The organism is Bacillus sp. EB106-08-02-XG196 (genome assembly GCF_013396335.1).
Lineage (GTDB): Bacteria > Bacillota > Bacilli > Bacillales > Cytobacillaceae > Neobacillus.
Genome location: NZ_JABWSY010000008.1, coordinates 173,014 through 283,772 on the forward strand (window position 1 = coordinate 173,014; position 110,759 = coordinate 283,772).

Genomic DNA, 110,759 nt, shown 5'->3' on the forward strand with positions numbered 1-110,759 from the left:
AAATATCCCGCCTAGGAATGGCCCGATAAAAGAACCTAATCCCCCAATGATCGCCATCGCAAGCATAGAAATGGACTTCATAATGGTAAACTGGCCATGGCTGATAAAGGAAATATAGTGTGCATATAAAACACCTGCTGATCCTGCCATAGCTGCACTGATGATGAACGCTTGTTGTTTTACATACCCCGGATGAATCCCGACACTGGCGGCAGCAATTTCATTTGTTCGTACCGCTAATAAAGTACGCCCAAAGTAAGAACGAATCATTTTTCTAATAAAAATGGAGGTTAACAACAAAGCTCCAAGAGTCATATAGTAATAGGTTACGTGATCAATGGTAAACCCAAATATCTGCAGGTTCCTTAAAACAGGCGATGGAATATTGCTTAACCCACTGAACCCGCCGAGCAACGTCCACTCTTTCGTGATGACTTCTACAATTAATCCAAATCCCAATGTCATTAAAGCCAGGTAGAACTCCCTCACTCTTCCAGCTGGAATCGATAAAAGAAAACCTATAACCATACTAATGAACACGGCTAGGAACAGGGTCAACATAAATGGCAATGATAGTTTGATCATCAACACGGCGGAAGCGTATGCCCCAATGGCAAAGAAACCGGCATGGCCAATCGAAATTAAACCTGTATAACCACTTAGTAGATTAATACTCTGCGCTAATAGAATATTGATGAACAAAAATATGAATAGTTGTAAATAATATGGATTCAGAAACTGAGGGAGACAAAGTAATATAATCAATATCCCTGATAAGATCCAGGTACCTTGTTTCCTCATACACGTACCACATCCTTTTCACCCAATAAGCCTTGCGGACGGGCAGAGAGGATAAAAATTAATAATGCAAACACTAAAGCATCGGTTAATCCTGAGGATATATAACCGCTAATGAGTATTTCTATCACACCTAATAGCACCCCTCCAATCATGGCACCAGTGGCACTCCCCATTCCGCCAATAACAGCCGCAACAAATCCCTTTATCATTAAACTCATACCGAAAGCGGGGCTTATCCCGGTAACCGGTGCAACTAACGACCCAGCTACCCCGGCAATGACTGCACTAATAATAAAGGAGGCCGTAATAATAATCCCCGAACGAATCGATAGTAGGCGGGCTGCCTCCACATCTTCCGAAACGGCTCGCATAGCCTTTCCCCAAATGGTATATTTCATAAAGAAAGTAAGACCAATCATCAGGACGATAGAGGCTGAAAGAATTAATAAAAGTTGAAGTGAAAGTCTAATATTGAATATCTTGAGATAATCTGTCGTACCAAAAATGATTTCAGGAAAAGCTACTGTATGTGCCCCCCACAATATCGATGCAATGGCTTGTAAGATAATCGCGAATCCTAATGTCGTGACCATCCAGCCGTCTCCGCTAAATTGAAGAAGAGGCTTAACTGCAATAACCTCAATTAAGTATCCGATACCTAGAGTAATAAGCAAACCAACAAGGAGAGCCAGCCATAAATTCATACCTGAAGATACCAATGCCAGGGTAGCCATTGGACTAAACATTAACAGACTTCCTTGAGCAAAATTAAAGGACCGGCTAGTCCAATACGTCAGATTTAATGAAAGTGCGATTAATGAATAAATAGAACCAATACAAATACCGGTAAAAAGAAGCTGTAGTAACACAGAATCACCCCTCCTCATAGACTAACTCACATAGTAAAAGAAAACTATTTACCTTTGCTCTTTAAAAATTCATTCATTTTAGCAGCAGGCTCGCCTGATATCGCTACTCGTTCAACCAATTCCGTTTCATTAATAAGGATATCGCCAAAATTCGGTGCTACGGAAGCATTAACTAGTTTTTTCGTTAACCGAATCGAAAGTGGCCCTTTACGTCGAAGTTTCTCGATCGTTTGATAGACCACATCCTTCATTTCTTCCTTTCGGACCACTTTATTGATTAGCCCTAATTGCAAGCATTCTTCAGCCGATACATCCTCACATAGCATGATGAGCTCCTTCGCTTTCACGGCCCCAACAGATTTTACTAGTCTTGGTGTACACCCCCACGTTAAAAACAATCCTACGTTCGTCTCTGGTAAATTAAATACAGAGGATTCTGTCATGAACCGAAAATCCGTGGTCATCGCAATGGCAACACCCGCTCCATATGCGGAACCCTGAATTGCTGCAAAGGTAATTTGTTCAAGAGATTCTAATTTACGCATCATCTCCTGGCCGACAATTTGCATCCTTCTAATATTTTCGGATTGAGCTTCAGCCTGAGTAAAATCATTAACGAGTTCAACCAGGTCAGCGCCTACAGAGAAAAACCTCCCTGTATTGGTAAAGATCACATAGTTAATTCCCTTTTCATCCCGCAGCCAATCAGCGAGCTGAATTAGTTCCTTGAGCATGGTGATGCTTACAGTATTAGCACCGTTTTTATGGTTTAATATAACCTCTAAAACATCATTTTCCCGTTTGAGATCTAACGTTTGATAAGTTGTCAAAATCAACCAGCCTCCAATAAATTTTAATATTCAGAAAAATCTACGCGTAGTAATTCTTTTCAAATACAGGTGTCTTCGCGAGAGATTTTTCTAAGGTTCCAGGCGAGCACCAAATAATTTCCGGATTAACTCTCACCTCTTGGCTTAATGCCTCTTTTATTTTTTCCTCTAAATAGGGCAGTCTTCCTGAATTTACACCATATCCATATTCCACTTTTACCTTTAACGGTGGTTCTACTCTTGGCGGCTTTTGTTCTAAAACAATTCTAATTTCCCCGGTCACCTCTGGAATAAAGGTATTAATCACTCTCTTTATGGCAGCAGGATATACATTAACTCCTTTCACGATGAGCATATCATCGGAACGCCCAATCACCTTCACCCGTAAGCCTTTGAAACCACAGCCTGGGCATTCCTTGGTTAGGACTTGGACGATATCTCCTGAACCCATTCGCAGCATGGGAACAGCTATACGGTCCAAAGAGGTATAGATAGCCTCGCCAATTACTCCGTCCACAATATCAATCGGTTTCTTTGTTTCTGGATCCACCAAATCATATGGATACAAATCAAAGTCAGGTGTCACGCAGTGCATGCCATGATACTCATCGGAGTCACATGAAAAGGCAATTGTTCCCCCAAGCGGTGCAATCCAATCATATACCCGGCAGCCATATGCCTCTTCAATTTTTTGCTTTACTTCTGGAATCCCAATCGCAATTTCACCTACATTGAATAAGGCAGATAACTGTAAATCTCTAACCTCTGTTCCTGAAATTTGAGAACTTTTTTGAATTAAATGCTCCGCTAAAGACGGCGTCATCATCGCAGCAGTGGGTTTGGTTAACTTTGCATACTGTAAAATGGCCGCCGTCCCTGCCCTTACATCTACATCAATCGGTAAAACGCCAGCTTTTCTAATCCCTGGGAGTACAGCAGATGTCGCATAAATTCCTAAAGCATGATTAAATAATAACCGGTCACCAGGGCTTACTCGGCCATATTCCATCATATAAGAAACCGCAGAAGAGATATTATTTTGATCATGTTGGGAAAGAGTATACGTAAACGTAGGTATACCGGTAGTTCCGCTGGTGGTAGCTGTCATGACAACATCATCTGGGGAACAACATAAATGCATACCAAATGGGTGACCGAATCTCTCCATCGACTCTTCTTGACTCTGTCTTTCCTGTTCTTTATCCATCATAATCGGCAACTTACGAAAATCATCAATTGACCGAATTTCTTGGGGCTGTATTCCAATCTCTTTGAACTTTTTCTGATAAAATTCTGAATTTCTGTAACAATACTTAACTTGGTTAAGTAACTTTGTTTCACGGTATTGCATAATTTCATTAGTACTCATGGTATTTAGTCGGTTCGTCACATAACGAATTTTTCTCATTCCCGGAACCCCCCTGTTAATCATTCATTCCTAATATAAGCGCTTACAAAAAACTTCTACTAGAGTGACAGTTCCAGATTATTTGATAAGCTGACAGGACCACCTCCTTAAATGAAAATGTTCATTTGAATATTATGGAATCCACATAGTTATCCGTTGATGAAGAAGCTTCTTTGCATCCTCTTCCACATAAAAGCCCATTAAGAACAACGTACTTTGATGAATTGTGAAGCCAATAATATCCCATGCAATTGCCTTCGCACTCATCTCTAACTGGATGATGTTTGCCTCTGCTCCCTTTTGCAACATAGACTCATATAAAGAAGCATAGTTTTGATAAGAATCCTTTAATACCTTTTCTACATCCGGTTCATCCACCTCTGACAACGCTTGGAAGTAGATTTTTATTTCCTTCCGATATTTTTCCATACTAGCAAAATAAGAAAAAAGGCTTTTCTCAACTGCTAATCTGAAGTCTTCTTTACATACTATCTTTTCCATATAAAAGAAATCTTGTTCTAAGAATTCCTTTAGCGTCTTACTGCTTGTTTTTTTAAGAATTTCTTGAAAAAGAACACTCTTGGATTTAAAAAACTTATAAATCATCGGATCGGTCACACCTGCTCTAGTGGCAATTTCCGATATTTTGGCCACACGATAATTAGATTCCGAAAAAACTTCTATCGCAGCCCTTATAATCACTCTCTTTCTCTTTTCTGCTGGCATTCGCTTTGGTTTCAGCATTTTAAAACCTCCCTATCCTGCTCTGGTACGATATGTTAATATTCTATAGGCAGTATCCCAAAAAAGGAACATAACTAGAAAAAACTTTATTGATTCAATAGATATAGTTAAGTTAGTTATTAATTACTAACTTATCTGATAATTCAAATATTACAAAAGAGATTTACTTGTGTCAACAGCATTTTTTCTTTAAGCATCACTGAGGGACAAGGGGACGGCTTTTTTATTTAAACGATGACCACAAGAACCGTCCCCACGGTCCCTCCAAGTAACGACAGGTTCTTCCAAAATTGCATGGTAATTAAACGTTTGTGTAAAAGTTGAATGAATCCTGTTATATAAAGTTTTTTCTCTAGATTCAAGCAAAATAATTGTCGGTAAATAGAAGGAAATCTAAGGAATTTCTTGAAAAACCCCCATATATGAGCCGTTTCTCCTTAAAACTGCATTCTTTGGCAAATACCTTGTTTTTCCCCTATTACACAATCGATTGATTAAATCAGGCACAACTCCTTTAAAGACAAGCCTTTTGATTAAAGTTACAAGAAAAAGAAGTCGAAATCTGTTCTCACTATTAACTAGATAACTCCAACTCCTTTCGAGATTATAACGAACTTTTGAATGGTGGAAATTCTCACCTACTAAGGATCCCGAACAGAAAAAAGCTATCAGAACCGTCCCCATGTACACCTGGGGTATAAAAACAGACACCTACTTAGCTGTAGGTGTCTGTTTTATGATAAGAGTTTCTGGTTTACATTAATTTCGTTACCATGGGGACGGTTCTCCTGGCAATTATATATAAAACGATGACCACAAGAACCGGCCCCATGTCCACACCCATGTCCACCATGTCCACGGTTTACTTTTTAAACAATTTATTACTATTGGGTCTTTCACGAGGTGTACAATTGATAATGAAATAGCCGATTATAAGAATTAGGATGATAATCGCATAAAATAATACCTTTTCAGGGTGTTCGTGCTCAACAATAATGATTCTTACCATTGCCGTTATACCAATATAGATAAAATACCTAATAGGAAAATGGTATTCTTCTTTAAAGTACTTAACAATCATAGAAATAAACTCAAAATATAAAAAGAAGATTAGTATATTCGCAAGAACAAGTTTATAATCATTTTCGCCTCCTTCTATCAAAATCTGAATGAAAATGATTAATTCCTTTACTAGTAAAATGGATAAAATGATTCCTAAAAGAATGAGAGAAATATTCAAAAATAATTGGAATACCTTTGGGATAAGGTATAAGATACTTGAAAAATTCTGTTTTATCTTTAACATGCAAACCTTCCTCTCACTTTTAAAAAACTAACTATACCTTCCTTTTTCTATAACATGTCCGCTATCTCGCGTTCTCTTATACTCCTTTTTTTAATATTTTATATTATACAACATTAAAATTTGCAAAAGTATTAAAATTTTGTCAATTTTAAATAGCACGGCCCATGGGGACAGGGTCCAGAGATAACAATCAGCCCAGAAAGACCATCGGAACCGTCCCCACGGTCACTCCCTTTACACCTTCATTCGTTCAGGAAGGTTCTGTATCGACTGGACCACCATATCAAGTTTTGACTCGATTCGGTAAAGCAGATAGAGGGTGACGACGATCGGGAATCCAACATCACTAATGAAAGGGATAATTTGCTCCACTAGAATTCACTCCTTTCGCCAGTATCACCGAGGCCGGCTTCTTTTGGAAACCGGCCTCGTACACGATTAAATAATTTCATATTCCGTTACATTGCGGTCAATTACTCGTGCTCCTTTAACAGAAGCATAGTTACCATTAGTAGAAGTGAAAACTCCAGACGTGATCATTGCTTCCATCGCTACCTTCACCACCGCTCCATCAATCGGTTCCTTCGGATTTTCGATTGATAAACGAGCGGGTTTCCCATATTCCGTAACAAACTCCAACTCTAATGTTTTAGCCATTTCATTCACCTCCTTCTATCATTTATTTTCCGATTACGCTAGTAATTCGGAATTGTCGACCCTCTCCATGCTGCTGAGAGAATCATTGGATAAGCTGATAACAGCTTGTGCTGCTTGTAGAAGCTGGTCAGCTGTCGCTAACTTTTGAATATTGCTGAAGGTCTTCGCCTTTAGAATCGGCTTACCGTCATCCTCCATCCCCACCTGGAACACCAAACGCAACTTAGATGTTGCTATAACTGCTTGTGCCATCGTAATCACCTCCTTTCACCCCTTTATATATAGAAAAGGAGGCAAAAAGGACAGGGTCATTGAAAAGAATTTTTTAAAAAGGGATTTTAACTCAATTAGAGTGATGAAATAACAAACTTTTAGGTTGCTAGAAAGGGGAATTCCTAACTCTTAAAAAGAGGCATTATCGGATAGAATTTACTACTGTCGTCTTTCCACATAAAAAGTACGACTAATGCCTTGAAAATCCTTAATTGAGTAACTAGCAAAAGTAAAACAAGCGGAGATTTTTCGGTTAGATGCAGAATGGAGCTCGTTTCGGGGTAAATAAGGGGAGGTTTTCCGATTATGCAAAGCAAAACCTCCCATTTTCAAATTTTTCGTATAGGCGGAATCATTTTGAGCGGGAATTAGCTGATTATATTCACTATTACAACCACAAACGAATGAAGGCGAAATTAAAAGACCTAAGTCCAGTCGAATACAGGACTCAGGTCTTGGAAGCTGCCTAAACTTTTTGTCTAACTTTATTGGGTCAGATCAATACTCCAAAGGTAGGTTTTAGTACTTTCTATAATATTTGGTTCAAAAACCTTTTAGTACGTTCATGTTTTGGATTGACAAAGATATCATTTGGATGTCCTTCTTCAATAATATTTCCGTCTGCAAGCATAATGACTCGGTCCGCCACTTCTTTCGCAAATCCCATTTCATGTGTCACAATCACCATCGTCATCCCGTCACGTGCCAGATCCTTCATTACCTGCAGCACTTCACCAACAAGCTCAGGGTCCAAAGCTGAGGTCGGCTCATCAAAAAGCATCACTTTTGGTTCCATTGCTAATGCTCTCGCAATCGCTACCCGCTGCTTTTGCCCGCCGGATAATTGTTCAGGATAGTAGTTGGCTTTATCCTCTAATCCTACCTTTTTAAGAAGGGCAAGTGCTTTTGAACTCGCTGCTTCCTTTGTTTCATTTCTGACAAAAATCGGGGCTTCGGTAATATTTTCTATTACTGTTTTATGAGGGAAAAGATTAAAATGCTGGAACACCATTCCTACCTTTTCTCTTACTTTATTTAAGTTTGTTTTTGCTAGGTCTATGTTTTCAGAATCGATGATAATGTCACCGCGCTCTGCCACCTCTAAAAAATTTAGGCAGCGAAGCAGCGTACTTTTACCAGAGCCACTGGCACCGATCAGAACCACTACCTCTTTCTCTTCTACACGTAAATTAATATTTTTTAATACTACAAGCTTACCAAAGGATTTTGAAAGATTGCTAATTTCAATCATGCGATCACGCCCTCCTTAGGTTTACTGACATCCATTTTCTTTTCAATTCGATTCGCAGCCCATGTGAAAATCAGAACGATAACCAAATAATAGACTCCTACAACAAAATACGTTTCAAAAGGCATATAGTTTTCCCCCTGGACACTAAGAGCCGTGTTATATAGGTCCGTCACGGCAATATATGCAACAAGGGAAGAATCTTTTAAGCCAATAATAAACTGATTGGCTAAGGACGGAATTGCTCTTTTGAAAGCCTGTGGAAAAATAATTCTCCGCATCGAAAGAGAGTAGGACATTCCGAGTGACCTAGCCGCTTCCATCTGTCCGCGATCAATGGATTGCACAGCTCCTCTAAAAATTTCCGCAATGTAGGCTCCCGTATGAACACCTAATGCCAGAGCCCCTGCCGTGAAGCTGTCTAGGTTCACGATATTGGCAAGTCCATAATAAAGGAACATGATCTGAACAATGAGAGGCGTTCCACGAATAATGCCGATGTAGATATCCGCAATACGATTTAGTATTTTACTAGAGGAAATCTTAAAGCCCGCGAAAATAACGCCAATCACCATCGCAAATAATAGCGAGATTGCCGTTATGGCGATCGTCATCCAAGAAGCTTTCAAAAAGGCAATTCCATGTTCACTAAAAATACTCATAATATTTTCAACAAAAACCACAATGCGTACCTCCTTCTTTGAATAGTGAAGGCACCCACATTAGGTGCTTTCACTAAAGTATTTTTCCAATCTTATTTTTCCATGATGTTGGTATTAAACCATTTCATACTGATTTTTTCATACGTACCATCGTCAATCATAGATTGGATGGCCTCGTTGATTTTATCAGCAAGCTCTTTGTTTCCTTCAGCAACTGCTACACTTACACGGTCTTCATTCAATAAATCGCCAATTTCCTTTATTTTCAAGCTTTTTTCATTTTTGGCACTAACACCAACAATTTTATCCGTGATCACGGCATCTAAACGGCCAAGCGCCAAATCTTGAAGAGCGTTTACGTCTGTTGGATAGCCTTTTACTTGATCAGATAAATCCTCAGCCATATCCTTCCATGTGCTGGCTTGAATGACCCCGATACTTTTACCCTTCAAATCTTCCTTTGATTGAATATCCGTATTGCCTTCCGCTACAAAAATCTGTGCACCAGATAGATAATAGGGATTGGTGAAATCAACTTGCTTATCACGCTCAGGTGTAGCAGTCATACTTCCAATAATGGCATCATATTTCTTTGCCTTCAATCCTTGGATAATCGTTTCCCATGGATTTGTTACAGGGTTTGCTTCAAGCCCAATTCTCTTAGCAATTTCTGTTCCAATTTCAACATCAAATCCAGTCAATTTACCGTCCTTCTTAAAGTTTAACGGTGGATATTGTCCTGTCATGGAGAATGTTAACGCTCCTTTTTCCACTAACTCAAGCTTCCCCTCATTTGCCTTTGCTTCCTTTTCCCCATCTGCCTTCTCAGTGCCGCAAGCAGATAAAATCAACATCATTGTTGCTAATAAAAATACAAACTTTTTCATAAATATTCCCCCCTAGTTAATAAAAAAACACCGTCAAGGTAAATTTGACGGTGTTCTGTACACCCTCATCGATTAGCATTGGTGAAGATAGTTCTCCACAATTCCAAGGAACTGTGACAGTTCTGCCCCTATTCGAGTGCAGACCCAGCTTTCTGAAAGAGGTGATTTTCAGAAGCTTCGGCGATTGATCCTTTTTCCTATTTTCATAGATTTCACAGAATCTCCAATAGGATACTAATAACAATCGCGACCTCTACCCCATCTAATGCTTAAAGATGAGGATTTTATATTTAGTTTAACGAAACTTTCTTAAGTATAAATAAATATTCTAACAAGTGCAATAATAATTTTAGTTGAATTTTTATCCAATTTAAAAGACTTGACGGGTTTTATCTTCTGAGATACATTTTTTTTAAATACTATTTTACTAGAAAAGAAGGTCAGGCGTATGTTGCAATGTCGTGAGGATGTGCTGACATTCACGAAACAGCTCGTAAACATTGAAAGTGTCGTTAATACCGATGGCGAAAAGGCCATTGCTCAGTCTTTATATTCTATGATTTCCTCTATGCCCTATTTTTCACAAAACCCTAGCCACTTAGTTTTAGAACAAACACTTAACGATGATCAAGAGCGTTATAATGTTCTTGCTTTTGTTAAAGGCAAAAAGGGAAATAGCAGCCGTACGGTGATTTTGATGGGTCATATTGACACGGTTGGAATTGATGATTTTAACCAATTAAAAGACAAGGCTTGCTTCCCTGACGAACTAATGGAATCACTGAAACAGGAACAGCTGCCAGCTGCTGCGAAAGAACATTTAGATTCGGGGGATTGGTTATTTGGCCGCGGCGTCCTTGATATGAAAAGCGGGGTTGCCAGTCACTTATATCTCTTAAACTATTATTCTCAGCATCCTGAAGAATTAGAAGGAAACATTGTTCTCTTATCGGAATGTGACGAGGAGGACAGTTCACACGGTGTTCTTTCCGCTTTGAAAACATTGAAACGCTGGAGAAGTGAACATGGTTTTGACTATGCAGCCGCGATTAATGCGGATTTCGTTTCACCAAGATATGAAGGCGACGAAAATCGCTACATCTACAAGGGGACCGTTGGAAAGCTTCTGCCATCCTTCTTTATTACGGGAGCAGAAACGCATGTAGGCTCAGCCTTTGAGGGACTCGATCCAAACTTTATTGCCGCCGAGCTGACAAGGCAAATTAATTACAATCCGGAGCTTTGTAACGAAGCGTTTGGTGAGACGACCGTGCCCCCTGTTTCGTTAAAACAAACGGATTTAAAGCCATCTTATACCGTTCAAACCGCCTTAGCTGCCTATGTTTATTACAATTTCTTTATTCATTCCTGGTCTCCAAAGGACGTGCTTGAAAAATTAAGGGAACAAGCGATGATTGCTTTTACCAATGCCCTTACTTCCTTCGAAGAAAGGTATAAACAATACAGCACATTGAGCGGCGAACCATATTTACAGCATCCTTGGAAACCTAGGGTATTGACGTACGAGGAAATGGAACAATTATTGGTCGATGAGAACGGCGAAACATTTACCGCACATATGAGTCAATTTAAAGAAAAGCTTTTAAAAAATACGGAACTAGATACGCGCATGTTTGCGGCAAAAGTGGTAGAGGAAGCTTGGAAATGGATGAAGGATAAAAATCCAGCCATTATTCTGTTTTACTCATCCCTGTACTCTCCACGGATTGAATTGACAGGGAAAACAACGGACGAGCTTGCTTTAATTACTTCATTGGATGAAGCCGTGGAAGAACTACAACCATACTATCAATATCCGATTGTAACACGTAACTTTTTCCCTTATATCTCTGATATGAGTTTTGTTGCTCTTAGTGATGACGAAGCCGGTATTAATGCCGAATCGAACAATAACCCTGGCTGGGGCACCAAGCTCTTCGTAGACTATCAAGACATTCGCGATATCAATGTACCAGTCATCAATATCGGCCCTTATGGCTTAGATGCTCACAAGAAACTTGAAAGACTGGAAATGACTTACTCATTTGAAATCGTACCAAATCTAACACACCTCGTGATTCAAAAACTATTAAATCATTGAACCAAAAAGCCTGTAGATTAGTCTACAGGCTTTTAGCTATTCGGTGCCATGGGGACGGTTCTCTTGGATTAATTTCATTTTGCCCCGGGCCGCTTATGCAAATCAAAATCACCCATTTTCACGGTTTTCGAGTCATTAAGCGGAATTTCTCCGTCTATTTATCAGACCGGGGTCTGAACCGCAGGGACGGTTCTCATGCCTTTTTATGGTTAGCAGAGACCACAAGAACCGTCCCCATGGAAATCTACGAAACTTTTTCCTGATAGGCTGTTGCACCAAGTGCAATGGCCCCGGTCAGCCCGGCTTTGTCTCCTAGCTGCGGCAGAACAATGTATTGATCAATTTTTTCCTTTGATAATTCTGAAACAGGAACGTATCCATTTAACAGTTCCCGTACACGGTCACGAACGAGCGGCAGCAGTTGTTCTTGTTTTGAAACGCCTCCGCCGACGATGATTTTCTTAGGAGACAGGATTAAGATATAATTCATTAGCGCCTGCGCTAAATAATAGGCTTCTAGCTCCCACACTTCATTTTTCTCTGTGAGCAGCTGCCCCTTTTGATTCCATCTTTTTTCAATGGCTGGTCCAGCCGCCATCCCTTCTAGACAATCTCCATGGTACGGGCATGCCCCCTCAAAGTGATCATCAGGATGACGTCTAACAAGGATATGCCCCATTTCCGGATGCGTAAGTCCCTGCAGAAGCTTTCCGCCGATAACGGCTCCTACTCCTATACCCGTTCCAACCGTCATGTAGACACAGCTATCCATGCCTTGAGCTGCCCCCCAGGTGTTTTCTGCTAATGCCGCTGCTGTTACATCGGTGTGAAATCCAACGGGAACCTGGAAATGCTTCTTTATTTCGCCTACTATGTTGTAATTTTTCCAAGGAAGCTTTGGTGTTTCCGTAATGAACCCAAAGGTTGGGCTTTCAGGATCGACATCGATGGGCCCAAAGGAACCAACTCCGATTCCCTCTAGTTTTTTACCTTGAAAAAATTCAATCACTTTCGGCATCGTTTCCTCAGGCACCGTTGTTGGAATAGTAATTTGTTCAAGGATTTCTCCTTTGTCATTTCCAATCCCGCAAACAAATTTCGTTCCACCTGCTTCAATTCCACCAAATAGCATGGCGTTCACCTTACCTTTCTATATCAAACTATACCTCTAACCCTGATGAACAATGATCCCCTTCATGACGTTCAGTTTCGGGTATTCATTCATGACAGTTGGCAGCTCTTCAAGACCAAATGTGTGGCTTAGCAGTGGTTTGATTTGAATCCTGCCCTGCTGCACGAGTGCGATAGCTTGGTCATGTGTATGCGGGTTAATAAACGAACCTTTGATAGTCAGCTCTTTAGAAAAGATCTCAAAAGGGCTCACTTCGATTTTCGCATCAGGGGCAGAGACACCAAATAGTAACACCGTTCCACCTTTTTTCGCCATCTGCACCGCTTGCGTCATACTATCTTTTCTTCCCACACATTCAATCACAATATCATACCTGCCGGCTCCACGCTCAGTAAGCTCCGCAGGCGTAACGGTTTCAGATGCACCCATTTGAAGCGCTAATGAATGTTTTGACAAATCTGGCTCACTGACAACAATGGGCGCTCCACCGTACATCTTCGCCATTTGCAGCATCATTAAACCAATATAACCGCCGCCGATCACTAACACCGAAGCACCTGGCCAAATGTTTATTTGCTGAAAACCATGCAGCACACATCCAAGAGGCTCAATCATCGCTCCTTCTTCATAAGAAAGTTCATCAGGAAGGATATAGCAATTTGCTGCTGGAACGGTACAATATTCACCCATTCCACCATCACGGGTCACACCAACGGCTTGAAGATGGTTACAAAGGTACGGCCGGCCGCCACGACAATAATCACACTCGCCGCAATAAATATTCGGATCGATGGAAACACGGTCCCCAGCCTTTAGCGCCCTAACCTTGTCGCCAACCTGAACCACTTCCCCTGCTAATTCATGTCCAAGTACAATCGGATATTGAACCTCAGCAGAACCCGGCTGCCCATGATAAATATGCTGATCTGTCCCGCATATACCGCAAGCCTTTACCTCTATAACCACTTCATGATCCAACGGAACCGGGATAGACAATTCTTTCACATTTAATTCTAGTTTATTTGTTAATACAGCAGCTTTCATCCTACACTCCACCTACTCTACAGAATTAATGGCAGTAACTCTTAATTCGCTTAAATCAACCGGACGATCCTCTAAATGTCCAATTTCAATTGTGATCGTTTCACCAGGCAAAATATCCACAAAGTTCTCACTAAAGGTAATTTTCTCAAGCGGAATCTCTAATTTCACCATTCTCGCTAAACGTTCGGAATGTACGGTTACCTTTTGCTTCAGTGCATCCACCTCTGCCACCAATGAACTTTCTGGTAACACTAAATCTTTATGATCTCTAAAATAGTACACATTCCGCTGCGCCTTTTCATTCAACGAAGATAAGACAATCACCGCTTCATTCGCTGAATATCCACCTAACAGCTCTTCCTCTGTAAAACTAGTAACCATTTCCGAAGCATTCCCCGGAATACTCACGTCCATTGTCGTTCGGAAAAGCTCCTCACCACTAAAACTTACAACCTTTAACTCTAGCATATCCTCATAGTTTTCGAGCCTGTCGTTCACGACCCAAACCTTAACATCCTGTCCTGCGTCATGATCAATCGTTAACAACAAGGGATGGAAGAATTTTTTCGCATAATACCAAGAAGCCTTCGGTAACTGATAGTAATCGATCATCGACCAGCTTGTACCTGGCCAGCAATCATTTAATTGCCATACTAAAGCCCCGCTGGTATTCGGCTTATTACGGCGATAATGCTCGATGCCGCACTTCAGCCCTTCTGCCTGGGTCAGCATCGAGAAATTCATATACTCCTCTATATTCGTTGGAATTCCTGTATATCCTTCCATCAGCATAATGCCTTTTTGGTGATGGTAATCCTTGTTGCGGTAGGACATTTCATCGCTGCCCCAATAGAAAGTTCCTTCCGGAAGATTTTTCTCCAGTGTATAACGGTTAGAGGAGGCATGCATCCCAAATTCACTACTAAACTTCGTGAAATCTATTTTATAATTTTTAAAAGAAACACCTTCCACACTATAATCCTGACCCAGGTTCTCCCCGAACTGACGCGGCTCCACATTTCCATGCCAAACCTGCCAGTTATGACGGTCTCCTTCGGCCTCTGAATCATGGTCATTACCGCCAAATGGCGAGCTTGGCCAATAAAGACGGCTTGTATCTAGTTCCTCTAGTAATTCAGGAATCAGTTCATGATAGATTTTCTCACCATAAAAAGGCGTGTGAATCCTTCCTGCTGAATATTCAACCTCATATAACCAATCATTTTCATTATTCCCGCACCAGATCGCAAGGGAAGGATGGTTACGGAGCATTTTAATCGCTGAAATGACTTCCTTTTTTACGTTCTCCATATAGTTCGCATTGTAATCTGGATATAACGCACAGGCAAACATGAAATCCTGCCAAACGAGCAATCCAAGGCGGTTACATTCTTGATAGAAAATTTCTTTTTCATAGATTCCCCCGCCCCAAACACGAATCATATTCATGTGGGATTGTTTTGCCTGCAGCAGCAGCTGGCTGTACCTTGAATCAGGTGCAGGTCCTATGAAACTATCAATCGGAATCCAGTTGGCACCTTTCGCAAAAATCTCGATTCCATTTAACACAAACGTGAAACGAGAATTTCCTTCTGCGTCCTTTTGCATAACCTCAATCGTACGAATTCCGATCTCTGTCGAACGCTCATCCACTTGTCCGTCCTCACAAAGCAAGCGGACCGTTACATCATATAAATGAGGAGTACCCAAATCATGGGTCCACCAAAGCTTTGGCTGCTCCACCTCGAGCGTAAAACGAGCCTGATTGCGGACTACTTTTCCCGTTTTCACAATCTCGCCATTTCCGAAAACGACCTCAACCTCTAACTCCGAACCACGATTATAAGACTTCGTTTCAACCTCAACCTCGACAATCGCGCTGGTTTCATTAATTTCAACCGTTTTTGCATAAACACTCTCAATCTTAGCTGCATGTTTTCTCTCTAACCGAACGTCTTTCCAAATCCCCATGGTTAAAATTTGTGGACCCCAATCCCAGCCAAAATGTGATTGAGCTTTCCGGGCCCAAATCCGATCTTTTCCGAAGCCAGCCCAATAATTCTTTTCTTTTTCCTTCAACACATGTGAAATCGGCTCAAATTTCACAGCGATGATATTCCGGCCATCGACAACTTCTCTCGTTACATCAAAGGTATGGGCAATATACATATTTTCAGTCGAAGCAATCTCTACCCCATTTAGATACACGTGCGCATACGTATCGAGACCTTCAAAGGTTAATTCCAAACGATCCTTTTGATCGAGCTCATTTTTATCATAATGAAATTCGCCGCGATACCACCAAACCTTCTCTGATACCCATTTGGACTTTAAATCGTTATGTCCAAAGAAAGGATTATCAATCAATCCTTTTTCCATCAACGTGGAATGAACATCGCCCGGCACCTTAGCACTCATCCAAAAATGATCGATATACGTCGGGTCCGCTACCACAAGGTCACGAACTTCCCCTATCTCAAAATGTTGTATTTTCCAGTTCTGATTCAGTTTCATCTCGTCTCTCTCCTTAGTTAGACCCAATATAATCACGGAAATCCGTTGGAGTCATACCTGTTTTCTTTCGAAAAACTTGTACAAAATACTTGTATTCTTTATAGCCAACCTCTTTCGCAATCTCAAACACGCGATCAGATGTGTACATGAGTAAATGCTTGGCTTTTTCAATTCGTAAATCATTTAAATATTCATTAAAGGATTTACCCATTTCTTTTTTAAAAATCATGCTGAAATAATTAGGAGTAATATGCATCTCATTGGCCACCTCTGATGCCTTTAAATCCCCGTGAAAATGGGCCTGGATATACTCTTTCGCTTTTTCTACCAGCCAGCTCTTTTTCACTTCAGTTTCTTTCTTATATTCCTGCAATACGGAATTATCGAGATAATTGTTCGATTCCTTCTCCGCGGAAATCTCTTGTTTAAGATTTTTAATCCTTTCAAGCAGTTCATCAATATCAACAGGCTTTAATAAGTAATCCCTCACGCCAAAGCGTATGGCTTCTCTTGCATATTCAAACTCATCATAGCCGCTAATAATAATGACACGCGTACTCGGCATTTGTTCGTTTATGGTTTTGGCGAGCTCAATCCCATCCATGACAGGCATTCTCACATCGGTCAACACCATATCCACCTGATGCTTTCTGAGAATCTCCAGTGCCTCTTCTCCGTCCTCCGCCTCGCCTATCACGTCAATGCCGTACGTATCCCAAGGAATCGTGTAGCGCAGCCCTTGACTAATAATAGGTTCATCGTCAACGATTAATAGGTTGATGTTCATGACTCTCACCTTAGCTTTCTAATTTCTTTACTTCGTCTTCTTTAAAAATAAGCGGCAATCTTACTCGAGCCCATGTTCCCGTACCTTCATGCTTCAAAAACTCAAGTCCATACCCCTGTCCAAACGCCGTCACCAGCCGATCATTTACATTCATTAAAGCAAAACCATCCTCTTCCTTGACCTTGCCAACACGCAAAAATCGGTTAAATTCCTCCACATCCAGTCCGACACCGTTATCCTTTATATCAATGACAACATTCTGCTCCTCAACATAGCTGTTCAGTTCAATATGACCTGTCTCTTTTAACCCTTTAAAGCCATGAACAATACTGTTTTCTACTAGTGGCTGAAGGATTTGCTTCATCACGAGGACGTCTTTCGTGTCCTCCCCTATGTCAAACTGATAAGAGAGTTTTTTCCCTAATCGTTTCTTCTGAAGCTCCAAATAGCTTTCTACATATAATAGCTCCTGGTGCAAAGGAATCCATACCTTTCCTTTACTTAAGCTAATCCGGAACATCTTTGAAAGAAGCTCAATTAACCTGCTCGTTTCCATCGCATCTTCCATTCGAGCCGTCCAGCGAATCATATCCAGTGTATTATAGAGAAAATGCGGATTAATTTGGTTTTGCAATGCCTTCAGCTCTGACTCTCGCTGCTGAATTTCAAGTTTATATTTCGTGTTAATTAATTGTTGAATCGTTCCCACCATCCGATTAAACCGATATTCAAGGCGGCCTATCTCATCCTCCGACCCGACCTTAACAAAGACTGAAAAATCTCCATGCTCCACTTGTCTTGTTTTATCCGTCAAATTCAAGATGGGACGGAGAATCGTAAAATAAAAACCTACTAACGAAAGAACCCCAAGGCCCATGGAGATAATGAAAAAGACAATGATCCAATAACCGATTCCTCTTAAATCCTGTAAGATCGCCCCTTCGTTGACCATTACAACCAATTGCCAGCCATTTCGTTCAATCACTCGAGCAGCGACTAAATACTGTTCTCCATCAACAGAATAGATAAAGCTCGTTTTATCTGAATCTGCCGGTAGATTTTCCAATAGTTTTTCATCAGGATAGATCTTACCAAACAGCTTCTTGTTCTTATGAAGAACGACCCTTCCTTCTCGATCAAGAAGAAAGGCCGTCCCCTTTTTCGTTGATATCCCAGCTTGAATCGTCTTCAGCAAGGCATCTTCCCTTAGGCGAATTTTCACAAAACCAATGCGTTTATTGATATCATTGATGTCATTGATCACGCGAAATAAGGAAATAACGTCCGTTTGCCCCTTCCAATAACTATGAATCGAATAGGCATGCGTCCAAAGAATCGCGCCCTCACGTTCCTTTGTTTTCTCCTCCAAATCCCCTTCTGCTGCTTTAATCGGTTCACCCATATTCAGCACGTTTCCGTTAATACCATAAAGGGAAATGGAATTGATATAATTTTTAGATAGTAAATGAAAGGTATGAAAACCTTTCAAGCTTTCTTCCAGGTTTTGCTGTGCAGGTTTTCCATTTGCCACCTGCGGGCTCTTCATATACTTCCGAAAATCCTCGCTAAAAATCATATACGTCGAGATATCTTCAACATCCTGAATCGTCGCGGTCAGGTTATCTTCAATCGTATCTAACATTCTTTCTGTATAATCAAAGGCTTGGTGTTTTAACACCTGATTGGTTTCGTATAAAATAAGCGTCCCAAGAGAAATAGTCGGCAAAAGCACGACGATACTAAAAATTAAAATCGACTTCACTCGTAAACTTAAGTTTCGGTACCGGCGATAGAGAATTTTAATCCCGCCTATTTTTCTCACCATTCAAATCTTCTCCCATGGGACATCTTTTCATTTTTGGAATCACCTTATTAGCTTTCCAAATTTCACATTTATTACCCTTTTACCGCACCAGCCGTCATTCCTTTGACTAAATGCTTTTCCATCAATAAATAAAGCAAAATCGTAGGAAGAATGACCATCGTCAAACCAGCCATCTGCCCTGTATAGTTCGTGTTATATTGTCCAGCAAAGTTTGCCAAACCAAGCGGAATGGTTTTTAACGACGCATCATTGATTAACACCAATGCAAACGAAAACTCATTCCAGCAATGGATAAAGTTAAGAATCGTAGCCGTCGCAAGTGCGGGGCGTGACATGGGCAGAATAATCGACCAGAAAATACGGAACACTCCACAGCCGTCCATAATAGCGGATTCTTCAATATCCTTTGGAAATGCCTTCATAAAACTGGTTAATAAAAAGATCGTAATCGGTAAATTAAAAGCCACATATGGGAACAACAATGTCCACGATGTATTGAGAAGCCCGAGCTTCTGCATTAAAATAAACATCGGAACAAGAGTCGCATGAATCGGAATAATCATTCCAAAAATAAACAGTGCATACACAATCTTACTCATTTTAAATTCAAATCGAGAGATAAAGTAAGAAGCCAATGCGCCAAAAAAGACCGTAATAATAACAGAGATAATCGAAACAAAAATACTATTAAAAAAGTATGTCCCTAATTGAGCCGTTTGCCATGCCTCCACATAGTTTTCCCATCTCCAGGTGTCTGGAAGGAAAAAGGGATCTAACGAAAATTCCTTCTCGCTTTTGAACGAATTAATCACCATCCAAGCAATCGGATACACGTTAATTAAACTGAAAACAATCAAAACGAAATAAATAATTGGATTTTGCAGCTTCTTTCGGAAACTGCTCTTATGTTCCGTTTTTGTGACTTTTTCTATTGAGTTTTTCCCCAGCACTAATTGTTTTTCCACGTTACGCTCACTCCCTTACTTTGACTTTCTTTGTAAAACCATTTTTGTAATCCAAATTAGCAGCAAACTAAAGGCAAAAATGTATAGCGATACCGCACTTCCATAACCATATTTCATAGAAGAGAAGGTCTTTTCATACATATAAATCGCCATAACCTCTGTCGAATGCGCAGGACCTCCATTTGTCATCACATAAATCAGGTCAAAGGTTTTTAAACTGCCGCTAATACATAAAATCACGGCTAATATAATCGTGTCCCAAATCATCGGAATCGTAATAAACAGCGTTCTTTTCCAGCCAGAGGCGCCATCAATCTCGGCCGCTTCTAATACTTCACCCGGAACATTTTGCAATGCCGCCAAGAAGATAATGAAATAAAGACCGACGAACTGCCAAATGATTGTAATACAAACTGAAATCATCGCTAAATTCGGATCACCCAGCCAGTTTTGCGCCCAGCTTTCCAGGCCAATCATTTTTAACAGCTGATTGACAAAACCAAATTCAGAGTTCAGAAGCATATTCCATGTTAAAGAAATAACAACGGTTGAAATGACTACCGGCATAAACCCAATCGTACGGAAAATCTTAGCTCCCTTTAATTTTCGGTTCAATAACAGCGCCAAACCAAGCGCAATCGGGATTTGCCCAAAAACGGAAGCGATAACGACGAAAATATTATTCTTTACCGACTTCCAAAAGATGGGGTCCTTGGCGATATCAATAAAGTTCTGAAAACCCACAAATTCCATTGGACCAAATCCATTCCAATCCATGAAAGAATAATAGATGGAGATAAGGATTGGTATGATACTGAAAATGAGATAGATAAGTAGTGCGGGGACTAATCCGATGAGGATGGCTAATTTATTCTTTTGAAGAATGTGCATGTACAGTTCCTCCTTTTACAAAAGCTCTTTTCTGATTCTTTGTTGCTTTTTTATAAAAGAATCAAGGAGATGAACCCCTTGATTCAATTTTGGTTATTCAATGTTATTCCACTGCGTCTTGCATTTCTTTCGCGACTTTCTCTGGTGTTGATTCACCAATGGTAATCGCTTGTAAACCGTTGTTGATGATATCGGTAATTTCAGCAGGCAGGACCGCATCATATACTGGTGAAATTCCACCATTTGTTAATTCAACTGTTTCCTTGAATAATGCAGAGGTTTCTTCTGGAACTTCAACGTTAGCAGGAACTAGCGTACCGATAGACATTAAGTTTTTGTACGTTTCGTCTTCATATAAGAATTTAAAGAAGGTTGTAGCCGCTTCTTTCTCCGCATCAGAAACTTCACTATTTAACGCAATACCCCAGCCAGTTACACCTGAAATCGCTGCTGCCTCACCCTGTCCACCTTCAATGGCAGGGAACTTCGCAACACCAATATTCTTACCTTCTGGAGCGCTGCCAATTAATCCACTTAAAGCCCAAGTTCCGTTTACGAACATAGCTGCTTTTCCTTGAAGGAAATAGTCGCTCGCTTGGTTATCATCAATGGTGTTTGCATCAGTATTAAACGCTTTTAATTTTGTTAATTCTGCAATCACACCAAGTGCATCAACGAACTCTTTGTCTGTAAATTTCTTCTCACCCGCAAAAACCTTTTCTAAGAAATCGCTTCCAGTTACTCGGTCAGCAATAGTAGAAATATAAACAGATTGTAATGGCCATTTCGCTTTGTTACCAAGTGCGATAGGAGTGATATCCTGAGCATTTAACTTCGTAATTAATGATTTAAAATCAGCATACGTTGTTGGGAATTCATTGAACCCAGCGCTTGCTACTAAATCTTTGTCATAGTAAATAATACTTGTGAAAACTTTGTTTCCAGGAATCGCATATTGCTTGCCATCAATCGCATAATCCTTCAGTGTATCAGCTGGAATCGTTGTATCCTTCCAGTGGTCGACAATATCATCGATTGGCATTAACACGCCGCCTTCTACTAACGGTCTAAGCTCAGCACCTGGCCATGTTTGAATCATGTCAGGTAATTGCTTACCAGCAGCTTGTGTTTTTAACTTTGTTTTATATTGATCCGGTGGAATAGATTCCATTTTTAACTTAATTTCTGGATGTTCTTTTTGGAACGCTTCTACTCGAGCTAACATGACATCGTTCTCTGGGCTGTCCTCAGACCATGAATTCCAGAATGAAAGTTCGACCGTCCCATCAGCTGATTCTTGCTTTTCAGAATTACTTCCACATGCAGCTAGAAAAAGGATGGATAGTACAACTGAAAGAGCAAAACCTTTTTTCAAAAGCTTTCGTAACATATTTATTCCTCCCCTTAGTCATTTCTTTTATTGAAAACGCTTTCCGCGTCTCTATAGTTAATTATAAATTTCTTGGGATTTTTCAAAATCCGAAAAAATTAAGATAATATCTAAAAAATATAAATGAATAAATTTCCATCGTAGATATTTTGTGTGAAAGGATAGAATTTTAGTAGTTGGGGGCAAAATGACCCATTTATAAAAAAAAAGCCCTTTTACAGAGAACTTCTGTAAAAAGACTTTCACGCTTAGATTTCTAACGCACGATAGATTTCGTTAATATGAACTTCTGCCAAAGCCATCACATTATCGGCCCCGCCATAGTAAATCTTCACGATTTCATCTTCAAATAAGACACCACAGGTAAAGACGACATTTCCAAAGAATCCTTCCACTTCATAAATCTCTTCAGGAGCAAGAATCGGATCCTTCGTTTTGGCCAAAACCTTATTTGGATCCTCTAAATCTAACAACACAGCACCAAGGGTGTAACGATTGTTTCGGTCGGCACCATGATAGATTTCAATCCAGCCTTTATCGGTTTTAAAAGGAACGGCTCCACCGCCGATTTTTAGCGATTGCCAGCCTTCCTCAACACCCATTAAAAACTTATGCTCTCCCCAATGAGTGAGATTCGGTGACGTTGCCGTCCACATCTCCGCACGGCCAATTTGCTTTGGAACCGGGCGCTGCAGGGCAAAGTAGTTTCCATTGATTCTTTCAGGAAAAATCGTCACGTCACGGTTTTCTGTTGTAAAAATGATACCCATCCTCTCAACACTTTCGAAATCCTCTGTTTTCGCTAAAGCAGTGGTAATACCTTTTTCAGAAACCGCTGTATAGTTAATATAGTAAGTACCGTCAATAAAGGTAATCCGCGGATCTTCGCATCCAAAACCTTCATACCGATTGCTAGGGAATAAGAATGGCTTATCTTCTACCACAAAATCTACACCATTTTTACTACGAGCAATTCGTAAATGCGACATCGATGTTAAAAACACATAGGTATCAATGTCAATTTGCTTCACTTTTCGTGGATCAGAAAAATCATAAGCTGGATTATTTCGATCAATATCTAAAACATCCACTGCGTATTCTCCATCTTTCTCTACTAAAACCGGAACGCGTAAAACCTCAGAATCCACTTGCACAGGTCTCTCAGCGACACGCATCAACAGGATCACTTCATCTTTATATCTCGCAACACCCGCGTTAAAAACACATTCAATGGTAAAATCACTTCGAGAAGGCTTCACATCCCCCGGTGAAATTAGAGGATTTTGCTCATTTCTTCTAACATCTATTTTAGTTTTCACTTGCATCCTAACCCCTCCTTTAACTTCACTAGTAATTATAGCGCTTTCATAAAAGGGTTAATATCCAATAAAATATGATATCGTCCAATTGTTTAATCTGTTCAACGGGTTCCACGGTTCATGGGGGTTCCATGAGGACGGTTCTCTTGGTTATCCATATTTTACCATACCTACAAGAACCGTCCCCATGGTCTCATATGTAAATTATTAGCAAAAAAAAGAGCAAATCCTCCGATTTGCTCTTAAGTGTGAATCCATATTCAAAAGACCATTAGAACCGTCACACAGTCACTTATCTCTTCGGTGCCAATTCAATAGCTGAGTTGATGGCAGCGAGCATGCTTTGTTCAGCGGCGATGTTTTTGCCGGCTATGTCGAAGGCGGTTCCGTGGTCGACGGATGTGCGGATGATTCCGCCTTTTAGTCCCACTGTGATGTTGACGCCCTCTTCAATACCCATTACTTTAATTGGCGCATGGCCTTGGTCATGATAGCAGGCTACTACGATATCGAAGTCTCCTCTTCCTGCTCTGAAGAAAAGAGTGTCGGCAGGTAGTGGTCCTGTTACATTGATTCCTTCTGCCTGTGCTTGTTCAATACCTGGCTGTAATTTTTCCTCTTCTTCTCCGTAGCCGAATAAGCCATTTTCCCCTGCATGCGGGTTAATGCCGCAAACCGCGATGCGCGGGTTATCGAAGCCTGCTCGTGAAAGAGTTTCATGTGCTAATTTAACCACTTTATAGGTTCTTTCAGGATTGATGCTATTGATGGCATCAATCAGCCCCATATGTGTGGTTAAATGAATCACCTTTAAATTTGGTGTTGTCAGCATCATAGAGAAATCTTCTGTATCCGTTAGGTCAGCCAAAATTTCTGTATGCCCAGGGTACATGTGGCCGCCTTTGTGCAAGGCTTCTTTATTCAATGGCGCGGTACAGATGGAATCAATTTTTCTTTCTTTTGCAAGTTCAACGGATTTCGCAATAAATTGAAAGGCTGCATCTCCAGCAATCGATGAAACCTCTCCAAATGGTAAATCCACTGGCAGCAGGTCTACATCAATAACATCAATTGTTCCATATTCGTACGTTCCTTCAGCAGGATCGTGAATGATATTTATTTTTGCATTTGATTGAACAATCGGTTTTACCCGTTCTAGTATTTTTGCATCACCGATGACGACAGGACGGCAAATTTGATAAACTTCCTCGTGCGCAAGGGCCTTAACGATAATTTCAGGTCCAATTCCTGCTGCATCTCCCATTGTAATCCCAATTACTGGTTTCATTATGATAGCTCCCCCTTTAATTTGTGAATGGCATTGATAAATACCTCAGGTGTTCCAAATCCTCCAGCCTTTGTGATCACATACAAATGATCATTTCCAAAAAACCGCGAAATCGGTACACCAATTTCTAATTCATCGAATAGTTCAAAGCCTTTAACATCCCATAAATGGCAAATTTGTTTCGCCGTGTCTCCACCTGTCATGGAAACACCTTTGAAATAGTCCTTTTCTAAAAGAGCGGCACAAACAATACCGATCGCTTTTACGATTTCATTGCTGATCTGTGTGTGGGTTAAGCCTTTAGCTTCCCCTATCTCCCAAGCTTTTTCAATATCGCTTGCCTCACCAGTGGAATAGATGACAACATCCAAACCTTTTTCAGCGTTTTCCACCGCTTGGTTATAGACCCTTCTAATCTCATTTGCACGTTCCTCTTCATCGGAAACCGATTTGTAGGATTCAAAGGCAATCGGATACACATTTGTTTTTTCTAACAATAGCTTTAACTGTGCTCGTGAGTTTTTATTCACACTTCCTACTACGGTAAGAATGGGACCATCGTTTTTTGGAATTGACAAGTCACGATGCTGTTCTGGTATATCATAGTAAGCTGGAAGATAATTTGCGATACCAGCCGAACCTGCCCATGAGAATTGGTAACGTAACTGCTTTGTATACGCCAAAATTTGCTCAAGATGCTGTTCCTCTGTTGAATCGACAAGAATGTATGCGATGCTTTGTCCAAAATAATGATCTAATTTTTCTTGAATTCTAGTCACACCTTGCTCTAAGTCATCGAGGGTGATCGTTCCAATTCTTTGCTTTGTTTGTTCATGTAAAAGCTCAGGCAAATAAGAGAGAGTAACAGGTGTTTTCGGATCCTTAGAGATTTCCGTTTCTGCTAATGGAACTCCATTTAAATAATGAGTGGAATGTAAGATTGAACGATTATTTTTAGGATAACCTGGTGCAATCATCATAAAATCCGGTTTGACCACATCATAAACCGCATCTATTTCTGCACCAATATTTCCTCTCATCGTGGAGTCGATTTTTTTGAAGATAGAGGGAAAGCCCGCTTCCTTTAAAAAGCTTGCCGCCTTTTTTACCTTTTGATAAGCTTCTTCCCGTTCGATGGAACGACTATCTGTATCAAAAATAATACCCTCATAGTGATGGATTGATTCTTTATCTATGTCAAATAATACGGAGGTTTTCAGACCATGTTGTGCTAATTGAACTCCGCTATCATTAGCACCCGTTAGGTCGTCTGCTATGATTGCTAATTTCATTTTGTTGTCCTCCCTGGGAAAAGCACGAGGTGCCTTTCATGGCACCTTGAACTTCCTTCTCTTTCAAAAAAAGAGAGCCATTAAGTCTCTCTTTTTTACAAAATAGCTGGAATTAATGATTATATTTGGCTAGTCCGCCTTTTTTCTCTAAACGTTTAGCTAAAAAGCCGATTACGATTGGAAGTAAGATTGCTGTTGTTACAACACTTGCTGCGATTTGAACGGTTGCAAGGTCTGCGTACTGTGCGAATGACGCATTCGCAGCCACGATTGCTGCCGGCGTTGCAACTGCGTTACCTGCCGTTGTACCTTCCGCTGCACCAACAAGCGGGTTCCAGCCAATCCATTTAAATAGTAAATAACCTGAACCACCTGTTAAGATGACTGTAATCACACCTAGTAAAATACCAGCTAATCCACCTTCAAGGATAGCAGTGAAGTTAATTCCCATACCCAGCGCGAAAGCAAAGAATGGAATCAGCATGTCACTGCCTTTTGTTAAGAATGCCTTCAATTCTGGATCTAAGTTACCTAAGATCATACCGATGACGATAGGAAGAAGGACTGCGATAAAGGATTTAGCCGAGAACATTCCGTCTACAAATCCCATTGTTCCAAAAATCGATAAGGCTACCATGGTTAAGAATGGTCCATCATTTAAAGCTAACAGTGAATACGCCGCTTTGTCATCTTCTTTTCCGTATTGACCCACAAGAGCCATATACATACCGCCATTACTATTTGTCATCGCCGCAATAATCGCAAGCGGTGCCATTCCTATAAATAATCCATTACTATCAGCTAACAAGTAACCGATTAAACCAACGGCAGCACCAACCACCCATTTTAAACCAAGCAATGTGGCACCTTTACCAAGTGATACCCCTACGTTTTTCACACTGATTTGCGCACCAGCAATAAATAGGAAAAGTGCAATTAATGTATTGGCACCGGTTACAAATAAGGACTCTGTGAATCCGCCAATTCGTAATGCGTTTGGGAAGAATGTGTTGATTGTTGCTGCTAATAACAAAGGAACAACCATCATCCCGCCAGGAATTTTATCTAAAGTTGCTTTAATTCTCATCTAGTTTTCCTCCTTAAGATTGTTTAAAAAAGTAACACAAGTTATTTAGTAGTACGTTTACATTTGTTATCTTAAAACAGATTGTTTATAAAAGCAACACTTTTTTATATATTTATATTATGCGAGATTTAATCGTTTAAAATTGCAACAGTTTAGATTTGAAAAACGTAGGTAGCCCTGCCTTATTTTCCCCAATAAAAATAGGCGTAAGCATAAAGATTACTCTTTAAGCTTACGCCATAGGGTGGCACGATTAATGCCTAATCGTTCTGCTGCTTTTGTTTGATTATGATTTTCTGCCTTCAGTACCCATTTAATGATTTCCTTTTCAATTTCCTTAAGGGTACCTTTTTGAAGAATGTCATTGGCTGGGAGGTGTTCATTCGTATTCGCTTTTTCAATCGTTTCCTTTTGAATCACATAGTCCTGCGAATTGAGGGCAATCTGCTTGATTAAGTTTTTCAAATCATCAATCTCATTCGGATAGCTATAGTTCTCTAAAAACCCGATTGCCTCATTTGTGATTTTCACAGCTGTTGTTCCATATTTCTGATTGTAGTAGGCGATGAAATATTGGGCCAGGGTCCGAATATCCTCTTTTCTTTCAGAAAGAGTCGGCATCATGATTTTCGTAAGTTTGAGTCCTGGAAGGAGCTCAGGAACAAACCCATTTTCTGAAACGATGAAAATACGAACCTGCTGTTTTTGACATTCCTTTAAAAAGTGGGAAAGCCTTTCGCGACCGTCTGCAAATTCTGTATTCAACAGCTTGATGGTCCTAATTTTTCCTAACGGCAGCTGATCCAAATAGTCTTGGTCAAATTCCTTGAAATTTAGGGTAGCAAGCATGCCGCCATCTGCAAGCTTTTGATGGATATATTGCGTAATAAAGGCCTTGCTTGTTCCTTTCCTTCCTTCTAAAAGGATGATTTGATTACTTTTATAGAGTGTTTCAATATGATTGAGAATCGTCTTGATCGAAACAGAGGTATCCGCAATGGGTTCACTCGCGATTTCCGTCTCGATGGTGAGTCCCCTTCGCTCCATTAGCGGCATTGTATTTTTATCGATTACAATGACCTTGTAACGCTGCCCCTCAACTTGAACGCAGGTGCCCGTCACATTAATCATCCGATCATCAAGCATGAGATTTCTCGTCACTTTATGTTGATTGATCTCAAGATCTGTATTTAATATGTATAAATGTTCCTTTGTAAGTGGATTGGAAGGAAAATCCGTCCAATGCTCATAAATCAGCTTATTTTGCCCATCTATCATCATCAGATTTTGATGGTTATTTACGATATATTGCTCCATAACCTTTGTGACATTGTTATTGTCTTGCAGATAACGATAGAGAATCTCCGCATCCTCAAGGGAATTCATAATCGACTCTTTGCCCGATTGGATTAAAAAACCCTTAAGACCATATGCCTTGGAGGTTTTCAGCGTGATCACATCACCGACAATTTGCTCATAGCCAGTGTTTTTTAGTTCTAAAATTAATGGGGCTACCTCAGATAGATCGGAAATCGTGAATACCTGTAGGGGAAGGTCTAATAAGTCAATAACGGCCTGAGCCCCAGAGGTAATATTGGAAAAGCCCACTATCGCCGTCTTTCTTTCCAAATTCGTGGCCAAAGAAAGCGACCGAATCATGTCATATCCGGAAAGATGCATATCCAAAACCGGAATCCGAACGTTCTTCTTAATAAATTGAGCTGTTCCACCCCTGCTAATCAGAATGTCTGCACCCTTTTCCTCCGCATCGACCGCCTTCCTAACTCCCACCTCTAAATCCCCAAGAGAATAGGTAATATCAAGCGCAGGAAAAAGAGGGATACACTCCTGAATAACAGGAATCATTGCTTCATAAGGTGCCACAATATGTATATTAATCTTCATCAGAACACCTGCCTTCTAGCTAACATTAATCCATTGTATCATCCTATATTTTACCACAAAACGTAAAGGGACAACTGTGGCTTAGTAAGAAAGCTATCTCAAGCGCCTCTCGACAAATAAAGGGTTAATTAAACGTTTGTGTAAATATGAAGGGAACCCTTATATGACAAGGGTTCCCCAAGTGTGAAATCATAATCAAAGGCTCTTTTCGTAAACTTTGTTGCTTTCTGTACAATTTACTCTAAATTAATCGCTACTTCGGACAAGTTTGACGAATCTATGAGTCATGGTGTCCGAACCTGTGGCAACTTCAGACAAGCTTGATGAATCTAAGAGTCATGGTGTCCGAACCTGTGGCAACTTTAGACAAGTTTGATGAATCTAAGAGTCATGGTGTCCGAACCCGACTTAAGCAAAAAACGTTATTAACCAATAATAAAAACAACAAGCTTTGCGAAAACAGCCTAATCAAAAGACCAAAAGAACCGTCCCCTCGGTCATTCCGATCACCAAATTCCTATTTTTCGAACCTGCCTTTAAAATCCAATGTGCTGCATTTTTCCAGTGGAAGTTTAACACTTTTACCTTCCGCAGCTGATTTATAAATGGCAAGGACAAGCTCTAGTGCTCTTCTTCCATCTTCTGCTGTCACGTATGGTTCACGATCATTCTTGATAGCATCAATGACATCCGCATACAGTGGGTTATGACCAAATCCGTATACATTCGGAGGATTTTCTTGATACGTTTCTTTCACTTCTTCTGGATCATCTAACTTATCTGCAAACTGCCATTCCTCGATAATATTAACCGATTTTCCTCCAGCTTTAACAGTTGCTTTCTCTCCAAAAATGTAGAGCGTTTCTTCAAGGTTCGTCGGATAGATATTGGTGGTACCCTCAACAATTCCATAACTTCCATTTGAAAACTTAATTAATGCCATCCCTAAGTCTTCAGCCTCGATAAAGTCGTGTTTCATGTTGTCTGTCATCCCAACCACTTCTGTAATCTCGTCGCCCATCATCCAACGTAAAAGATCAATATTATGAATACATTGGTTCATCAATGCACCACCATCTTGTTCCCATGTTCCACGCCAAGGAGCTTGCTTGTAATAATCTTCTCCCCTGTTCCAGCGAATATGAGCAGTTCCATGTAGTAATCTGCCGAAGCGCTCTTGTTCGACTGCTTCCCTTATTTTTTGAACCGATTTATTAAAACGGTTTTGATGGCAGGCACTTACCTTCACATTTTTTTCTTTTGCTTTTTCAATGATGGCATCCGCTTCTTCTAGCGAAAGAGCGATCGGCTTTTCAATGATCAAATTACTTCCCATTTCAATACAATCTAAAGCAATTTGACCATGCTTCCCACTTTCCGTACAAATGGCGACTAGCTGTGGCTTTTCTTTTTCAAGTAACTCTTTATAGTCTGTATATGTAGGCGTTGATGCTGGAAGGTTAAAACTCGCAATTTTATCCTCCATATGTTCAGGTGTAGTGTCACATAATCCAACAATTTCAAGTTCATTTTCGATAGCCGCAGCTATATGATTGGGCGAAATTCTTCCGCAGCCAATGATTGCAAATTTCAAGCTCATGATGGTCCTCCTAATAAAATCCAATATTTTCTTTATTATTTACACCCTTCATTGTATTATTCATTTCGAAAATTGAAAAGAGTAAACATTCCTATACTCACATAAAAATCATGGGGACGGCTCTCATGGTCAAATTCAAGAGCATCTCTTTTCGTTCAGACACAACCATATGAAAAAAAGCACCGAAATCGGCACCCTTTCACTTTTTAAAGTAATTCCTTGACGGCTGCTGCTATGTCTTTCGGAATTAGTTTGTTGAATTCTTTAAAGTATTCGAGTTTAATTGAAAAAGAGAAAATAAGTAAATGGATGTTTGAACAATCTGACAAAATTGCGCTCATCTCGCTCTTAGGCAAATTTTTGTTCTAGTATAGACAATTGTGAAAGATTTCACTATAGTAATTTTAAAAAAAGCAGGTGAAAAAACGATGTATGTAATGGATTATCATCATCACACCAATCATTCCTTTGACTCCACCGCTAGTATGATAGAAGTATGTAAAAAGGCAATAGAAAACGAAATTCAAGAAATTTGCTTTACGGAGCATTTCTCCGTTAATCCCCTTGCGCCAACCTACGGTCACATCGTTTTTGAAAATTATTTACATGAGATTCGTGAATGTCGGGAGAAATTTCACAGCCAGTTAATCGTAAAAGCTGGAATTGAACTTTGCGAGCCTCACCTTTTAAAAGATCAATATGATGAAATACTGCAGCCACTAGACTTGGATTTCATCTTAGGTTCTGTCCATAATCTCAATAACCAGAAGCTTCGTCTCGCCCTCAACGAAGACCCTGAAACTGCCTATGAACGATATTTTAATGAACTCTTGTCTATGGTATCTGCCTCAGATATAGATATCATCGCCCATTTCGATTTAATGAAACGATATGCCTATAAAGAACATGGCCTTTATGATGTTCAAGAATATCAGGAAATCATCGAGCTAGTCCTAAAGAAAGCAATTGATAGAAATATAGGAATCGAGATTAATACCTCTGGACTCAGAACGAGTTTAAAACAGACGATGCCCTCCATCGAAATCATCCAGCTATACAAAGACCTCGGCGGAGAAATCCTAACGATTGGATCTGACTCCCACAAAGCTGATACCGTTGGAGCAAACCTCACCGATGCGCTTTCATTAGCAAAGGATTGTGGATTCAAGTATATTTATAAATTTGATAAAAGAAAGCCGATACCGGTAAAAATATAATTCATAGGGACCGTGGGGGGGCCATGGGGACGGTTCTCATGGTCATATCCATGGGCATCTCTTTTCGTTCAGATACTACCATATGTATGATGAAAGACAAATCAGGAGAGTTCCTAGTGAGATTAGTCCTTCATAAGCTTGATGAAAGACAAATCAGGAGAGTTTCTAGTGAGATTAGTCCTTCATAAGCATGATGAAAGACAAATCAGGAGAGTTCCCAGTGAGATTAGTCCTTCATAAGCTTGATGAAGGACATATCAGAAAATTTCTTATTGAGATTAGTCCTTCATCGGGTCTTCGTGAGAAAAATCAACATCTGTCTTTAACAAAGCCAATAGATAAAAGCCATCAGAACCGTCCCCATGTCCACTCGTCTTCTGGTAGATAAGGGTGTATGGCTAATGTTGCAAACTTCGATAAATATCGGGGAGTGACAGGCACCAAAACTAATATTCTCCAGATTTCTTTGTTTTATTTTTAGGTATTTTTTCTTAATTTGTCAAAATATATAATCTAAATGGAGGAATTTCGGAATTTTTGTAAAATACCTAATAGTGTTGCAATAATGCATCAAAGGGGGAGAACTTTATGAAAGTTTTGGTATCATTTTTTAACCGCATCATGCAGCGGTACTTGCCAGATCCATTTATTTTCGTCATCATTTTAACGTTTGTTGTATTTGGATTAGGCCTTATCTTCACGGATAACGGACCATACCAAATGGTCCAGCACTGGGGAAATGGTTTTTGGGGACTTCTTTCTTTTACGATGCAGATGGTCCTCGTATTAGTAACAGGACATGTCTTGGCAAGCAGCCATATATTTAAAAAAGGGTTAGGATCTCTTGCTTCATTCGCCAAGTCACCAGGGCAGGCGATTGTCATCGTAACCGTTGTTTCGATGATTGCCAGCCTTATTAACTGGGGATTCGGGCTGGTCATTGGTGCTTTGTTTGCGAAGGAATTAGCGAAAAGAGTAGAAAATGTTGATTACAGGCTGCTAATTGCGAGCGCTTACTCAGGATTTCTCGTATGGCATGGAGGAATATCAGGATCTGTCCCATTAACCATTGCCACTCCGGGACATTTTACAGAAGATCTAATCGGTGTTATACCCACAAGTGAAACGATTTTTTCAACCTTTAATATCGTGATTGTATTAGGGCTGCTTGTAACCATTCCTATTATCAACCGCTTAAGTATGCCGTCAAAGGAACAAACGATAACGGTTGACCCTGTACTCTTGGAGGGTGATTTCCAGGCAGCGGCCATTGAAAAAGAGGCTCTGACACCTGCTGACAGACTTGAAAACAGCAAATTTATTTCTTTATTAATTGGAGTACTTGGACTTGTTTTCCTGTTCTATTATTTCGCCACTAACGGATTTAAGCTAAACCTCGATATCGTCAATTTCTTATTTTTATTCCTTGGCATTCTACTCCACGGTACTCCAAAACAATTCTTGGATGCTGTGTTGAATGCGGTTAAAGGAGCGAGCGGCATTATCATCCAATTCCCTTTCTATGCCGGATTAATGGGATTGATGACGACCTCTGGATTAGCTGCCGTCATATCTGACTGGTTTATTGCAATTTCAAATGAATTTACCTTCCCGATGCTTGCCTTTTTAAGTGCCGGTATTGTCAACTTCTTCGTTCCATCTGGTGGAGGGCAATGGGCAGTTCAAGGTCCTATTATGCTGGATGCGGCGACACAACTTGGTGCATCCCTTCCAAAAACAGCGATGGCCGTTGCGTGGGGCGACGCCTGGACGAACATGATCCAGCCATTCTGGGCACTTCCAGCACTGGCAATCGCTGGTCTGAAGGCGAAGGACATCATGGGATACCTTGTCATGGTCCTTGTTGTCAGCGGTGTAGTCATTTCACTAGGATTCTTATTCTTCTAAACAGCAGAGAGGATGATTCAGAGAAAATGGATCATCCTCTCTTTTTATGGTGGGTTTTTCCGATCAATGATAGAGTCAGAAAAGCCAGAACCGTCCTTGCGGCTCATCGTCCATAATTCTGTCACAACTTTCCACAAATCACCCTGTCCTTTTGCCCTCTAGATTCCTATATAGAGGGTAGAAAGGCTGGTGCATTTTTATGAATTTGAAATCAGGCAGAATTGAAGGGTTTGAAGGATATTCTCAGTTTAAAAGTGTGAAGGAGTTTAATACGCATGTAGAAATGTGGTTAGCAGTGAAGAAGCATGCGTTCTCGAAGGGAGAGCTTGTTGGCTTGAAGCGGCTAGTTCGTTTTTCTGTAAAAGTGCCAGGGGTTTGTAATGCAAAGATCGGTACCTTGCTAAAAGCAATTAATGAAGAGTATCAAGGTAACGGAATCTCCCGCTCTACCTTTAAACGGATGATCATCAAAGCCAAGGAATTAGGAATCGTCACCATCTATGAAACCGAACGAAAAAATGGATCCCAGACTAGCAACTTATATAGCTTTAATCGTTTCCCACAAAGTGAACCACCTAAAGCGGAAAAATTGAACCACCCTAAAGAAACTAATAATCTTTTAAAAACTAATATTACAAAGACTACTAAACGTAACGAAGCGCCGTTTGAACTCGATCATACTTTTGTTTCTGAAAAAATCCCACAAACATTTGTCCAACTCGTAAAATACTTCTTCTCCGACGCAAAGACGATTGAAGAATACTGGCATATGGTTCAAATTGCTGCTTTTAGATTTGAATGTCATCAACACACTGATGATGTGCTCTCCATTGCGATTCAGTCCTTTAAGCAGCTGGTGCGTAAACTGAAATCTACCAAAAATGTAGCAAAACCGATTGCCTTCTTTTTCGGAATCCTAACAAACAAATTAAAAGAACTCTATCTGAAACAATTACCAGAAAACGGGTATGAGAGTAAACCGTTACGTTACCTGCTCGGTAACGGCGAAGTCATGTACTATGACTGGATGCACTGGGAGGAATAGTTTTGGAGAGTGTACAAATAAATGAAGTTACAACCTTCGACAAAGTGTGGTAAGAATATTTCCAAACAATCGTTTGATTAAAGTTTCCACAAACCCTTTTGAAAAACGAACCTTAGCACCATTTCAAGATTATTTCCTGTCGAGGAAAAGCTTTGCTTGCTTCTAAGATTTCACAAAGAAAGACAAAAAACTGAATTTCTACAATTACCAGCAGGTTCTGCCAAAATGGTATAGTAATAAAACGTTTGTGTAAAAAGCGAATGAATCCCATTATTTAAGGCTTTCTCTCTGGATTTAGGCATAATCATTGTCGATATATAGAGTAGACTTTATAGATTATCTGGCTAATTTTACGGATTATGACGATTTTCCCTTAAATCTACATACTTTGGCACCTTTCTTGTTTTTGCCTTTTACACAATCGATTGATTAAATAGGATCTAATTCCCCTAGTGACAAGCCTTCTAACGAATAGTACTAGAAAAAAGAGGTCGAAATCTGTTTTCAGTATTTAACTAGCAGCCCGGGGACTCAGTTCTATTGTCCTTCCATAAAATTTATTGGTTTAGATTCTATTAGTTCCAATATATGCAGCGATTCTAATCAATCGATTAGTTAATCCCGATGCTACTAATCAAACGTTTGATTAGATGGACACTGAGTCCCTTTAGTAAGAGAACCTTTCTATTGTTTTCAAATGAATAATTTGCCGAAGAAAGATAGAGAGTGTTTACTTCCTATCCTCTATCCATTAAACAGTATAAGAAACGAGAAACTGTAATCCCTTTCCTTGAAATTATGTCCAATAACCTCCTGAAAAGCTTTCTATATGTAGATTTGTTAATAAAATAACCTCATTTATTATGATACGGTTCTCCGTATCTAATGAAAATGAGGTTTCGCCATTAGCGTATTTCACCTGTATAGAAAGAACAAGTTAGTTGTTTAAAGTCATAATCTTTAAGTTCATCAAAAGTAATATTTGCATGTGAACCTTTATGCACCATTAGATTACTGTTTTAACCAAGAGGAATTAAAATTACAGAGTTGTTCGTAGGATAATCGTAATCGAGTTCCCAGGCTGTTCCACTGTCGGGAATAGTTGCCATGGTAGATACCCACAACAATTTCATATTTTTAATCCTTCAAAAATGCCTTTTTTTACAGTACGATGGCAACATTGAAGTGGGATACCCTAAAATTCGAGTCATTTATCAAGAATATCCCCACCATTACGTGATATTTCAATCCCACGATTTAAAACTTTCGAGATCTTGATTAACTTTTGAAAATCTTCAGCGGTAAAATCTTTAAGATTCATTAAATGCTTTCCGTACTCCTCTTTATCTAATTTTTTATGATATTCATAAACTATTTTACCTTTTGGAGTCAGTTCAATAATAAATTCACGATAATTATCCGGATTTCTATATTTATCAACTAATCCCTTTTTGATAAGTTTATCAACCATTTGGGAAACAGCGCTTTTGGTACGATTGGTTATTTCTGCAATCTCAGAGGTATTTGTTTTAATGATATTGCCAATTAAGTTGAGTGTATGAACTTCAACCATATATAGCTCATCTTCTGTTCCATACATCCTAGGGATGCTCTCGTAAGAACTAAGCAGTCTAGAGGTTTCGTAAAGTGTTTCCATCAGTTCGTTAAACACTTCCTCTTTTTCCAACCCTTCCACCCCCTCATTGTTTACTTAAATAACTATTATTGTATTATAACATATTAGGAAATACAGTTTTAATTACTTTAATGTCCTTTATTAATTTTGTGAACTTTCAAAATATTATTGACCATTTACAGTTAAGGTGCTAAACTAAACACACAGTTAAGCTGCTGAACTGAGATAAACACTTAAATGTTAGCGCTTTTACGTAATGATTAGGAGGGGAAAAATGATGAGATATAATTTTGATGAAATTGTTAATCGCAGGAATACTTATTCATTAAAATGGGATGGGGAAGATTTGATTAAAGCAATTGGTTATACAGAAAGATACGACAATGAGACCATTCCTTTATTTACTGCTGATATGGATTTGCCTGTGCCTCAACCGTTAATTGATGCACTTCACAAAACAGTTGATCATCGTATTTTTGGATATTCTGTTTTCCCAGATGAGTATTATGAATCCATTCAGCATTGGTTTAATAAAAGGCATGATTGGAAAATCAAAAGAGAAGAAATCATATATAGCCCAGGAACGGTTCATGCCTTAAATGTAGCAGTAAGAGCATTAACCAAACCTGGAAATGGTGTCATCATTCAACGTCCTGTCTATCCACCGTTCACAGCTGCAATCGAAGGTAATGGTAGAATTGTTCGGAACAATGCACTGAAATGTGATTCAGAAGGGTATTACACCATTGACTTCAAAGATTTTGAAGCAAAAGCCAAAGAAGAGACGACAACGATGTTCATTCTATGTAATCCACATAATCCCACAGGAAGAATTTTTAATCAAGAAGAATTGAAAAGGCTTTCAGAAATTTGCGCAGAAAATAATGTTCTCATCGTCGCAGACGAAATTCATGGAGATTTGATTAGGAAAGACCAAACGTTTTATCCAATCGCAAAAGTAGTGAACATTACAGACCATATCCTCACCTGTACAGCAATAAACAAGACATTTAATGTCGCTGGTCTTCATTGTACAAATATGATTATTTCAAATCCCGAGATTAGGACAACCTTCAGTCAGGCAATGGGAATGCACCTGCCATCACCGTTTACAGTTTCCGCCTTAATTGCTGCTTACAATGAAGGAGATGAATGGTTAGAACAGTTAAACGACTATCTTGATGACACAATGAAGTATGTGAAAAATTTTCTTGCAAAGAACTTGCCCTACGTTAAAGTCAGAATTCCTGAAGGAACTTACGTGATGTGGCTAGACTTTAGCGAATATGGATTGACATCTAAAGAGGTGCATGACCGGATCTATAACAAAGCAAATGTCCTGCTTGAAGATGGAGAGATGTTTGGAGAAGAAGGAGAAGGCTTTCAAAGGATTTGCATCCCAACACCTAGACCTATCATAATTGAAGCACTTGAAAGAATTGCTGTACAATTTCAGGATGTTAAATCTAAAAATCTATTAAAAGCATAGAAAGTTTGTATATACCATTCATAAAAAATCTAAATATGGTCAAACAAGGGGGAAAGAAGGTATGGAAGAAAAACTAGCTGCAGTAACTACTCCGGTATCAGAACCAAAAAGATCTTCTACCAAAGATCTAAAAAGAGTTTTAGGTAGAGGAGACTTAATGTCGATTGCTGTTGGACAAATTATCGGGGCTGGCATTTTTGCATTGGCAGGGACAGCCATTGGTATGACTGGTAAGTCTGTAAATATTGCGTTTATGGTGGCTGCAATATTGGTTGTTTTGATGTCTTTAACCCAGATTGTCGTTAGCGGAACCGTCCGAATGAGGGGTGGATTTTATACAGCAGGAGCATTGCTGGTTGGAAAGCGATTTGCTGGATTCTATACCATTATCTTTATCATAACTAACGTTGCCATAGCCATGTATGCCTTATCATTTGCGGATTATTTCTTAGCACTCGTTCCTGGGCTAAATTCAACGTTAATCGCCGCCGTAGTTCTAACCATATTTTATTTAGCCAATTTATTGGGGGTAAAAGAAGCTGCTAGAGTACAAAATTTAATGGTCCTTGCTATGGCGGTCGCGTTAACCTTATTCATTGTCTACGGTATGCCTCAAATTCAGCCTGGTTATTTTGCTGGTGAAGATTTTATGCCTGGCGGAATGATGGGAATATTTACAGCTGCTGCTTTGTTAACATTTGCAACAGGTGGGGCCAATGTTATCGTAAACTTAGGAGCTGAAGCAAAAAATCCAACTAAAGATATTCCATTTGTAATTATTGTATCAACGATCTCAGTAGCAATAATTTATGCCTTAATGGCGACAGTTTCTGCAGGTGTATTGCCTGTTAGTCAGGTTGCGAATCAACCTTTAACGGTTGTTGCCCTTGAAATATTGCCTTATCCATTATATATATTCTTTGTTGTCGGTGGAGCAATGTTTGCCTTAAGTACCACTTTAAATGCCACATTAGGATGGGTGACCAAGCCCGTGCTTCAAGCTAGTATTGATGGATGGCTGCCTAAACAACTCGGAGCTATTAATGACAGATTTAAAACTCCACATGTATTATTGACAATCTTTTATTTCATTGGTTTGCTACCGATTATTACGGGCTGGGATATTAGTGGAATTGCGAGCTTTGCACTAATCCTAAATAATGTTCTATGGTTAATCATAGCCTTAGCTACAGTTAGATTGCCAAAGGTCCTTCCTGATATGTGGGAAAAATCAAAATTCAAGACCTCCAAAACAAATCTTTGGATTCTAAGTCTTGTAGCAACAGGGTCAAATGCGTTTCAAGTTTACTTATTATTTAGAGATCTAACTACATTGTTAATCGTTGGAAATATTATCCTCTTCATTCTAGCTATCTTATATGCCATTTGGAGAGATAAATCAGGCAAAGTTGATATGGAAATAAGCTATGAAGAAGCTTAAGCACCATTTTATGTGTTCTACATAAACGTAATAATTGAAACCAGTTCATTTAGATCAATATTTAGAATAAAGAATTTAAATTCATTATTAACAATCTTAATTGGGGGGAAGCCTAGTGACTAATGAAAGTTTATATCAAAAATCATATATTCGTAGATTACAAGAACTCGCCAAGCTCGCACCAGATACATTCAAAGGATTTGCCGAATTCGATAAGCTGGCGCTTTCTGACGGACTGATTCCTAAGAAAACGAAAGAGTTAATGGCTGTCGCAGTTGCACATGTAACTGGCTGTCCTTATTGTATTGATAGTCACGTATCAACTTTAAAAAGATTAAAAGTTTCAAAGGAAGAAATGGCAGAAGCAATTATGGTTGCTACTGCCTTAAAGGCAGGGTCGGCGATGGCACATGGTTTGAACGCATTGCAAGCATATGATGAAGATAATAATGAGGACCTCTATTCAAAATCGAATATGGAAAGATTCATGGAATTTGCTGAACTTAGTCCAGAGGGCTTCCGTTCTTTTAACCAATTTGATAGAGAAGCGATGAAGCCTGGACTAATTAGTCGAAAAGATAAAGAGTTAATTGCAATTGCTATTGCCCACGTAACAGGTTGTCCTTATTGTATTGAAATCCATACCAAAAATGCAAAGAAATTAGGTATTTCACGGGAAGAATTAGTAGAGGCAATTTTTGTGGCCACGGCTCTAAAAGCTGGTTCAGCTCTCGCTCATAGTGTTAATGCATTAAATGCTTATGACTTTTAATAATTCAGAAAAGGATGGATCTTAATATGACACAAACGATATTTACTGAAAAGGCCCCAAAAGCGATTGGACCTTATTCTCAAGGAATTCAAGTAGGTGATTTGTTATTTCTATCAGGACAAATTCCCGTTGATCCGGAAACGAATGAAGTAGTAGAAAATGACATTGTTTCTCAGACAAACCAAGTAATGAAGAATATAAAGGCTATTTTAGATTCTCAACGTCTTTCTGTAAAGAATATCGTAAAAACGACAATTTTTCTAAAAGACATGAACCAATTTGCCGTTGTAAACGAGGAGTATGGCAAGCATTTAGAAGACCACCGTCCTGCTAGATCAACGGTAGAGGTGAGCCGTTTACCAAAAGATGTACTCATTGAAATTGAGGTTGTCGCTTCTTTGAAATAAAACTTCTTCTATAAAAAGATAAGCCGACTACTCCTGGTAAGCGAGAAAGGAAGAGTCGGCTTATCCCTATTTTACGTGTTCTATTCTTGAGCAAAAAAACGAAGGGAAATGAGTACCCTTCTTATTCTTTATGTAGCCCCTTTCCAGGCTGGCGAAATTGTCGTACTTGATGCAAGGGGATTTAAATACGGTACCATTCGCCTGCCTAAGGACGCAGGGACTTTTACCACCAATCTGACTTTTCATAATGGATGATTTATAGCCAGAAAATAATAGTTTATCCCTTCTACAAAAATCTCTCGGATTTTCTGGGGCTGTCACAAAACTTTTTGTGGCAGCCCCCTTTTTGGGGTTGCCATTGGGACGGTTCTAATGGTCACTTTAATTTTATTTCACCTAGCTTTTTTCGGTGCTCCTGAATCTATGAATCTTTGTGTTGTGAGGTTAACGGAACCTTCTCTTTTCTCTACTTTTGAGAATAGTATTTCCGTGAATAAAATAGATTTGAAGTAGAAGTGTGGAGTGGTACCAAACCTCATAATACAAATATCACCATTTTCACTATACCAACTTTTCGACACTTTCCAACGCTTCTTAGAGGTACAAACCCTGCATTGCCAACATATGCAGCGATTCTAATCAATCGATTAGTTAATCCCAATGCTACTAATCAAACGTTTGATTAGATAGACACTGAGTCCCTTTATTATGGGAACCTTCTATTGTTTTCAAATGAATAATTTGCCGAAGAAAAATAGAAAGTATTTATGACCTTCCTCAAAATAGACAATAGAAACTAATAAACGTCATAACCTGACACACATATCCTATACAAAATGCCAATTAAACGTTTGATTAAAAGTGCTATAAATCCTTTTATAAAACGAACCTGGGCAGTTTTCTATTGAGTTTTTTGTCGTAGATATAGCCTTGTGTTCTTAATCAATCTTTTCTATCCCACAACCAATAACCATGGTGAACTCTACAAATATATAGCTAAAACTTGAATAAGGAAGCCACCAGAACCGTCCCCACGTACTTTTTTACAAAAAAACACGTAAATTTCACAAATTTCTCTTGTATTCGACAAAATACAACAATATGATGTTTATTGTAGGAATATTTACCCAATATAAAATCTTCTCTCTTATCAAACTTATATCGAGCATAGGGGCAGGTAAAAATTAATGGTATTTGATGGTATAATCATTTCATTTATTGTCGGTTTATTTAGGAAAGGGAACTTAAGAGCCTTCTCTCAGCTAAATCTTAAGTGGGGATGGGTATTCCCACTACTATTGATTGTTCAATTAACGGTTTTTACCCTCCAAAACAATAGTGAATTTTTAGGACAATTGAGCGGCTCTATTTATATCTTAGTCTATATGATTGGCTTGCTATTTTTATTTTTAAATCGCAAGAATCCTGGTTTTATCCTTATTTTTATTGGTGTATTTCTAAACTTTCTAGTGATGGTCGTGAATGGGGGCAGAATGCCCGTTTCCGTAGAGTCTGCAGCCGTTTTAGACCCTGGTTACATTGAAGCACTAAAAGAAAGCTTGTATGCCAAGCATACCATGTTAACTTCTACTACTCATCTTGGATTTTTGGGTGATGTGATTCCAATTTCTGATCCCTACCCGCGTACACAAATCATTAGTATCGGCGATATTATTATGAATATCGGAATCTTCTTTTTCATCCAATACATAATGGTCCGCCATCCGCTGGCAAAAAAGAGTGATCTTTCTCCCCTATCCATGAAGGGAGGTGAACAAGGATGAAAAGAGACCAAAAACAAGGACTTAAATTGACTGGCATTATTTACAATGCAATTATTATTGGATCTGTAATTGTTGCCTTGACTTCTGGATTTAAACTAATATAATCCTAAGGTAGTATTAAAATGGGGAAAGTGATCTATCACTTTCTCCTATCTTATTATGAAAGTGATGAACAAAATGCAGTTTTTAAAGTCAACCACTAATAAATACCTTTTTATAGTCTCGGTTTTGGGCGTCATCGCCTTTATAGCAATATATGATTTTGCATTTCATTCATCTTCCGAATGGCTTATCACGATTGCACTGGTAGGAGCCATATTACTTTTAAATCATCATCCTATAGTACTTCCCCCAAAGGGTAACTCTCTTTCTATGGATTCTTCTATATGCCTTGCATGTCTTTTTTTATTTGGACTAAATTTAACTTTGGCGGTATTGCTAATTTATTCGATTTTATTTGCTCTTACACAACGAAAAATTGTCTGGTGGAAACATATATTTAATTTTTCTATCTATGTTTTAATGATCACTAGTACTTATTATATATTCATTTTAACTGGGGGTACCATCAATGGTATCCAAGTCAATAACATCGTTCCTTATTTAATTTCTTTTAGCATTTACTTTGTCTTGAATGTCTTTTTTATCGGATATTACTTTATACTAGCAGCTGCTGAAAGTTTTGAAAATGTTGTTAGAGAACTTATTAAAGAGGCCATTTCCCCTTATATGAGTACGCTCATGCTGTCATTAGTACTGGCCATACTAATGAGTTACGAAAGATTCTTTGGACTTTTCCTGTTTGTCTGTATTGCTTTTCTACTTTCGTTAGCCTTTAAGCAGCACTTTCATTTATTTAAGGAAATTTCAGAGAAAGCAAACAAAGACTTTTTAACCGGACTAAATAATCATGGATATTTTAAAGAGATTTTAGAAAAAGAAGTAACGGTTGCGAAGGAAAACGATCAGCCACTTTGTGTCGTGCTGCTTGATATCGATGATTTTAAAAAATATAACGATTTATACGGCCATATCCAAGGTGATCATTTGCTTCAGGAATTTGGCCAACTTATAAAAGCAGTTTCGGAGGTGGAAAATTACCCTGTTGCCCGCTATGGCGGTGAGGAATTTTCAATTATAATGCCTAATACAACCCCTCAAAGGGCCATTTCATTTATGAATGAACTACGGAAAAAGACAAATGATACCTTCTTCGAAGGGGTGGAAAGTCTGCCCTATGGCTGCTTATCCTTTTCAGCGGGAATTGCGGAATGCGAAAAAGAAACCTATAACATTTCGGAACTGCTAAACAAGGCAGATCAGGCCATGTATGCAGCCAAAGGCCAGGGAAAAAACCTTGTTCAAATTTACAATCAGTATTCTGAATACTCAGTCCAACGCTCCCTCTCCTTAGAAAAAGAATTGGAAGAAGCAGAACAGCAGCTGCGAATCTTTCTCTCTAAGGATGTCTATACATACCGTCATAGTAAACGTGTGTATCAGTATGCGGTGAATTTCTCAAGGATGGTATCCTTAAGTGACTATGAACGGAAGACATTAATTCTTGGTGCATTAATCCATGACATCGGGAAAATTGAAGTCCCTCGGGATATTCTCCAAAAAAAGGGAAAGCTCGAACCGCATGAATGGGAGATTATGAAGAAACATGTCACCTGGGGCAAAGAAATCGTTTCAGTTAATAAGAAATTAGAAGACTTGATTCCATTAGTGGAGCTGCACCATGAACGCTTTGACGGAAATGGCTATCCCTATGGGTTAAAAGAAAAATCAATACCTAAACTGGCCCGTATCCTATGTATCATCGACTCATTCGACGCGATGACCACCGAACGGCCCTATCAAAAAACCAAAACATTCAACGAAGCATTCGAAGAATTACGGGCCTGCTCCGGAAAACAATTCGACCCCCAATTCATCGAACCCTTCATCGCCATGATCAAACAAATGGACGAAGGGTGACAGGCACCATTTATTCATTTTTAACCATTTATACATCTTTTTCTGTATATTTGTCTATGATTTTAGCCCTCAAACGAAGTTTGAGGGCTTTTTGGTATTTTCACTATACCATCTTTTCGACACTTTCCACCGCTCCTTAGAAGGTACAAACCCTGCATTGCCAACATTTGCAGCGATTCTATTCAACTTTGGCTGTGTTATTATTCATTGTTGATTTTCGTGTAGGGTTGATCATTCATAGGCGGAGAATTTCCGGCAACATTCAGCTTTAACATAGACAAAACTTGAATGAGAAAACCACCAGAACCATCCCACAGTCTCTAAAACTCTTAGTCTAACAAAATATACATAAATTAAATAGAAGAAAAAACTACTTATTTTCATATAAATTCAGATAATTCCTTATATTGTTTATATTCACAATATATTGTTAAATAGAGCGATACAGGCTTTCAAGATTTATCATTTGACCTTAATAGGTTAAACAAGGAGGAATTATATAAAATGAAAAAAAGGGTATTAGCAGTAACCGTATTAATCATACTCTCCCTTATTACTGTTACAGTCGTTGGAGCAAAAGCGTTATATGTAACAAAACCAGTGCCAAAAGGAGAAAGACATTCCATTTCAGAGATTGTCCAACCTAGTAGTCAATGGGAAAAGGTAGCGACCGGAAGTGGATTTATGGAGGGCATTAACTTCGACCGGAGCGGAAACATTTGGATGGTCAGTCCGCCTACAGGCGAAATTATTAAGGTCGAAGACGATAAGCTTTCAATCGTAGAAACATATGTAGGCGACCTCCCTGTAGGGACAAAGTTTCACAAGGATGGACGCCTTTTTATCACAGATGTTACTGGAAAACTTTACGCCTATGACCCTGTTACTAGAAAGCGTACGACCATTGTTAATTCTTACAATGGCAAACCTTTAAATGGACTAAATGACCTCGTATTTGACCAAGCTGGCGGACTTTACTTTACAGAACCAATGGGATCGAGTGCAACGAATCCAATAGGCCGTGTCTTCTACCTGCCGCCAGATGGTTCAGAATTACAACTTTTCCAAGAAGGTATTGCTTATCCTAATGGGATTGCGATTTCAGCGAACGGTCAACGTGTTTATATCTCTGAGTTCGCGACAAATCGAATTATCTCTGTACCTTCAAAGAATGCTAAAGACGCTCGTGAAACCTCGTTTGTCTTCGGTCAATTTGAAGGCGGAATCGGTCCAGATGGTTTGGCCGTCGATACAGAGGGCAATCTTTATGTAGCCCATTTCCAGGCTGGCGAAATTGTCGTACTTGATGCAAGTGGATTTAAATACGGTACCATTCGCCTGCCTAAGGACGCAGGGACTTTTACCACCAATCTGACTTTTCATAATGGATACCTTTATGTAACAGAGTCATTGAAAAACGAAGTCTGGCGGATTAAGGTCAAAAAGGAAGGTTTGCAGCCTTACGGGTTGCAATAGAACCATCAATAATAGCGGTTTTTATGGATAATTTATAGCCAGAAAATAATAGTTTCTCCCTTCTACAAAAATCTCTCGGATTTTCTGGGGCTGTCACAAAACTTTTTTTGTGGCAGCTTTTCCTATTACATTGTGAAAGATAAAAAATTTTTTTCAAAAAATAGCTATACTTTTTAAGATTGTTTGTCGATAATACTAAATGTAGCTTGCTTCTCCTAGCAAGTTGCTAGTATTATTTCACTAGAGCTGTCCATTTTAGGGCAGCTCTTTTTATTGAGAAAAAGTTGTTATCTCACATAAGACCGTCTTTTGTGAGATATGAAAAAAACTATCAATGCCTCGTAAAAGCATCTCTTTCAATAGTTCAAAAAGTAAGGCTACTTTATAGTCATCGTAAATTCTTTTTTTCTGTTACTATCATATAATTGATAATTATTTTTGCCTTTATTCTTAGCCTCATACATAGCCATGTCAGCGTGTTTTAAGAGCTCCTCTCCATCTTCACCATCTTTGGGAAAAAGTGAAATCCCTATGCTTGGGGTAACAATAACCTCATTATTTTTAATCATGAAATGCGAACTTACTGTTTTTAAAATACTTTCCGCCACTTGAACTGCATTAAGTTGGTTTGAATCTGGCAAAAGTATCACAAATTCATCTCCTGCCCATCTAGTTGCTGTCCCTATTTTTTCTACACATTTTCTTAATCGGATTGACACTTCTTGTAAAAGAAGATCGCCGGCAGCATGACCTAACTTGTCATTCACACCTTTGAATCCATCCAGATCAATAAATAATATGGCAATTTGTTTATGATGATCTTTCGCATTCGTAAAAGCTGTTTCCATATACTTATTCAACAGGTTTCTATTGGGTAACCCTGTTAATTGATCGTGGTAAACCATATAATCAATAGTTTCCTCTGCTTTTTTACGTTCGGTTATATCTCTATCAATACTTAAAATCGCCTTTTTCCCCATAAACCTAATTCTTGTAGTTGATGCTTCGATGTCAACGACTTGTCCATCTAGACGAAGTAATTTTTGTTCCATACGATTAAGTGGCTTTTTTCTATCTTGAAATGCTTTTTTAATCTGTGATACTACAATGTCTTGGAAGTCTGGATGAACTAAATCCATAAAAGGCTTGCCTATCAGCTCACCTATTTTATTTGCACCAAGAATTTTAGCCCCCGAAGGATTTATAAAAAGAATTTTTTCCCCATCGTGAACAAGAATTGCATCTGGTGATAATTCAATTAAAGAACGATGCTGTTCTTCACTTTCTTTTAAATCGTTTATTAATTTTCTTTCAAACAAAAAAGAAAATAGGAACAGAACTATTAATATCAGCAAAGTGATCGTATCAAAAAAATCTTCTTCCACTGAATTTATAGGGAATCCAAAAAAAGCAAGAATTTGTTCATCATAGTAGTACGTTAATAAAGTGAAAAACATTAAAACTAATATCATCTTAAATTGATTTGACCTCATATTTTTCATCCTTTCGGTAGCCCATTTAAGCAAAAACAAAAGCTATAGGTCTCCTCAATATTGTTTAACAAAAGATGCTGCTTATTACTAACTTTCATGCGGAAATAGAAAAAAGTCTTGAAGTTGGTTCACCTGGAATCATAGCAGGTCAATAAAATACTATTTTAAATGAATCGAAACGATTCCATTACTATTTCTTTCAGGTTCCTTATCTTTCATAGGATTAAACAGACTAAGAAAAACATCAACTATTTCAGGATCAAATTGTGTCCCTTTATTATTACGAATCTCATTCAAAACATGATCAAGATCCAGTGCCTCTCTATATACACGTTTGGTAGACATTGCATCAAAAGTATCAGCAACTGCTACTATTCGAGCGACTAGTGGTATTTCATTTCCTTTTAATCCTTTAGGATAACCTTTGCCATCATAACGTTCATGGTGATATAAAACGATATCTAAAACCCCATTTTCTTTAAAAGTTGAAATATGCTTAATCATCTCATAACCAATAGTTGGATGAGTTTTTATAGTATTATATTCATAATCTGTTAATTTCCCAGACTTACGCATGATATATTCAGGAATACCGATTTTCCCAATATCGTGAAGTAATCCTCCAGTATGAATGACATTACACAAGTCTTTTTTCAATTTCATTTTTTCTGCTATTTGAACAGCATATTTTGCTACGTTTTCGGAATGATATTTGGTATAGGTATCTCTTGAGTCTAATGCGTTGGATAGTGCTTTTATTAATTCCAAATGATCTTCTTTTACTTTCTGAACCTTCTTCATAAGTGCAACTGAGATAAAAGTTATTAAAAGATACGTAAACAAATATGTCAAAAATGTTGTTAAATCAGATGATACTTCAGGTAATAGGATAAATCTGCAAGTAACCACTAAACCTGAAAGAAGAAAAATAAACCAAATAGAAAAGTTATAAAATCCAATACCTAAAAATATTGCACAAAAGATGTATAGGATATAAACATTACTGTCTTTATCAATAGTCAACCAACTTACAGTTATTCCTACTATTAATAGGATAAAAAAACAATATCGAAAAGTAATAGGATAATTTAAAAGTCTAAAAAATTTATTAAACATAATTCTCTCCTTTTATACGTTTACCTTACTCCTTCAGTACCCTCATTTAGCACATTCTTAATTATGCTTTAGTCATGTTAGACTGTATAGTACCCATCATTCCTATTTCAATTAGGAAGTGATTCCTAAAAAGAGTTTATCAACAGCAAAAGGATGTTCTATTTTTTGTAATATCATTGGTGAAACAAAATTTCATGCCAGCTCTTGATAATTTTACGAAATAAATAAGCTTGTTTCATTGGTATTTAATTGGAATTTACGGGAACTTTACTATAATTGTTAGTCTCTTTGAACTAACGCCCGTTTGTTTAAGTAGTTTTTGTTTCCTGTAAACGTCACAATTTCTCTCAATACTTATAGCGATGATTCGAAATATGACGTTATTCTTAATAACGTCTCAAAAAGCAGGCTGACAATAATCAGCCTGCTTTTATTAATTGATTTGGTTTCCACCTGGTTCGTAGTCCCTGTAAGACTCTATTTTTAATGGTGGTAAAATAATGTATTTCAACCAACAAATTGAGGGTTCATTTACTACTTAAATGACGTTATGATGAATCTCGTTGGACAAGCACACGAAAAAACAGGCATAACATAAATAACCAATAGGAGTGTGTTGTTATTGAAAAAACAAATCATTACGGCTGCTATGACATTAGGAATTATGGCTACTGGATTTTCTAATCAAGCAGACGCACATGAGTTAACATACAAAGTACAATCTGGCGATACCCTATGGAAGATTGCCACAACAAACAATCTATCCGTTCCTGATATCATGCAATATAACAATCTATCGGTTTCCACGATCTATCCCGGCCAAGAACTTTCATTACTAGCACCACATTCACATGAAATAGGACAACAAACAGCAACCTACACCGTCAAATCAGGCGATAGCCTTTCATTAATTGCGAAAATCCTCCATACAACAGTAATCGAACTAAAGACATTAAATAATTTAACATCGGATGTAATCCAAATTGGTCAATTGTTAAAAGTTCCTGCTGGCACACAAACTGCACCAGAGCCAACTCCAGCATCAGCCAAAACCTATACGGTTCAATCAGGTGACACGCTATGGAGAGTGGCTACAAGCAATGGCTTAACAGTGACTCAATTAAAGTCTTACAACAACTTAACAAGTGATTTCCTGCGTGTTGGGCAAGTACTTCAATTAACACCAGGCACAACCGTTGAACCTGCACCGGTTCCTGCTCCAACTCCAGTACCAGAAGTGGCTCCATTTAATGCGGATGCGTTAATTGCAGAAGGAAAGAAATACAATGGCGTGCAGTATGTATGGGGCGGAAATACACCTGCTGGTTTTGACTGCTCTGGTTTCTTAAAGTATGTCTTTAACACACAAGGCATCACGATTCCAAGAACCGTTGCAACAATTTGGGCGGCGGCAACACCTATATCTGCTCCACAAAAAGGTGATTTGGTCTTCTTTACTACCTATGCTCCAGGAGCGTCTCATGCGGGAATTTACCTTGGAGATAACAAATTCCTTCATGCTGGCTCTTCTACGGGTGTGACCATTTCCGATATGAACAATTCCTACTGGAAGTCACGCTATTTAGGGGCAAAGTCTTTACAATAATATCGAGGCTTCTATCTTCTCAATATTATTGATTTATTGTAATAAATTATTCACTACATCAAATACAGGTGAAAGAGATGACACTTCTTTGGAAGAATCAATCTCTTTCATCTTTTTTATTTTGATGATTTCTCGAAGATGGTTGTTTTTATCAAAATGAAATAATGTTTGATCAGAAATAAAATTTCATTTGAAAATACCTGTAAATATTTAACGGAATATTCACACCCATCTGTTCGATTTTTTTATAAAATAGACGTAGGAATGTTGAAGGGAAGTGGATTATGCTACTTAGAGGAAGAACAGAATCAGATGAATTATTGAAAATGCGATTTTTAAACACGCGGATGAAGTTATCACAAGAAGATAAGTTTTATTATTTCAACCTGGAAAAGGGTTATGAAGGTGAGGTGAAATTTGACCGTAAGGCAGAAACTCTCCAAGAAGAAAGATATTTCATCAATGACTTGCTGCTTAAAGTAAATAATTCTTATTTTCAGATTGATACTACACTTGTTTCGCAAGAAGTCATTCGTCTGTTAGATGTAAAAAATTTTGAAGGAGACTTCTGCCTGGAAAAGGACCGATTTTTCCTCGTTAAAACCGGCCGCGAATATAAAAATCCCATCGATCAATTAAACAAATCCGCATCGCAATTCCGCCAGCTGCTCCAAGACCTCAAGCTTAATTACCTCGTTGAAGCCACCATTATTTTTATTAATCCTGAATTCACTTTATACAACGCGCAAGTGGACCACCCCATTATTCTTCCCAATCAGGTGAATCGGTTTTTAAAAAGTATAAATGATACATCATCAAAGTTGAATGATGGTCACAAAAAATTGGCCCAACAATTGCTATCCTTGCATCAAACAAAAAATCCATTTTCACAGGTACCTACCTATCAATATGAGGAGCTGGTAAAGAAAATTTATTGTAAGTATTGTCATTCCTTTTCGGTTTCTTTACACAACCATATTTTTATTTGCGAACAGTGTAAGGGGCACGAAAAGACCGAAGATGCCATTTTGCGGAATGTGAAGGAATTACAGCTACTATTTCCTGAACGGAGGATTACGACTACAGCTATTTATGAGTGGTGCAACGTCGATTTAACCAAAAGGACATTTTGCAGGGTATTAAAGAAAAACTTTACCGCAATTGGAAAAACAAGTGATTGCTATTTTATATGAATTTTGTGTTGGTGGAAGATTGATATTTCTTCGGAGGTATTCACATCTTTTTAGCTCTTCCTTGTCCGAAGTCCCCACGACTTCGGACACACTCTCCCTTTTTCACCTCTCCCTTGTCCGAAGACCCCACGACTTCGGACACACTCTCTCTTTTTCAGCTCTTCCTTGTCCGAAGTCCCCACGGCTTCGGACACACTCTCTCTTTTTCAGCTCTTCCTTGTCCGAAGCTCTCACGGCTTCAGACACTATCTTGCCTTTTTAGCTTTCTTTTCCTTTACTGGCATCCAAATTTCGCTATATACATTTTCATACGTACCATCATGCTTTGTAAATGAAATGCCGGGCAAATCAGTTATTTCATAATCGGAGGATGGCAGCCATTCAGAATAAATTTTCGCAGTGGTTTCTTGAAGGGTAGCAGGAAACGGTCCTTTATTCGGGAAAATGGCCCATAAACTTTCTTCGATAGAAAGTTGTTCTAAATCATCGAATGGATTTCCTTTTGTCGTTGCAAACCCAACCATATGTGTTAAGGATCCTTTTTCCTCCAAGTACCCATCATCAAAATCATAAGATACATTCAAAACTTGATGAGGATATAAATCCGCTAATTGGTGCATTTCATTTCTTTGTTGTTCCGTAATGGACTTGGCTAGTTCCAAAATTGCATGATTGACACCTTCGAATTGTATCGGCACCCTTTTCGATACTCCTACAATATTAAATTTCTTTTTCCTTTCAATTTTGAATTCCATGGAAGTTCCTCCCCTTATATCTATAAAGAATGTAAATTTAGGAAATGATTTTTGAATTTTATTTTTCGCTACTTCCGAAGGTAAGAAGCCACACCATTCACGAAAGGCTCTTGAAAACCCTTCGATGGATTGATAGCCATATTTATAGGCAATATCTGTCACTTTTGCTCCGTTGATTAATTCAACATTTGCGAAAGATAATCTCCTGTTTTTGATATATTCATTCAATGACATTCCAGCCATATACGAAAACATTCTTTTAAAATGATAATCAGATAGACCGACAATTTTTGATATTTCTTTCCCAGAGATTTCTGTTGTCAAATGTTCTTCGATGTAGTCCATTAAATGATTGAATTCTTGTAACATTTCATTTCCCTCCTTTATAGATACATCATATCGTTAGCATTGATTTTTCACTCGATATTTTCTATACGGATTTTATCGGATTAGGATGAATGGCAGCTATGGTTCTTTTGGAAGTATCAATTTCTTCATATCTAATCAAATATTGCATAATAGGCAAGTGGACAACGTCAATGTGGTTGTTTTCCTTAGCCAAAACCTCTTCTTGATGAAAATGGCCAGCCCCTCCACTGCAAGTAATGATCAAAAATAACTTTTGTGAGATAAATCACATTTCTCTATTATTAATAGTGCTATCATTATTCATGAGATTAGATAATAATCTCCTAAAAGAAGCGTTTTTTTTCTCACTAATGGTTGTACTATTATATTCTTCTCATAATGGGAGATTGCATAAAGGAGTGTTATAAATGTCTGAAGCTAAATTGTCAGAATTAATTAGTCCTGAAGCTGTCATTAATTTTGAAACGGGTGCAATAAAAGCAAGCACTTTGGATTCAATTATCAATCTTTTACCATTTGAAATGGGTTTTTGTGATGCTAACGATATTTTCCGCTGGTATTCAAATAATCCAGACCGTGTCCATGGTCGTCGTAAAGAAGCAATTGGTCGCCCTGTGCTTGAGCTTCACCCAAAAGTGGCTCATCACGTTGAAAAATTGTTAAATGATTTCCGTTCAGGAGCTCGCGACGAATGGGAATTTTGGTTTCCAAAACGCTCCGGTGATGAGAGTGGTCAAATTTACCAAAAATTCATGGCAGTACGTGATGAAAATGGAAAATACCTTGGCTGTATGGACGTGACCATTAATCTCGACCTCTTCAAAGGAAAAGAAGGTAAACACACCCCTGAAACTATTAACGAATTTATAGCTATTAAGCCTGAATAAAAAATATTTTTTCAATTTGAAAAACACATTGGATCCCCCGATTCAATGTGTTTTTCTTTATATGAAAGTTTTGGAACAAAGCTTAACGAAACAATGCCATAGACAAATTTAAAAATAAAGTTACAAGTTATCCTATAAACATGTTCTTCGAAAAAACCGCATCTATTTATGATACGGTTCACCCCGATTTATTCGAAACGCAATGTAAATCTGCTCCTTTAATAAAACTTCATTGTATATTCAGCTTGAAAGGTTTCTCCGGCTCCAAGCTTATTCACACCAAACTTCTCCTTTAAGTTTCCTGTTGTATCATATGTATCTGCTATGCCGTACCAGGGTTCGATGCAAACAAACGGAGCGATCGTCCCATCTGTTTCCATATATTTCGACCAAATCCCAACAAACGGAAAATCTTGAAACATTACCTCTACACCATGACGCGACTGATTAGATACCAATGTGACTTTATCGATATGGCTGTAAATAAGAGCATCGCGCTCAAATAGTGAGCTTGTGAGTGGAATCGTTGCAAGATCAATAGCTGTCACCTTCTCATGAATAAGAGCATCCTTTATCTCATATTCCATCACATTCTTATTTACCGCAGGTGTAAAGTGCAAATGGTAATCTTCAATGGTTTCATTTTCTACAAGCGGAACCTTAAAGGCAGGATGTGCACCAATGGAAAAATACATCGCTTCCTTGTTTACATTCAGGATTTCCCACTGGACAATCAGCGAATCCTCCATGAGACGATAGCGAATCACCGCTTTAAATTCGTAAGGATATACAGGAATGAAGCGTCCAAGAGACTCAAACACAAAAGAGACCGTTGTTGGTGTTTGCTCTTCCACCTCGAATTCAACGTCACGCAGAAAGCCATGCTGCGACATCTTATAAGTCTGACCATCCAGTTGATAGTGGTCTTCCTTTAACCGTCCCACAACCGGAAATAAGACAGGTGAGACTCGTCCCCAATAGGCCTCATCCCCTGTCCACATAAAATCCAGCCCATTTTTCTTATGCATCACTTTACGTACTTCTGCTCCGTGTCTGACAATATCAACCTTCAACCAATCATTTTCAATAACAATCATCATTTTTCCCTCATCTCTTTGTTCTGGCATGTCATATTCATCTTATCCTCTTAAGACCTGAAGTAAAAGTGGAATGGTACCAGACCTGATAATAGAAAAGGGGGCTTCTAACACCGCAAAGTGGTAGAAGCCCCTTCTTTTTGCATCCATATACTAAATCAATACCAATATCCCCATTTTCACTATACCATCCTTTCGACACTTTCCAACGCTTCTTAGAAGGTACAAACCTTGCTGTGCCAACATATGCAGCGATTCTAATCAATCGATTAGTTAATCCAAATCCCCCTAATCAAACGTTTGATTAGATAGTCAATGAGTCCCTTTATTATGGGAACCTCCATTGTTTTCAAATGAAAAATTTGCCGAAGAAAAGTAGAGAGTATTTATGACATAGACAATAGAAACTAGTAACTGTCATAATCTGACTCACATCTCCATACGAAATACTAATCAAACATTTGATTAAAAGCGCTATAAACCCTTATTTAAAAACGAACCTGGCCAGTTTTCTAGTGTATTTTTTGTCGTGGATATAACCTTGTATTCTTAATCATTCTTCCCTATCTCTCAACCAATGCCATGGTGAACCATTGAATGAGGAAGCCACCAGAACCATCCCCTTGCTCCCTCCATTTATTCTCCGTGCATCATTTTTAACTTGCTTTTAGAAGGATTTCTGACAACGCCTCTTGAATATAAGACGTAAATTACTTTTTTAAATCTAGGCTGTGTTAAAGCTGACTGTTGATTTTACTGTGTTTGGAAAATAAGCGGAGAATTTCCGTTTAAATTTGGAAATCTCCCTATTTCCCTTCATAATAAGCGGAGTTTTTCCGCTTATGGTATCCAAATCATTGGATTTTGTCTTATTTAAAGCAGTTAACCGGAATATTTCCGCTTATATCTGCCTCTTAAGGTTCCTTTTCTACAATAGGCGGAAATTCTCCGCTTATGAATGATCAACCCTACACGAAAATCAACAATGAATCATAACACAGCCTAAATCTATTAAAAAAACAGCTTTGAGAGGAGCAAGAAATTGAATAACATTGATCAACGTTTACAAGATTTAGGTATCGAATTACCGGAAGCAGCTGCACCCCTTTACCATTATGTACCCGTAATGATTCATCAAGGTGTAGCTTACATTAGTGGACAAGTACCTAGAATAAATGGAGAGGTTCCTTATCAAGGTAAAGTAGGTAGAGAGGTTACGATTGAACAGGCTCAGGAACTAGCAGAGATGTGTGTGCTAAAAGGGCTTAGCAGTTTAAAAGCGGCAATTGGCAGCCTTGACAAGGTTGAACAAGTATTAAAAGTAACAGGCTATGTTCAGACTGCACCAGGCTTTTCTGAACCATCAAAAGTTCTTGATGCTGCTTCTGAATTATTAGATAAGATTTTTGGCGCTAAAGGTCATCATGCCCGCACAGCTGTTGGAGTAGCGGAACTCCCTAGTAATACTCCGATTGAGATTGATTTTATCATTGCAGTAAAACAAGAGGAATAACCAGAAGATTTCTTAGCGAGAAGCATGAGGACATTATGGACGGTTCGAGATCACTGGACAAGTCCATTTTTGAAAAACAAGAAGGCAATTACCTACTATATGTAGATAACTGCCTTCTTGTTTTTATTAAACTTTACACGTAGACGGTTCTCCTGGTCTTACATATTTTGCCACAACCACAAGAACCGTCCCCTTGGCACCCAATTACTTCTTACTAGAAATATCAATCCATACGGCAACAATTAGGATTAATCCTTTGACGATATATTGCCAAAATGCCTGGATGTTCATCATACTCATACCGTTATCAATACTTGCCATAATTAGGGCACCAATTAGAGCGCCGACTATTTTCCCGCGGCCGCCGACCAAGCTCGTTCCGCCAATAACGCAAGCTGCAATCGCATCGAGTTCATACATATTTCCGGCACTGACAGTGGCAGCATTTAGCCTGCTCGTTAACAGGACGCCGGCAACACCCGCAAGACCGCCCATCGTAATAAATACCCAAAGCGTACTGCGTTTAATATTAATTCCTGACAATGCTGCAGCTTCTTGGTTTCCTCCGAGCGCATAAATCGAACGGCCAAACGCCGTTTTATTCGAAATAAAGATAAAGACTGCTGCAAATAAGACTACGATTAAAAATGGAACCGGAATTCCCAAATAGCGGTTTAACATATAAGTGGTTAAAAGAATACAGAATGCATAGATTCCAACCTTGCCAAAGTCAAGAGTGGCCGCCGGAATCATCAGCCCCAGCTGCTTACGCTTTTTTCGATTTTGGAGCGTCCAGAAAACGAATAATCCAATGCTAATGACCGCTAATACATACCCTGGAACATAAGGGAAATAGCTATTACCGATTTGTTTAAAGCTGTCCTCCATCGGTGCAACCGTTTGTCCTTTACTTAAACCGATTAAGATCCCGCGGAAGATAAGCATTCCTCCAAGGGTTACGATGAAAGCAGGAACAGCGCGGTAGGCAACCCACCAGCCTTGCCATAATCCAAGGATGGCTCCAATGACAATCGCTGCAATCACAACTGAGATAGTTCCCCAGCCTTGCCACACTTGCAGAATGGCTGCAATCCCGCCTGTTAAACCAACTAATGATCCAACGGATAAATCAATATGACCCGCTACGATGACTAAAGTCATCCCAATAGCAAGGACGGCAATAACGGACATTTGTGTAATTAAATTGGAAATATTCCGTGAGGATAAAAACTCTCCACCTGTAAAAACACTGAAAATCACCGCGATTAACACGAGTGCAATAATAAGGGTGTACGCTTGGAGGTCAAACTTAAAACTTAACCCTCTGTTTCCCTGTGTTTTCCTTTCCACTTCTGCTAACGTTTTACCCATGTTTCTTCCCTCCCGTTGCACACATCATGATTTTTTCTTGTGTTGCTTCTTCTCTCAAGAATTCTCCAGTTATGGAGCCTTCTGACATGACAAGAACTCGATCTGACATCCCCAAAACCTCTGGAAGCTCCGATGAGATAATGACAATCCCGACGCCTTCGCTTACGAGTTCATTAATAATCTTATAAATCTCGTATTTAGCACCGACATCAATTCCTCTTGTCGGTTCGTCTAGAATTAACACTTTCGGATTTGTCATTAACCATTTGCTAAGAACTACCTTCTGCTGGTTTCCACCACTCAGCTGGCCAACCTTTGCCTCTAGGTTAGGTGCTTTTAGCTTCATTTTTGAAGTCAGTTCCCCAGCCGTTTTCACTTCTAATGCATCATCAATAATTTTTAATTTCATGACCTTATTTAAAGCAGCTAAGGTCGTGTTCTTCGTGATGTCCATCCCCAGCACAAGGCCATAACGCTTGCGGTCCTCGGAAACGTAAGCCAGGCCTTCTTTTATCGCATCTTGTGGTTGGTTGATCCTCGTTTCTTTTCCATCAATCAAGACCGTTCCTGTCCTCTTCCCTTTAAGGCCGCCAAACAAACTGATGAACAATTCTGACCGGCCGGCCCCCATTAATCCGGAAATACCGAGGATTTCACCTTTTCTCACCATGAAAGAAGCATTCTTTATCAACTGTTTCCCTTTGTCATCAAAAACGGAGTAATCTTTTACCTCCATAATGTTCTCCGAGCTAATCGGGTGTGGTTCATATGGAAAAAGCTCAGTGAGCTCGCGCCCAACCATTTTCGAGACAATCTTTTGTTCGGTTAACTCTTCAATGGGATCCGTACTGATGGTTCGTCCATCACGCAAAATCGTGACGGAATCAGCAAGGGCCATGACCTCTCCTAATTTATGAGAAATATAAATACAGGTAACGCCTTTCGCTCGTAATTCATTCAACAAGCCCATGAGAACCTCAACATCACTTTCCGTTAAAGCGGCTGTTGGCTCATCCAAAATGAGAATATCTGTTTTTTTCGTTAAGGCTTTTGCAATTTCGATCAATTGCTGCTTCCCAACGGTTAAATCACCGACTTTTGTTTGCGGGTCAATGTTCAAGCCGATATGCTTAAGTGATTTCTGTGCTTCTGCATAAATCTGGTTCCAATCAATCACTCTTCTCCGCATTAAATCATGACCTAAAAATAAGTTCTCAGCGACAGTCATTTCCTCTACTAAGGCAAGCTCTTGATAGATAATGCCAACGCCTGCATCCTGAGATTCTTTTATTGTTTTAAATTCGACCTTTTGGCCATTAATAATAATTTCTCCATCATACGTACCATGTGGGTAGACACCACTCAGTATTTTCATCAACGTGGATTTTCCAGCGCCATTCTCGCCGCATAAGGCATGAATCTCTCCCCTACGCACTGAAAATGTTACGTTATCTAAAGCTCTAACACCTGGGAATTCTTTTACGATCCCTTTCATTTGTAGCGCATACGTATCCATTCTAGCTTGTCACCACCTATTCGGAACTCGATTTTGTAAAGACGATTAATGTGGCATGATTTAGGAGGCTAATAGATAGCCATAATTATATTTTTAAATAATAAAGGGAGAGCAAGGAAACTGCACTTGCTCGTTTAAGCCCCTGTTTTTAATCGTATTCGTATTATGGACGTGCTGGGCGGTCGCCTTCAGCAACATTCTTATAAACATCGTCATAAGAGTGGAATCCATCCTTGATCACCGTATCCACAAGGTTTTCTTTGCCTACCTTAATAGGATCCAGCTTAATAAACGGCACATCGACCTTGCCATTGTTAACACTTGAATCACTCTCAGGAGTTTCCCCTTTTGCCAATTGAACGGCTACTTCTGCACTCTTTTCAGCAATGCTCTTGATAGGTTTGTAGACTGTCATGGTTTGAGTACCTTCAGCGATACGCTGTACAGCCGCCAAGTCAGCATCTTGTCCAGAGATGACTACTTTACCTGCAAGTCCCTGTGCATCCAAAGCTTGAATAGCACCGCCAGCAGTACTGTCATTTGATGCAACAACGGCACCAATATCATTTTTATTTGCAGTTAAAGCGTTTTCCATAATTTTCAGCGCTTCGTTCGCATCCCAGTTTTTAGCCCACTGGTCGCCCGCGATTTCAATATCACCACTATCCACAAGCGGTTGGATAATGTTCATTTGACCTTCTCTGAACATTTTTGCATTGTTATCCGTTGGCGAACCGCCCATTAAAAAATACTTTCCAGAAGGTACCTGTTCCACTAAATATTCCGCTTGCATTTCACCAACACGAACATTGTCAAACGATACATAGGCATCAATATCGGTACCATTAATCAGACGGTCATACGCTAAAACAGGAATTCCTTCTGCCTTCGCTTGATCGACAACCGTAGATAATGCATCCGAGTTAATCGCAATAATAACTAACGCATCAATATCCTGAGAAAGCATGTTCTGGACTTGAGATAATTGCTTTGCTTCATCGCCATTTGCAGATTGTACGACTACCTCTGCCCCTAATTCTTCTGCTTTTGCAACAAAGAAATCACGGTCATGCTGCCAGCGTTCTAATGTTAAATCCGAAACAGAAAGGCCGATCTTAAGCTTATCATCCTTGCCTTTCTCCTTACTGTCAGAGCCGCTGCTCGCGCTGCCGCCACTTGCATCCTGACCGCAGGCAGCAAGCATCAACACGAGAAGTAAACCAACCAAAACTGAAATAAAACGTTTGCCCTTTTCCATAAAGATTTGAAGCCCCCTTACGATTTTTAATTTCTTATGAAAGTACACCCAATTTCCATTGACTGCGTTTTCATTTTTTTACAACTAGCAAATTACAGCTAATTCACATATTAAAATTACCATGATACAACTGCCCTGGAAGCACTTTCATCTTCACTTTGTTGCGAATACCTAGACATTCTTGTCCTATCCGTATCAAAAAAAAAATTGCTCGAGCAGATGCCCTGAGCAATTTCTTCTTTCATTATTGATGGTATTTATTTCGATATTCACGCGGGTTCATTCCGACTTCTTTTTTAAAAAACCTGCTGAAATAATTGGGATCTTTATAGCCAATATTTAAGGCGATTTCCTTTAATGGCATGGTGCCATCGAGCAGGAGCTCTTTTGCTTTTTGCATTCTAGTATTCTTCAAATAATCGATAAAAGTCACTTGAAACCGCTCTCTAAATAGCCTGCTTAAATAATAGGAGCTAATCCCAATTTGCTCGGCTACCTCTTCAAGGGTGATCGGCCTATGATAATTTTTATCAATAAATTCCTTCGCTTTTAAAAGCAGCGATCTCATCCCGTTATTTCGCCACTCCCCTAAACGCTCGATAATATATACGAGCTGAGCCTTGGCTGTTTCTTTGATTTGCATGGTTGTTTCGATTTGTCCTAAACTTACCTTTATATCCTCATCAAACCCAAGTTCTTTGACTGATCGCATTAACACGAGAAAGAAATCCTCCATCGCCTTAATCACGATGCGCACCTGAGAATCTGCTGCCTGCTGGATGGAATGAAAATAAGATTCAAACATGTGCAATCCTTTTTGCATATCGCCCTGCCTAACAGCATCCACCAGCTCCTTCTCAAGCTCAAACGGGATTAACTCTTTGCGTTTTTGTGTCAACCGGTCACTATAAGCCATATAGGCTGCAGTTGGGTGGTTATGTACAAGTTCCAGCGCATAAATCGCTTCCTTATAGGATTGGGAAAAGGAATGGACATCACCTACAACCATCCCCACTCCGGCATACACGCGGCATGATTCGAGCTGATGCTGAACATGGTGAATAATCGAACGCGCAAAATCCTGTCTTATTTCATGATCTGTTTTTCCTTGTTCAGTGACTAACACCAGCACCGGAACTTGAAAACCTGTTAATGGTCCCACTAAAAAATGGAGACTTTGATCGTGCAGCGCTCTTTTCAGGGTATGATACCAGCGGCTTTTTTCCTCACGGCTCGGTTGCAGGCTGTCTGATTCAAACGAAAAGACAGCGACAAACCCTTGCTTCTCTTCGAGGTCCAGCCATTCATCCCAGTCAGCCTGATTGAATTCGTGAACATGATCCATAATGAACGAAACAATAAATTCCATTTCGATAAAAGAACTGACTCGTTCAAGGCGGCGATTGATTTGCTTTTTTTCAATCAGTGTCTGTTTTTCAGCCTCAATTTCGGCTGCCATCCGGTCAAACGCTTCTAACACCTCGGAAACCCTGCTTGGTTTTAACAAATATTCCTTAATCCCAAATTTCATCGCTTCACGGGCATAATCAAACGTATCAAAAGCCGACACCATAATATATTTGGTGTCACAAAGTTCAGGAGATATCCTTTTAATCGCTTCAAGGCCGTCCAATTCCGGCATCTTGATGTCCATAAAAATTAAGTCCGGCTTATAGGTCAAAGCAAGTTCAACTGCCTGCCTTCCATTTTGAGCCTCGGCAATGACCTCAAAATTGGATCGATTCTTACGAAGCATCAGTTTGAGACCTTCTCTTTCAAGGTGTTCATCGTCCACAAGCATGACATGTAACATGTAGTTCTTCCCCCTTACCCATTAGCCATTTCTTATCTGAATACTCACGATTGTCCCTTTCCCAAGACTAGAGGCAATGTTCATTTTACTATCTTTATGGAATAATCTAAGCCGGTCCATCACATTTCTCATGCCGATTCCGGTTGAATGACCTGACTCTTTTTTCGGTAGAGATTCCTTTTCAGCATGGCTGCTATTCAACAATCGGTCAATCGTTGCCTGATCCATCCCTGCGCCATTATCCTTTACATCAATGCAAACGTGTTCATTGTCTTCGTATATGTGCAATTCAATTTTGGCACCACCAGCCATATTTTCAATTCCATGCATAAAGGCATTCTCAATGAGCGGCTGAAGCGTTAAGCAAGGGATCGGCATTGACAAACAGGCTGAATCCACGTTTTGCACAAACTCCACGCGGTCACCAAATCGTGTTTTTTGGATAAAAAAGTACTCCTTAACAATGTCCACTTCGTCCTTTATGGTCGTCTGGCGATCGAGATTGCCAATGTTATAGCGAAGCAGGGCAGATACAGACGATATTAAGTCGCTTGTCCGTTCTGCACCTTCGATATACGACAGTTTTGAAATCGTATTCAAAGTATTAAAAAGGAAATGTGGATTAATCTGATTTTGGAGGCTTTTCAATTCCATCTCTTTCAGCAATTGGGCAAGTTTTGCCTTTTCCTCCATCTCACTAACCGATTCGAGAATATTCCTTTTCATTTCATTAAACGTCTTCGTTAAAAACCACAGCTCGTCCTTCCTTGAAACCATAACATCCTCACCCGAATAACGTCCGGCTGACATTTCTTTTGCCGCCCGGGTAAGCCTTTCAATCGTTCGTGTAATCCCATTAGAAAACCAAAGGGCAAACAGGATACTGAGAATAATAATAGCAAGAATGATCGTAGTCCCCAACTTTTGCCTATCCTTAATCTTTTTATCAATCAGCAGGGATAGCGTTTGGTAATCTGAAAGTTCCTTATTAATCAGGTCAAGTGAACTTTCATGAATATAACCAGCTGTTTTTTCCGCTTCATTTAAATGCTTCGAATATCGCTGGATATCATGCTTTTCTACACCTTCCATGGTTTTATCCAAATGTTCTAGAAAACTGGATATCGTATTTAAAAAATTTACGCTTGGGACTCCTTCTATTTGTTTTTCCTTAAACTCTTTTTGCAGTTGAATCAGCCTTTGCCGATCTTTTTCATAGATTGATAGGTTTTCAGGCCAAGGTTCATAAATATAAATTTTAAGCGACTGAAACGTCTGATTTGTCTCTTTCGTAATTTCATTTAAAAGTAAGGAAGGTTCAACATTGTCATTATAAAGCTCGAGCACTTTTTGGCCGCTTTGTTCACGAACAAAAAACAACACGACAATGACGAAAAGGATGGCCGCAAAATAAATGAGCAATTTTGTGCGAATTTTAATCATTTCGCCCCACCCCTTTGGCTTTTCTCATCGGGCAAGTCTGATTCACGAATAATCGATGATTCTGTATGATAGAATTCTTTGACCGGCTTTCCCGTAACAATGTCCAGCATAATCTCCGTGCTCAGGGCCCCCATCTTAAACGGAAGTTGTTCAACAATCGCATCAATTGCCCCATTTTCAAGCAACTGAATATTTTCCTCAATTGAATCAAACGTTATCACATACATATCATCCTGTCTTTTTAAGGATTCTGCCGCCGCAACGATCCCCATCCCATTATAGGAACTAGTTCCATAAAAGGCGGTAATATTAGGATACTCGGTGAGCATCCGGTACGCCTTTTGCTCGGTGTCAATCCTTGATACGTTTGATTCCTTAATCGCTGCGATCTTGATTCCTTCATATCTACCTACAATATCTTTAAATCCTTTCACTCGCTGCTGGTGATCGACATTATCAAAACTAGCTGTGATAATTCCAATCGTAGCCTTTCCGCCCGTATCTTTCACCAAAGCTTCTCCGGCTAATTGGCCCGCTAAATAATTGTCTGTCCCAATATAGGCATTACGCAAGCTATCCTTTGCATCCATATCAATCGTAATTACCGGAATCCCGGCACCCACAGCCTTATTGATCATGGGCGTAAATTGGTCATTTTGAGCCTGAACAATAATCCCATCGACTTTGGCTGCTATGGCTTTATCTAACAGCTTCAGCTGTTCATCCGAATCCGTACGCTTTGGCCCCTCGTAGTTAACAAAAACGTCATGCTCCGTTTCGGTTTTCTTGGCTCCCTCTCCGACCAAGCGCCAATAATCATGATCCATCTCCTCACCAATTAAAGTAAAATGGAACATCGGCAGCGCAGTCTCAGAAGAAATCACCTCATCCATTTTCCGATCCGTCGCCTGTACTTGTTTATAAAAATAAATCGAGAAACCTAACACCGTAATAAACGAAACGATTAAAATAAGATAAATAAACATACGTCGATTCATGCTGCCCTCCTAGGAAACCATGGGGTGTTCTCGTGGCCCCGAAACTATCATAATTGTAAATATTTTAACACACTAACATAACCATGTGGACGGTTCGCAATCACTGAAAAAGTCCATTTTTTAAACAAGGCTCTATTCGTAAACTTTGTTGCTTTCTGTACAAATACCAGAGGTGACTTAAGACAAGTTTGATGAATCTAAGAGTCATGGTGTCCGAACCAGAGGTTACTTCAGACAAGCTTGATGAATTTAAGCTTCATGGTGTCCGAACCTGTGGAAACTTCAGATAAGTTTGATGAATCTAAGCTTCATGGTGTCCGAACTTGTGGCAACTTCAGACAAGTTTGATGAATCTAAGCTTCATGGTGTTCAAACCTGTGGCAACTTAAGCAAAAAACGTTATTAACCAATAATAAAAACAACAATCTTTGAGCAAAACAGCCTTAAACAAAAAGGCAATTACCTACTATATGTAGATAACTGCCTTCTTGTTTTTATTAAATTGTGTACACGGGGAGGGTTCTCCTGGTCTTACATATTTTCCCACAACCACAAGAACCGTCCCCACGGTCCCACCACGTCCCATATTAGAGTTCAAACATTAGCTGCATATAGACATTCTCACTGATAGAGCCCGTACCGCCTAATATCTTATACTTTGTAAGATTGGTTGCTTTCACTGTTTGTTGAATTGATAAAGGCAAGTTTGTTGGAGAGGTGAGTAACATGGCTCCATTTTCTTTCGCGGCTAAAACCGATCCTGTCATGGCGTCCGCAAATGAATATCCAGTAGCAAAATATAAGATCTCCGGGGTTATTTGTAAATTCTCAATTATATTCCCCGCCACCTCGAATCGATCCTTCCCATTAATGCGTATCGGCTGAGGTAAACGGCTAACGACAGCCTCACTAACACTACCCTCTCCTCCGACTACAATCGTATGTTGAATTCCTTTTTCCTGGAGGATTCTTTTTATATTATTTGGAATGGAGTCTTTCGTAGTTAATATAAATATATACCCATTCCGTGCTGCATATGGAGCGATGGCCAGTGCATCTGGAAAATTTAATCCATTCGCGATAATGGCGGTATTGGTAGCTCCCATCCTCTGAGCAATATGATAGGCAACTTCGAAACGGTCTTTCCCTCCAATTCTTTCGACTGTGGCTATCCCAAGGGACGAAACACTATCGATGACACTCTCCGATATGCTGCCAGGGCCGCCAATCACAATGACTTTTTGAGGCTTCAGTCTTTGAATTTCCTCTTTTGTTTCGCTCGTCAAGAAATCTTTATGCGTAAGAAGAATCGGTGCATTTTCTTTAAACGCCAATGGGGATGAAGCCAGGGCATCTGCAAAAGAGATATAGTTTGTTAATACAACCGTATGACTCGACTCTTGCCACCCAGCCTTTGAAATATTAACAGCTAATTCAAAGCGGTTTTTTCCTGACACTCTTTGTATATCTTTTATTCGTTCACTGTATTGAACCAATCCATACCCATAATAAGGGTCTCTCCCAGCATCACCTAAATCAATAACATTCTTTTGAAGAATAGAACGAAGATCCGCTGCACTTAATTCTGGGTATTGTTCCTTTAACAAAGCTAATAAGCCGGAAACAAATGGTGCTGCCATCGATGTCCCAGTAAGCCTTTTGGTGGAATTATTTAAATAAGTACTCAATATATCAACACCTGGAGAAGTAACCTCTACTGTTGGTCCTACTGAAGAAAAATCAGCCCACTTATTGGATTGGTCAATCGCCCCTACCGCAATAACGGAATCATACGCAGCTGGATAACCTACTGTACTATGGTATGGCTCGTACCCTGTATTACCAGCAGACGCTACGATCAGAATCCCTTTTGAATACGCCATATCCAACACATCCTTCAACATGTTGGAGGGGGTGTCTGATCCAATACTTAAATTAATAATATCGATATCATTTTGAACAGCCCAATCAATCCCAGCGATTATATCTGAAACATACCCTTCGCCATTGTTATCCAATACCTTAACGGCATAGAGCGAGGCGTCTGGGGCAACTCCAACCGTGCCTTTAGTATTGTTAGCTGCTCCTATAATTCCTGCAACATGCGTTCCGTGACCATTATCGTCATCATACGAAGTAGTATACGGAACAAAGGCCACCCCATCTGTTATCTTTAGGTCCTCATGGCTTGTGGATACTCCAGAATCAAGAATAGCAATTTTCTGCCCTTTTCCAGTAAAGCTTGCCTGCCAAGCGATTGGGGTTCGAATTTTTTCATTACCCCAATCTACAACTTGGCTAGTCGCTCTGATCCTTGCATCCTTTTCTATAGTGGATATTTCCGGGTTTTGTTTGATTTCTTCAATTTTATCAACTGGTATATACGCTGTTAGTACAGTGATTGTTTCCACTGTATTTATAATTTCCCCATTAACATCATGGATAGCTTCTTCATTAACCTGTTGTTTAAATTGGACAATCATTCTTTCCTCTTCTTGTATCGATTCAATTTCACCCGTTGTTGAATTAACAGTGACCTCCATCTTGTTTGGACTAATCTCTGTTTTCGAAGTATAGGTAATTTTCCAGTGATGATCATTAGATGTTATTGATTTGGTATAAAGGTCTTCGGAATTCTGATTATTTTGCCCTGTTACTAAATAGGTCGTTCCATTCCTTGGGTGGTGTTGGTTCATCCACTTGGAAATCTTCGGATTATGCATGGCAGCTTCTTCAGCAGCCTTCTGAGTAAGCCGCGAAGGTTCCTCCGTTGCTTTACAACCGGCTATTGTAAGAAAACAAAGGGCAAATAGTAGAAATCCCACTTTCTTCACTCACAATCACCTGCTTCCCTTCGTTATGGTCGAAGTTCTTGATAAACCTGTTCACTTACTGAACCGGAACCGCCTAGAACCTTATGTCTGGTAATATTTTTTTCCACAAGAATCATTTTCGTAGCCTCAGGTAACTGCTTTGGATTCGTTAATAAAAGTGGTGCACCCTCTTTTGCAGCTAAAACCGAACCCGTTAATGCATCTGCAAACGTCAAACCAGTGGCAATAAATGCGGTATCAGGCGTTAAGTTTAATTCCCGAATGACATTTGCAGCTACTTCGTATCGGTCTTTACCAGATATTCGTTTCGGATTTGGGATTTTGTCATACACAGCTTTCCCCACACTTGCCTCACCACCAACCACGATGGTATCTTGAACACCTATGCTGGTAAGGGTCTCTTCTGTTTGCTGAGGTAAATGATCTCTGTTAGCTAACAAAATAGGAATCCCATTTCTGGCCGCATAAGGCGCAATCGAAAGTGCATCTGGAAAATTCATTCCATCTGCGACAACCGCTCTCGTAGTGGGTCCTAATCTTTTCGCAAGATTGGCTGAAACTTCAAAGCGGTCTTTACCGCCAATCCGCTCCAAATGAGTGACTCCCATGTTACGTAAATCATTTACAACACCCTCCCCAACGCTGCCAGGGCCTCCGACAATAATCACTTTTTGGGGCTTGAGCCGACTGATTTCATCTTTTGATTCAGCTGTTAAACGATCTTTAGCTGTTAACAGGATGGGTGCGTTTTCTTTATAGGCGATAGGGGAAGCGGTTAAGGCATCAGCAAACGCATTATAATTCGATACTATGATGGTATCGGCCGTATCCTTCCATCCCATATTTGCAACATTAACGGCTACTTCAAACCGGTTCTTTCCACCGAATCTCTGAAAAATATCTACGTACGAAGAACTTACATACCCTTGAGTCCCCTCAGATAATTGCACGGGGTACCATTCCTGGTTATCGACATTCACAAGAGGGCCTGTCACTTTTAGGTTTAGGTCTTTATAGAGTGTCCTTACTACATTACCGCTCATGGATGGGCTGTCACGAAGGTTAACATTATCATTTTTCACTAAAGCCATATACCCATTTTGTACCCAAAAGGAATTATAGGTCTCATTCAGCCACAGTGTATAATTGTTCCAAATCGAAGGTTTCTCATGATACAACGCCCAAGAACCCGTTCCCTTTATTCCATATTGCTTCGGTAGACGCAGCTTTGCTTTGATAGAGGGTTCATTTTCAAACCAAATAACATAGTTACCTTCTGTAAGCTTTACACTCCCGATGAAGGCACTGCCGCCTGTCGGTATCGTAAACGTTGCATAAGATGACTGACTCTTCTCATCAAATTGGATTTTTCCATTAAATTGTGAAACAAGAGGATCCACTCTTGTACTCGAAAGTCCCATCCCCGTTATGGAACGGTTCTCTAAGGTCGGTCCATCAAGCTTCCACATTCGCCCATAAAACGGTAATCCAGCAACAATTCGATCCTTTGCAACACCCTGATTAATGGCATACTGGATGGATCTTTCAAAGAAGGAGAGGCTGGATACAGGACCTATTGGGCTATCAGGAGAGTCCCAGCTTTCGTCATAAGCCATAATCATTAAGTAAGTTGCGTATGCCCCTAGTGCCTTATAATCATAGAAGCCATGCCAGCCTGTTTTCCAGCCGTTAGGATTAGCAGCAACCGCTACAGACACCTCTTTATGAGCGGGTATGTATTGCCTAAGAAGCCTTATAAAATCCGTATGAGCATCCCGATAGGCATGACCTACTCCCTCTATATCCACGTTCACACCATCTAGATTGTATTGTTGAATGGCAGCTGCAATATTTCGAGCTAAGCTGTCACGGTTATTTAACCCGTTAATTCCTGCAGTTGGATTCCAGTGATTAGCTAGAAAAGGAACTACCTTAATTCCTCGGTTATGCATCTCAGTAATAAATGAAGTTTGTAACCTCCATGTGACATCGAGCTGTCCATCTGAAGTAATATCAAAATAGTTCGGGGAAACAACATTCAAACTGCCTTTCGTTTTATCTACTTGAGTGACATAGCTGCTGGGTGACCCAAAGAATACATAAGACATATTAAATAACCTCGTTTGTGCACGGGTCGGTGAGGTGCCTTGCAACGATACAGGAATGATTAACAATAGGATAATTGTAAGCTTTACTACCTTCATGTCTTCTCCCCCTCATGTTACGGCTTATCATACCTTCCTATAAAGCTGTAGCCGTTTTCTGTCGGTGTTACCTCGTAATGTAAGTCATTGTAAGTAAAGGATGTTTGTTTTACTTTAGTTAAATTACCATTAGGTTCAACACCCATTTTATTAAAGAGCTCATCCACATCATAAATTTCAATATTCGGATGCAATAAGGTAATGATTTGACTCCAGCCTGTCAGCATGGCCGCTACGGTTACTTTGGTATTGTCCTTACTAATCAGCTCTAACTGCTGGATGTGATCTTGATGAACAAATACGCGTAGCTCCAGCTGATTGGACAGATTGGATCGATAAAACGTTTCTCCATTGGAAGATACCTCTTCTAGATCCTTAATATATAAATTAGACATTTGTTCATCTGTAACAGCATTCCATCTGGCTTTGAAGTCCTGAAAAGGCAGCTCCGTTGACACCGTTTCCGCCCCGCTTTTCGGGTCTTCCGTTTCTTGTATTTCCTGTGTTTGAAGCCGATCCTCTGCTGCATAGTCTTCTGGCAGCTTTTGTTCTGGAGCGTCTTGATTTTGTACTTGATTAGGAGAAGAACCATGATGTTCATCTACTTGTTCATCTGGCATCACCGGGTTTGGATTTTCTTTTGAAGGGGTAGACAATTTAATATACGGACTCGATTGACCAGAAGAATTCTGTTCTGGTCTAGAAGAACAGGCCGAAAAAAGACAAATGAACAGAATGAGAATTGTGACTTGATAACATTTGGACATACTATCACCTACACTCTTTACGTATTAGACTGTTATTATCTTTTGAAGGATTGCCTGATTCATCCATCCAGTTGTTACCAGCATTTTTTGAACCTCTCATTTATCATCTTGCTGGCATTTTCACTATATCAACTTTTCGACACTTTCCAACGCTTCTTAGGAAGTACAAACCCTGCATTACCAACATTTGCAGCGATTCTAATCAATCGATTAATTAATTCCAATGCCACTAATCAAACGTTTGATTAAATAGTCAATGAGTCCCTTTAGGAAGAGAACTTTCTATTGTTTTCAACTGAATAATTTGCCGAAGAAAAGTAGAAGTATTTAGGACCTTCCTCAAAATAGACAATAGAAACCAGTAAACGTCATAACCTGACACACATCTACTATACGAAATGCTAATCAAACGTTTGATTAAAAGCGCTAGGAACCCTTATATAAAAACGAACCTGGGCAGTTTTCTAGTGAATTTTTTGTCGTGGAAATAGCCTTGTTTTCTTAATCGTTCCTTTCCTATCCCTAAACTCAGGGAGTGACAGGCACGGGATTACGACTTCGGACACTATCTTGCTTTTTCAGCTCTTCCCTGTCCGAAGTCACCACCACTTCGGACACACTCTCTCTTTTTCCGCTCTTCCTTGTCCGAAGTCAACACCACTTCGGACACACTCTTGCTTTTTCAGCCCTTCCTTGTCCGAAGTCACCACCACTTCGGACACACTCTCTCTTTTTCCGCTCTTCCTTGTCCGAAGTCACCACCACTTCGGACACACTCTCTCTTTTTCAGCTCTTCCCTGTCCGAAGTCACCACCTCTTCGGACACACTCTCTCTTTTCACCTGTTTCATGCCTGGCACCAGATTTCATACACTCACCCCAAAATCCCCTAGTAAAAAATGGTTGTCAAAGTAGAGATTGTATATTATAGTAAATTATACAATATTTAGTGTTTTCATTTTCTATAAAACACTATATATAGATATTGACCGATAATAATGGTGTCAAATAAGACGTAATAGGGAATCTGGTGAAAGTCCAGAGCTGTACCCGCAACTGTAAATGCTGACGAACTAAGTAATCCACTGTCTTAGGATGGGAAGGTATTAGAGTAGGAAGAAGCATAAGTCAGGAGACCTGCCATTTTTATACGTATTATCTTCTTCGGGAGTTGGGGAGGTATAACGGGGCTATTCTGACTATTAGCAGTGAATGAATGCTGTTTATAGATGATTCCACGTTATTTCACCCATCAACTTTGATGGGTTTTTTGTTGTTCAAAATAAAAGTCAATTGCCACTGAAAAGAGCCATCAGAACCGTCCCCATGGTTCCATGGTTCTGAGCAAACAAGGAGGTCCAATGTGGAAACGAAACAGGTTTTTTCTAATTTATTAGCGGAATTCAATGAAATTGTTGGTAGCAATAATCAAGATTTAATACAAGAGAATGCCAATGTCGATGGCAAGAGCCCTATGGGTATGATGGGACTCTTCGCTTCTACTAGTGCGAAGTATTACGCAATGGAACACTTATTGTCTGACGAAGTAAAACAAGCTTATATGAATGGTTATATTTATATTCATGACTTGGATTACTATGCATCAGGCACGACAACATGCGTGCAAATCCCATTAGCAAAAGTGTTAAAAGATGGTTTTGATACCGGCCATGGTCATATGCGTGAACCAAACAGCATCATGTCGGCAATGGCTTTAACTTCTATCATCTTTCAATCGAATCAAAACCAGCAGCACGGCGGTCAAGCAATGAGTAACTTTGATTTTGATTTAGCCCCTTATATATATAAGACATACGAGAAGAACGTTCAATTATTAGAAAGCGTTCAAGCTGGCTGCGACCTAGAAGAAAAAGCTTGGGAGCTGACAGATAGAGATGTCTATCAGGCTTGTGAAGCCTTTATTCACAATAGTAATTCCATGCACAGCCGCGGTGGCGGACAGGTCCCTTTCATCAGTATTAACTATGGATTAGACACTTCAAAGGAAGGGCGAATGCTTGTTAAGAATATGCTTCTTGCTACTCAAAAAGGGCTAGGAAATGGAGAAACACCGATTTTCCCCATTCAAATCTTTAAAGTAAAAGATGGTATCAATTTAAAACAAAGTGATGTCAACTATGATATGTTCAGGCTGTCGCTTGAAACAACAGCAAAGCGTCTTTTTCCAAACTATGTGTTTGTAGATGCTCCATTCAATCTACAATATTACAAAGAAGAAGATCCTGAAACACATATCGCCACAATGGGGTGTAGAACAAGGGTACTCGCAAATGTAAATGGCAAGTCAACGCCCGTGGGGAGAGGAAACCTTTCGTTTACCTCTATTAATCTACCTTTGATTGCGTTAGAAGCAGATAACGTAGAGGAATTTTTTAAGAAGCTGGACCATTATGTTGACCTAACAAGTCAACAACTATATGAAAGGCTCTTATATCAATCAACAAAGACACCTGCAAATTTTAAATTCTTATATGGGCAACAAATATGGAGGAATTCAGAGGAACTATATAAAGACTCCTCTCTAAAAGAAGTTCTTCGTCAAGGTACATTATCCGTTGGTTATGTTGGTTTAGCGGAAGCCCTTGTTGCCCTGATTGGAAAACATCATGGAGAAAGCGACGAAGCTCAGAACCTAGGCTTAAAAATAGTTTCCTTCATGAAAGAAAAGATGGATCTTTTAACAGAAAAAACGAAATTAAACTATACATTGCTAGCAACACCTGCCGAATCCTATGCAGGTAAAGCTTTAAAAATCGCTCGAAAAAAACATGGGGTCATCAAAGGAGTAACAGATAAGGAATGGTTTACGAATAGCAATCATGTCCCTGTCGAATATAAGATTAATGCAATCAATAAGATTAAAAAGGAAGCACCTTATCATGCGTTAACAAATGCTGGTCACATTACCTATGTGGAATTAGCAGAAGATGCTTCAAAAAATATCGATGCCCTAGAAACGTATGTTGTGGCAATGAAAGAAAATGGGATAGGGTATGGCAGTTTTAATGTTCCCGTTGATCGCTGTCTTCAGTGCGGATACAATGGCGTGATTTACAACGAATGTCCTAAGTGTAATAATCACGACGATATAGAACGCATAAGAAGAATAACTGGATACTTGGTAGGAAGCATGGAAAAATGGAACAGCTCAAAACGTAAAGAAGAAATGAATAGAGTAAAACATGGGTGTAAGAAATGAGAATCATGAAGATTGACACGGACGCTACGGATAATGGAAACGGCATCCGTACGGTCATCTATGTATCAGGTTGTACGCATTATTGTGAGGGATGTCATAATCCCTCCTCTTGGAATGTGAACAATGGGATAGAATATAGCATAAGTGAGTTGATTGAAATTATCGAAGAAAATCCCATCGCCGATGTAACCATTAGTGGCGGAGATAGTCTTACCATTCAATATGAGGAAACATTGATGCTTGTTAAAGAAATCAAAGCGAAGACGAACAAGAATATATGGCTATATACTGGTTATGTGTTTGAGGAATTACCTGAGCATAAAAAAGAGATAGTACATTATCTAGATGTGATGATAGATGGACGCTTTGAATTATCAAAAAAGGACTTACGAGTTCTATTCAGAGGTTCGTCCAATCAGCGGATCATCGATGTACAAAGAAGTATAATAGGTGATACTACCATTCTTTGGGGGCGCCGGTGGTGAGCCGAGGGTGGTAGAAGCCCCTTCTTTTGCATCTATTTATAAATTTATAAAATTATAAATCAATACAAATATCACCATTTTCACTATACCACCTTTTCGACACTTTCCAGCGCTTCTTAGAAGGTCAAACCCTGCATTACCAACATTTCTAGCGATTCTAATCAATCGATTAGTTAATCCGAATTCCCCTAATCAAACGTTTGATTAAATAGACAATAAGTCCCTTTAGTAAAAGAACTTTCTATTGTTTTCAAATGAATAATTTGCCGAAGAAAAGTAGAGAGTAGTTATGATCCTCCTCAAAATAGACAATAGAAACGAATAAACGTCATAACCTGACACACATCTACTATACGAAATGCCCATCAAACGTTTGATTAAAATTGCTAAAAACCCTTTTATAAAAACGAACCTGGGCAGTTTCCTAGTGAACTTTTTGTCGTGGATATAGCCTTGTGTTCTTAATTGTTCCTTTCCTATCCCTAAACTCGGGGAGTGACAGGCACGGGAAAACGACTTCGGACACTATCTTGCTTTTTCCGCTCTTCCCTGTCCGAAGTCACCACCACTTCGGACACACTCTCTCTTTTTCCGCTCTTCCCTGTCCGAAGTCACCACCTCTTCGGACACTCTCTTGCTTTTTCAGCTCTTCCCTGTCCGAAGCCCCCACCACTTCGGACACACTCTCTCTTTTTCCGCTCTTCGTTGTCCACCCATGTCCACAATTTTGTAACAACTTTCTGCAAACCACCCTGTCCTTTCCCCTCACTTTTTCCTATATAGAAGGTGAGAGAACAGTGAGCCGTTCGAGGATACCAACTGCGATGTTTTCACTGTTTCGATGATAATTAGAGGAGAGATTCAGATGAGTACGTTATTGATTAATGAAGCGCCGTTGATGATTGTTCCGTCTTTGGCCGTGAAGATTGGAATAAATGAGGCGGTGGTACTGCAGCAGATTCATTATTGGCTTGGCAGGAGTAAGCATCAAATTAAGGGAAGAAAATGGGTGTACAACACCTATGAGGATTGGCAGGAGCAGTTCCCCTTTTGGTCGATTAGTACCATTAAGCGTACGTTTCATTCGTTAGAAAAACTTGGAGTTGTGGTATCGGACAATTGGAATGCTATGAAGCTGGATAAAACGAAATGGTATACGATCAATTATGAGCAATTGGCAAACATCGAACAGCGTTGTGAGCCATCCTCGACTCAACCTGAACCAACGGCGGTGTCAGAACAGACTCCAATACAGTTCAGCTTGAACCCAGCAATACCAGAGAGTACTTCAGAGATTACAACAGAGAAAAAGACTATCCCGTTTGCCGACATCATCCAGTACTTGAATGAAAAAACCGGCAAGAGCTTTAAACCCGATTCCCGTAAAACCAAGGACCTGATTCAAGCAAGATTTAACGAGGGTTTTACGCTGGAGGATTTTAAAAAGGTGATGGACCTAAAGTCAGCAGAATGGCAGCAGGATGCTAAATGGAGTAAATTCCTCCGCCCTGAAACTCTGTTTGGAACCAAATTTGAATCGTATCTCAATCAGCAGCCTGGACAAAAAATGTTGTCTGAGGAGGCGTTTAATCTTGAAGACTAAACGAGAGACTTATGCACTACTGGAGCAAATCTATCTTTATTACGAGCAGTTTCCAATCAATCAGCAAAAAATTGATAGCTGGCATGAGGCACTAAAGGATTTCTCTTATGAACGGTTACATAAAAATCTATTGAACTATGTAACACATTCCAGCTTCCCTCCAAAAATTTGTGATCTTATCTCGACTTCAGATGGATGTCACGCGCGAGTTCCAGACGCGGCAGAGACATATACACAGCTGATAAATGACCAGCCTCCAGCAAACGAGGAAGTGATCAAAGCGGAGCTGGCTAAAATACGAAAACTACTCGGCATTCAGAGGAACTAAAATGGAGAGTTACGTAGTCAACAGTCAAGCCGTGGAAGAGGCCTTTGTCGGGTCGTTCTTTTTAGACAATCAGCTGGCGCAGGAATGCACGGTTCAACCGGAACAGCTCTCCTCTCCCGCCTTAAGAATACTTTATAGTGTGATTCAATCGTTAACAAAGAAGGGAAAACCGATTGACCCGGTAACCGTTCTTGAGGAGATTGGAGTGGATCGAATTGGCAGTGTAGGAGGGATTACGTATATTATCCAGCTTGCAGCATGGGTCCCTTCGGTTGCTCACTTCCACGCATATGAAGAAGCCGTCAAGAGCCATCATAAACGCCGGAAGGCCCTAGCCTATATGGAGGAATTCCAAATGAAAGCCAGGGATGGGGACATTGAACAGGTGGTTAGTGAAGGAATACAACAATTAATGGCGCTAGAAGACAATCAAACAGACGGAGAAGATAGCGGTGAAATTTCCCCTTGTTTAATTGAATTATATGGGGAAGGCGAGTCCGATCTCGGTGACATACCTGGATGCTCCTCTGGCTTTACGAAGCTTGATAGTCTCACAGGCGGCTTTCAGGAATCCGATTTGATCATCATCGGTGCTCGCCCAAGCGTAGGAAAGACTGCCTTTGCCCTAAATCTGGCACTTCACCATGCCGTTCAAGATGTCAGTGTCATCTTCTCGCTAGAAATGTCCAAAAAGCAATTGTTAAAGCGCGCTGTCTGTATAAGCGAAGAAATTAGTTCGGTGAAACTTCGGAATCCCTATCGTTATTTTTCGGAGGACGATTGGAGCAAATATACAAATGCGCTTAGGCAGATTGCGGGCAGCCAGCTGCACATTTTTGATAAAGCCGGCATGAATGTGAACTATATTTATTCAAAGGTGCGCAGGTTGAGAAAGAAGTTTGGAGAGCAGGCACGATTACTCGTGATCATCGATTATCTTCAGCTCATTGATGGAGACATCAAGCACAAAGGAAATCGCCAGGCGGAGATCAGTGAAATCAGCCGGTTCTTAAAGAAGCTGGCACGTGAGTTGAATGTCAGTGTGATTGCCCTCTCGCAGCTGAGCCGGGGCGTCGAGGCCAGACAGGATAAACGCCCGATGCTTTCCGATCTCCGTGAAAGCGGCCAAATCGAACAGGACGCGGACACCATCGCCTTCCTCTACCGCGATGACTACTATAGTAAAGACAGCAAGCATCCTAACAAAATCGAAGTCATCCTCGCCAAACAGCGCAACGGTCCAATTGGGACAATTGAGTTGGAGTTTAAGAGGGAGTATGGGAAGTTTGTTGATTAGATTTGAGGGTTCAGCGAGTGTTCACGGGGACGGTTCTCCTGCTCTTACATATTTTTCCATGACCACAAGAACCGTCCCCACGGTCAAAGAAAGGTAGTGATTGAAGATGGCAAAGAAAACAATGATACGCACCGACGTTTGGAATGATTCAGAAGGAGTGATGATGACCCCAGAGGATAAGTTATTTTATATATATCTCCTTACGAATCCAAATACAAATCATATAGGAATCTATCAAATTACGAGAAAACAAATGGCTTTTGAGTTGAATTATTCGATTGATACCGTTCATTTGTTAATGAAACGATTCATCGAGCATTACAAGTTGATTCGTTACAATCCTGAGACGAGAGAACTCGCCATTAAAAACTGGGGGAAACATAATCTTTATAAGGACAGTAAAGCGGTGTTGGATTGTATTTCCTCCGAATTAAAGGATGTTGAGGACGCATCACTTATTCAATATGTATCCGAATCGATTCTAAACCAAGAAATCCGTGGCCTATATGACTCTTTTTGTGAACAAGGAGAGATGTTTTGACGAGATGATTCTTTTCACAAATATGTTGGGATGGGTCCATTCAAGTGTTAAAACAGCTGAGGTTATCCTTTAGTTTTTATGAATTTATTTATAAGTAATCTGTGTTCAAAACTACTGGCCCGTTTCAACACCAGATATTTTGAATTTACTTTTAACCATCTCAAGACAACTATTACCAAAATAAAAGCTATCATAAGCTTTTATCAAAATCAAACACCTACACCCTTATCTACTGATAGATAAGGGTGTAGTGCTATGTGGCGAACTTCCATCATTATACAGAACAAAGTAGCAACTACTATCCTATCAAACTTCGAAAAAGCTCGGGGAGTGACTGGCACGGGAATTTAAAGAAGGGGCTTCTAACACCGCAAGGTGGTAGAAGCCCCCTTCTTTTGTAGATATTTACTAAATTAGTACAAATATCACCATTTTCACTATATCAACTTTTCGACACTTTCCAACGCTTCTTAGAAGGTACAAACCCTGCTTTACCACCATTTGCAGCAATTCTAATCAATCGATTAATTAATCCCAATGCCACTAATCAAACGTTTGATTAGATAGTCACAGAGTCCTTTGGTAAGAGAACTTTCTATTGTTTTCAATTGAATAATATGCCGAAGAAAAGTAAAGGGTATTTATGACCTTCCTCAAAATAGACAATAAAAACTAGTAAACGTCATGACCTGACACGCATATCCTATACGAAATGCCAATCAAACGTTTGATTAAAAGTGCTATAAACCCTTATATAAAAACGAACCTGGGCAGTTTTCTAGTGGATTTTTTGTCGTGGATATAGACTTGTATTCTACTCATTCTTTTCTATCCCTCAACCAATGCCATGGTGAACTCTACCAATATATAGTTGCCACCAGAAGCAGGAAATTTTTTATTGAATGTCGAACTACTAACACAAAAAACAAAAACTTTAAAAAACTATCCTGCTTCTTAGCACTTGAAAATTTTGCGATGATAACTGAGTAAAGTTTCCTTTCGAAAAATAATTCTTTACTATATAAAGTGCTTCGAAATATGAGCAAAACTTCCAAGTGCTTATGTTAAGAACCGTCCCCATGGTCACCCTTGGTCCTAGTCCTACCTAACACTAATCCTACTCCCAACCGTTCTCTCCCACCCAGGTTCAACAACCAGTTTCCCTGTTATTTCTTCTGGAAGCTTTAAGTTCGGTGCATTCGTTACCCATGTATACGGCTCTATACAGAAGAATCCTTGTTTTCCATTTCCATTATGAATCACCCACTGTGAAAAATACTCGTCACATTGGTAGGCAATTTCGATTCCGTTATGTTCGTCACGGAGAATGGCTTCATTTCTACCGCTGTTTTGAACAACTGTGGATAAAAAAACATCATCATAGATCTGCCCTTTTAACGGGACATCGACAATTGGCTTCTCAAGTTCCTCTAACTCACCTGTTGGTAAAAATCGATCATCCAATCTCCACCTTTTATCCACTGTAAGAGAAAAGGAACATTGATCATGGAATGGAAAGGCAAAGGTAGTATGGTATCCTAGCCCCCAAGGGAAGGACTTTTGACTAAGATTCTCAACTGTTGCTTGTTTATGAAAGGTATTTCCTTCTATTATAAAAATCATCTTCAACCTAAAACGATGTGGAAACTGCCTTTGAATAGCTTCATGGTCGATTGAATCAATTTCGGTCTCAATGACAGCACCACTTTCATTTACCTCAAATCGCTTTACTTTCCACTCTTTTGAATGAACAAAGCCATGAATAAACGAATGTGTGGATGGATCATTTATATCAAGTTGATAGGTTCTCCCTTCAAATCTAAATCTACCGTCAGCGATTCGATTAGGTGGAAATAGAATAGGAGTTCCGTAAAGCATGGGTGATTCATTAAAATGATCGATCGTATCTGGAACTCTTAATAATTGAATATTTCTTTCTTTCGCAACTAACGAAATGACATTACTTCCTAATCCAGGAATCACAACTATCTCTAAATATTCATTTCCCGCGCGGATTGCCTGCTGACCAAGAAAAATGCATTCATCAACATAGCTGCTCATATTCTTTCTCCTCCAATATGAAAAATGTCCCCTGGTTATCGCAAGGGACATCCTTTTTGTAGTTTATATAGGTTGAACCGTACCCGTTTCGATTGACTTATGGATGGCGTGAACAAGTCTAGTGTTTAAAAGCCCGTCTTCTTCGGTTGCAACTGGCGTAGTGTCTAATCGTATGTTATCAACAAATGAATTTAACATATAGCTTGGTGCAGATGTTAATAAGCCATTAATTGGAGTTCCGAGCGTATGCACATGCTTATAGTCGGTTACTGCTTTCCTTACCATTTGGTCCGCTAAGTCAACATAGAGAGCGCCATTTTCCCCAATAATTTCATACTTAAAGTCGTAAATTAATGGCATTGACTCTGGCAGAATCCAGCTCGTTGTAAACGTCGCATGCGTCTGGTCTTCAAACGTTACGATTGTTTGGATTGAGTCATAGGTATCAATTCCCAAAGAAACTAGCTTCTTTTTCGTTCCAACAGCGAATACTTGGACTGGTCTCTTTTCATTTAACCAGCAGGCAATATCGGTTGCATGTGGAAATAGGAACCAGCCTGGGCTTGAATTTTTAGACCATTTTAACATTTGAGTAGGTACAAAAATCGTGTCATTTAGCCTTGCATTCATCGTTACGATATTACCGATTTCTCCATTCTCTATCGCTTCTTTAACCGCTACAAAAGGAGAGTTCCAACGGTTTTCAAAAGCAATTAAACATTTGATACCGGCCTCTTTAACAGCCTGGTACATCTCTTCTGTTTCTTCAATACTAGTCGAAAACGGCTTTTCAACCATAATATGAATCCCTTTTTTCGCTGCAAGCATAACCGGCTTATAATGAAGAAAATCAGGTGTCGAAATGACTAAAGCATCCAAAACTTCATTTTGAATCATTTCTTCTACATCTTTATAACCGGAAGCCCGGTATTTATCTTTCGCTTTCGCCAAACCTTCTTCATTTATTTCACTAACTGCAACGAGCTCTGAATATGGATTTTGCATAATCGTGTCGGCAAATAGAGAGCCACGAATTCCCATGCCTACAATTCCAAATTTAATCATTTATCATTCACTCCTAATTTTTAAAATTTATTATTTATTTCACAGAACCTGCTGTCATTCCACTAATCAAGTACTTCTGGAATATCCAAAACACAATCACGATCGGGATGGTTGTAAATACAGAACCCGCCATTAAATAATCCCAATTCACAACATATTGCCCCTGGAAGCTGGCAATCCCTACGGATAAAGTCCACTTTTCATAATCATTTAAGAATGTATAGGCAAATAGGAATTCACTCCAGCTGGTGATATAGGCGAAAATCCCAGTAACCACTAACCCCGGCAAAGTAAGGGGAAGAATGATACGGCTAAATACAGTCCAACGATTGGCTCCATCTACCATAGCTGCTTCATCTAATGAAGGGGAAATGGTGTCAAAATATCCCTTCATCATCCATGTACAGAATGGTAATGCAAAGGTTGTATTGGCTAATATCAAGCCAAAATGCGAATTAAGTAGATTCATGTCTTTCATAATGATATAAAGAGGAATAATTAATAGAGAACCCGGTAACATCTGAGTAATAAGGATGATATAGCCAATTCCCATATTTCCTTTGAAACGGAAGCGTGATAAACCATATCCACCTAAAGCAGAAATAATTAACGAAAAGAGTGTCGTCAGTAACGAAACTTTTGTACTATTAAAAAACCAATTCATGAAATTAAGATTTGGATCGGCGTCTGGATTTAACATGGTTTTGTAGCCGTCGAAATTCAGCACTTCCGGTATAATCGTCGGTGGACTGCTATAAATTTCATTTGGTAATTTTAAGGATGTAATAATCATCCAAAGAAATGGAAACAGCGTAAACAGTAAGACAAGGAGGACAAAGAAATAAAGAATGAATGTTTTTGAAAGTTTCATTAGTTTTCCGCCCCCTTCGTTGCTTTAAAGTACAGAATGGTAAAGACAGTTGAAACAAGCATGACAAGCATACCTGCTGCCGCCGCTTCTCCAAATTGGAAGTTCTTAAATGCTGTATTGTAAATAAAGATGGTAAAGATTTCTGTCGCCCTGCTTGGTCCTCCGCCTGTCAGTACATACACAATGGCAAAGTCCTTGATGGTCCATATGACGAGCAATAAGAAGACGATGACGGAAACAGGTTTAAGCATAGGAAGCGTAACGTATCGAAATTGACGCCAAGTGGATGCTCCATCTACTTTGGCAGCTTCATAAAGTTCTTTTGGGATACTTTGCAAACCAGCCAGAAGCATGATTGCCACAAACGGGAATCCCTTCCAAACATTGACCAGCATCGCTGCTCCAAGGGCAGTATCTGAATCTCCTAAAAATGCTACTGGACTCGTTAATAAATGCAATTTCATTAAAAATTCATTAATAATCCCATATTGATGATCAAACATTAAGATAAAAACTAAACAAGCAACAACTTCTGGAACAGCCCATGGGATAATGACGAGAGCACGAACCAAACTTTTCCCTCTAAAATCCTGATTGAGTAACACTGCTACACCTAAACCAAGAGCAAACCGGGCAATAACGGTTACCACTATATAAGCGATTGTTATAAAAATAGAGCTAGTAAAATAATCATAACGGATAACTTCATAGTAATTCTGGAACCCTACAAAAGGGTTACCCCCAACGGGCTTTGTCAGGTACCAATACTGAAAACTCATAATAGCTGCTTTTAAAATCGGGTATAAAAGGAACACTGAAACAGCTACCAACAACGGCGAAACAAAAAGATATGCAGTTGCATAATTTCGAATGTGTGCTTTCATCTAGCTACCTCCATGGAGAATTCTAAACGGCTACTTATTAATAAGGCAGCTCAAACCTTCGGCGGGAGCCCTTTCTATGTAACTACGTATAGCGGAATATTCAAATCCCTAAATCACCTTAAAAATCTATCGCTTATCGTATACAATCGTTACGTTTAAGCAGTTTTATTAACCTATCATTTAAAAATATTAATGGGATGCCCTAAGGGGATGAAACCCTCCTAGGGCATTCAGTCATGTCTACTTTTCCATAACTTCTTCCATCTTTTTAGCTGCCTCATTCATTGTACTCTTAGCATCTTTCTTTCCAACAAACATATCCTGAGCAGCATTTAGCATAATTTGTGATAATTCCCCTTGCTGCGGGATTGGAGGATCCATGACAGCTTTCGCATAGTTGTTTTCTAAGAACTCCGCAAATTTCACAGCTACCTGATTTTCGGATTTGTATTTATCAGTCGCCACAAACTCTTTATTGCTTGGTATCATTCCAGAAGAAACAATAAGTTCTTGTGCTTCTGGACTGGCCATCCATTCAAGGAAATCCCATGCTTCTTCCACATGTTTACTTTTCTTTGAAATCATCGCAACCAATGGATACATGGTTGGATTTGGCTTATATTCCTGACCTTCGTATTCAACAACCGGCTGAGGAATAATTCCTAAATCATCCATTAAAGAAGGATCTCTTTCTTGTGTCATTCCAATAAACCAAGGACCATCCATGTTCATAGCAGCTTGTTTGTTCCAGAACATTTCTCTTCCTACCTTTTTATCTCTCGTTCCTGGAGCGGTAATTTTGGAATCAGCTAAGAAATCTTGCCACCATTCCGCTGCCCAAATATTTTCCTTCGAGTTGACATTGATTTTTCCAGCCTCATAAGGACCAGTCTCACCATTCGGGAAGTATATTCCATTTGAAACCGGTCTTGCGACTAATCTATACCATTCAGATGAAACGAACGGATGCGAACCTACTACACTAGCAAAGCCATACTGGTCCTTCCCGCCTAATTTGGCAGCAGCCTCTTTTAAATCATCGATTGTCTTGATATCGTCCGGATTAATTCCAGCTTTTTCAAACATCGATTTCCAATAGAAAATACCAGTCGTTCCCCAAGCGTAGCTTGAAACCGCATAGTAAGAACCATCTACTTTACTTAATTCTTGTCCAACCAACTTATCCTCAAGCTCTGACTCTTTAATATAATCGTCTAAATTAACAAACGCTCCTCCGTCAGCTAAAGAGTTATAGGTTGAAATGTTTTCTGGGTACACCTGAACAATATCCCCTTGTGTTCCTGAAACGACCTCTGTCGTGAGTTTGTTCCAGAAGTTTTCATAGTCAGCACCATGGATTTTAATTTCAATATTCGGATTTTTTTCCGTATACTTTTGAATTAGGGCATCCAAAGCCTTTTTATGTGGTGCTTCAGGGTATACAGACGTTTCAAAGGTAAGCGTGACCTTATCCCCATCCTTTCCTCCACTTTCCTTACTAGAGGTTTGATTCGAACTTGCACAACCAGCTATAACCATACTGGCACTCAATAATAATCCCATCAAACCCGCACTACGTTTTTTCCATTGACTTTTCATTCGTTAACCCCCATTTTTAAAATAAAATTTTAATTAAAATCCATTCGTTATTTCACTCCGCCAAAGGTCAATCCGCGAATCATATACTTCTGAACAATCATGGCAAAGATAAGGACAGGCAATACGGTAACAACACCGATCGCAGACATCTCTCCCCAAACAACCCCGCTGACTGATAAAAATAACGTAACGGTGGTTGGAAGTGTACTTGCATTGGCACTGGTTAGAAATAACGCAAATACAAACTCATTCCAGGAGTTGATGATGCAGAAGATAGCCGTAGCAATGAGACCAGGAATGGCTAATGGCAGAATAATCCTTGTAAATACTTGAAACCTTGAAGCGCCATCTACAAATGCTGCCTCTTCCAGAGCAACTGGTATCTCTTCAAAAAACCCGCGCATCATCCAAATGGTAAAAGGAATATTAAACAGCATATAAGAAATGATTAAAACTAAATGGGTATCAAGCATCCCAAGCAGACTTGCCATGATGAAGAAAGGAATGACGGAAGCCATTGGGGGCAGCATCCTCATACTTAACACCCAAAAGGCCAAATTCTCCTTCTTTTTAAAATTAAATCTAGCAAAACCATAAGCTGCTAAACTCCCAATAAAGATAGAGATAACAGTAGTAAAAATGATGATGATAAAACTATTTTTAAAATAATTGATAACATCCCGTTCCTGAAAAATGGCCTTGTAGTTTTCAAAGGTAGGGATAAAAAACCATGTACTTGGATCATAGGTCAAGGTTTTTGTTTTTACACTCAGAAGCAGCATCCATAGTAAAGGGAATACAGAAACCAAACAAATAATTGTGAGGAGGGCTGCTCTAGGAAAACCTAGTTTGGAATGGTTTGCATTCATTCTTTATTTTCCACTCCCTTTCTATACACCTTAATGAGCAGCATACTAATGACAGTCGTCAACATTAATAAGATAATCGCTACGGCTGCTGATCTTCCTACCCACCCTGTTTGGGCGAAACCTAATCGAAAAACATGAAGGCTAAGAAATTCCGTTGCGTTTCCTGGCCCGCCTTGCGTAAGGGAAAACGGTATATCAAATGTTTTTAAGGCATCAATCGCACGGAATATCACTGCTAAAATGATGACAGGCCATAATAATGGTAACGAAATATGATAAAAGGCTTGTATCTTACTCGCTCCATCGATCGCGGCTGCCTCAAATGGGTCGGTAGGAAGGGAACGGATTCCTGCATAAATAATTAATGCCATAAAGGGTGTATTCTGCCAGATATCAACAAGTATCGTTGATAGAAAGGCATTCTCGGTTGAAAGCCAGATTACTTTTCCGCCAAAGAATTGAAGGAAATAGTTAATGACTCCATATTCCGCATTCAGCATTAGTTTCCAAATTTGTCCGGTGATGCTTGGCGTCATGGCAATGGGAACAATCAGACAAGAGAAGACTAAAAACTTCAACTTGAAATCCCTGTCGAGTAACGTGGCAATCCAAAATCCAAGAAGCAGTTCAATGAGCGTTACAATCACCATAAAAAACAAGCTTATCCACAAAGAAAACCAAAATTCATTATCGCCGCCAGTAAAGAGACGGGTAAAGTTTTCTACCCCAACAAAGTTAAAATCGGTATATCCCAATTCATAATCTGTCAGACTTAAAATCCATAAGAACAGGGATGGAACAATTGATAGACCTCCCAAGATAATGATTGCCGGCCATATATAAACGGTATGTGGATTTTTCTTGAAATAAGTGCGGATCAAATTTCCACCTCCTTCTGTAACGGAAAAGGATTACAAGCGCTTGACACCTTTTCGTCCTCTATTTCCCTACTATATCTTCCATTTCCTTTTGCGCTTGTTGTGCTGCTTCTTCTGCAGTCAATGAACCTTCTAAAGCAGCGCTAATAAAATACCCAATCCTATCCAGCGCCTGCCCTAATCTTTCATTTTGAGGTATCCATGAAATACCTTTTTCAACTAGAACATTGGCGTCCTCTAAGGCTTGAAGCTGAACTGGGAAAGAAGGATTTTCAGCTGCCAATTCTTCATCTTCATAAACAGATGTTCGAACAGGAATACCGCCATTGCTTACATATTCTTTTGCTTTTTCCTTGCTGTTCATATAGATAATAAAGGCCCAAGCGGCATCTTTATTTTTTGATAATGAAGATAGCGACATATTCCACCCCGCAAGTGCGCTCGCTCTTCCACCAGGTCCTTCAGGGGTTGGAGCAAATCCAACTTTGTCATAGACTTCAGAACTATTTGGATCTAAAATACGGTTCGCCAATGCAGTCGCATCCAGCCACATCGCGGCTCTGCCAGAAGTAAAGGTCGAGAGTGCTTCCTCATGTGTATAGGTTCCAACATCTTTCGGAGCATTCTTTAGGAGATCCACATAAAACTCAATCGCTTCAACGGTCTTTGGATCATGAATGGTCACTTTTTCTGATTTAGGGTCAATGAAACCGCCTCCAAAATTGTACATGATGGTCATTAAGCCTGATGCGGCATGGATTCCACGTTGAGCACGCATTGAAACACCATATAAATCCTCTTCTTTTCCATTAAAGAATTGGGCTAATTCTAGAAACTCCTCCATTGTTTCTGGTGGCAGCTTATCATATTTCTCAAACAAGTCTTTTCTGTAAGCAATAAATCGGGTTTCACCAGCAGTCGGGATTCCATAGGTTTTTCCATCAAATTGACTAATTCCATTTCGGTAGGCAGGAACAATATCTTCATAATCGAACCAATCCGGAGTAATAGCCTTATCCTGAATATACGGATCCAATGGCTCAACAATTTTCTTTGCTCCATATTCGTTCATCCAGAAGCCATCTACCATCAGCACATCATATCTGCCACTTTTCCCCGTGTAATCAAGCAGTTGTTTATTCTTTAAATAGGTCTCCTCCATCACTTCCCATTTCACTTTGATACCCGTTAGCTCCTCAAAATCCTTCGTCATTTTTTCAAATGAATCAGTTGAAGGGTGACTTGCAAAAGCTAAGTTAATCTCTGTACCGCCATATTTTTCTTTAATGGTTTTGCCCCAAGTCTGCAAGGTTTTGGTTTCCCCTTCTGATATACCTGAATCCTTTTTTTCAGAAGAAGAATTCTCCGTATTTCCAGCACATGCTGCTAATAGAAAAACCATCCAAAAAGCAAATACAATAAACGAGTACTTTCTTACCATTCGGCTCATTCCTTTCCTTTTCATATAGATGATTTACAACTTCTCACAAATCTATTACCTCGTAGCTCTATAGTAATAAATGAAACCGCTTTAGAAAATGTACTAAAACGCTTTTACTTGTCTATAAAAAAATGAAATAAAAAAAACCTTCAAAAGAAGGTATAGTAAAATCACGTCACTTTTTCTCTGTATTCTAATGGAGAAATCCCAATATTCTTCTTGAAAATTTTTGAAAAGTAAGGATAGTCACCGAACCCACACTCTTCCGCAATCAAGTTAATCTTCGTTTTATAATCTTCCTTTAATCTTTCCTTTGCCTGTTCTAATCGATATTCAATAATGTACTGTGTAAGAGGTTTTTTCATCACTTTCCTATAAATGGTGCTTAGATAGGCTGTAGTAACACCACAATGGTCTGCGATTTTTTTAATCGAAAGATTCGGATCTTGAAAGTTTTCACTGATATAGTGGAGAACCTCTTCTACAATTCTCTTATTCTTAGGAGACTTTTGCTCTGATATAAACTCCATGTGCTCAAGTAAGCTTTTAAACCATAGATCAAATAATTGAGTAATCGTTGTTGCCTTCTGGTTGATAGATGATAAGAAGCTGGAAGGATAGTAATTTAAGGTTTGATAAAATTCAGATTGGTAGAACAGCTGCACTTGTCCCATCAGACGTTTAATTTCATGTAAAGAAAATCCACATTTCTCGCAATACTCCTGCCATTTTTTAAACGTATGTTCCAATTCCATTTTGTTTTCGGCAATGGCACTTTTGGCTAAATTTTGAGCTGTTTCCTTTATTTTTCTAACGTCATTCATACCAATTTTACTTATCCACCTAGCAGGGTCTTTCAAAAGAATTCTTGAAATAACCTCTTCTAATTTTTGCTGAGAAATGGGTTTTAATAAATAGTCTGTTACAGAATTCCGCAATGCCCTTTGTACATATTCAAACTCTGCAAAACCGGTCAAAATAACAATTTCAATATCAGAATAGGTTTCTCTCACACGATCAATAAAATCCAACCCATTTAAAACAGGCATATTAATATCCGTTACCAATAAGTCTGGTTTATTCATCTTCATTTTTTGAAGGGCTTCTTCCCCATTTTTTGCTTCCTCAATGATAAGATCATTGAACGCGATCATCCCCAATAGTTTTATAAGTCCTTTCCGAATGACCACTTCGTCATCAATAACTAGTATTCTCACAATTTTTCCCCCTCCAATGGTAATCGCACAGAAACTAGCACTCCTCCGTACATGGACTCACAAATGCTTAAACCAAAAGGAACACCGTATCGTAACCGGATCCGTTGATGGACATTAAGTAAACCTAAGCCACTTTTCCCGCCACGATCATTTTGTGAAAACGATTGAACATCCGTATCAAAGAGCTGATTAATTTGCTGGATCTTTTCCTCATCTAAACCGACTCCGTTATCCTCAATGTTGATGATATAATGGTCACTAAACACCTCGCCAGATATTTGAAGGAAGAAATCACGTTCCTCGGAAAAGGCGTGCTTGTAGGCGTTTTCAACAATCGGCTGCAGAGTTAGTTTTACGATAGGCAGATCAAGAAAAGACTCCAAGTTATCCATAATGATTTCAATATCCGGGTAACGTTCATGTTGAATTTCCAAGTAAGTCTTGACATATTCAAGCTCCATTTGTACCTTTACTTCAATCATATGATTTTCAACTGGGTAGCGAAAAAAGTCCGCTAATGCACTGGTCATCCGACTTATGCCTGGTACTTCATTGATAATCGCCTGGCAATTAATGACCTCAAGCGTATTATAGAGAAAATGTGGATTAATCTGATTCTGTAACGCAAGAATCTTCGCTTCCTTTTGCTTGACTTCCATTTGGACCTTTTCCATTTTGGCCACATAGACTTTGTCGATTAAAGCGGATAGGTTGGCAATCATTTTATTGAAGTTCCTCCCTAGCGCCCCTATTTCATCCTTATATTTACCATCAAAACGGACATCCATGTCTCCTGTCTCTACCTTCTCCATCAATAAAACTAATTTTTTTATCGGAAGAACGAGAGTCATAGAAAGCAAGAAGGAAATTCCAAGCGTAATCAGGATCAGCAAAACAAGAAAGTTTCGATCAAAGAGCAGATTTTTGGATACCTGTGCTTCAATCGATTGTTCATCGATAAAGGTCTTCACTTGAAAATGGCTATAACCCAAGATAAAGTCCATTTTTATCGCTCTTTCTTCATCCGCCTCAGTGGTCGAAGCGATAGATGTATAAATCACATTTCCATCATCGTCATTGAGTTCAATTGAAACATCCGAAGAAGCTAGCAGCCGATAATAGTCACTAAACAACTTTCCATTTAATCGAACAACAAAAAGAACATCATGGCCTTGTAAGTCGAACTGTGTAAGTGTTAGATAAATAGTGTTTAATGAACGATCCTGATAGAAAAGGTGATCAGTTGAAGGATTTAACCATAATGACGATTTTTTTTGGACAAAGTTTTTATACCAAGTTTGTGTTTGATAGTCGATTCCGTTAACTAGATCTAAATTTTGATCATAGATTAATGCCTCCTTGCCATTGGCGTTGTGGTCTTTAACCAAAATGAAGGCAGATTCTACCTGATCGGAATATTGTAAACGAAAAGACTCTAATGTGCTTTGTACTTCTGAACGTTTTTGGCTATCAAAATAATCAGCTCCATTATGGGAGTAATAAAAGAAATAATTAAGATCATTTACAATCCTTTTAATTTGATTATCGAGATTCAAATTTGCTTGATTAATCGATCGTTTCACACTATCCATTTCATTGTTAATCAATACCGTTCGATAATACTCCTGATAATAATAGGCAAGTCCAAAAATACCTGTAAAAGAAACAAGACAAATGGATAAAAAGATTTTCGTAAAAAACGTCCGATTCATAAATAAATTGATAATTTTCCTTGCTATGTGATAAATGAGATATCCCTCCTTACCATGAAACATTCCTCTATTAGTATAATAAATCAGATTATACACGATTTTATAAATATACTGAATATTAGAAACCTAAAAAATGCCATAGGACTTTTCGAGACCACTGAAAAGGTCACTTATTTTCATACGTTTTATTTGCCACTTAGTCAACTTTTCCAAAAAATTCTATTTTTTAACAATATGGTAATTCGACGCTTTCCAACGCTTCTTAGAAGGTACAAAACCTGCATTGCCAACATATGCAGCAATTCTAATCAATCGATTAATTAATCACAATGCCACTAATCAAACGTTTGATTAGATAGTCACAGAGCCCCTTTGGTAAGAGAACTTTCTATTGTTTTCAACTGAATAATTTGACGAAGAAAAGTAGAGAGTATTTAGGACCTTCCTCAAAATAGACAATAGATACTAGTAACCGTCATAACCCGACACACATCTACTAGACGAAATGCCAATCAAACGTTTGATTAAAAGCGCTAGAAACCCTTATAAAAAACGAACCTGGGTAGTTTTCTAGTGAATTTTTTGTCGAGGATATGTGTACACGGGGACGGCTCTCCTAGTCTTACATATTTTTCCATTACCACAAGAACCGTCCACACTGTCTTTTTATCTCTTATACTTTTTAACATACTAATCATATTTTGGGACTTGCAGTTCCAATTTGAATCAATTTTCACCCTGTAAATCTCATTTTCTCTATTAAATTCAATTTTCCATGATTCGAAGTTTCTCAATGGATGGATTATGGTAAAGCTACCTAGGAATAGATCGGAAGCGCGCTGCCTGAAGGACTTTACCAGTGGAGAGCTTTGACGAATTAGTTGTACAGTATCAACCAATGATTCGTAAGATTATTAAATCCTTGCACATCTATAAAAATCAACATGAATTCTATCAGACGGGATTAATTGCACTTTGGGAGGCTGCACAATTCTTCGACGAACGAAAAGGCAGCTTTTCGAATTACGCATACACCTCTATTAAAGGAAAAATGTTATCTGAAATGACACAGAACAACCACTACAAGGAGAAACATATTCTTCCACAGCAGGAGGAGTTTTGGGAAAGGATTGAAGGTCAGGATTCACCACTTTTTCTTGAGAAAGAAACCATCCAATCCTATTGCGAAGGCCTAACGAAAAAGGAAGCAGCATGGGTAATGAAATCATTTATCAATCAGCTATCCATTAAAGAAATAGCGGAAAGCGAAAAGGTAACCGTTTCTGCCGTTAAGCATTGGAAATTAGGGGCAATAAGAAAAATGAAGGAAAAGCTTGCAAATCTTCATTAACAACAACATTCATTTCAACCCGGGCAGTTTGTTTAGCAACTAAAACTGCCCGGGATTTACAAAAAGCGACAAAATTAGATATTATTCACAAATTATCCACCAATGGTACGCGTAGGCGGTACAACTATAATTGTAATAAATGGTATTTTCTTATTAACGGTTAAATATGTCTCATCATTAGGAGAAGCACGACCATCACTTTTCAAATGCAATTCCCTTCATTGAATGAAATCACTACTCAAGCCTCATGGTTATGCAACTAGACCCATCCCAAATAAAGATTGTCATAACACCTCAACATGTATTCACATACATACAGTATCAGTCTTTACTTCAACTAGTAACTCCCAGTTTCATCATTTACTCTCTACCTACAATCAGCAACAAAAAATTCGATATCTAAAATTCAGGAGTGATCTATTGACTATTGAAAAGTACTACTTAATTAATCAGCATATGATGTACATGTTTGGGTTCCATGATCGAAATGGAAAAGCATGTACTCTAGTAAGACAGTTCGACTGTGTTTTCATCGTGGATCGATCACCTATGGAAGTACTAGACGATAGTATACGATGTATTGGCTTTAATTTAAAAGGAGCCATGGATACTTCTAAAATCATTATAGGGAATAACATGATGTGCCCTGTCATGATCAACCATATACATAGCATTTGTGTCTTTCCCGATAAATCACATAAACACGAAGATACGATTTGGTTTAATCCCAACCAAATCCTAAGAACACAAAGCCTTAAGCGAAAAACACATATCGAGTTTCGAAATGGTTTCATACTCATGAGCGATTCCAAGCTATTTTCATTTAATCACAAATGGAAATCAGCGGAGCAGCTAAGCAGAATTACCATTGAAAATGCAAAGAACCCGATATCTTTTATGATTGAACCGCCAAAGAAAGTCAGGAAAAGAAAAAGCAAAATTAAAAAGGAGGTTTCGAAATAAAGAAGTTTAGGCTTTTCTTTTAATAAAACTCTAACGGTACGCTTATGCGTACCACATTCAAAAAATACCTATGTTAATTTCTCCTTATACCAATGGATGGATGGGGTGTACGGAGAACTATGAGTAGAATTGTTGTCGTAAAATTAAAAGAACTACTTATAGAAAAAGGAATGTCACTAAGAGAATTATCCCGTGAAAGTGATGTCCGTCATGCGGCTTTAAGTGAATTAGCTAACCAAAAGAGGCTCAACGCGCACTTTCATCATCTAGCCCGTATTGCAGATGCACTTGATATAGACGATATGAATCAAATCATTACTTTCAAAAAAATCGACGACTAATCTTTTATCCTAGGTATATATTTAACGAGTTTCATATAAGATAACGAACATGGAAATAACAGAACCAAGTTCGTTATCTTTTTATTTTATATAGATACAACAATTATCCATAATTAGATTGTAATTAAATACAGCAATACATCTAGTAATCGCAAAAAAAAAAAATGTGCCGAGACTATTCCTAAGTAAATGAGGGTTATCAAATGAACAGGCAGCATAATGAAATTGTTAAAATGGACATATGGAGAAGATTCGAGAACAAAGGTCAATTGTACTACATAGAGGTTTTCCATTATATTGATGGTACCATTCAAGCGTTTGCAAATAAGAGACCAGGTAAAGTTCAATATATAGTGGAAGATTTCCCAATAGGCATCGGTCAAGAAAAACATGATCCAACAAAGGCTGCTATTCAAGCGATTGACAACATTCCATATCAATAATCATTAAAGCGTTAAAACAGTTGGTACCTGTTCTATTAACCAGCTTGCTATGAAACTTTTAAATTACTAGTTACACCTGTAAAGTTTGGCAGTACCTTTCTTTCCTTTCTTCTACTGTCCCAAGATAATAATTCAATATACTATTAATATTCATATAGGAAGGTACTACTGCTTGAGGGTGTTTAAAAAAATGATAGCTGCTCCAAGGGTAGTATTCTGGCTTCCTAACCATTTTTGCTTCAACTGGATTTAAGTGAATATAGCGGCTAACCTCTAGCATACCTGCCTTATCTTCAATCATCTTGTCGTAAAAACGTTTCTCATAGACATGCCCTGTTAAGCGATAATTGGTATTGTAATAATTAGCATAGCGTTTGTTGATTAGTCCCATGAGCTTTGAAAAGGAAGTATCTTTTGAGCGAATGAGGAGATGATAGTGATTGGTCATTAAACAGTAGGCGGCGATTTCAAATGGTATTTTCTCATGGAGCTGTTGAAGGATATGGAAAAAGGCTTGAAAATCAGATGCATTTCGAAAAAGCGGATCACGGCGGTTGCCACGACAAATGATATGATAATAACGATGACTAATCCAGACTCTCTGTGGGCGTGCCATTATGTTTCCCTCGCGATACTATAATAACCTTTAGTTCCTTTAATGCAGCAATCGCTATCGCTAAATCAAATAAAGGTCCATTCTTTTTTTGTTCAGGCGGTGAAAGATTAACGACAACCTTTTGATCGGTAACATCTTCACCAAAGTGACTAAGAGCGGCTATCACCCGTTCTCTTGACTCCTTAACCGAAGCATCTGGCAACCCTACAATGACCATCGACTCCTTACCTGGAGATATCCTCACTTGCACCTGAACCCGATAGCCCTCAAGTCCTTTTAAACCAATACTTAATACATTGACCGTCATAAAGCAGCCTCCAACATAACATATTTTTCATTGCTATACATAATTGGAATCACACAAAAGAATTGAGGAAAAAGTAAGCGCAGCTTATTTCTGAAGATTAATAAAAAGGAGTATTACAATACTATCTTTCTACAAAATAATTCAAAATCCTGCAAAATATTTTCAAAGAATAAAAAAATACTAAGAAGCAAAAAGGGCGGAAGCTGACAAAGCTGTTACTTTTAAATAAATGATTAATTGTGTATAATGAACATATAATAAAAAAGAGAAGTGCTTCTAACACTCCTCCATGCAGCCTATACCGTCAGGGTGATGGTTGTCTACGTTATTTTTTGTGTGAACCACCCTTTTGCTTGCTACGGCGCGGGGTGGTTTTCCTGTTTTCTAGTACGTTTTTCCGAAAGAAATTTGCACTCACTTCACGCACAATCCCCTTCAGAACTTCTCGTAAGATTTCAAGAAAAGTTTCCAGTATTATCACCCCCTTCCCCTATGAAGGAAAAGAAGATTGACAATCCGGCCACCCCAACAAATATTCAGCTGCAACTCCATTCTATTACTCTTTACCTATCTAACAACCTATCAATCTTCGACAAAAGTCGGGGAGTGACTGGCACATAGATATTTATTGAATGGATACTAAAGTCAATTTTGTACCCCTTTTTCCTTCCAGTGTTAGTGTTGCTTTCTTTCCTTGATGATTAATTAATTCATTAATCATGTTGCCCGTTGCTTTTGCAGCATATGTAGTACCTTCAGCCGTGATAAATCGAAACGTTCCGTTATCATCTACCTTGCCTATTTGAGCTGTTATTATTATTTGATTGACAGTAGGTGCAGTAGTCGAAGGGATTTTGATAGTTTGTCCAATTTTCATCTTTGTTGGTTCCACTCCTGGATTTAGTTTTTGAATCTGTGAAACAGAGAACCCTAATGTTTTACCGATTTTTGTAAAAGTATCACCGCTCTTAATCACATAGGTGCCTGTGTTATTCAACGTATCATTAATGTTTTTGTTTGGTTCGTTATTCGTTAAATAGGTTTGACTAACAAATGCTATTTTGCCATTGAAATGCATCTTAGCCCAACCATTAGAAGTGGATATCATGGACACACGATCGTTTAATTTCAAAGAGCCAATGATAGCACTACTCGTAGAAGCTGCTTCTCTTACTCTCAACGATGTTGCCGTTACATACATGGTTTTAGTAGTTGGACTTGATTCAACCGCTTGTTTTGATGTAAGATAATCCGCACTCACAAAACAAACTCTTCCTTTAATCAAAATGCCAGCCCATCCGTCTTCTTCGAATACAACCTTAACCACATCACCTTTTTTATATTTTCCGATAATACTACTTTCAGTGGTCGGTTGGGATCGAATATTTAGTACAGTGGCGATAACCATTCGATCTTCTACTTTTGGTAAGAGAATTTTCTTTCCGTTAATGGAAGTTAGGCCATTTGCATTTAATATTCCTTCTGCTGTTACCCCATGTTTCGCAGCAATCGCTTCAATTTTTTCACCACTTCTTACCTGATAGGTATATTCTTCTATCACTGTTGCGGCACTCGAAGTAATCGAAGAAATACCAAGAACTACGGTAAAAATCCCCGTCACGACCAATCTTTTTACTGGATTTTTTTGAATCCATTGGCTCACCTGTGCTACATATGTATTCCAATTGGCACGAATATCATTTAAGAATCCTTTAACATCTAAGACATTCCGGATATCAAAATGATTTACGCTCTTGTAATATTCCCGTTTTTCCATCCTTGAAGTGAAAACTGGTAAATTTTCGGGTTGCTTGCTTTTTCCATGCGCTTCTTTCCTGCTTACCTTTAATTCCCCATTTAAAAATAACTCTGTAGTCAAAATTACCGCTTCTCCTATTCTCTCTATGATGAAAGTCATCCATAATATTTCCTATATACGATTCGATGGTTTATAAAATTTTTTGTCCCTTTTTGTCAAAAAAAGTAGAAATTAGCTTAATATGGTCCCACTTCCATATTCATGGTGAATATCCTGGCTTTTATGCAAATATATAATTGGAATTTTAGGATTCTAGGAGTACTTTCTAATTCTTATAGGTGAACGATTCATCAAGCATCACAAGTTGATATGTTACAATAACTGCGAAAAAAAGCTTTCAATAACAGCGTTATCCCAACAGTTAGCCTTTTGTGACATACTTGGTATGAAGTGTAGCTCCTTACTTAGATTGCGATACATGTGTGATCTGTAAACACTTCCTTGGTCGCTATGGATCAGAATGCCCTCCAATGAATCCAATTTTCGCTTTTTCTGTGCTGCCTTGAAGGTGGCTTTTATCCATTCCTTATTAGGGCTTGAACTTATTTCAAAGCCAATCACTTCACGGTTAAATAATCTATTACCGCAGAAATATACAACGAAAAACGAATCCAGCATAGAATGGGATTCGTTCCTAAAATGTATTATTTAAATTACCAAAATGCATCATAAATATCGAATTTATTGATGTCTATTTTTTGGGCGCTTGACCACAGGCACCCATATGTTAATCGCGAACATCTGTAACTGGAAAAAAGGGGAATTCCTGAGCCAGATAAAACGATAGACCCGTTAGTACAACAAAATAACCAACAAAGACAACATCAAATTTTGAAAACCCTATTTTGTAATAAAATGTGCGTTCCTTTGAGTAATCAAACCTCTTTGCTTCCATAGCAACGGCTATACGAAAAGCTCTCCGGATGCATTGAGACAGCAATGGAATCGAAGTGATTTTGAATAGGTGAAAAAGACCATTCATTCCAGCACCGGTTCTCACGCCTCTCACTTTTTGAGCACTGCGAATATGTTGAAATTCTTCGATCATTATCGGCATTAAGCGAATTCCAGCCATAAAACTATAGGCATACTTTGGATTAAGCTTTAACTGCTGCATCATCGAATAAAATAAATACACGGGCCTTGTTGTAAGGGCAAACGTTAAGCCAAGCAGTGCATAGGTTAAAGCCCTGAATCCCAAGTGAATTCCTCGAAATAAACTTTCTTCTGTTACATGGACGAGACCCCATCTGAAAATGGTAGTATCCCCTTTACCAAAAAAAATCATCGAGGTAGCCGTCGAGATGAAAATAAATAGGAACGGTATCGAGAATAGCAAAATTCGCTTATAGGGATGACCTGTAAAAAATACAAATAGGATCATTGTCACAATGGTAAAAAGAATCATCTGATTAAGGTTATGAATAAAAATCACCAGGATAAACAAGAAAATCATTGTCAGGAGCTTCAGACTTGGATTGATTTTATGAAGCCATGTTTCTCTGAAATCAAATGTAGTGTGCATAAGCTGCTTGGTCCTTCCCCTGATGTACATGTTCGTTTTTCCAATCTTTGACGACCTTACCGTTATCAATCTCCCAAACTCTTGTCGCGAAACGCTTAACGATTTCCGAATCATGCGTGACCATGATGATGATGCACCCTTTTTGCCGTTCCCTCTCTAACAACTCAAGCAGATGGAATGTATTCTTGGAATCCTGCCCAAACGTAGGCTCATCCAAGAGCAAAAGCTTTGGATTTTCTACAAATGCAGTCGCCACACTCAGTCGGCGTTTTTGCCCTATTGAAAGATGATTGGGATGGTGGTTCTGTTTTTTTGATAATCCAAATATGGCTAACAGCTCATCCACCCTCTCTTTAATGATCGAGGGTTCTTCCTTTTTCACAGTGAGAGCATAGGAGATTTCTTCATAAACAGAGTTTGTGACAAATTGATATTCAGGATTTTGAAAGACAAAATAAGCTTCCTTTTGGAGTTGTTTGATATTCTGTATAATTTCTCCATTCAATACATAGGTTCCCGACGTTTTCAGAAGCTGCATCAATGATAATAGCAAGGTACTTTTTCCTGCTCCATTATCACCAACCACCGTGATCCATTCCCCCGATTGAGCAGAAGCGTGATCAAGTTGAACTTTTATTTCTTTTTTCCGGTACCCCTTAAAGTCCTCTAAAATCAGCGAGTGGTTGTAACCGTGTCCAGCATTCGCTTCGAAAGACAATGAGTAATCATCCCAAACCCCCGGGTACCAGATACCATATTCTTGTAGTTGTTTAAGATAAAAGGAAAACACGGTATTCACATCATCATCTGCAATGATCACCCCGTCATAGTTAAAAACAATGACACGATTTATAAAATCCAAAATGTGATCAATCTTGTGTTCGACAATAATGACCGTTTTATCTTTAGCGACGCTCTTTACACTATCCCAAATTTGTTTCGTGCCTTCTTCATCAATCAGCGCTGTTGGTTCATCTAAGAATAAACATTCAGGATTGAGTGCTAATACTGATGCAAGCGCAAGTCGCTGCTTCATGCCTCCAGATAGAGATTGGATAGAAGAATGATAGAGGTCCAATCGCAACCCAACAGCGGACAATAATTCTTCAATCCTATCAGGCATTTCACCTCTTGGTACATTAAGATTTTCTAATACAAATGCAAGCTCTTCATCGACATATGGCATACAAAATTGCGAATCCGGATCCTGGAACACGTAACCCCAGGATTCGGGATATTGAATATTTCTATACTTGATCGGTACTTCTATAGACTTTGGAATTAATCCTGAAAGTGTTTGTAAAAGAGTTGATTTACCGCATCCAGAAGGTCCGAGTAATAAGACCTTCTCACCTTTTTTAATGGTAATGGATAAATCTTTGAACAGCAGGTTGTCGTCTCCCGGAAACTTTAATCTAAGCTGTTCGACCATCGCTATATTTGTCACGTCTTCACCCCTGATTATTGATTTAATGCGTCGTAATCTTCTTTGGAAGCAGGACGAAGTAAATTGGTAACTCCTGTTGCCTCTAGTGCCTTCGCAATGCCAAATGCCATAAACCCAGTAAAGATAACGGACCCAATCAACCTGAAACCAATAAGCAACATGAAGTTCCATGTTGACAAATCACCCATATATCCTTTGTAGTAATCCATAAATATGGACCCAATAGCCGCACCAATTCCAGCTAAGCTAACAACAAGTAAATCATAGCGCTTATACCTAAAGGCCATTATGACAAGTTCAGCAAATAACCCCTGCACAACACCATATAAAAGAACCTCCAGTCCAAATTCAGACCCCATTAGAAACTCTCCAGAAGAAGCCGCAACTTCCGCAAGAAATGCCACACCAGCTTTACGTATGATTAGGAACGCAACGGTCGCAGCAATAAACCACATTCCGTAAATCAGCTGGTCAATATGTAATCCAAGTGGTTTTACTGCGTAATAAAGCGGTCCCCAAATTTTGTAAACAATCCCAAATGCGATGGATATCACGATGGTTACTAAAATGTCCGTTAACTTTAACCCTTTTTTCATTGTTTCATTCTCCTTTTTTAGCAAAGGGGAGAACTCATTCCCCTTTGCGAACATGATCTTTCCCTCATTAGCTAATATTAAGTTGTTCTTGGGAATTCACTTCAATGGGCCATTTTTCGAATGTATAAGCCATTTCCCAGAATAAGTATTCGTATTGACAGCTAATTAAGAAATGTTCAATCATTCGACTTTTTTCTTTTTCGGAAGCGGTTTTTGCTAGCTCATCTAGACGATCCAATTGCTCCTGAACCAACTCGCCAAACCATTCTCCACCATAGGCCGCAATCCATTCCTGATAGATCAGTTCATCTGGTGTCGCCCCTTTTAACTGCTGACCGATATCATAATAAATCCAGTAGCATGGTAGAATAGCGGCGATAATCTCTCCTAAACTTCCAGATGCCCCAACGCGATATAGATGGGAAGTATAGGCATAAGCCGTTGGTGCAGGCTGGAAGTTTGCAAGCTCCTCTGATGTAACTTGCAGCTGTTTGATGAATTTCTCATGTAAGCTTAACTCTGCTTGTGAAGTGCCTTGCGCATGAGCAGCCATTCTTGCTGTAGTGTTTAAATCTTCTGCTCTCGAAGCACCAATCGCTTGAACACGAGCAAAGTGTGATAAATAATAGGAATCTTGTAATACGTAATAGCGGAAACTTTGTAAATCTAATTTTCCACTAGCAATTCCTTGAACAAATGGGTGTTCTAGATTCGCATCCCATATCGGAGCTGCTTTTTCTCGTAGAATTTCAGTAAATGTAGACATACGATACCTCCATTTAATTAATTGCTTGGTTTTCACGTTTAATTGTCGTTTTCAAAAACATACATTTAATACTTTGTTAGATTGATTGTAAATACATCCTTGTTTGCCGGCAGCGGACGTATTTTTCCAATAAAAAAACCACTTTCTATTGGAAGAAAGTGGTTGTATCGGAACGTGATTGAAACATAAGGAGTTCCCGTTACACCACTTCCCTACGCTGGTTTGATCCAGATCAGGTTCTAAGAGTCTTAAAGTTTCACTTTAATCTCAGCCTTCTTAAAAGGCACCCCTAGTGGTATTTTTTATGAAATTAGTATTCAGATTATTATGTTATCACTATCCACAAGATTGTCAAACATTTTATTCAGTAAAAATTGATTCAAGGCTTTGTGGGAGTTTTTTTGTGTAAGAGCCAGCGAACAAAAACCCAAGACCCTTGGGAGTGACACCGATATTTTCAAATCCTTAAGTCTTTCGTCAAATAACGATTTAATACTTCTCAACTAAACGTTTAATTAAAAGTGCCGCGAACCCTTTTGAAAAACGAACTTTAGCCTCATTTCAAGAGAATTTCTTGTCGAGGAAAAGTTTTGGTTTCTTCTAGAATACTTCAAAGATAGCCAATAAAAGTTGCTTTCTACAATTTACGACGGGATGAACACCCAGATTAACCGTGCCTACATCGGTCCCCAACCGATAAGTACCGCGATTGTGAGCATGACAATAGCGATTCCACACCATATGATGAATAATGGGAGCATCCATTTTGCCCATTTTATCCAAGATACACCGGCGACAGCTAGACTCGCCATTAGTGTTCCTGATGTTGGGAAAATACTGTTTGTAAAGCCATCTCCAAATTGGAATGCTTGTACAGCAACCTGCCTTGTAATCCCAATCATGTCTGCCAATGGGGATAAAATCGGCATGGCGATCATAGCTTGACCACTACCCGAAGGGACAAGAAAATTAAGAACAGCGTTTGCGGCAAACATGCCCAGTGCAGCCAATACCGGAGGCATATTCTCTAATGGAGCTGCAAGGGCATTTACAGCCGTATCCAAAATCTTCGCATTTTCCATGATAATGAGTACAGCTCTAGCTACACCTATAATTAACGCACCATATACAAGTTTTTGGCATCCTTCTAAAAAGGTGACGGCGATTTTATTGTAATTCATTCCCGCAATCACACCGGAACCAAGCCCAATCACAATAAAAAATGCTGCCATATGATCAATACTCCATTTAAATTCGATAGTTGCATAGACAAAGAATGCCAACGCCAGTCCTACAAAACATAAAATTGTTTTATGTCGGGAAGTAAACGGTGCTTGTAATTCTTCTTTCGAACCACCGGAGCTTTCCAACACGCCAATTAAACTTTTTGAGGGATCCGCCAACACTTTTTTGGCATATCTCCATGTATATAAAATTGTCACTGCAACAATAATAACGAACGTGATAATTCGAAGCGTCATTCCTGAAAATAACGGAAGACCGGCAATTGATTGAGCAACTCCAACCGTATAAGGATTTAGAAAACCTACATTGAAACCGGCAAATGTTGCACCAAACGTAATGGCTACCGCCACCATCGCATCAAGCCTAAGTGCCCTTGCGATAATCATTCCGATCGCTACAAACGGAATAACGGAGTTGGCAACTGCACCAATTGCTCCCCCTAATGCAAACAAAATCGAAACAACAGCGATAAGCAAAAATTCTTTGCCTTGTGTTTTATTAACGGCTCGAAGAATTCCTCCTCTAATGGCTCCAGACCGTTCCACAATCTCAAACGCCCCTCCTGCAAAAAGAACGAGAAAAATTAAACTGCCAGATTGAACCATACCAGATTGCAAGGCAAGAAAAATGTCCATAAAACCTGCCGGATTTCGATCAACTTGACTATATGTGTCAGGTACTACCCTTTCAACTCCATTTACAACCTCACGTTCAAATGTTCCCGCCGGCGTAAGATAAGTTGCTGCAACCGCCAGCAGCATGACTAGAAAAAGAATAACGTAAGTGTCAGGCATTTCCCATTTTCTACTTTTCATCGCTTTCACCTTTTCTGTATTAGGGTTCATCCATATTCAACTCCCCATGGTTTAAAGTATATTTTCTTACAGTAATACGGGCATTTCTTTTTCAATACGATCCCAGCAGCTTTAAAGCGGCATGAACGAATAGAGTAACACCGTTAGATAAAGAGTCTTCATCAATGTTAAATCGAGGATGGTGATGAGGGAAGTCTGTTCCTTTATCCCTATTACCTGTTCCTGTGAAAAAATAAGCTCCTGGTGCTACCTTTAGAAAAGCGGAGAAATCCTCAGCGCCCATATTCGGTTTCATATTAACCAACGCTTCTTCTCCCCATAGTTCACATACAACCTCTTCAATGATAGCAGCGACTTTCCCATCATTCACAACAGGGGCAGCACCTTCATTGTACGAAAATTGATAGTCAGCTCCATGTGCTTCCGTTACACCTTTTACAATCCGTTCCATTAAATGGGTAACGGTTGGTCGAAGTTCGGTGTTAAAGAGGCGAACTGTTCCAGCAATTTCAACTGAACCTGAAATAATATTCATGGCTGAACCACTGGCAAATTTGGTAATCGAAAGGACTACGTTATCTAATGGATCCAAATTGCGGGATACGATATGCTGCAGGTTGGTGACAACCTGCGCCCCGACTGCAATAGCATCGACCGTTTGGTGCGGAAGTCCAGCATGCCCGCCATGACCGTTAATCGTGATTGAAAAAGTATCTGGCGCTGCCATAACAGGACCAGGGGAAACACCAAATTTCCCTGTTTCCAGCGGTGTCCAGAGATGGGCACCAATGACCAGGTCTACTTCCTCCATTACGCCAGCCCGAACCATTTCAGCCGCCCCCCCCGGTGCTAACTCCTCGGCATGCTGGAAGAGGAAACGAACTTCACCTCTTATTTGCTCCCGTAATCCAGACAGGATCTTGGCTGCTCCCAGCAATATGGCTGTATGACCATCATGACCACATGCGTGCATAACACCGGGATTTTGCGAGCCATACGAAAATGAATTCTCTTCTTGAATGGGCAAAGCATCAATATCAGCACGGATTGCCAGTACTTTCCCGGGATGAGCACCAATCAAACGTGCCATCACACTCGTTTTTGTAGGGCGCGAAAGTTCCAAATGCTCAAAAGATTGGAGGGTTTCAAATATGAACTGAGAGGTTTTTTCCTCCTCGAAGGACAATTCCGGATACTTATGGAGATGGCGCCTCCATGCAATAACTTCATGCTGAATCTCCTCAACGAGACTACTAAATTCAATTTTTTTCAAGCTTAAGCCTCCCCTAAAATATGACCTATACCATTTAAGGTTCATTAACGGTTGTGACCATAATTATATAACAAGTCGTACTATTAACGCTAGTGGTAATTTTCTGTTAATTTTTTTAAAAAATAAACAAGATAGCAAAGTATCTTGTCATAAAGTAATTCGATAGATTTTCCTCGGCCGTCCCCTTGGATGAGGATTTTCTTCAGCGACCGCTTCCGCTAATCCATTATTCTCCAATATCGTTACGATTCTTCGGGCGCTGCGAGGCAAAATTTTCATATGTTGTGCCAGATCATGGGCATTGATTTCCGTCGTTCCAATCTTTTTTAAAATAGATTCTAGTTTACTTAAAGTGGCGACACTAAGAGAAGTTCGTTCACTTAATAATTGTAATTGTTCTGAGGCAAACCCATAAGTGATTTGCTCTGGCTGCCCTAATGGACCCGTAATGGTTTTATCGTCAAAGACGACCATCGTTGTTCCTTTTTGAAATTCTTTTGCATGAAATAAGGCCGTTCCGGCATTGATCTCTGCCTCATAAGCCGTTTGTCCGATCCCAATTCCACATGTGACTCCATCATTGCCGGTCAAATGAAGAACAGCGAAATCCGGCAGAACGGTAAAATCTTGGGTTGCCTCCTTCAAAATCCCATGAGTGGTAAATATGACATAGCGACCGGGTCCAGCAGATTTTAACGAACCATTTATTTTTTTAGCGTATTCAAGAAGCTTTTCGGTCATTTTGATTTCAACTTTATGGATTTCATCAGTTGAAAACGTCTCTTTCGTTAAACTGAAAAAAGAATCGAATTCAATCATCTGCACTGCGATCTGAGAATCCTTAAAACGTAATGTTTTTTGTGTTTGCCGGATGAGGGCCAACGTCGAAACTATAGCAGAGCGTGCCGGAAGAACTCTAAACGCGGGTACACCAAGCTTCTTAAGCTCATGCTGTGCATTTTTTAAACAAGTCACAGCTGCCGTGGTCTTTCCTTTTTTCAGAAGGTCATAGTGAAATTGAACAACTTTTTCAGTTTGAATTTCCTCTTCATAATGGTTTAAATACAAGGGCTCAGGATTAATTGCCAATTCCAAGAAAACCCGTTCAAGTTCGGAAGGATGAAACGTATCAAAGCTTAACTGATTAAAAGGGATATTATGGTGATAAACAATATATAGTAACGTTTTATATAAGCTGGATCCGGAAGAGGGCACATAAAACATCGGCTGGGTTAGACCAGACCATTTCTTCGCATACCCATAGGGAATTTGTCCAGAAAATAGCCACACATCCACATCCTCTGCATATGCTTTTAATTTTTCGATAATCTCCTCATCTTTCCAGTAGGAAATGGGTACAAAACTAAATTCAGGATAATTAGAGACCACCGATCCCATAATTTCGATAGAATCTTCCGCACCAAATAATCCTAAGCGAATCTTCTTCAAATTGCCAATCCACCTTTCTATTGAGAGTATTGCCAATATTATTGTAACATAGGAGGAACCTGGCAATTTTATTTTATGATTGAGGGTATAAAATTCAGCCTTTACATCCTAATTATGAAGCAGGGGAATCTCTCCCATGCTTCCCCGAAATTAATAGTAAAAATCTTCATGCCGGCCTTTTTGAAAAACGAACCTAGATCTGTTTTCAAGAATCGTTTTGTCGTGGATAAGGCTTGGATGTTCACGAAGAGTCTACAGCGATAGTATGGAAAAGAATTGTAAAAACTTATAATCCTGCTTGGCCTGCCTGATTCAGCATCACATTCGGACAATCATAAGTAGAAAAAGCAAGAGGGTGAAATCAATGCGATTTCACCCTCAAAACAATCTCCTAATTGCACCTTATAACGATCCCTGTTAAGATTAGGCCAGCCTTTTCAATTCATGCCGCTCTTCTATCCGCTGTTCAATCTGTTCCAGAGCCTTTTTATCGTTTAAAAGATCCTTTTTATTTTCTTCAATAAGTTCCTTCATGGATTTAATTTCTTTACGCACTTTTTATCTTACTCCCTTTATATTATATTAATCTGAGTATTCTATATTTAATTATACGCCCAATCGAACAATTCAATCGATTGATTAAATCAGGTTTTACCCCTTTAAAGACAAGCATTCTGATCAATAGTACAAGAAAAAGATGTTGAAATTTGATTATCACTAGTTATCAAGATAATACCAATCCCTGGATGGGTGCCTGGCACCCGGTTGTTTTTGCACATTAATAAAGAGTGGCTGATTCAAAAGATATTTCTGCTTTTGGATCAGCCACTCTTTCATCTAGGTTAGATTGACAGAAATCTTAAACAGCTTCTAAGGCAAATTGTTTATCATTAAAATAAATAATTTCAGAAAGAGTCTTGTAACCTTGAATGTTCTTGAAAGCTTCTCTCGCTTCTTGTTCCGTATCTGGTTCAAACATGGTGATTTTACCTTCTGCATAAATTAAAACCGTTTCTATACAAGATGTCCAAACTTTACAAGAAACATATATTCCATCAAAAGTAACCTGATTTATATAGTACTTCCCAGTATAAAAAGTTAGTTTCGATTTTGCGCAGGCAAAATTTCTTTAGGAATCGGACATTGATAAACATTGTTGCCTAATCGTTCTTTCAATTCTTGTTTGCATTTTTCAAGAAGTTCTGGATCTTTCATCACTTCAAGTGCCGTACCGGCTAAAACCTTTCCTGCTTGAAGCATTCCTTTATGACCAATAGAGGTAGAACCAATGGAAACCACTTGCCAAGTGTGTGCAGGTGTTCCCAATACCCAGCATGCAGTACCAACCTGCGCAGTTGGTACGATCCAACTAACATCACCAACATCTGTCGAGCCTCCGAGAGGTGCATCAGCTATATCATCTGAGTACGGGTAAACCATATCGAATATCGGTTTATCCTTTAGATTTCTTGCTATCTCCTTCGGCAATTTGCTGATTTCATTGGCCTTATCTTCTTCAGATAATGAAGCATGCAGCTGTTTGGCGAAACGAATTTCTTCTTCAGTATAAGATGGAACACCGACTTCTTCGAACACTTCAGCCATCTTAGCGTTAAGTGTCACATTGCCCATCAGATTGGAGCAGGCTTTATCAAACACAATCTCAACTTCCGTACCCGTCATAAGTGCAGCCCCTTTTGCGATATTACATACTCGTTCATAAATTTCTTGGACTTGAGGCGTTTTAGGGGCACGGATTAAATATAGCACCTCAGCTTCCGCTTGAACGACATTTGGCGAAAACCCACCAGTGTTCGTAATCGCATAATGGACTCTTGCTTCAGAAATGATATGCTCACGCAAGTAGTTGACCCCTACATTCATGAGCTCTACAGCATCCAGTGCACTTCTTCCCAAATGAGGTTGAACGGCAGCGTGTGCACTCTTTCCTTTGAATTTGAAGTAAACTTGGCAGTTTGCCAGAGAATTTCCAGGTAAGATCGTATTCGTAGTCCAAGGGTGCCAGCTTAAAGCAAAGTCAACATCGTTAAAACATCCTTCGCGTGCCATATATGTCTTACCTGAACCGCCTTCTTCAGCTGGACAACCGTAATACTTGACCGTTCCTTGCAGACCTTCTTTTTCCATCATATCTTTCAGAGCGACCGCAGCAGCAAGCGAACCGGTTCCTAGAAGATTATGTCCACAACCATGTCCATTTCCACCTGGTTCAATTGGATCGTAGACGGAAACCCCGCTCTTTTGACTTAGTCCGGAAAGCGCATCGTATTCCCCAAGTATGGCGACAACGGGGCTTCCAGAACCATAACTGCCAACAAAAGCTGTATCAATGCCTGCGAGTCCTTTTTGAACTGAAAACCCCTCTGATTCAAGAGAACGACAAATGAGGTCTGCAGAACGGAACTCATCGAAACGTGTTTCGGCAAACTCCCAAATTTGGTTGCTCATACTAATCCATTTATCTTTTTTTTCGTCAATTAAATTTATAATGTGATGAATATCCATTACGCCGCTTCTCTCCCTGCTGCATTTTCAGTTGAATTTAACTTTAAGAACAAGCTTGCAATAATTGAAATGAAAAGTGATCCAATTAATAAAGTGAAAGCCCCGTTATAGGATCCATTAAATAAAGTAAGCGTATATCCGATTAGGGTTGGTGCAATCGTACCAGCCATTTGTCCACCAAAATACATGATACCAATGGTCGAACCCATTGTATTTTGTGGAAAATATTTTAACGGAAGGGCAAGTACAACCGAAAGGAGTCCTACACCAAAATAAGCCAAACAAAGGAATGTAAGTGCCATCGATATAGATTCGGCACTCATTGTAAAATATAGAGCGACCATGCCAATGATTGCACCAGTGATAATGATAAACTTTTCTTTTCCTGCAGCAATTTTATCCAATGCCCATGAGCTGAGGATAATAGCGATGATCGAACATGCAACCGGCAGCATGGAAATGAATCCTGTTTTGACAAGTTCAAGCCCACGTACGTTTACCCAATAAGAAGGAAGCCATGAGTTTAATCCCCAGTTTACCATGCTCATACCAAAGTAGATCAGCATCAGCAACCAAGCTGTAGGGTTTTTCAAAACCTTCAAATAAGATACTTTTTGTTTTTTTGCCGTACCAGTTTGTTGCGCTCTATCCGGCAAGTATTTCCAAAGTAAAAGAAGGAAAACAAACCCGAGTGCCCCAAAAATGTAGAACATTATGTTCCAGCCGACACTTTGAATAAGCACTGCTGCAAGCAAGACAGCTATGATTGACCCGATTTGAGTGGATGCAGATAACACTCCTTTTGCCCTTCCACGTTCTTCCTTCGGAAAATTTTCTGCCAATGCTACAGAACTTGCGGATGGAAAGCTTCCTTCTCCAATTCCAAATAGGAAGCGAATAATGATCAGTGAAACAAATGACCAAGCAAAGCCGGTAAAAATAGTAAAGATTGACCAAACAAGCAATGAAATAAGAATGACTTTTTTCGAACCGTATTTATCTGTCAGCCAACCTCCAAGTAATTGCATTAAGGCATAGGCAAGAAAGAAACTACTAATTACCATTCCACCTTGAGTAGGAGTTAAACTGAATTCTTTAGAAATGGCGATAATTGCTACGCTCATGGAGTTTTTGTCTAAATAATTGACAACCCATGTTAAAAATAGAAGAGTTAAAACGGTGGTTTTTGTTTTATTATTGTAAATGTTTTCTTTCATAAAAGTTCCCCTTTCATTTTCCTTTTTAGAGTTCTTTTTAGAGTTCTTTTTTAGAAACCTAAAAATACTCTATTTATTTTTAGACCTATTTTAGACATTTCTTAAAATAAATTATATCAATCATTTTTCGTAATAACAAGAAAATTCTGATTAGATGATTGATTGGTTGGTGAAGGATAAAGTTAGGAGTATAATTAGAGTTGGGAACTTACGGTTGGAGAAGGGAACGAGTATTATTATGATTAAACTTGGTGTAATCACCGCGCACCATTCTATTTTTGAAATTAAACAGATTGAACCGCTTATTCAAGATCAATGTGAGTTAACATTTATCCCATATCGTTTAATTGGCGAGATTCAAGAGCTGTATGAGCGCAATCATCTATTTTATGATGGAATTCTTTTTAGCGGGGCTTTAGGTTATAATATTTTGCAACAAAAATTTACCGAATTTACTACCCCTACCTATTTCTTAGATATTCCTGAAGGGGATTTTTATAAACGCTTGTTTTCTATTAGTAATTCTAATAAAAATTTAAACTTTGCTCGAGTTTGTATGGATTTAATAAGTGAAGAAAATAATTATATGGGGCTAAAAGGAGTGCTAAAGGAAGAAGAATTTCCTTTTTGTTTGCAATTGGAATATACAACAGCTCTTTACGAACGTGCGTTTCAGCAACATTTGTCATTATGGAATCAAGGAAAGATTGATTTAGTTATTACTCGTATAAGTAATATTGTAAATCTATTGAATCAGGCAGGCATACCAAACATTTTTATCTTTCCTTCCAAAGAGTCAATGTTAGAACAGGTGAAACATATTATTAATGAATTGCAAATTTCTAATTTGTTAGAGAATCAAGGGGCAATCGGTGTGGTTACAATTAAGGGACAAGAAAATATGTCTGACCTTGAGCTCAAACAAATCATGCTTCATAAAGCACTTTTAGAATTTAACGAAAAAGAAAATGTTTTGTCTGTTATTCAGAGAAAGCATGCAAGTTTTGAAATTATCACCTCCCAGTCAGACTTAAAAACATTGACGAACGACTTTACTACCTGTTCAGTCCTTCAGTATCTGAACGAAACACTCCCCTTTCATGTGAATATAGGGTGGGGAATCGGAACAACATTCTACCAAGCTAAGATGTCTGCTCAAACGGCAAATAATCAAGCTAAATCCATGGATTTACCATGTGCCTATGTGATTACTGCAAACGAGGAGGTAATTGGTCCATTAGGAGATGATACCTGTCTGCACTTTACGAATAAGGTTGACCCACAATTACAAAAATTAAGTGAAACATTAAGTGTTTCGATTCTTCAAATCAAAAAAATCATGGCTTTGATTTCCAAGCTGAAGACAAATGAACTTACAGCGGAAGATTTGGCTTATCAACTAGGACTTACCTTACGTCAGGCTAACCGGATTTTAAATAAATTAGAGGATAAAGGTGCTGCCAAGATATCATACAGAAAACAGGAAAAACTTAGAGGAAGACCTAAAAAGATTTACAAGATAGACTTTACAGAGGTATCTATCTCATAAAAAGTACTTATTATTGTAGCTTTGAAATAAAGATTAAAAGTATTGTTTGAACTTACACATACGGCAATTAAAAAGAATCCATTTTGAAAAAAGATTGATCAAAATGGATTCCTCTTTTTGGATTTGAATTAAAAGGGGTCCTTTTCTTCCGTCGTTTCGCTTTTTGTCCGTTTTTTTCTACCTGTTCAAACATAACCTCTATATTGGCTAAAAGAGCCTCACCTCCT

91 protein-coding genes, 3 pseudogenes and 3 riboswitches (1 of these 97 running past the window's edge) are annotated in these 110,759 nt (G+C 39.1%); of the genes and pseudogenes, 29 read left to right on the top strand and 65 right to left on the bottom strand.

Annotated features, from left to right (window positions below; all coding sequences use genetic code 11):
* The 9 genes from MLOOGBEN_RS14255 to MLOOGBEN_RS14295 all read right to left on the bottom strand — a co-directional run.
* Nucleotides 1-801, bottom strand: the start of a protein-coding gene (locus MLOOGBEN_RS14255) for a branched-chain amino acid ABC transporter ATP-binding protein/permease (protein WP_179158923.1). 978 nt of this gene lie to the left of the window's left edge; only the first 801 of its 1,779 coding nucleotides appear in the window; the start codon lies at nt 799-801; the stop codon falls past the left edge of the window.
* Entirely contained in the window at nt 798-1,670 is an 873-nt protein-coding gene (locus tag MLOOGBEN_RS14260) for a branched-chain amino acid ABC transporter permease (RefSeq protein WP_179158924.1), read from the bottom strand. Before MLOOGBEN_RS14260 ends, MLOOGBEN_RS14255 begins: the two co-directional genes overlap by 4 nt.
* A 44-nt stretch (nt 1,671-1,714) precedes the next feature.
* A complete protein-coding gene (locus tag MLOOGBEN_RS14265; protein WP_179158925.1) occupies nt 1,715-2,500 on the bottom strand; it encodes an enoyl-CoA hydratase/isomerase family protein in 786 nt (261 codons plus the stop codon).
* Between the two features lie 40 nt (nt 2,501-2,540).
* Nucleotides 2,541-3,908: a phenylacetate--CoA ligase family protein gene (locus tag MLOOGBEN_RS14270; RefSeq protein WP_179158926.1), complete on the bottom strand. Its 1,368-nt coding sequence runs from the start codon at nt 3,906-3,908 to the stop codon at nt 2,541-2,543.
* 132 nt (nt 3,909-4,040) lie between these two features.
* Entirely contained in the window at nt 4,041-4,652 is a 612-nt protein-coding gene (locus MLOOGBEN_RS14275) for a TetR/AcrR family transcriptional regulator (RefSeq protein ID WP_179158927.1), read from the bottom strand.
* 862 nt (nt 4,653-5,514) lie between these two features.
* Entirely contained in the window at nt 5,515-5,958 is a 444-nt protein-coding gene (gene psiE / locus MLOOGBEN_RS14280; protein WP_179158928.1) for a phosphate-starvation-inducible protein PsiE, read from the bottom strand.
* A 234-nt stretch (nt 5,959-6,192) separates the two neighbouring features.
* Nucleotides 6,193-6,330, bottom strand: a complete 138-nt coding sequence (locus tag MLOOGBEN_RS14285) for a YvrJ family protein (protein ID WP_179158929.1) — start codon at nt 6,328-6,330, stop codon at nt 6,193-6,195.
* Between the two features lie 66 nt (nt 6,331-6,396).
* Entirely contained in the window at nt 6,397-6,615 is a 219-nt protein-coding gene (locus MLOOGBEN_RS14290) for a DUF2922 domain-containing protein (RefSeq protein WP_179158930.1), read from the bottom strand.
* 33 nt (nt 6,616-6,648) lie between these two features.
* The gene (locus tag MLOOGBEN_RS14295) at nt 6,649-6,867 is read right to left on the bottom strand and encodes a DUF1659 domain-containing protein (RefSeq protein ID WP_179158931.1); all 219 of its coding nucleotides are present in this window, start codon (nt 6,865-6,867) and stop codon (nt 6,649-6,651) included.
* 377 nt (nt 6,868-7,244) lie between these two features.
* On the opposite strand from MLOOGBEN_RS14295, the pseudogene MLOOGBEN_RS14300 reads away from it, so the two are divergent.
* Nucleotides 7,245-7,358: pseudogene (locus MLOOGBEN_RS14300) on the top strand (IS3 family transposase); the annotation flags it as partial.
* A 59-nt stretch (nt 7,359-7,417) separates the two neighbouring features.
* Here the strand turns inward: MLOOGBEN_RS14300 and MLOOGBEN_RS14305 are convergent.
* The 3 genes from MLOOGBEN_RS14305 to MLOOGBEN_RS14315 all read right to left on the bottom strand — a co-directional run bounded on the left by MLOOGBEN_RS14305 (nt 7,418) and on the right by MLOOGBEN_RS14315 (nt 9,686).
* Entirely contained in the window at nt 7,418-8,140 is a 723-nt protein-coding gene (locus MLOOGBEN_RS14305) for an amino acid ABC transporter ATP-binding protein (RefSeq protein ID WP_179158932.1), read from the bottom strand.
* On the bottom strand, nt 8,137-8,799 hold the full coding sequence (locus MLOOGBEN_RS14310; RefSeq protein ID WP_179159019.1) for an amino acid ABC transporter permease: 663 nt from the start codon (nt 8,797-8,799) through the stop codon (nt 8,137-8,139). Before MLOOGBEN_RS14310 ends, MLOOGBEN_RS14305 begins: the two co-directional genes overlap by 4 nt.
* Before the next feature lie 92 nt (nt 8,800-8,891).
* Entirely contained in the window at nt 8,892-9,686 is a 795-nt protein-coding gene (locus tag MLOOGBEN_RS14315) for an ABC transporter substrate-binding protein (RefSeq protein ID WP_179158933.1), read from the bottom strand.
* Nucleotides 9,687-9,766: 80 nt separating this feature from the next.
* Nucleotides 9,767-9,950, bottom strand: a riboswitch (Lysine riboswitch).
* A 184-nt stretch (nt 9,951-10,134) separates the two neighbouring features.
* Here MLOOGBEN_RS14315 and MLOOGBEN_RS14320 point away from each other — a divergent pair.
* The gene (locus MLOOGBEN_RS14320) at nt 10,135-11,787 is read left to right on the top strand and encodes a M20/M25/M40 family metallo-hydrolase (protein ID WP_179158934.1); all 1,653 of its coding nucleotides are present in this window, start codon (nt 10,135-10,137) and stop codon (nt 11,785-11,787) included.
* 244 nt (nt 11,788-12,031) lie between these two features.
* Here MLOOGBEN_RS14320 and MLOOGBEN_RS14325 read toward each other — a convergent pair whose 3' ends face one another.
* The 14 genes from MLOOGBEN_RS14325 to MLOOGBEN_RS14390 all read right to left on the bottom strand — a co-directional run bounded on the left by MLOOGBEN_RS14325 (nt 12,032) and on the right by MLOOGBEN_RS14390 (nt 30,826).
* Nucleotides 12,032-12,919: an ROK family protein gene (locus MLOOGBEN_RS14325; protein ID WP_179158935.1), complete on the bottom strand. Its 888-nt coding sequence runs from the start codon at nt 12,917-12,919 to the stop codon at nt 12,032-12,034.
* Nucleotides 12,920-12,955: 36 nt separating this feature from the next.
* Complete coding sequence (locus MLOOGBEN_RS14330) at nt 12,956-13,963, bottom strand: zinc-dependent alcohol dehydrogenase family protein (protein ID WP_179158936.1); 1,008 nt, start codon at nt 13,961-13,963, stop codon at nt 12,956-12,958.
* Nucleotides 13,964-13,975: 12 nt separating this feature from the next.
* Nucleotides 13,976-16,477 carry a beta-mannosidase gene (locus MLOOGBEN_RS14335; protein WP_179158937.1) on the bottom strand — a complete coding sequence of 834 codons (2,502 nt, stop codon included), beginning with the start codon at nt 16,475-16,477 and terminating at the stop codon, nt 13,976-13,978.
* A 13-nt stretch (nt 16,478-16,490) separates the two neighbouring features.
* Nucleotides 16,491-17,264, bottom strand: coding sequence for a response regulator transcription factor (locus MLOOGBEN_RS14340; RefSeq protein ID WP_179158938.1), 774 nt, complete (start codon nt 17,262-17,264; stop codon nt 16,491-16,493).
* A 10-nt stretch (nt 17,265-17,274) separates the two neighbouring features.
* Complete coding sequence (locus tag MLOOGBEN_RS14345; protein WP_179158939.1) at nt 17,275-19,089, bottom strand: cache domain-containing sensor histidine kinase; 1,815 nt, start codon at nt 19,087-19,089, stop codon at nt 17,275-17,277.
* Between the two features lie 71 nt (nt 19,090-19,160).
* Entirely contained in the window at nt 19,161-20,021 is an 861-nt protein-coding gene (locus MLOOGBEN_RS14350) for a carbohydrate ABC transporter permease (RefSeq protein WP_483296393.1), read from the bottom strand.
* Nucleotides 20,022-20,069: 48 nt separating this feature from the next.
* Nucleotides 20,070-20,945, bottom strand: coding sequence for a carbohydrate ABC transporter permease (locus tag MLOOGBEN_RS14355; RefSeq protein WP_179158940.1), 876 nt, complete (start codon nt 20,943-20,945; stop codon nt 20,070-20,072).
* A gap of 103 nt (nt 20,946-21,048) precedes the next feature.
* Nucleotides 21,049-22,335, bottom strand: a complete 1,287-nt coding sequence (locus MLOOGBEN_RS14360; protein WP_179158941.1) for an ABC transporter substrate-binding protein — start codon at nt 22,333-22,335, stop codon at nt 21,049-21,051.
* Nucleotides 22,336-22,583: 248 nt separating this feature from the next.
* Entirely contained in the window at nt 22,584-23,660 is a 1,077-nt protein-coding gene (locus MLOOGBEN_RS14365; RefSeq protein WP_179158942.1) for a glycoside hydrolase family 130 protein, read from the bottom strand.
* 286 nt (nt 23,661-23,946) lie between these two features.
* Nucleotides 23,947-24,942 carry a 4-hydroxythreonine-4-phosphate dehydrogenase PdxA gene (gene pdxA / locus MLOOGBEN_RS14370; RefSeq protein WP_179158943.1) on the bottom strand — a complete coding sequence of 332 codons (996 nt, stop codon included), beginning with the start codon at nt 24,940-24,942 and terminating at the stop codon, nt 23,947-23,949.
* Nucleotides 24,942-26,234, bottom strand: a complete 1,293-nt coding sequence (locus MLOOGBEN_RS14375) for a four-carbon acid sugar kinase family protein (RefSeq protein ID WP_179158944.1) — start codon at nt 26,232-26,234, stop codon at nt 24,942-24,944. The genes pdxA and MLOOGBEN_RS14375 overlap by 1 nt, the downstream gene beginning before the upstream one ends.
* A gap of 112 nt (nt 26,235-26,346) precedes the next feature.
* On the bottom strand, nt 26,347-27,321 hold the full coding sequence (locus MLOOGBEN_RS14380) for a 2-keto-3-deoxygluconate permease (RefSeq protein ID WP_179158945.1): 975 nt from the start codon (nt 27,319-27,321) through the stop codon (nt 26,347-26,349).
* Nucleotides 27,322-27,540: 219 nt separating this feature from the next.
* Nucleotides 27,541-29,226, bottom strand: a complete 1,686-nt coding sequence (locus MLOOGBEN_RS14385; protein ID WP_179158946.1) for a PrpR N-terminal domain-containing protein — start codon at nt 29,224-29,226, stop codon at nt 27,541-27,543.
* A 517-nt stretch (nt 29,227-29,743) separates the two neighbouring features.
* A complete protein-coding gene (locus MLOOGBEN_RS14390; RefSeq protein WP_179158947.1) occupies nt 29,744-30,826 on the bottom strand; it encodes a Gfo/Idh/MocA family protein in 1,083 nt (360 codons plus the stop codon).
* Between the two features lie 380 nt (nt 30,827-31,206).
* On the opposite strand from MLOOGBEN_RS14390, the gene MLOOGBEN_RS14395 reads away from it, so the two are divergent.
* The 4 genes from MLOOGBEN_RS14395 to MLOOGBEN_RS14410 all read left to right on the top strand — a co-directional run bounded on the left by MLOOGBEN_RS14395 (nt 31,207) and on the right by MLOOGBEN_RS14410 (nt 34,996).
* Nucleotides 31,207-32,043 (top strand): histidinol-phosphatase HisJ family protein, encoded by an 837-nt coding sequence (locus MLOOGBEN_RS14395; protein WP_368737790.1) that lies wholly within the window; start codon nt 31,207-31,209, stop codon nt 32,041-32,043.
* Nucleotides 32,044-32,263: 220 nt separating this feature from the next.
* Nucleotides 32,264-32,431, top strand: a complete 168-nt coding sequence (locus tag MLOOGBEN_RS14400; protein WP_179158949.1) for a hypothetical protein — start codon at nt 32,264-32,266, stop codon at nt 32,429-32,431.
* Nucleotides 32,432-32,631: 200 nt separating this feature from the next.
* Complete coding sequence (locus MLOOGBEN_RS14405) at nt 32,632-33,951, top strand: short-chain fatty acid transporter (RefSeq protein ID WP_179158950.1); 1,320 nt, start codon at nt 32,632-32,634, stop codon at nt 33,949-33,951.
* Between the two features lie 199 nt (nt 33,952-34,150).
* Nucleotides 34,151-34,996, top strand: coding sequence for a hypothetical protein (locus MLOOGBEN_RS14410; RefSeq protein WP_256989098.1), 846 nt, complete (start codon nt 34,151-34,153; stop codon nt 34,994-34,996).
* A 1,207-nt stretch (nt 34,997-36,203) separates the two neighbouring features.
* On the opposite strand, the gene MLOOGBEN_RS14415 is transcribed toward MLOOGBEN_RS14410, so the two are convergent.
* Nucleotides 36,204-36,683, bottom strand: a complete 480-nt coding sequence (locus MLOOGBEN_RS14415) for a MarR family transcriptional regulator (protein ID WP_179158951.1) — start codon at nt 36,681-36,683, stop codon at nt 36,204-36,206.
* 226 nt (nt 36,684-36,909) lie between these two features.
* Between MLOOGBEN_RS14415 and MLOOGBEN_RS14420 the strand changes: the two genes are divergently transcribed.
* From MLOOGBEN_RS14420 to MLOOGBEN_RS14450, 7 genes are all read left to right on the top strand, one after another.
* Nucleotides 36,910-38,121, top strand: coding sequence for a MalY/PatB family protein (locus MLOOGBEN_RS14420; RefSeq protein WP_179159022.1), 1,212 nt, complete (start codon nt 36,910-36,912; stop codon nt 38,119-38,121).
* A gap of 61 nt (nt 38,122-38,182) precedes the next feature.
* On the top strand, nt 38,183-39,562 hold the full coding sequence (locus MLOOGBEN_RS14425) for an APC family permease (protein ID WP_179158952.1): 1,380 nt from the start codon (nt 38,183-38,185) through the stop codon (nt 39,560-39,562).
* A 115-nt stretch (nt 39,563-39,677) separates the two neighbouring features.
* Entirely contained in the window at nt 39,678-40,334 is a 657-nt protein-coding gene (locus MLOOGBEN_RS14430) for a carboxymuconolactone decarboxylase family protein (RefSeq protein WP_179158953.1), read from the top strand.
* Between the two features lie 26 nt (nt 40,335-40,360).
* Complete coding sequence (locus MLOOGBEN_RS14435) at nt 40,361-40,741, top strand: RidA family protein (RefSeq protein WP_179158954.1); 381 nt, start codon at nt 40,361-40,363, stop codon at nt 40,739-40,741.
* A 1,187-nt stretch (nt 40,742-41,928) separates the two neighbouring features.
* Entirely contained in the window at nt 41,929-42,525 is a 597-nt protein-coding gene (locus MLOOGBEN_RS14440) for a DUF5317 domain-containing protein (RefSeq protein ID WP_179158955.1), read from the top strand.
* Nucleotides 42,526-43,047: 522 nt separating this feature from the next.
* Entirely contained in the window at nt 43,048-44,505 is a 1,458-nt protein-coding gene (locus MLOOGBEN_RS14445; protein WP_306430742.1) for a bifunctional diguanylate cyclase/phosphohydrolase, read from the top strand.
* A 504-nt stretch (nt 44,506-45,009) separates the two neighbouring features.
* Nucleotides 45,010-45,981 (top strand): SMP-30/gluconolactonase/LRE family protein, encoded by a 972-nt coding sequence (locus MLOOGBEN_RS14450; RefSeq protein WP_179158957.1) that lies wholly within the window; start codon nt 45,010-45,012, stop codon nt 45,979-45,981.
* A 377-nt stretch (nt 45,982-46,358) separates the two neighbouring features.
* Here the strand turns inward: MLOOGBEN_RS14450 and MLOOGBEN_RS14455 are convergent, their stop codons facing one another.
* Together MLOOGBEN_RS14455 and MLOOGBEN_RS14460 are read right to left on the bottom strand one after the other, a co-directional pair.
* The gene (locus MLOOGBEN_RS14455; RefSeq protein ID WP_179158958.1) at nt 46,359-47,474 is read right to left on the bottom strand and encodes a diguanylate cyclase domain-containing protein; all 1,116 of its coding nucleotides are present in this window, start codon (nt 47,472-47,474) and stop codon (nt 46,359-46,361) included.
* Nucleotides 47,475-47,633: 159 nt separating this feature from the next.
* Entirely contained in the window at nt 47,634-48,590 is a 957-nt protein-coding gene (locus tag MLOOGBEN_RS14460; RefSeq protein ID WP_179158959.1) for an HD-GYP domain-containing protein, read from the bottom strand.
* A 613-nt stretch (nt 48,591-49,203) separates the two neighbouring features.
* Here MLOOGBEN_RS14460 and MLOOGBEN_RS14465 point away from each other — a divergent pair.
* Together MLOOGBEN_RS14465 and MLOOGBEN_RS14470 are read left to right on the top strand one after the other, a co-directional pair.
* The gene (locus tag MLOOGBEN_RS14465; RefSeq protein ID WP_368737791.1) at nt 49,204-50,196 is read left to right on the top strand and encodes a C40 family peptidase; all 993 of its coding nucleotides are present in this window, start codon (nt 49,204-49,206) and stop codon (nt 50,194-50,196) included.
* 284 nt (nt 50,197-50,480) lie between these two features.
* Nucleotides 50,481-51,389 (top strand): nuclease-related domain-containing protein, encoded by a 909-nt coding sequence (locus tag MLOOGBEN_RS14470; RefSeq protein WP_179158961.1) that lies wholly within the window; start codon nt 50,481-50,483, stop codon nt 51,387-51,389.
* 245 nt (nt 51,390-51,634) lie between these two features.
* Here the strand turns inward: MLOOGBEN_RS14470 and MLOOGBEN_RS14475 are convergent, their stop codons facing one another.
* A complete protein-coding gene (locus tag MLOOGBEN_RS14475) occupies nt 51,635-52,513 on the bottom strand; it encodes an AraC family transcriptional regulator (RefSeq protein ID WP_179158962.1) in 879 nt (292 codons plus the stop codon).
* 61 nt (nt 52,514-52,574) lie between these two features.
* A complete protein-coding gene (locus MLOOGBEN_RS28925; protein WP_218781186.1) occupies nt 52,575-52,757 on the bottom strand; it encodes a hypothetical protein in 183 nt (60 codons plus the stop codon).
* A 163-nt stretch (nt 52,758-52,920) separates the two neighbouring features.
* On the opposite strand from MLOOGBEN_RS28925, the gene MLOOGBEN_RS14480 reads away from it, so the two are divergent.
* Nucleotides 52,921-53,400 (top strand): PAS domain-containing protein, encoded by a 480-nt coding sequence (locus MLOOGBEN_RS14480; protein WP_179158963.1) that lies wholly within the window; start codon nt 52,921-52,923, stop codon nt 53,398-53,400.
* A gap of 218 nt (nt 53,401-53,618) precedes the next feature.
* Here MLOOGBEN_RS14480 and MLOOGBEN_RS14490 read toward each other — a convergent pair whose 3' ends face one another.
* Nucleotides 53,619-54,527 (bottom strand): aldose 1-epimerase family protein, encoded by a 909-nt coding sequence (locus MLOOGBEN_RS14490; RefSeq protein WP_256989099.1) that lies wholly within the window; start codon nt 54,525-54,527, stop codon nt 53,619-53,621.
* 1,012 nt (nt 54,528-55,539) lie between these two features.
* Between MLOOGBEN_RS14490 and MLOOGBEN_RS14495 the strand changes: the two genes are divergently transcribed.
* Nucleotides 55,540-56,010 carry a RidA family protein gene (locus MLOOGBEN_RS14495; RefSeq protein WP_179158964.1) on the top strand — a complete coding sequence of 157 codons (471 nt, stop codon included), beginning with the start codon at nt 55,540-55,542 and terminating at the stop codon, nt 56,008-56,010.
* Between the two features lie 204 nt (nt 56,011-56,214).
* Here MLOOGBEN_RS14495 and MLOOGBEN_RS14500 read toward each other — a convergent pair whose 3' ends face one another.
* The 9 genes from MLOOGBEN_RS14500 to MLOOGBEN_RS14540 form a co-directional block, all read right to left on the bottom strand.
* Complete coding sequence (locus MLOOGBEN_RS14500) at nt 56,215-57,381, bottom strand: sugar ABC transporter permease (RefSeq protein WP_179158965.1); 1,167 nt, start codon at nt 57,379-57,381, stop codon at nt 56,215-56,217.
* Nucleotides 57,374-58,897 carry a xylose ABC transporter ATP-binding protein gene (locus MLOOGBEN_RS14505; RefSeq protein ID WP_179158966.1) on the bottom strand — a complete coding sequence of 508 codons (1,524 nt, stop codon included), beginning with the start codon at nt 58,895-58,897 and terminating at the stop codon, nt 57,374-57,376. Before MLOOGBEN_RS14505 ends, MLOOGBEN_RS14500 begins: the two co-directional genes overlap by 8 nt.
* A 163-nt stretch (nt 58,898-59,060) precedes the next feature.
* The gene (xylF, locus tag MLOOGBEN_RS14510; RefSeq protein ID WP_179158967.1) at nt 59,061-60,155 is read right to left on the bottom strand and encodes a D-xylose ABC transporter substrate-binding protein; all 1,095 of its coding nucleotides are present in this window, start codon (nt 60,153-60,155) and stop codon (nt 59,061-59,063) included.
* 244 nt (nt 60,156-60,399) lie between these two features.
* Nucleotides 60,400-61,968, bottom strand: coding sequence for a response regulator (locus tag MLOOGBEN_RS14515; RefSeq protein WP_179158968.1), 1,569 nt, complete (start codon nt 61,966-61,968; stop codon nt 60,400-60,402).
* A gap of 21 nt (nt 61,969-61,989) precedes the next feature.
* Nucleotides 61,990-63,411: a sensor histidine kinase gene (locus MLOOGBEN_RS14520; protein WP_179158969.1), complete on the bottom strand. Its 1,422-nt coding sequence runs from the start codon at nt 63,409-63,411 to the stop codon at nt 61,990-61,992.
* Nucleotides 63,408-64,409 (bottom strand): sugar-binding protein, encoded by a 1,002-nt coding sequence (locus tag MLOOGBEN_RS14525; RefSeq protein ID WP_179158970.1) that lies wholly within the window; start codon nt 64,407-64,409, stop codon nt 63,408-63,410. The genes MLOOGBEN_RS14520 and MLOOGBEN_RS14525 overlap by 4 nt, the downstream gene beginning before the upstream one ends.
* A 587-nt stretch (nt 64,410-64,996) precedes the next feature.
* A complete protein-coding gene (locus MLOOGBEN_RS14530; protein ID WP_179158971.1) occupies nt 64,997-67,243 on the bottom strand; it encodes a S8 family serine peptidase in 2,247 nt (748 codons plus the stop codon).
* Nucleotides 67,244-67,266: 23 nt separating this feature from the next.
* Nucleotides 67,267-69,447: a cell wall-binding repeat-containing protein gene (locus MLOOGBEN_RS14535; protein WP_179158972.1), complete on the bottom strand. Its 2,181-nt coding sequence runs from the start codon at nt 69,445-69,447 to the stop codon at nt 67,267-67,269.
* Nucleotides 69,448-69,464: 17 nt separating this feature from the next.
* Complete coding sequence (locus MLOOGBEN_RS14540; protein WP_218781187.1) at nt 69,465-70,103, bottom strand: hypothetical protein; 639 nt, start codon at nt 70,101-70,103, stop codon at nt 69,465-69,467.
* An 18-nt stretch (nt 70,104-70,121) separates the two neighbouring features.
* On the opposite strand from MLOOGBEN_RS14540, the gene MLOOGBEN_RS28930 reads away from it, so the two are divergent.
* The 7 genes from MLOOGBEN_RS28930 to MLOOGBEN_RS14570 all read left to right on the top strand — a co-directional run bounded on the left by MLOOGBEN_RS28930 (nt 70,122) and on the right by MLOOGBEN_RS14570 (nt 77,687).
* Entirely contained in the window at nt 70,122-70,463 is a 342-nt protein-coding gene (locus MLOOGBEN_RS28930) for a hypothetical protein (RefSeq protein WP_218781188.1), read from the top strand.
* A gap of 732 nt (nt 70,464-71,195) precedes the next feature.
* A riboswitch (cobalamin riboswitch) is annotated at nt 71,196-71,372 on the top strand.
* 204 nt (nt 71,373-71,576) lie between these two features.
* Entirely contained in the window at nt 71,577-73,433 is a 1,857-nt protein-coding gene (locus tag MLOOGBEN_RS14545) for an anaerobic ribonucleoside triphosphate reductase (protein ID WP_179158974.1), read from the top strand.
* Nucleotides 73,430-73,918, top strand: a complete 489-nt coding sequence (gene nrdG, locus MLOOGBEN_RS14550) for an anaerobic ribonucleoside-triphosphate reductase activating protein (protein ID WP_179158975.1) — start codon at nt 73,430-73,432, stop codon at nt 73,916-73,918. The genes MLOOGBEN_RS14545 and nrdG overlap by 4 nt, the downstream gene beginning before the upstream one ends.
* An 865-nt stretch (nt 73,919-74,783) precedes the next feature.
* A complete protein-coding gene (locus MLOOGBEN_RS14555) occupies nt 74,784-75,521 on the top strand; it encodes a conserved phage C-terminal domain-containing protein (protein WP_179158976.1) in 738 nt (245 codons plus the stop codon).
* Complete coding sequence (locus MLOOGBEN_RS14560; RefSeq protein WP_179158977.1) at nt 75,511-75,849, top strand: hypothetical protein; 339 nt, start codon at nt 75,511-75,513, stop codon at nt 75,847-75,849. Before MLOOGBEN_RS14555 ends, MLOOGBEN_RS14560 begins: the two co-directional genes overlap by 11 nt.
* A gap of 1 nt (nt 75,850) precedes the next feature.
* Complete coding sequence (gene dnaB, locus MLOOGBEN_RS14565; RefSeq protein ID WP_179158978.1) at nt 75,851-77,146, top strand: replicative DNA helicase; 1,296 nt, start codon at nt 75,851-75,853, stop codon at nt 77,144-77,146.
* 106 nt (nt 77,147-77,252) lie between these two features.
* Nucleotides 77,253-77,687 (top strand): hypothetical protein, encoded by a 435-nt coding sequence (locus tag MLOOGBEN_RS14570; RefSeq protein WP_179158979.1) that lies wholly within the window; start codon nt 77,253-77,255, stop codon nt 77,685-77,687.
* 1,101 nt (nt 77,688-78,788) lie between these two features.
* Here the strand turns inward: MLOOGBEN_RS14570 and MLOOGBEN_RS14575 are convergent.
* From MLOOGBEN_RS14575 to MLOOGBEN_RS14620, 10 genes are all read right to left on the bottom strand, one after another.
* Nucleotides 78,789-79,748 carry an aldose 1-epimerase gene (locus tag MLOOGBEN_RS14575; RefSeq protein WP_179158980.1) on the bottom strand — a complete coding sequence of 320 codons (960 nt, stop codon included), beginning with the start codon at nt 79,746-79,748 and terminating at the stop codon, nt 78,789-78,791.
* Nucleotides 79,749-79,811: 63 nt separating this feature from the next.
* Nucleotides 79,812-80,813 (bottom strand): Gfo/Idh/MocA family protein, encoded by a 1,002-nt coding sequence (locus tag MLOOGBEN_RS14580; RefSeq protein WP_179158981.1) that lies wholly within the window; start codon nt 80,811-80,813, stop codon nt 79,812-79,814.
* A 34-nt stretch (nt 80,814-80,847) separates the two neighbouring features.
* Nucleotides 80,848-81,684, bottom strand: coding sequence for a carbohydrate ABC transporter permease (locus MLOOGBEN_RS14585; protein WP_179158982.1), 837 nt, complete (start codon nt 81,682-81,684; stop codon nt 80,848-80,850).
* Nucleotides 81,684-82,568 (bottom strand): carbohydrate ABC transporter permease, encoded by an 885-nt coding sequence (locus MLOOGBEN_RS14590; RefSeq protein ID WP_179158983.1) that lies wholly within the window; start codon nt 82,566-82,568, stop codon nt 81,684-81,686. The genes MLOOGBEN_RS14585 and MLOOGBEN_RS14590 overlap by 1 nt, the downstream gene beginning before the upstream one ends.
* A 240-nt stretch (nt 82,569-82,808) precedes the next feature.
* Nucleotides 82,809-84,167 carry an ABC transporter substrate-binding protein gene (locus MLOOGBEN_RS14595; protein WP_179158984.1) on the bottom strand — a complete coding sequence of 453 codons (1,359 nt, stop codon included), beginning with the start codon at nt 84,165-84,167 and terminating at the stop codon, nt 82,809-82,811.
* Nucleotides 84,168-84,214: 47 nt separating this feature from the next.
* The gene (locus tag MLOOGBEN_RS14600) at nt 84,215-85,036 is read right to left on the bottom strand and encodes a carbohydrate ABC transporter permease (protein ID WP_179158985.1); all 822 of its coding nucleotides are present in this window, start codon (nt 85,034-85,036) and stop codon (nt 84,215-84,217) included.
* Nucleotides 85,033-85,917 carry a carbohydrate ABC transporter permease gene (locus MLOOGBEN_RS14605; RefSeq protein WP_179158986.1) on the bottom strand — a complete coding sequence of 295 codons (885 nt, stop codon included), beginning with the start codon at nt 85,915-85,917 and terminating at the stop codon, nt 85,033-85,035. The genes MLOOGBEN_RS14600 and MLOOGBEN_RS14605 overlap by 4 nt, the downstream gene beginning before the upstream one ends.
* Before the next feature lie 58 nt (nt 85,918-85,975).
* Nucleotides 85,976-87,355 (bottom strand): extracellular solute-binding protein, encoded by a 1,380-nt coding sequence (locus MLOOGBEN_RS14610; protein WP_179158987.1) that lies wholly within the window; start codon nt 87,353-87,355, stop codon nt 85,976-85,978.
* Nucleotides 87,356-87,525: 170 nt separating this feature from the next.
* The gene (locus tag MLOOGBEN_RS29725; RefSeq protein ID WP_179158988.1) at nt 87,526-88,572 is read right to left on the bottom strand and encodes a response regulator transcription factor; all 1,047 of its coding nucleotides are present in this window, start codon (nt 88,570-88,572) and stop codon (nt 87,526-87,528) included.
* Nucleotides 88,569-90,284 (bottom strand): sensor histidine kinase, encoded by a 1,716-nt coding sequence (locus MLOOGBEN_RS14620; RefSeq protein WP_218781189.1) that lies wholly within the window; start codon nt 90,282-90,284, stop codon nt 88,569-88,571. The genes MLOOGBEN_RS29725 and MLOOGBEN_RS14620 overlap by 4 nt, the downstream gene beginning before the upstream one ends.
* A gap of 859 nt (nt 90,285-91,143) precedes the next feature.
* Here MLOOGBEN_RS14620 and MLOOGBEN_RS14625 point away from each other — a divergent pair.
* The 4 genes from MLOOGBEN_RS14625 (at nt 91,144) to MLOOGBEN_RS14640 (ending at nt 93,382) form a co-directional block, all read left to right on the top strand.
* Complete coding sequence (locus MLOOGBEN_RS14625) at nt 91,144-91,635, top strand: sigma-70 family RNA polymerase sigma factor (protein WP_179158990.1); 492 nt, start codon at nt 91,144-91,146, stop codon at nt 91,633-91,635.
* Between the two features lie 420 nt (nt 91,636-92,055).
* On the top strand, nt 92,056-92,598 hold the full coding sequence (locus tag MLOOGBEN_RS14630) for a competence protein ComK (protein ID WP_179158991.1): 543 nt from the start codon (nt 92,056-92,058) through the stop codon (nt 92,596-92,598).
* 119 nt (nt 92,599-92,717) lie between these two features.
* Nucleotides 92,718-92,939, top strand: coding sequence for a helix-turn-helix domain-containing protein (locus tag MLOOGBEN_RS14635; RefSeq protein ID WP_179158992.1), 222 nt, complete (start codon nt 92,718-92,720; stop codon nt 92,937-92,939).
* 203 nt (nt 92,940-93,142) lie between these two features.
* Nucleotides 93,143-93,382, top strand: a complete 240-nt coding sequence (locus MLOOGBEN_RS14640; protein ID WP_179158993.1) for a hypothetical protein — start codon at nt 93,143-93,145, stop codon at nt 93,380-93,382.
* A 70-nt stretch (nt 93,383-93,452) separates the two neighbouring features.
* Here the strand turns inward: MLOOGBEN_RS14640 and MLOOGBEN_RS14645 are convergent, their stop codons facing one another.
* From MLOOGBEN_RS14645 to MLOOGBEN_RS14710, 14 genes and pseudogenes are all read right to left on the bottom strand, one after another.
* Nucleotides 93,453-93,998, bottom strand: coding sequence for an REP-associated tyrosine transposase (locus MLOOGBEN_RS14645; protein WP_179158994.1), 546 nt, complete (start codon nt 93,996-93,998; stop codon nt 93,453-93,455).
* Nucleotides 93,999-94,029: 31 nt separating this feature from the next.
* Nucleotides 94,030-94,305: pseudogene (locus tag MLOOGBEN_RS14650) on the bottom strand (magnesium chelatase domain-containing protein); the annotation flags it as partial.
* Nucleotides 94,306-94,930: 625 nt separating this feature from the next.
* Complete coding sequence (locus tag MLOOGBEN_RS14655) at nt 94,931-96,184, bottom strand: SH3 domain-containing protein (RefSeq protein ID WP_218781190.1); 1,254 nt, start codon at nt 96,182-96,184, stop codon at nt 94,931-94,933.
* Between the two features lie 258 nt (nt 96,185-96,442).
* Nucleotides 96,443-96,742 (bottom strand): annotated as a pseudogene (locus tag MLOOGBEN_RS14660) (transposase); the annotation flags it as partial.
* Nucleotides 96,743-96,851: 109 nt separating this feature from the next.
* Entirely contained in the window at nt 96,852-97,649 is a 798-nt protein-coding gene (locus tag MLOOGBEN_RS14665; RefSeq protein ID WP_179158997.1) for an energy-coupling factor transporter transmembrane component T family protein, read from the bottom strand.
* Nucleotides 97,633-99,096: an ABC transporter ATP-binding protein gene (locus MLOOGBEN_RS14670; RefSeq protein ID WP_368737792.1), complete on the bottom strand. Its 1,464-nt coding sequence runs from the start codon at nt 99,094-99,096 to the stop codon at nt 97,633-97,635. Before MLOOGBEN_RS14670 ends, MLOOGBEN_RS14665 begins: the two co-directional genes overlap by 17 nt.
* 14 nt (nt 99,097-99,110) lie before the next feature.
* Nucleotides 99,111-99,692, bottom strand: coding sequence for an ECF transporter S component (locus MLOOGBEN_RS14675; protein WP_179158998.1), 582 nt, complete (start codon nt 99,690-99,692; stop codon nt 99,111-99,113).
* Nucleotides 99,693-99,759: 67 nt separating this feature from the next.
* Nucleotides 99,760-100,458, bottom strand: a complete 699-nt coding sequence (gene tenA / locus MLOOGBEN_RS14680) for a thiaminase II (protein WP_179158999.1) — start codon at nt 100,456-100,458, stop codon at nt 99,760-99,762.
* Between the two features lie 192 nt (nt 100,459-100,650).
* Nucleotides 100,651-100,759: riboswitch (TPP riboswitch) on the bottom strand.
* Nucleotides 100,760-101,135: 376 nt separating this feature from the next.
* Nucleotides 101,136-102,548, bottom strand: coding sequence for a YfcC family protein (locus MLOOGBEN_RS14685; protein ID WP_256989100.1), 1,413 nt, complete (start codon nt 102,546-102,548; stop codon nt 101,136-101,138).
* Between the two features lie 61 nt (nt 102,549-102,609).
* Nucleotides 102,610-103,791, bottom strand: coding sequence for an amidohydrolase (locus MLOOGBEN_RS14690; protein WP_256989101.1), 1,182 nt, complete (start codon nt 103,789-103,791; stop codon nt 102,610-102,612).
* A gap of 147 nt (nt 103,792-103,938) precedes the next feature.
* Nucleotides 103,939-105,240, bottom strand: coding sequence for a helix-turn-helix domain-containing protein (locus MLOOGBEN_RS14695; RefSeq protein WP_256989102.1), 1,302 nt, complete (start codon nt 105,238-105,240; stop codon nt 103,939-103,941).
* 423 nt (nt 105,241-105,663) lie between these two features.
* Entirely contained in the window at nt 105,664-105,795 is a 132-nt protein-coding gene (locus tag MLOOGBEN_RS14700) for an FbpB family small basic protein (protein ID WP_368737793.1), read from the bottom strand.
* A gap of 543 nt (nt 105,796-106,338) precedes the next feature.
* Entirely contained in the window at nt 106,339-107,766 is a 1,428-nt protein-coding gene (locus MLOOGBEN_RS14705; RefSeq protein ID WP_179159001.1) for a M20 family metallopeptidase, read from the bottom strand.
* Entirely contained in the window at nt 107,766-108,983 is a 1,218-nt protein-coding gene (locus MLOOGBEN_RS14710; RefSeq protein WP_179159002.1) for an MFS transporter, read from the bottom strand. The genes MLOOGBEN_RS14705 and MLOOGBEN_RS14710 overlap by 1 nt, the downstream gene beginning before the upstream one ends.
* Nucleotides 108,984-109,221: 238 nt before the next feature.
* On the opposite strand from MLOOGBEN_RS14710, the gene MLOOGBEN_RS14715 reads away from it, so the two are divergent.
* Nucleotides 109,222-110,532 carry a transcriptional regulator gene (locus tag MLOOGBEN_RS14715; RefSeq protein WP_179159003.1) on the top strand — a complete coding sequence of 437 codons (1,311 nt, stop codon included), beginning with the start codon at nt 109,222-109,224 and terminating at the stop codon, nt 110,530-110,532.
* Nucleotides 110,533-110,759: the final 227 nt, after the last annotated feature.

Coding starts and splice junctions, on each gene's coding strand:
- MLOOGBEN_RS14270 (WP_179158926.1), bottom strand. CDS start 3,908: ATGAGAAAAATTCGTTATGTGACGAACCGACTAAATACCATGAGTACT.
- MLOOGBEN_RS14275 (WP_179158927.1), bottom strand. CDS start 4,652: ATGCTGAAACCAAAGCGAATGCCAGCAGAAAAGAGAAAGAGAGTGATT.
- psiE (WP_179158928.1), bottom strand. CDS start 5,958: ATGTTAAAGATAAAACAGAATTTTTCAAGTATCTTATACCTTATCCCA.
- MLOOGBEN_RS14290 (WP_179158930.1), bottom strand. CDS start 6,615: ATGGCTAAAACATTAGAGTTGGAGTTTGTTACGGAATATGGGAAACCC.
- MLOOGBEN_RS14295 (WP_179158931.1), bottom strand. CDS start 6,867: ATGGCACAAGCAGTTATAGCAACATCTAAGTTGCGTTTGGTGTTCCAG.
- MLOOGBEN_RS14305 (WP_179158932.1), bottom strand. CDS start 8,140: ATGATTGAAATTAGCAATCTTTCAAAATCCTTTGGTAAGCTTGTAGTA.
- MLOOGBEN_RS14310 (WP_179159019.1), bottom strand. CDS start 8,799: ATGAGTATTTTTAGTGAACATGGAATTGCCTTTTTGAAAGCTTCTTGG.
- MLOOGBEN_RS14315 (WP_179158933.1), bottom strand. CDS start 9,686: ATGAAAAAGTTTGTATTTTTATTAGCAACAATGATGTTGATTTTATCT.
- MLOOGBEN_RS14320 (WP_179158934.1), top strand. CDS start 10,135: ATGTTGCAATGTCGTGAGGATGTGCTGACATTCACGAAACAGCTCGTA.
- MLOOGBEN_RS14325 (WP_179158935.1), bottom strand. CDS start 12,919: ATGCTATTTGGTGGAATTGAAGCAGGTGGAACGAAATTTGTTTGCGGG.
- MLOOGBEN_RS14330 (WP_179158936.1), bottom strand. CDS start 13,963: ATGAAAGCTGCTGTATTAACAAATAAACTAGAATTAAATGTGAAAGAA.
- MLOOGBEN_RS14335 (WP_179158937.1), bottom strand. CDS start 16,477: ATGAAACTGAATCAGAACTGGAAAATACAACATTTTGAGATAGGGGAA.
- MLOOGBEN_RS14340 (WP_179158938.1), bottom strand. CDS start 17,264: ATGAACATCAACCTATTAATCGTTGACGATGAACCTATTATTAGTCAA.
- MLOOGBEN_RS14345 (WP_179158939.1), bottom strand. CDS start 19,089: ATGGTGAGAAAAATAGGCGGGATTAAAATTCTCTATCGCCGGTACCGA.
- MLOOGBEN_RS14355 (WP_179158940.1), bottom strand. CDS start 20,945: ATGCACATTCTTCAAAAGAATAAATTAGCCATCCTCATCGGATTAGTC.
- MLOOGBEN_RS14360 (WP_179158941.1), bottom strand. CDS start 22,335: ATGTTACGAAAGCTTTTGAAAAAAGGTTTTGCTCTTTCAGTTGTACTA.
- MLOOGBEN_RS14365 (WP_179158942.1), bottom strand. CDS start 23,660: ATGCAAGTGAAAACTAAAATAGATGTTAGAAGAAATGAGCAAAATCCT.
- pdxA (WP_179158943.1), bottom strand. CDS start 24,942: ATGAAACCAGTAATTGGGATTACAATGGGAGATGCAGCAGGAATTGGA.
- MLOOGBEN_RS14375 (WP_179158944.1), bottom strand. CDS start 26,234: ATGAAATTAGCAATCATAGCAGACGACCTAACGGGTGCTAATGATAGC.
- MLOOGBEN_RS14380 (WP_179158945.1), bottom strand. CDS start 27,321: ATGAGAATTAAAGCAACTTTAGATAAAATTCCTGGCGGGATGATGGTT.
- MLOOGBEN_RS14385 (WP_179158946.1), bottom strand. CDS start 29,226: ATGAAGATTAATATACATATTGTGGCACCTTATGAAGCAATGATTCCT.
- MLOOGBEN_RS14390 (WP_179158947.1), bottom strand. CDS start 30,826: ATGAGCTTGAAATTTGCAATCATTGGCTGCGGAAGAATTTCGCCCAAT.
- MLOOGBEN_RS14405 (WP_179158950.1), top strand. CDS start 32,632: ATGAAAGTTTTGGTATCATTTTTTAACCGCATCATGCAGCGGTACTTG.
- MLOOGBEN_RS14410 (WP_256989098.1), top strand. CDS start 34,151: ATGAATTTGAAATCAGGCAGAATTGAAGGGTTTGAAGGATATTCTCAG.
- MLOOGBEN_RS14420 (WP_179159022.1), top strand. CDS start 36,910: ATGAGATATAATTTTGATGAAATTGTTAATCGCAGGAATACTTATTCA.
- MLOOGBEN_RS14425 (WP_179158952.1), top strand. CDS start 38,183: ATGGAAGAAAAACTAGCTGCAGTAACTACTCCGGTATCAGAACCAAAA.
- MLOOGBEN_RS14435 (WP_179158954.1), top strand. CDS start 40,361: ATGACACAAACGATATTTACTGAAAAGGCCCCAAAAGCGATTGGACCT.
- MLOOGBEN_RS14440 (WP_179158955.1), top strand. CDS start 41,929: ATGGTATTTGATGGTATAATCATTTCATTTATTGTCGGTTTATTTAGG.
- MLOOGBEN_RS14445 (WP_306430742.1), top strand. CDS start 43,048: ATGATCACTAGTACTTATTATATATTCATTTTAACTGGGGGTACCATC.
- MLOOGBEN_RS14450 (WP_179158957.1), top strand. CDS start 45,010: ATGAAAAAAAGGGTATTAGCAGTAACCGTATTAATCATACTCTCCCTT.
- MLOOGBEN_RS14455 (WP_179158958.1), bottom strand. CDS start 47,474: ATGAGGTCAAATCAATTTAAGATGATATTAGTTTTAATGTTTTTCACT.
- MLOOGBEN_RS14460 (WP_179158959.1), bottom strand. CDS start 48,590: ATGTTTAATAAATTTTTTAGACTTTTAAATTATCCTATTACTTTTCGA.
- MLOOGBEN_RS14470 (WP_179158961.1), top strand. CDS start 50,481: ATGCTACTTAGAGGAAGAACAGAATCAGATGAATTATTGAAAATGCGA.
- MLOOGBEN_RS14475 (WP_179158962.1), bottom strand. CDS start 52,513: ATGTTACAAGAATTCAATCATTTAATGGACTACATCGAAGAACATTTG.
- MLOOGBEN_RS14480 (WP_179158963.1), top strand. CDS start 52,921: ATGTCTGAAGCTAAATTGTCAGAATTAATTAGTCCTGAAGCTGTCATT.
- MLOOGBEN_RS14490 (WP_256989099.1), bottom strand. CDS start 54,527: ATGCCAGAACAAAGAGATGAGGGAAAAATGATGATTGTTATTGAAAAT.
- MLOOGBEN_RS14500 (WP_179158965.1), bottom strand. CDS start 57,381: ATGGGTAAAACGTTAGCAGAAGTGGAAAGGAAAACACAGGGAAACAGA.
- MLOOGBEN_RS14505 (WP_179158966.1), bottom strand. CDS start 58,897: ATGGATACGTATGCGCTACAAATGAAAGGGATCGTAAAAGAATTCCCA.
- xylF (WP_179158967.1), bottom strand. CDS start 60,155: ATGGAAAAGGGCAAACGTTTTATTTCAGTTTTGGTTGGTTTACTTCTC.
- MLOOGBEN_RS14515 (WP_179158968.1), bottom strand. CDS start 61,968: ATGTTACATGTCATGCTTGTGGACGATGAACACCTTGAAAGAGAAGGT.
- MLOOGBEN_RS14520 (WP_179158969.1), bottom strand. CDS start 63,411: ATGATTAAAATTCGCACAAAATTGCTCATTTATTTTGCGGCCATCCTT.
- MLOOGBEN_RS14525 (WP_179158970.1), bottom strand. CDS start 64,409: ATGAATCGACGTATGTTTATTTATCTTATTTTAATCGTTTCGTTTATT.
- MLOOGBEN_RS14535 (WP_179158972.1), bottom strand. CDS start 69,447: ATGAAGGTAGTAAAGCTTACAATTATCCTATTGTTAATCATTCCTGTA.
- nrdG (WP_179158975.1), top strand. CDS start 73,430: ATGAGAATCATGAAGATTGACACGGACGCTACGGATAATGGAAACGGC.
- MLOOGBEN_RS14555 (WP_179158976.1), top strand. CDS start 74,784: ATGAGTACGTTATTGATTAATGAAGCGCCGTTGATGATTGTTCCGTCT.
- dnaB (WP_179158978.1), top strand. CDS start 75,851: ATGGAGAGTTACGTAGTCAACAGTCAAGCCGTGGAAGAGGCCTTTGTC.
- MLOOGBEN_RS14570 (WP_179158979.1), top strand. CDS start 77,253: ATGGCAAAGAAAACAATGATACGCACCGACGTTTGGAATGATTCAGAA.
- MLOOGBEN_RS14575 (WP_179158980.1), bottom strand. CDS start 79,748: ATGAGCAGCTATGTTGATGAATGCATTTTTCTTGGTCAGCAGGCAATC.
- MLOOGBEN_RS14580 (WP_179158981.1), bottom strand. CDS start 80,813: ATGATTAAATTTGGAATTGTAGGCATGGGAATTCGTGGCTCTCTATTT.
- MLOOGBEN_RS14585 (WP_179158982.1), bottom strand. CDS start 81,684: ATGAAACTTTCAAAAACATTCATTCTTTATTTCTTTGTCCTCCTTGTC.
- MLOOGBEN_RS14590 (WP_179158983.1), bottom strand. CDS start 82,568: ATGAAAGCACACATTCGAAATTATGCAACTGCATATCTTTTTGTTTCG.
- MLOOGBEN_RS14595 (WP_179158984.1), bottom strand. CDS start 84,167: ATGAAAAGTCAATGGAAAAAACGTAGTGCGGGTTTGATGGGATTATTA.
- MLOOGBEN_RS14600 (WP_179158985.1), bottom strand. CDS start 85,036: ATGAATGCAAACCATTCCAAACTAGGTTTTCCTAGAGCAGCCCTCCTC.
- MLOOGBEN_RS14610 (WP_179158987.1), bottom strand. CDS start 87,355: ATGGTAAGAAAGTACTCGTTTATTGTATTTGCTTTTTGGATGGTTTTT.
- MLOOGBEN_RS14620 (WP_218781189.1), bottom strand. CDS start 90,284: ATGAATCGGACGTTTTTTACGAAAATCTTTTTATCCATTTGTCTTGTT.
- MLOOGBEN_RS14635 (WP_179158992.1), top strand. CDS start 92,718: ATGAGTAGAATTGTTGTCGTAAAATTAAAAGAACTACTTATAGAAAAA.
- MLOOGBEN_RS14640 (WP_179158993.1), top strand. CDS start 93,143: ATGAACAGGCAGCATAATGAAATTGTTAAAATGGACATATGGAGAAGA.
- MLOOGBEN_RS14645 (WP_179158994.1), bottom strand. CDS start 93,998: ATGGCACGCCCACAGAGAGTCTGGATTAGTCATCGTTATTATCATATC.
- MLOOGBEN_RS14665 (WP_179158997.1), bottom strand. CDS start 97,649: ATGCACACTACATTTGATTTCAGAGAAACATGGCTTCATAAAATCAAT.
- MLOOGBEN_RS14675 (WP_179158998.1), bottom strand. CDS start 99,692: ATGAAAAAAGGGTTAAAGTTAACGGACATTTTAGTAACCATCGTGATA.
- tenA (WP_179158999.1), bottom strand. CDS start 100,458: ATGTCTACATTTACTGAAATTCTACGAGAAAAAGCAGCTCCGATATGG.
- MLOOGBEN_RS14685 (WP_256989100.1), bottom strand. CDS start 102,548: ATGAACCCTAATACAGAAAAGGTGAAAGCGATGAAAAGTAGAAAATGG.
- MLOOGBEN_RS14705 (WP_179159001.1), bottom strand. CDS start 107,766: ATGGATATTCATCACATTATAAATTTAATTGACGAAAAAAAAGATAAA.
- MLOOGBEN_RS14710 (WP_179159002.1), bottom strand. CDS start 108,983: ATGAAAGAAAACATTTACAATAATAAAACAAAAACCACCGTTTTAACT.
- MLOOGBEN_RS14715 (WP_179159003.1), top strand. CDS start 109,222: ATGATTAAACTTGGTGTAATCACCGCGCACCATTCTATTTTTGAAATT.